Raw genomic sequence first — 115,343 nt, forward strand, 5'->3', positions numbered from 1 at the left:
CGGTCGCGGGCCAGCGCCTCGGTGAGCCGACGCAACACCAGGTCGCGGTTGGACTCCAGGACCATGTCGATGAAGTCGATGACCACGATGCCGCCGATGTCACGCAGCCGCAGCTGGCGCACGATCTCCTCGGCAGCCTCGAGATTGTTCTTGGTCACCGTCTGCTCGAGGTTGCCGCCGGACCCGGTGAACTTGCCCGTGTTGACGTCGATGACCGTCATCGCCTCGGTGCGGTCGATCACCAGCGTGCCGCCGGAGGGCAGCCAGACCTTACGGTCCATCGCCTTGGCCAGCTGCTCGTCGATGCGGTGCACCGCGAACACGTCAGGAGCCGGCTGCCCGCCGGAAGACTCAGCCGGCTCGTATTTGGTCAACTTCGAAACCAATTCGGGGGCAACAGAATTCACGTACTCGTTGATGGTGTTCCAGGCCTCGTCGCCGGAGACGATCAGGCCGGCGAAGTCCTCGTTGAACAAGTCACGGATCACCTTGACGAGCACGTCAGGTTCTTCGTACAGCGCGACCGCGGCACCGGCGGCTTTCTCCTTGGTCTCGGCCGCCTTGGCCTCGATCTGCTGCCAGCGCTCCTGCAGCCGCGTGACGTCGGACCGGATGTCCTCCTCCTTGACGCCTTCCGACGCGGTCCGGATGATCACTCCCGCGTCGGCCGGCACCACCTCCCGCAGGATCTCCTTGAGCCGCTGGCGCTCGGTGTCGGGCAGTTTGCGGCTGATCCCGGTCGACGACGCGCCGGGTACATAGACCAGGTATCGGCCGGCCAGGGACACCTGTGTGGTCAGCCGGGCGCCCTTGTGTCCGACCGGGTCCTTGCTGACCTGCACCACGACATAGTCGCCGGGCTTCAGAGCCTGTTCGATCTTGCGATCAGCACCGCCCAGGCCGGCGGCCTCCCAGTTGACTTCACCGGCGTAGAGCACGCCGTTGCGGCCGCGGCCGATGTCGACGAACGCCGCCTCCATCGACGGCAGCACGTTTTGCACGATGCCCAGGTAGATGTTGCCCACCAGGGAAGCAGAGGCCGCCGACGTCACGAAATGTTCGACGATGATGCCGTCTTCGAGCACCGCGATCTGGGTGTACCGGGCGCCGGGGTGGGGTGGCTCGGTACGGACCCGATCGCGCACCACCATGACCCGCTCTACGGCCTCGCGGCGCGCCAGGAATTCCGCCTCCGTCAAAACCGGTGGGCGGCGCCGTCCGGCGTCGCGCCCGTCGCGGCGGCGCTGCCGCTTCGCTTCCAGCCGGGTGGAGCCGTCGATGCCCTTGATTTCGCCGCTTGCCGAGCTTCCTGAGCCGTTGCCGTTGCCGTTGTCGTCGGCCCCGGCCTTGCCCCCTGGACGGGGTGCCCGCTCGTGTACCACGGTGTTCGGCGGGTCGTCGGGCGCCGGACCGTCGTCGCCGTCGTCACCGGAACCCGACTTACGGCGCCTGCGCCGCCGGCGACGCCGGCTGCCCGCCTCCGCCGAACCGTTCTCGTCGTCGCCGTTTTCGGTGTCGTCGGCATCGTCGGAGTCTGAGTCTTCGGCGTCCTCGGCATCGCTGGACTCGCCACCCTTGGCTTCGGTGTCATCGCCGTCGCCTTGACCCTCGGATCCGCCCTGTTCACCCCGGCCGCGACCGCGGCCACGACGGCCCCGACGGCGCCGCCGATTGGCCGGACGATCGGCCTGTTCGTCATCGTCGTCAGTGTCGGAATCGTCGGCAACGTCGACGGCTTCGCCGGCAGCTTCGTCGTCGTCTGCGCCGCGGTAGTCAGGTGCCGCGACCGGTTGTGGTGCGACGAACAGCGGCATGTAGTGGGGCCGCTCCGTTGCGGTCTCCAGCATCAGCCGTGATTCCGGCTCCTCGGGCGTGCCGGCTTCGACGGGCTCGTCCGGCGCGCTGTCGGAGCCTTGGGAGGGCTCGGGGCTGTCCTGGGGTTCGTTGGCCAGCAGCTCGCGCACCCGGGCGGCGTCTTCGCGGTCCACGCTGGAGTGCGCGCTGCGGATCCGTCCGTCGAGCGCGCTCAACGCATCTAGGACCCGCTTGCTGGTGGTTCCCAGGGTTCGGGCCAGGGAATGGACTCTCAGGCGGTCCGGCAGTTCCTCGTCCGGTGTCGGCTGACTTGTTGCTTCTGAAGATGGGGCACCGTCTACCACGTATTCTCCTCAAGCCCCCGGGCGCGTCCGTGCGACGCGGCCACGCGAGGGCTTCGCTATGGGCCCGGGTACTTCTCCCGGGCTTGTGATGGTCTCGCCCCGAGCAGCTCAACAGAACCCACTCGGCGCCGTGCTGAATGATGGCTCGGCATGCCGCGCCGCATCGCGGATGGCGATGGTCGCGCTTGTCTAAGTCTTCATTCGGGTGTCCGACGCCGGTCCGGCGACGTTCACCCGCTCATCAGTATCCCACATCACTGAGCCGGGTCATCCAGTTGTGAGTCGACGCGGTCAGGCGGAGGTTAGTCGGAGGGAAACCACAGCGCGATCTCGCGCTGTGCCGATTCGGCCGAATCCGACCCGTGCACCAGGTTGAACTGCGTCTCCAGCCCGAAGTCACCGCGGATGGTGCCGGGCGTCGCCTTCTCTACCGGATCGGTACCACCGGCGAGTTGGCGAACCGCCGCGACCGCTCGAGTCCCCTCGACAATCGCGGCCACCACCGGTCCGGACGTGATGAACTCCAGCAACGATCCGAAGAAGGGCTTGCCGTCGTGTTCGGCGTAGTGACGGCTGGCCAACTCCTCGCTGACATGTCTGAGCTCGAGCGCGGCGACGGTGAGGCCTTTGCGTTCGATCCGGCTGATGATCTCGCCGATCAGCCGCCTTTCGACGCCGTCCGGCTTGATCAGTACGAGGGTCCGTTCGGTCACGGCGCACAGCGTACCCAACCGGGGCGTGCCCGCGGGTACCTAGCGGATCGGGACTGCGGCCAGGGCGCATCAAATGACGGCAGTCGCGCTACCAGCGCAGGTTCGACGCCATCACCGCAGGCTCGGCGCGAAGGCCCGGAACGCGGTCAGTCCGGCGCGGCCGGCCCGTGTTCCTGTCGCCGCCGGACCTCCGAGCGCAGGTACGCGATCAGCGCCCACACGCCGCCGAAGAGCACGCCGATGAAACCCACACCCGGATACACGGCGAATCCGGCGAGCAGCACCAACTGCACTCCCAGGTTCACCCAGATCGCCCACGGCCTGCGTTGCAGCCCGGCAAGCAGGACCAGCAGTACGGCCACGCCGATCAGATAACTCAGCGACACGGCCGTCAGCCCGCCGCCGACCGCGCCCACCACCGGTATCGCCAGCAACACCACGATCGCCTCCAGCAGCAGCGTCGCGGCCATTACCGCAGCGAAGCTCTTCCACGGATCAGCAGGGGCAGGTTGAGGCGCGGGGGTCTGGTCGGTCATTGCGGATCACGACCGAACAAGGTGCGGGCGGCGCCGGCGGTGACGACCGAGCCGGTGATGACGATCCCGGTGCCGGAGAAGGCGTCCTCCTCCGAGGCCGCCTCGTCTACCAGGGCGGTGGCGGCGTCGATGGCATCTCGCAGATTCTCCGCGGTCAGTACCCGCTCGGCGCCGAACTGCTCACGCGCCGCTGCCGCCAGCGTCTCGACATCCAAGGCTCGCGGCGACCCGTTGTGGGTCACGACGATCGAGTCGAACACCGGCTCGAGGGCCGCCAGGATCCCGTCGACATCCTTGTCGGCCAGCACGCTGAGCACCCCGACCAGCATTCGGAAGTCGAACTCGTCGGTCAGCGTCTGCGCCAGCGCGGCCGCCCCTGCCGGGTTGTGCGCGGCGTCGATGAACACCGTGGGTGCGCTGCGCACCCGCTCCAGCCGTCCCGGGCTGTTGACCGCGGCGAAACCGGCCCGGACCGCATCGACGTCGAGCTGGCGCTGCGCGCCGGCGCCGAAGAACGCTTCGACCGCCGCGAGCGCCAGCGCCGCGTTGTGCGCCTGGTGTTCGCCGTGCAGCGGCAGGAAAAGGTCGGAGTACACCCCGCCGAGGCCCTGCAGCTGGAGCACCTGACCGCCGATCGCGATCTGCCGGCCCAGCACCGCGAACTCGGAATCCTCGCGGGCGACCGCGGCGTCGGCGCGCACGGCCGCGTCCAGCAGCACCTCCATCGCTTCGGGCACCTGACGGCCGATGATCGCGACGGTGTCCGGCGCGCCCTCGGGGGCCCGGGTGATGATGCCCGCCTTCTCACCGGCGATGCCGGCGATGTCCGAACCGAGGTAGTCGACGTGATCGATGCTGATCGGGGTGATCACGGCCACGGGCGCATTGATCACGTTGGTGGCGTCCCACCGGCCGCCCATGCCGACCTCGACCACCGCGACCTCCACGGGTGCATCCGCGAAGGCTGCGAACGCCATCGCGGTGAGCACCTCGAACTTGCTCATTGCCGGCCCGTTGGCAGCCTGCGACTGCTGGTCGATCATCTGCACGAACGGTTCGATCTCCCGGTATGTCGCCACGTACTGCGCCGGGCTGATCGGCTCGCCGTCGATGGCGACGCGTTCCACTGCCGACTGCAGGTGCGGGCTGGTGGTTCGCCCGGTACGGCGCTGCAGCGCGGTGAGCAGCGCGTCCACCATCCGCGCCACCGACGTCTTGCCGTTGGTGCCCGCGATGTGGATCGACGGGTAGCCGAGTTGTGGCGAACCCAGCAAATCCATCAGCGCGCTGATCCGGGTCAGGCTGGGCTCGATGCGGGTCTCCGGCCAGCGCTGGTCCAGCAGATGCTCGACCTGCAGCAGCGACGCGATTTCATCCGGCGTGGGAGCCGCCCGGGTGCTGTGCGGTCGGTCTGCCGGCTCGAAACTCATTGCAGCGCAGCCAGCTTGGCGGTAATCCGGTCAGTCTCATCGGTGGCCAGCCGCTGGCGGTCGCGGATCTTGCCGACGACGGCTTCGGGGGCCTTCGCCAGAAAGTCGGAGTTGGCCAGTTTGGCGGTGGTCGATGCCAGCTCCTTTTGCGCTGCGGCCAGATCCTTTTCCAGTCGGCGCCGCTCGGCTGCCACATCGATGGTGCTCGAGGTGTCCAGCTCGACGACGACGGTGCTGCTCATGTTGGAACCGACGCGGACATCGAGCGACGCCGTCGCGCCGAAATCCGGTCCCGGCGCCGTCAGCCACGCCAGCGATGTCACCGCGCCCACCTGAGTGCCCAGATCCGCCTCGTCCACTCCACTGAGCCGGCACGGTACCTTTTGCCGGTCCGCCAGACCTTGGTCGCTGCGGAAGCGGCGAATCTCGGTCACCAGCTTCTGCATGTCGCTGATCCGCTGCGCGGCAACGGGATCCAGGGCGACGCCTGAGGACGCCGGCCAGTCGGCGATCACCAGTGACTCACGCCCGGCGGCCCCCTTCGTCAAGGCCTGCCACAACGCCTCGGTGAGGAAGGGGATCACCGGATGCAGCAACCGCAGCAGCGTGTCCAGCACCGCAGCCAGCACGGCGGTGGTGTGGGATTGGCCGTCGGCCAGCTGCGCCTTGGCCAATTCGACATACCAGTCGCAGAATTCGTCCCAGGCGAAGTGGTAGAGCGCCTCACAAGCCCGGCTGAACTCGTAGCCGTCGAACGCCGAATCTACTTCGGCGCGAACCTCTTCCAACCGTCCCAGGATCCACCGGTCGGCGTCGGTCAGCGTCTCGAGTTCTGGTAGCGGCGCCAGTTCGGCGCCATTGAGCAGTGCGTACCGGGTGGCGTTGAACAGTTTGGTGCCGAAGTTGCGTGACGCGCGGACGTGGTCCTCACCGACGGACAAATCACCGCCTGGGCTGGCACCACGGGCCAGCGTGAAGCGCAGCGCGTCGGCTCCGTACTTCTCCACCCAGTCGAGGGGGTCGATGACGTTGCCCTTGGACTTACTCATCTTGCGACCGGACTCGTCGCGGATCAGCCCGTGCAGGAACACGTCGGTGAACGGCACCTGCGGTCCGCGCCGGCCGCCGAGGGTGATGACGTCGTCGCCGCCCACAAAGGTGCCGAACATCATCATGCGGGCCACCCAGAAGAACAGGATGTCGTAACCGGTGACCAGAACGCTTGTGGGATAGAACTTTTCCAGCTCGGGCGTCTGAGTCGGCCAGCCCAGGGTGGAGAATGGCCACAGTGCCGACGAGAACCAGGTGTCCAGCACGTCGGGATCCTGTTCCCAGCCCTCCGGGGGCGTCTCGTCTGGGCCGACGCACACCTTTTCGCCGTCGGGTCCGTACCAGATCGGGATGCGGTGGCCCCACCACAGCTGCCGCGAAATGCACCAGTCGTGCATGTCGTCGACCCACGCGAACCAGCGCGGCTCCAAGCTGGCGGGGTGAATCACGGTGTCCCCGTTGCGAACCGCGTCGCCAGCGGCTTTGGCCAGCGATTCCACCCTGACCCACCACTGCAGCGAGAGCCTCGGCTCGATCGGCTCGCCGCTGCGCTCGGAATGCCCGACGCTGTGTAGGTAGGGGCGTTTCTCCTCGATGACCCGGCCCTGCGCGGCAAGCGCTTCGCGCACCGCGACCCGGGCCTCGAAACGGTCCATGCCGTCGAATTGCGTTCCGGTGTCGGTAATCCGGCCTTTGGTGTCCATGATCGAGAGCATCGGCAATTGGTGCCGCAGCCCGATCTCGAAGTCGTTGGGGTCATGAGCGGGCGTGACTTTGACGGCGCCGGTGCCGAATTCGGGGTCCACGTGCTCGTCGGCGACGACCAGGAGGTCGCGATCAACAAAGGGATGCGGCAAAGTCTTGCCGACGAAGTGGCGGTATCGCTCGTCATCGGGATGGACCGCGATCGCGGTGTCGCCGAGCATCGTCTCGACCCGGGTGGTGGCGACCACGATGTGTGGTTGCGAGTCGTCCAGCGAACCGTATCGGAACGACACCAGTTCGCCCTCGACGTCAAGGTGGTTGACCTCGAGGTCCGAGATCGCGGTCTCGAGCACCGGCGACCAGTTGACCAGCCGCTCGGCTTGATAGATCAGACCGGCGTCGTAGAGCCGCTTGAAAATCGTGCGCACCGCCCGCGACAGGCCCTCGTCCATGGTGAACCGGTCGCGGCTCCAGTCCACCCCGTCGCCGAGCCGGCGCATCTGGCCGGAGATGGCTCCGCCGGACTCGCGCTTCCAATCCCAAACCTTGTCGACGAACAGCTCACGGCCGAAATCCTCTTTGGTCTTGCCGTCAACCGCAAGCTGCTTCTCGACCACGCTCTGGGTGGCGATACCGGCGTGGTCCATACCCGGCTGCCAGAGCACCTCATACCCTTGCATCCGCTTGCGGCGGGTCAAGGCGTCCATCATCGTGTGTTCCAGCGCGTGGCCCATGTGCAGGTTGCCCGTCACATTCGGCGGCGGCAGCACGATCGAATACGCCGGTCTAGTGCTGGACGGGTCGGCGGTGAAATAGCCCGCTTCCAGCCACTTCTGGTAGATCGCGCCCTCCATCGCAGCCGGGTCCCACGATTTGGGCAGCGAGTCGGCGGCAGGGCGCTGGCTGGCAGTCACCGGTCAATTCTAGGAACCGGCACTGATGCCGGTGCGCAGGGCGGCCGGTGCGCTGGTCAGCCGGACAATCCGGCGCAGCCACACCGGCCGCTCAGTGGTTGGCGCGATCAGGGAATCGTCAGCACTTGCCCCGGGTGAATCAGATCCGGATTGCTGATGCCGCTGGCGTCCGCGATGACCTGGTACTTGCTGCCGTCTCCGTAAAACCGCTCCGAGATGGCCCACAGGGTGTCACCGGACTCGACGGTGTAGGTGCGCGCGGCGGGTTCCGGAGCAGGCTCTGGCGTGACTTCCTCGACCGGCTCGGCGACCGCGTCCGAGACGGCTTCTTTTTCGGTTTCATCGGTAGCCGGCTCCGCGGCGGCCTCGGGCGCCGGCGGCGGCGGCTGATCGGTCTCGGTCTTGGTCGACCATGCGGCTCCGTCAGCGGCGTACAGCACTAGGTTGCGATCGTCCTGGAGGACGAGTTTCACATTCTTCTTGCCCTTGGTGTCGCTGTGCCAGACCGGCTTGTCCGCGGTATAGAGGACGAAGTTGCCGTCGGGCTGCACCTCAGCGCGTACCACTTCCTGACCGTTGGTTGAGGTCGACCAGATTGGCTTGCCACGTGAGGCCAGTACCAGGTTGCCGTCGTCTTGCAGGGTCAGGGTGTAGGCCCCATTGTTCGAAACCAGCGATTCGCCCCGCACCAGCTTCTGACCTTGGGTGAGCGTGTCTGCCATGGCATTCCCTCTCGTTCTCTCTCGGATGTCTCACATGTCTCGTATCGCTGTCGGTGCCCGGCAAAGGGCGCCTACTGATCTTGGTTGAACCTCGGCATCACCTTCTCAAACCTTCTCCATGCATATCGAAACCACCACGAAACGAAGGATGAACACTGCGAAATGCAGTGCGGCGTCAAGCTACTTCTTGCCCCCGAGCAGACCGCCGAGGATCTCGCCGAGTCCGCCGCCCTTCCCGCCGAGCACGCCCCCCAAAACGCCGCCGAGCGACTTGTCACCGGAGCTGCCGGCGAGGATGCTGCCCAGCACTTCACCGAGCCCACCGCCGGACGCTTCCTCCTTCTTCTGCGCCGGGGCGGTCTGTCCGGCACCACCGGAAGTCAACTGTTTTCCGATGTAGGCCAACACAATTGGGAGCACGACCGGAAGTAACTGTTTGATCAGGTCGCGATTTCCGGCACCGCCGCTGGCCAGCGCCGACGCCACCTGGTCGGTGTCATTGCCACCGAATAGCGTGGCAACCGCTTGATGTCCCTGGTTTTCGTCGACCTGCTCGACACCGCCACCGGCGTCGAGCAGCCCGCGCGCGCCACTGGCGGCTGACTCGATCTTGCTGGCGTGCTCGGGATCGTCCGAGTTGTGCTGAAGTCCGCCAAGCAGTACCGGTACCAGGGTGTGAATCGCGTTGTCGACTTCGCCTTCGTCGGCACCTAGCTTGCTTGCGATATCGGAAGTGGGGATTTGAGCGTAAAGATCATCAAGACCGGCCATCGTTTTGCAACCACCTTCGTCACTGAAATGGAGAGCAAAGCCATTTACGACACTAGACTCAGGCCATGGGGATCGATACCCCTTGGCGCAAGCCGATTTCAAGTTCTCGATCAGTTAAGCCGCTCGGTCTGCAGCGACACGCCGGCGGCCGGGAAGCGGGCCAGCAAGGCATCGCCCATCGCGGTGGCGGGGGTCAGCACACCGCGCAGGTCAGACAGCTTGTCACGGTCGGTCGCCAGCGCAAGACCGCACTCCCCCAATAACACCGAAGTCGCCTTGTAGCCCGGATCGCCGCGCTGCGCCATACGCGCCACATAGCGGACGCCGGTTGTTGTGGTGGTGTAGGTCTCGGTCCGATAGTAGCCACGCTCACGTGTCGTCTCACTCGGGCCGCTGCCGGCTTTGGGGACAACACGTTCCACCAGACCAGGCGGGAGCAGACGGAAGTAGCGGCTGCCCAATCCGGTCATCGCGTTTCCGACGCCGCTCAACGCGGCCGATGCCACCGGCGCGACAGCAGAGGATCCGAGGCTCATATTTTCGCTGTACCGGAATTGCCTGCCGTACGCCCAATCCAGTAATGCATTGCTGCGGCGCACAATTCGGGTATTGGTCGGCGCCATCATGAATCCGCCCGTCCACAGTCCGTCGAGTTCCGGCGCGATCTGCCGACCACGCCGCCACGGCAAGTCGGGTTGCCGACCGACATCGGGTTCGGCGGCGCGGTCGGGGCTCAACGTGTAGGGGTCGGAGAACTGGCGACGCAGCTCTGGGTCAGCGGAGACGGCGCGCAGGATTTCCAGCATCGACGCGATGGTCCCGCCGGATAACCCCCCAGCCATGGAGCGCACGACGAAGTCGGTGTCGGTGAGCTCGCCGGCGCCGTCCTCTCGCGCTGCCCGATAGAGGGCGTAGACGCTCAGATCCGAAGGGATTGAGTCGAATCCGCACGCGTGCACGATGCGAGCGCCGGTATCGGCGGCCTGCTTGTGGTGAAAGTCGATGCTCTCGCGGACGAACGGCGGTTCGCCGGTCAGGTCGGCGTAGTCGGTGCCCGCCTCGGCGCATGCGGCCACCAGTGGCAATCCGTAACGCATGTAGGGCCCGACGGTGGTGACGACCACCTGTGTCCGCGCCGCCATCGCGGTCAGCGTCGACGGGGTTGCGGCGTCTGCGGCCACCACCGCCCAGGATTGGGCGGGCTCCCCCAGAGTGTCGCGCACCTTCTGCAGCCGTTCGGTCGACCGGCCGGCCAACGCGACCCGGACGTCCCCGCCCGCGCGGGCGAGGTATTCGGCGGTGAGCTTTCCCACGAACCCGGTCGCCCCGTACAACACGATGTCGAATTCGCGCGGCGTAGCAGTCACCGAACCGACGCTACTCCGGGCCGGTTCTAACTGCCCGACTCCTCCTCCCGCCGCTACGCGGCGCGCATCGTCGTCGCGCTAGTTCTAATTGCCCGTCTCCTCCTCCCGCCGCTACGCGGCGCGCATCGTCGTCGCGCTAGGTTGGCCTGCCCGACTCCTCCTCCCGCCGCTACGCGGCGCGCATCGTCGTCGGGCTAGTTCTAATTGCCCGTCTCCTCCTCCCGCCGCTACGCGGCGCGCATCGTCGTCGGGCTAGGTTGGCCTGGTGGCGAGGATCGTCGTCGTCGGAGCCGGTATTGCGGGCCTGGCAACGGCGGTTGCGCTGCAGCGCTGCGGCCACGACGTGCGCGTCGTCGAACGCCGCACCGGCACCTCGTCCGGCGCCGCGATCAGTCTCTGGCCCAACGCGCTGGCAGCCCTGGACGAGCTCGGCCTGGGCGACGCGATGCGCGAGTCAGGCGGCCGGGTCGCTGCTGGTGCGCTGCGCTGGCGCGACGGCTCGTGGCTCCGCCATCCGGCGAGCCAGACCGTGATCTCTGCGCTCGGCGAGCCGTTGGTCGTGATCACCCGGTCGGTGCTGACCGACATCCTCACCGCCGCGGTGCGACCCGGCAGCATCGAATACGGGTTGTCAGCCGACGGCCTGCTTGCTACCGCCGACGAGGTTCGACTCCAGCTGTCGGACAGCACCGTGCGCAGCGCGGACGCGGTTGTCGGCGCCGACGGCACCGGCTCGACGGTGGCGTGTCACCTCAATGGTCCACTGCGTCACCGCTACGCGGGCTACACGGCATGGCGCGGCATCGCCGCTTGCGCCATGGACGATGAACTGGCCGGCGCGACGCTTGGTCCCGGCGCGGAAACCGGACACGTCCCGATCGGGCCGGACCGGACATATTGGTACACCACCGAACGTGTGCCCGAGGGACAGGTTGCACCGCAGGGCGAGTTGCCCTACCTGCAGGCCAAGCTGGCAGGCTGGCCCGATCCCGTCCCGAGTCTGCTGGCCGCCACAGCGGAGGGCGACGTGCTGCGAAACGACCTCTACGACCGGGCCCCCGCCCGGCGCTGGGCACAAGGCCCGATAGTGCTGGTGGGTGACGCCGCACATCCGATGCGCCCGCATCTGGGCCAGGGCGGGTGCCAGGGACTAGAGGACGCCGCAATCCTGGGGGCCTTCGTGGGAGCTTTTGTCGGCCAGACCAGCGACCTGGCGACGGCGTTTGCCCGGTTCGCCACATTCCGTCGGCCACGGATCACGCCGCTGGTGCGCGAGTCGGCGCTGATCGGCCGGATGATCAACGTGCGTCCGACGTTTCTGAGCGCGCTAGCCTGCCGCGCGGCTGGGCTGGTGCCCGAAGCTCTGGTCGTCCGGCACCTCGCGTCGGTGGCGGGGCGGTCAGCGTTCGTGTTACCAACCGACGGCTGAGTAACTCTTCAGGCCACAACGAGAAATGCCGGGCGCATCGCGCCCGGCATTCCCGTTTTTGAGCGTTTGTCAGCCGCGTCGGCCGCAGACCGGCCAGGCGCCGATGCCCTGCGAGTGCAGGACGTTCTCGGCCACCCGGATCTGCTCTTCCCGGCTGGCGGTGTGCGCGGATCCGGAACCGCCGTTGGCCCGCCAGGTGCTGGGAGTGAACTGCAGGCCACCGGAGAACCCGTTACCGGTGCTGATGCCCCAGTTTCCGCCGGACTCGCACTGCGCGATCGCGTCCCAGTTCACGCTGTACGCCTTGGGTGCGGGCGGGGCCTCGACGGGCGCCGCCTCGGCGGGCGGCGGGACGTTCGGGTCAAAACCCGCCGGCTCCGCCACTGGGGGTGCGTCGACCGGCGCCAAGGCGTCCGGCATGGCATTCGGGTCGAATCCCTCCGGCGCGGGCGGCGCAGCGTCCGGGGCCGGCCCGGCGGGGGCCACGTTCGGGTCGAAGCCCGCCGGCTCCGCGTTGGCGGTAGCGGCGGAGGGCACAGTCACGAGCGCCCCGGTGAGCGCGGCGACGATGAGCGTCTTACGGACGTTCCTCAACATTGTTCCTTTCGCGGTGCGCGCGCGCCGAAGCCAGCCCACGACGGTGGGTTGGGGTGCTTGATACATCCGGATCCATCCGGAACTAGCTGCTTCAGGACGTGCCGTCTCGTTCTGGCACGACAGCGGGGGGCTCTCGGGCTACCGGCGGGATAACCGCCAGCCGCGGCGGCTGCTGCCGTCCGCACCCCCGCTCACACGCGGGTCCGTGGATTCAATTTTTATTGTTGATGCGCCCGGTTTGTCGGGCCATGTAGGGACCGTACGAGACGGAAATGCATTCGTCATCTTTGGCGCGCGGATATCTCGCTTCTATAACGACCCGATCACACGGCGGTTCATCAATTGTTTCTGCAGGTCAGCGCGACATTTTCGACGGGAACCGGCAGCACATGGCCGATGCGTTGTGGTGAGCGGAATCACGCATGTTTTGTGAGCTGGGACACGCATTTGCCACAGCTCGGCGAGCAGTGACGGACGCGGTCAGTAGGAGGGTCAGTGACGTCGATTCACCGCGATCACCGATCCGCGCGCCGAGCCGCAACGCGGGACGTCTCGTTGTGCGCGAAACAGATAGTGCTAGAGCACTATTCGATTGACGGACAGCAAATGTTGGCGGCCGCGCAGTGCCGGGCACCGGACATCTGCGACAGCCAGCAATTAGATTGAATCATGTTCTGTGACAACAGTTTTGCCGTTGCAGCCGATCGGAGTACGGATGGCATCGTCGCAACCCGCACGTCGAAGCCGACACGCTTCGACGGCGTGACCTGCCAGCGCGATATTTCGCACAACGAAATTTGCCAGGGTTTCCCGAGAAAGCACTCGAAGCACTTGCCGGTTTGAGCGTGCTGACGCGTCCGAAACCCCAAACCGTTGCTCCTGCAACGCAATTCAGATTAGCTAGTGGACAGGACTGGACATGGATACCACTCGTAATAAGTTGTAACGGTCATAATTGCAACGTCCTAAGCAATTAAGAATAAGGGATAAACCGTTTTTAGATTGACCAATTAATGGCCGTCGAGACAAATTAAGATTAGACGCCGGGCCGCGCCAGAGCGCGCAAATCCGCCGCCGAGTTGAGGTTGGTCAACGACCGGCACTTGGACATCACGACGCGCTGGGCGTCCGAAGCATCGACCAAGGCTCGCATCTTGCGCTCCCCGGCGGCGACCAGGGCATCAGCTCGGTCGGCAAGACCGGTTTGATACACCGCGGCGAGGTAATGATCCTGGCCGTCCCACGGCAACACCACCTCGGCACCCGTCTGCACTGCCCGGCGGGCGAGATCATCGATCAATTCGACGGCCAGATACGGCATGTCGACCGCGCAGACGAACGCCAGCCGGGCACCGGCCTCGGCCGCCGCGCGCAACCCGCGTCCGGTCGCCGGCAAGGGCCCGAGGCCCCGCAGCTCGTCGCGCAGAACAGCAACCGGCAGCACCGGTAACGGCTGTCCAGGCGCCGCGACCACGAAAACATGTTCGCAACGCTGCTGGAGAACACCGGTCACATGCTCGACGAGGGTGCCGGTTCCGCCGGGGACCGGCATGGTGGCTTTGTCCCGGCCCATGCGCCGCGATTCGCCGCCCGCGAGTATGACGCCGGCCAAGGGCGCTGCGTCGGGTGTGGATGCCGTCACGTCAGTCGACGGTCCAGGTGTCGCGCCCGCGTAGCAGCGATTGCAGCGCGTCGGCATCGGACGGCTTCGATGACTGCGCGGCCTCGACCTGTGAACGGGCCGCGTCATCGTAGGTGGGCCGGCTGATGTGGCGGAAGATCCCCAGCACGGTGTGCTCGAGGTTCTGCTCGGAAAGCCGGGACAGCGCGAATGCGTAGGCCGCGTCGTCGGCGTGCGCGTCGTGCACCACGATCTCTTCGACGGCCACGTCGGCGGTCTTGGCCACTTCGAGGCTGAAACCGGATTTCACCACGCAGTATTCGCCGTTGGCCCCGAACACGATCGGTTCGCCGTGGCGGACATTGATCACCCGCTCTTCGGCGCCCTCCTTGCGAAGCACGTCAAAGGAGCCGTCGTTGAAGATCGGGCAGTCCTGCAGGATTTCGACCACCGCGGCACCGCGATGCTGGGCCGCTGCACGCAGCACCTCGGTCAAGCCGGCGCGGTCGGAGTCCAGCGCACGGCCCACAAACGTCGCCTCGGCGCCCAGCGCCAGCGATACCGGGTTGAACGGGTGGTCCAGCGAGCCCATCGGTGTCGACTTAGTGATCTTGCCGACCTCCGAGGTCGGTGAATACTGACCCTTGGTCAGCCCGTAGATCCGGTTGTTGAACAACAGAATCGTGATGTTGACGTTGCGGCGCAGGGCGTGGATGAGGTGGTTGCCGCCGATCGACAGGGCGTCGCCGTCGCCGGTGACCACCCATACCGACAAGTCCTCGCGAGCCAGCGCCAGACCGGTGGCAATCGCCGGCGCGCGGCCGTGGATGGAGTGGAACCCGTAGGTCTCCAGGTAATACGGAAACCGGCTGGAGCAGCCGATGCCGCTGATGAACACGATGTTCTCGCGGCGCAGCCCGAGCTCGGGCAGGAAGTTGCGGATGGTGTTCAGGATGACGTAGTCACCACAGCCGGGGCACCAGCGGACCTCTTGCTCGCTGGTGAAGTCCTTGCCCTTCTGCGGCTGATCTGTGGTGGGCACGCCGGCGTTCTTCGTCAGCCGACCCTCTCTATTCGACCCGGGAGTGACTCCGAGTTCAGTGCCCGCTAGATTGCCCATCAGGTCGGTCATACTCCCGCTCCAACCCTGGCCGCCGACAGTTTGGCGACCATCGTCTTGTCTTGCTCGAGTTCGTCCAGTCGCCCGGCTAGCGCGGCCCGAATAAAGCGTCCTATCTCGTCGGCCAAGAACGACACACCCTTGACCTTCGTTACCGAGTGCACGTCGACCAGGTACTTGGCCCGCAGCAACATCGCCAGCTGGCCCATGTTCATCTCCGGGCACACCACTCGCGGATACCGGTGCAACACGTCGCCCAGATTCGACGGGAATGGGTTCAGGTGGCGCAGATGCGCGTGCGCGACCTTGGTGCCCCTGCGCCGCGCCCGCCGACAGGCTTCGCCGATCGGGCCGTAGGAACTGCCCCACCCGATCAGCAGCAGGTCGGCGTCGCCGGTCGGGTCGTCGACTTCCAGATCTGGGATGCTGATGCCGTCGATCTTGGCCTTGCGTATCCGAACCATGAGGTCGTGATTGGTCGGGTCGTAGGAGATGTCGCCGGAGCCGTTGGCCGCTTCCAAGCCACCGATGCGGTGTTCCAGCCCGGGCGTCCCCGGAACGGCGAATTGTCGGGCCAGGGTCTCCGGGTGCCGGGCGTATGGCTCGAACGGCTCGTCCGGTTTGGCGAAGATGTGCTTGATCGGGTGGAACGAGCTGACATCAGGGACCCGCCACGGCTCGGAGCCGTTGGCGATGGCGCCGTCGGACAGCACGATCACCGGAGTGTGGTACGACACCGCGATCCGCACGGCCTCGACCGCAGTTTCGAAGCAGTCAGAGGGAGACCGCGGCGCCACGACGGCCACCGGCGATTCACCGTTGCGGCCGAACAGCGCCTGCAACAGGTCGGCCTGCTCGGTCTTGGTGGGCAGACCGGTCGACGGGCCACCGCGCTGCACGTCGATGACGATCAGCGGCAGCTCGGTCATCACGGCAAGCCCGAGGGCTTCGGACTTCAGCGAGATACCGGGCCCCGAGGTGCTGGTGACGCCCAGAGCGCCACCGTAGGAGGCACCGATGGCGGCGCAGATGCCGCCGATCTCGTCTTCAGCCTGGAATGTGATGACGTTGAAATTCTTGTGCTTGGACAGCTCGTGCAGAATGTCCGACGCCGGGGTGATCGGGTAGCTGCCGAGGACGACCTGCTTGTCAGCTAGTCGGCCCGCCGTCACGATCCCGTAGGCCAGCGCGGTGTTGCCCGAGATCTGCCGGTACTCGCCGGCCGGCAAGGACGCCTTGGACACCTCGTAGGTGGTGCCGAACGCCTCGGTGGTTTCGCCGTAGTTCCAGCCCGCCTTGAGGGCCAGCACGTTGGTCTCGGCGATATCGGGTTTGCGCGCGAACTTCTCCCTGATGAAATGCTCGCTGGTCTGAATCGGCCGACCGTACATCCACGACAACAGGCCCAGCGCGAACATGTTCTTGGCGCGCTGGCCGTCTTTCTTCGTCGCGCCGATGGCCTCGACGGCGCCCAGCGTCAGCGTGGTCATCGGGACGGCGTGGACGACGTATTCGTCGAGTTCGTCGGTCTCCAGCGGGTTGGTTACATAACCCACCTTCGTCAGATTGCGTTTGGTGAACTCGTCGGAATTGGCGATCACCATGCCGCCGCGCGGCAAGTCGCCGAGATTCGCTTTGAGCGCCGCCGGGTTCATGGCAACCAGCACGTCGGGGCGGTCACCGGCGGTCAGGATGTCGTAGTCGGCGATCTGGATCTGGAAGGACGACACTCCGGGCAGGGTGCCTGCCGGGGCGCGGATCTCGGCGGGGTAGTTCGGCTGGGTGGCCAGGTCGTTGCCGAAAAGCGCTGCCTCCGAGGTGAACCGGTCGCCGGTCAGCTGCATCCCGTCGCCGGAGTCGCCGGCGAAGCGGATAACGACATTTTCCAGGCGCTGTTTCACGGATCCGGTACCGGAGGCACCGTTGCGAGACTCTGCCCCGGCTTCGTTGCCGTTCGGATCCACGTCTCCGCCTTCCATCTAGTATCTGGACAGGCACTCCGTCGCGGTTTCGCGTCACGCGCTATGGAGTGACTTCCCCCCGTCCTGACATTTATGTCACTAGCGGTATCAATTATGGCATTACTTTAAGGATTGGGTAGCAGCGACCGACCCGGTGTGTGCGCCGTGTTCACCGTTAAAACCCGACGTCAGCGCCGTGCCGGAGGGGAAAACACAGCCAAACTGTGGTTTTGGTCACTTAAGAACGAAGCGGATCCGCGGGGCGGTCGGACCGCCTCAGCGCCAAGCTAGAACACGTTCTAGTTTGCCGCTTTCCGGGCCTTTTCGCGGTTAGGCGCTCTTGTCGCGGCGCTCGGCCCGCGACGGCTTGCGCGGCACGATCGTCGGCAACACGTTGTCCTGCACGGTCTCCTTGGTGACGACCACCTTCGCGACGTCGTCGCGGCTCGGGATGTCATACATCACCGGAAGCAGGACTTCCTCCATGATGGCCCGCAGGCCGCGGGCGCCGGTGCCGCGGTGGATCGCCTGATCCGCGATGGCCTCCAGCGCGTCGTCGGTGAACTCCAGCTCGACGCCGTCCATCTCGAAGAGCCGGATGTACTGTTTGACCAGTGCGTTCTTGGGCTCGGACAGGATCTTGACCAACGACTCCTTGTCCAGGTTGGTGACCGAGGCGACCACCGGCAGCCGGCCGATGAATTCGGGGATCAGCCCGAACTTGATGAGGTCCTCGGGCATCACTTCGGCGAAGTGGTCCGTGGTGTCGATCTCGGCCTTGGAACGAACTTCGGCGCCGAAACCCAGGCCGCGCTTGCCGACCCGTTCGTAGATGATCTTCTCCAGACCCGCGAACGCACCGGCGACGATGAACAACACGTTGGTGGTGTCGATCTGAATGAACTCCTGGTGCGGATGCTTACGACCGCCCTGCGGAGGGACCGACGCCTGGGTGCCCTCGAGGATTTTCAGCAATGCCTGCTGGACGCCCTCACCGGAGACGTCGCGGGTGATCGACGGGTTCTCGCTCTTGCGGGCGATCTTGTCGACCTCGTCGATGTAGATGATGCCGGTCTCGGCGCGCTTGACGTCGTAGTCGGCGGCCTGGATCAACTTGAGCAGGATGTTCTCCACGTCCTCACCCACGTAGCCGGCCTCGGTCAGCGCGGTGGCGTCGGCGATGGCGAACGGCACGTTGAGCATCTTGGCCAGCGTCTGGGCCAGGTAGGTCTTGCCACAGCCGGTGGGCCCGAGCATCAGGATGTTGGACTTGGTCAGCTCAACCGGCTCGTGCCGGGAGTCGCGGCCCTTCTCGCCGGCCTGGATCCGCTTGTAGTGGTTGTAGACGGCCACGGCGAGCGTCCGCTTGGCGGTGTCCTGGCCAATGACATATCCCTCGAGGAATTCGCGGATCTCGACCGGCTTGGGCAGCTCGTCGAGTTTTACATCATCGGCGTCGGCAAGTTCTTCTTCGATGATCTCGTTGCACAGGTCGATGCACTCATCGCAGATGTACACACCGGGGCCCGCAATGAGTTTCTTGACCTGTTTCTGGCTCTTCCCGCAGAACGAGCACTTCAGCAAGTCACCGCCGTCTCCAATGCGCGCCATGATGCTTCAGGGCCTACTTTCTGGTTGCTGCCTTGTCGCCTGTCGTCTTGCCGTGCCGCGTGTATTCCCCGACGCTACCCGCTTGCTGCTGCTCACCGCGACCGTTAGGGACGAATCGCGTGTTTGGTATTCGTGAGGTGTTCACGCCTGTCGATCTGAATGAAACATATAGCCCGACGGCGTCCGTGGCTTGTCGAGACGCGCTATGCGTGTCTCTGGCGTGTCGCGGTCGTTACCCGACTGAGCCGCATCAGCCTCGCCGCAGAGCGGGCGAATCACCCGGCCAATCACCCTACAGTGGCCGTGTGGAACTGGCTGGCGGAGTCGCGTGGCCCGGCGAATCCGTGCTGATCAGCGATGGCGGCCTGGCCACCGACCTGGAGGCGCGCGGCCATGATCTTTCCGACCCGCTGTGGTCGGCGAAGCTGCTGTCGGATGCCCCGCAGAAGATCATGGAGCTGCATGCCGACTACTTCCGCGCCGGCGCCATGATCGCGACGACCGCGAGCTACCAGGCGTCGTTGGAGGGCTTCGCCGCCCACGGGATCGGGCGCGACGGCGCCATAGCGTTGCTGCGCCGCAGCGTCGAACTCGCCAAGGCAGCGCGAGAGGAGGTCGGCACAGCCGGGCTGTTGGTGGCGGCCTCGGTCGGACCGTATGGTGCGGCGCTTGCCGACGGCTCCGAGTACCGCGGACGCTACGGGCTCTCGGTGGCGGAACTGACGCGATGGCATCGCCCGCGGCTGGAGGCACTGGCCGCAGCGGGCGCAGATGTGCTTGCCCTGGAAACTGTGCCGGATGTCGACGAGGCCGAAGCGTTGGTCGATCTGGTGCGCTCGCTCGGGGTCCCGGCCTGGCTCAGCTACACGATCGACGGGAATCAGACGCGTGCCGGCCAACCGCTGGCCGATGCGTTCGCGGTCGCCGCCGGGGTGCCCGAGCTCGTCGCGGTCGGCGTCAACTGCTGCTCGCCCGACGACGTGCTGCCGGCGATACACGCCGCAAGTGTCGGCAAGCCGATGATCGTCTACCCGAACAGCGGCGAGGGCTGGGACGGGCGGACCTGGACCGGCTCGCGCACATTTACGACGGAAATGGCGGTCCAGTGGGTCTCGGCCGGGGCACGCATCGTCGGGGGATGCTGCCGGGTAGGCCCGGCGGACATCGCCGAGTTGCGCCGAGCGTGCAACCAGGGCGGAAAATCCGACGAAAGTTCGCCGTAATAGGACGTTCGGCGAAACGGGGCTAGGCGCTCTGCGCGGAAAGCTTCCGGTATTCCAGAACGGTGTCGATGATCCCGTAGTCCTTGGCCTCTTCGGCGGTCAGGATCTTGTCCCGGTCGGTGTCCTTGCGGATCACCGCGGCGTCCTTGCCGGTGTGACGGGCCAGTGTGGTCTCCATCAGCGTGCGCATCCGCTCGATTTCGGCGGCCTGGATCTCCAAATCGGAGAACTGCCCCTGGATCACGCCGGACAACGACGGCTGATGGATCAGCACGCGGGCGTTGGGCAGGGCCATGCGCTTGCCGGGGGTTCCGGCGGCCAGCAGCACCGCGGCGGCCGAGGCGGCCTGACCCAGGCACACCGTCTGGATGTCGGCTCGCACGTACTGCATGGTGTCGTAGATCGCCATCAGCGAAGTGAACCCGCCGCCGGGCGAGTTGATGTACATGGTGATGTCGCGGTCGGGATCCAGCGATTCCAGCACCAAGAGCTGCGCCATGATGTCGTTGGCCGACGCGTCGTCGACCTGGACGCCGAGGAAGATGATCCGTTCCTCGAACAGCTTGTTGTAAGGGTTGGACTCTTTCACGCCGAAGCTGGAGTGCTCGATGAACGACGGCAGGATGTAGCGCGCCTGAGGCTGGAGGTGGGGGTTGGAGGTACTCACTGGGCTTCTCCGTTGCTGATGTGTGCGGCGCGGGTGATGATGTGGTCGACGAATCCGTATTCCAGGGCTTCCGGGGCGGTGAACCAGCGGTCGCGATCGGAATCCGCCTCGATGCGTTCGATCGGCTGGCCGGTGAACTCGGCGTTGAGGCGGAACATCTCTTTCTTGATGACGGCGAACTGCTCGGCCTGAATGGCGATGTCGGCCGCGCTGCCGGTCACCCCGCCCAGCGGCTGGTGCATCAATATGCGCGCGTGTGGCAGGGCGTAGCGCTTGCCCTTAGTGCCGGCCGCCAACAGGAACTCGCCCATCGAGGCCGCCATCCCCATCGCGTAGGTAGCAATGTCACACGGCGCCAGAACCATGGTGTCGTAGATCGCCATTCCAGCGCTGATCGATCCACCCGGCGAGTTGATATAGAGGTTGATGTCTTTCTCGGTGTCTTCGGCCGCGAGCAGCAGAATCTGTGCGCACAACCGGTTGGCGACTTCGTCGTTCACCTCCGACCCCAGGAAGATGATGCGCTCGGAGAGCAAGCGCTCATACACCGAGTCCGTGAGGTTTAGACCCACCGAGTTCGAACGCATGTCAGTCACGACCGAATTACCTGCTTTCTCGAGTTCTGTATGCACCGACACTAACCAACCCAACCCGATGCATGGGTGCCACGCATCCCCTGAGATGGCCGCGTTCGCTTACAGCTTCACGCCCGGTCATGGCCGGACGTCATGATTCGGCCGCATCGTCTTTCGCCTCGGCGGCGGTCTCGTCGGCGGCCGCGGTCTCGTCGGCGCCGGTCTCGTCGGCCTCATCCTCGTCATGCGTGTGCTCGTGTTTGCCGAAGAGCTCATCGGTGTCGATGGGGTTGCCGCCGGTATCGGTGACCGTCGCCGCTCGGGCCACGGCCTTGACGGCCAGTTCGCGTCGCACATCAGCGAACATCGCCGGTAGCTGGTTGTTCTCCTGGAGGTAGCCGATCAGCTGCTGGGGCTCGATGCCGTACTGCTGCGAGGTCATCACCAGCCGCTCGGTCAGGTCGTCCTGGCCGACCTGGATATCGAGATCGTCGGCCAACGCGTCCAGCAGCAGCTGCCTCTTGACGTCCTTCTCGGACGCGCTGCGCGCCTCGGCGTCCCACTCTTCCCGCGACGACCCTTGCTCGGCGAGCAGTTCGTCGAACTTGGCTTCGTCGTGGTTCAGGCCGCCGAGCGCCTGGTGCATGACGCCCTCGATCTGCGCCTGCACGTAGGACTCCGGCAAGGGCACGTCGACCTGCTCGAGCAGAGCCTCGAGCGTGGCGTTGCGAATCTGCTCGGCTTGGTGGGCGCGCTTGGCATGCCGCACCTGCTCGGCGAGGCTGGCCCGCAACTCGTCGATGGTGTCGAAAGCGCTGGCCAGCTGGGCGAATTCGTCGTCGGGCTCGGGCAGCTCACGTTCCTTGATCGACTTGACGGTGACGGTGACCTGCGCGTCTTGGCCTGCGTGTTCGCCGGTCGCCAACTTCGCGGTGAACTCGCGCGACTCGTCGGCGGACAAGCCGACCAGCGCATCGTCGAGTCCGGCGATCAGCCGGCCGGAGCCGACCTCGTGGGAAAGTCCCTCGGCGGCCGCGTTCGGCACTTCCTCGCCGTCGACGGTGGCCGAAAGGTCGATCGAGACGAAGTCACCGCTCTGCACTGGCCGGTCGACGCCTTTCAGGGTGCCGAACCGCGACCGCAACGCCTGCAGTTCGGCCTCCACGTCGTCGTCGCTGACCTCGAACGGTTCCACCTCGACCTTCAGGGTGCTGAGCTCCGGCAGGGTGATCTTGGGCCGAACGTCGACCTCCGCGGTGAACGCCAGGTCCTGGCCGTACTCCTTTTGGGTCACCTCGATCTCGGGGCGGCCCAGCGGCTGGACTTCGGATTCGGCCACTGCCTGTCCGTAGCGGGTGGGCAGCGCATCGCTGATCACCTGGTCGAGCATCGCCTCCCGGCCGAACCTGGCCTCCAGCAGCCGCGCGGGAGCCTTGCCGGGCCGGAAGCCGGGCAGCCGCACCTGTTTGGCCAGCTCCTTGTAGGCGCGCTGAAAGTCCGGCTCGAGCTCGGTGAACGGCACCTCCACACTGATGCGCACCCGGGTGGGGCTCAATTGCTCGACACTGCTCTTCACGGGGTTGCTCCTCAGTAATTCGTGCTTCAGCCGGTTGGTCGGGGTGACAGGATTTGAACCTGCGGCCTTCCGCTCCCAAAGCGGATGCGCTACCAAGCTGCGCTACACCCCGCGCTGACGTCGTCGATCCTAGAGCCCTGCATGACGAGGCCGGCCATCCGCTTCGCGCGGACACCTAGCGGCGCTGACCTCACAGAGCGGTCACCAAACAGCTTCGATTAGATTTGACGTCTGCCGCGACGTACAGTCGCGCTCGACTAATACACGCGGGCGTAGCTCAATGGTAGAGCCCTAGTCTTCCAAACTAGCGACGCGGGTTCGATTCCCGTCGCCCGCTCGGATCAGGTGTTTGCGGGAAAGAAAGGCGCCATGAGCGACCTTGCAACGGATGCTGACATCCACGGCTCCTGCGCGCCTGACTTCGTCGGGGTGCGTGCGGCGTTCGAGCGCAATTTCGCCGAGCGCAAAGACGTTGGTGCGGCGGTCGCGGTGTGGGTCGACGGAGAACTCGTCGTCAACCTGTGGGGCGGCTCGGCGGACGCTGCCGGCACCCGGCCCTGGGAGCAGAACACGCTGACCACCGTGCTGTCCGGCACCAAGGGCATGACGTCTACCTGCGTGCACCAGCTGGCCGACCGCGGCGAGCTGGACCTGTACGCGCCGGTGGCCCGTTACTGGCCCGAGTTCGAGCAGGCCGGCAAGGAGGACATCACCCTGGCCATGGTGATGAGCCACCGGTCCGGCGTCATCGGGCCGCGCACCCGGCTGAACACTCAGCAGCTCGTCGACTGGGACTACGTCTGCGCCCAGTTGGCCATCGCCGAGCCATGGTGGGAACCGGGCACCGCGCAGGGTTACCACATGACCACCTACGGGTTCATTCTCGGCGAGGTGTTCCGCCGGGTCACCGGTCGCACGGTGGGTCAGTACCTGCGGACCGAGATCGCCGAGCCGATCGGCGCCGACATTCATATCGGACTGTCACCGGCCGACCAGCTGCGTTGCGCGGAGCGGGTGAACAAGCCGACCGGGCGTCAGCTGCTGGCCGAACTGGACGCTCCCGGCTGGCCGACCAGGCTGGACGAACACCCCAAGGCCGGCATGTCGATCGCCATGGGATTTCTGCCCGACGACGACCTGGACACCGAAAACCTGCAGTTGTGGCGTCAGCTCGAGTTCCCCGGCACCAACGGCCAGGTGTCCGCGCTGGGTTTGGCGACGTTCTACAACGCGCTGGCCCAGGAGAAGCTGCTCAGCCGCGAGCACATGGAACTGGCGCGAACGCCGCAGGGCGGGTTCGAACCCGATCTGGTGCTCGGACCCCGGGTCGCCGACCACGGCTGGGGTCTGGGCTACATGCTCAACCAGCGCTGCGTCAACGGGCCCAATCCGCGGATGTTCGGCCACGGCGGCCTGGGTGGCTCATTCGGCTTCGTGGATTTGGAACACCGGATCGGCTATGCGTACGTAGCGAACCGCTTCGACGCCACCAAGGCCAATGCGGACCCGCGCAGCGTCGCCCTGAGCAACCAGGTTTACGCCGCGCTCGGAGTCACCGCGAGCTGACCCGGGTCGGCGGTTCAGGGGTGCGAGCCACCACTCGGATGGCTCGCACCGTCGGATCACAATGGGATGCCCGAAATCACCGCTGCCAGGGCTGCGGCTGCCACGGCCCCCGATCGTCCGGGCGGCCTGGCGCTTCGTTCCAGTCGCGGCTGTGGTCCAACCCGTCCATGTCCCGGTGGTGGTCGTCGTGGCAGTTGCCCCCGTCCCAGTTCTGGCCCCAACCCGGATCCCACCACTGGCCGGGGCACCAGTGGTAGTCGGGGATCGGCGCGGGCTGTGCGTGGGCGGCGACCGCGGTCCCCACACCGCTCAGGCCTAAACCGGCAAACATGGCGAAAATCGTTGCAGCTAAACGTGGAAGGTTTTTCACAGCTCCCACTTCTACCCGACGAACCTTTGCGGAAACAGTAGACGCGAGCGTTTCTTCCTTATAGTTTCCCGCCAATTGGCTTGTGTTTTGATACACGCCCACCAACTTCAGATTTGACAGGTGGGGCACCAGAACACATTTCGGCCCTCCAGCACCGCAGTGCGGATTGTCGTCGCACATACCCGGCAGGGATCGCCGGCGCGCCGGTACACGTAGGTACGGGGCCGCCCTTGCCGGTATGACGGCAGGCCGTGGTCGTGTTCGGGCCGGACCACGATGATCTTGCCGCCCCGCAGGCCTACCTTCATCAGGGCCACCAGATCGGTCCACGCGGCGTCGAATTCCGCCTCGCCAATACCCCGGCCGGGCCGATACGGGTCGATGCCGTGGCGGAACAGCAATTCGTTGCGATAGACGTTGCCCACCCCGGCGATGATTGTCTGGTCCATCAAATGCGCGCCAATCGGCCTGCGGGACTTGGTAATCCGGCTCCAGGCCCAGGCCGGGTCGGCGTCGGCGCGCAACGGGTCGGGCCCCAGCCTGGCCACCACGTCGGCGACCTGACCCTCGTCCACCACCTCGCAGACGGTCGGGCCGCGTAAGTCGGTGCCGTACTCGGCGCCCACCATCCGCATCCGCACCTGTCCGACCGCTTCGGGAAGCGGCCCGTCAACCGGACGCGGCCATTCGGTGAAGCTGCCGTAGAGACCGAGATGCACGTGCACGATCGGCCCGCCGGCGTAGTGATGAAACAGGTGCTTGCCCCAGACGGTGGCCCGCAACAACACCCGGCCGTCCACCACCGCCGCCGGATCGCTGAACCGGCCCTGAGGACTGGACACCGAGACCGGCGCGCCGCGGAACCGGCGCTGATGCAACCGGGCCAGCCGGTGCAGCGTATGCCCTTCGGGCACGGTGACTCGCGGGCCCGGTCAGGACACGGCGCCGGGAACCGGCGGTGCCTGATGGGTGCGTTCGTATTCGGCGAGAATGTCGATTCGCCGTTGATGGCGTTGGGCATTCGACCACGGAGTGGACACGAACGCGTCGACGATGGCCAGCGCCTGCTCGAGGGTATGCATGCGACCGCCGATGCCGATCAATTGGGCGTTGTTGTGTTCGCGGGCCAGCTGTGCGGTCTGCACACTCCAGGCCAGGGCGCAGCGCGCACCGGGGACCTTGTTCGCGGCGATCTGCTCACCGTTGCCCGAACCCCCCAGCACGATGCCCAGACTGCCCGGATCGGCCACCGTGCGTGTCGCGGTCGCGATACAGAAAGCCGGGTAGTCGTCGTCGGCGTCGTAGCTGAAGGCGCCGCAGTCGATCGGCTCGTGCCCGGTGTTCTTCAGGTGCTCGGCGATCTGTTGCTTGAGCTCGAATCCGGCATGGTCTGACCCCAGGTAGACGCGCATGCCGACATTGTGCACGACGCCCTCCCCAGCATCCCGCGAGAGTGAACTCCGCGACGTTGCGCCGGCGTGTTGCGTCGGGCGTTTCACACTCGGCCGGGGCCCGCGACTCCTAGTCGAACTGGGGCGGCTCGGTACGCGTCCGCTTGAGTTCGAAGAAGTGCGGGTAGGCCGCGAACGTCACCGACGCGTCCCACAACTTGCCGGCCTCCTCGCCGCGCGGAATCCTGGACAGCACCGGCCCGAAGAACGCCACGCCGTTGACGTGGATGGTCGGAGTGCCGACGTCCTCACCGACGGCGTCCATGCCGGCGTGGTGGCTCTTGCGCAACGCCTCGTCGTAGGCGTCGCTGGTGGCTGCCTCGGCCAGTTCCGCCGGCAGCCCGGCGTCGGCCAGCGACAGCTTGATGACCTCGTCGAGGTCCTTGTTGCCCTCGTTGTGGATCCGGGTCCCCATCGCGGTGTACAGCGGGTCGAGCACTTTCGCGCCGTGCGCCTGCTCGGCGGCGATCGCCACCCGCACCGGACCCCAGGCCTTCTTCATGCCCTCGCGGTACTGCTCGGGCAGGTCTTCACGCTTCTCGTTGAGCACCGCGAGGCTCATGACGTGGAAGTGCACCTCGATGTCGCGAACTTTCTCCACCTCGAGAATCCAGCGCGACGTGATCCAGCACCACGGACACAGCGGGTCGAACCAGAAATCGGCGGCGGATTTCTCAGCGGCCTTTTGCTTTGCGGCCTTTTCAGCCATTGCGCAGTCCTCTCCTCGAGGTTTACAGACGGTCACACACCGTCCTGCACAACCGTAGTCGCAGCGCACCTGTTCCCGTCCCGACGTTTAAGTTGGGACGCGTGGCCCTTCCTAACCTCACCCGCGATCAGGCTGCCGAGCGCGCCGCGCTGATCACCGTCGACAACTACCAGATCAATCTCGACCTCACGGATGGTCACGGCGGTCCGGGCTCCCGAACCTTCCGGTCCACCACCACCGTGGTGTTCGACGCCCTCGCCGGCGCCGACACGGTCATCGACATCGCCGCCGAGACGATCCGAAGCGCCCGGCTCAACGGTCGCGAACTCGACGTCTCCGGCTACGACGAATCCACCGGGATCCCGCTGACCGGTTTGGCGAAACGCAACGAGGTCGTCGTCGACGCCGACTGCCGCTACTCCAACACCGGCGAGGGCCTGCACCGCTTTGTCGACCCGGTGGACGACGAGACCTACCTGTACTCCCAATTCGAAACCGCCGACGCCAAGCGCATGTTCGCCTGCTTCGACCAACCCGACCTCAAGGCCACGTTCGACATCCGGGTCACCGCGCCCAAGCACTGGAAGGTCATCTCCAACGGCGCCGCGACCAGCGTGTCCGACGGCATACACACCTTCGCCACCACCCCGCGCATGAGCACCTATCTGGTTGCGCTGATCGCCGGACCATACGCGTCCTGGGAAGACGTGTACTCCGACGGACACGGCGAGATTCCGCTGGGCATCTACTGCCGGGCGTCGCTGGCCGACCATATGGATGCCGAGCGGTTGTTCACCCAGACGAAGCAGGGATTCGGCTTCTACCACAAGCACTTTGGCATGCCGTACGCGTTCGGCAAGTATGACCAGCTGTTCGTGCCCGAATTCAACGCCGGCGCAATGGAAAACGCCGGCGCGGTGACGTTCTTGGAGGACTACGTCTTCCGCAGCAAGGTCACCCGGGCTTCCTACGAGCGGCGCGCGGAGACGGTGCTGCACGAGATGGCGCACATGTGGTTCGGCGACCTGGTCACCATGACCTGGTGGGACGACCTGTGGCTGAACGAGTCCTTCGCCACGTTCGCTTCGGTGCTGTGCCAGAGCGAGGCCACCGAATTCACCGAGGCGTGGACGACGTTCGCCACGGTCGAGAAGTCGTGGGCCTACCGCCAGGACCAGCTGCCGTCGACGCACCCGATCGCCGCCGACATCCCGGACCTGGCCGCCGTCGAGGTGAACTTCGACGGCATCACCTACGCCAAGGGAGCGTCGGTGCTCAAGCAGCTGGTCGCCTACGTCGGGCTGGAGCACTTTCTGGCCGGCCTGCGCGACTACTTCCGCACCCACGCGTTCGGCAATGCCACGTTCGACGACCTGGTGGGCGCGCTGGAAAAGGCGTCCGGCCGCGACCTGTCGAACTGGGGTCAGCAGTGGCTGAAGACCACCGGGCTGAACACGCTGCGGCCGGACTTCGACGTCGACGCGGACGGCAGGTTCACCCGCTTCAAGGTGACGCAGGGCGGCGCCGCGCCGGGGGCCGGCGAGACCCGGGTGCACCGGCTCGCGGTCGGTATCTACGACGAGGACGACAACGGCAAGCTGGTGCGGGTGCATCGCGAGGAACTCGACGTGTCCGGCCCTGAGACGGAAGTCCCTGCGCTGGTTGGTGTTTCGCGTGGCCAGCTGATTCTGGTCAACGACGACGACCTGACCTACTGCTCGCTGCGCCTGGACGAAGCATCCCTGCAGACCGCGCTGCAGCGCATCGCCGACATCGCCGATCCGCTGCCCCGCACGCTGGTGTGGTCGGCGGCCTGGGAAATGACCCGCGAGGCCGAGCTGCGTGCCCGCGACTTCGTGGCTCTGGTGTCGGGCGGCGTACAGGCCGAGACCGAGCTCACCGTGCTGCAGCGGCTGCTGTTGCAGGCACAGACCGCACTGGGTTCCTACGCGGAGCCCGGCTGGGCCGCCGAGCACGGCTGGCCGCAATTCGCCGACCGGGTACTGGAATTGGCGCGCGCCGCGGAACCCGGATCGGATCATCAGCTCGCCTACGTCAATGTGCTGTGTTCGTCGGTGCTCTCGCCGCGGCATGTAGAGGTGCTCACCGCGCTGCTGGATGCCGACCCAGCCGGGCTGGGGCTGGCGGGCCTGGAGGTCGACACCGACCTGCGCTGGCGCATCGTGACCGCGCTGGCGACGGCCGGGGCCATCGACGCCGACGGACCCGAGTCGCCGCGGATCGACGCCGAGATCGAACGCGACCCGACTGCCGCCGGGAAGCGACACGGCGCCCAGGCGTCAGCCGCACGACCGCAATTCGGCGTCAAAGAGGAGGCTTTCACCACGGTGGTCGAGGACGACACGCTGGCCAACGCCGCCGGACGCGCGATCATCGCGGGCATCGCCGCGCCGGGTCAGGCCGAGCTGCTCAAACCCTTCACTACGCGGTACTTCGAGGCGATTCCGGGAGTCTGGGCCCGCCGGTCCAGCGAAGTCGCCCAATCCGTCGTGGTCGGCCTGTACCCGTATTGGGACATCAGCGACGCGGGCATCGCGGCAGCCGACAAGTTCCTGGCCGCGCCGGAATCGGAGATCCCGCCCGCCTTGCGCCGGCTGGTGCTGGAAGGCCAGGCGGGAGTGAAGCGGTCGCTGCGGGCCCGCGAGTTCGACGCCTTGAATTCAGGTGCCGCTGACTGATCAGCGATAACCGCCGTCGGACAGGCCGGCGTCCTGCTCGATCCGGTTGATCTTGCGAAAGACCCGCTCGCGGACCACTTCCCGGCCGTAACCGCCGATCATGCCCAGATAGCCCTTGGCGGCCCACTGCGCGCAGTGCCGCTCCTCGTGATGCAGGACGCGGTCCAGCGCGAGGTCGGTCTCGAAGGGCCGGCCGTCGCGGCCGGCGCACCACGCGTGCCCGGATTGGATGATCAGCCGGAGCAGGTGGGCGGGGTTCTCGGAACCGAGGTTGACCATGAAGATGTCGCCCCACGCGGTGCCGCCGTGCCGGGTGAACAGGCGCAGGATCCGGTTGCCGCCCAGCCCCATCAGCATGCCGTTGGGCGTTGTCACCAGGCGTCCGCCGCAACGTTCGACGAACCCGACGTCCTGGACGTAGCTCCACCGGTTCGCGTGCTGGCGGTCGGCGATGCGCTGCACCTCGGCGGCCGAGTACGCCGTCTCGGGGAAGTCGTTGGTGACTCCGGGCCGCTCACCCGCCTTGCCGTAGTCGGTGCCCGCGTTGACGACGTAGGTCATCAGCACCGCCTTGCGAGCGTCGTCTCCACTGGTCCCCGAGGGCAGCAGGTAGAACGACTTGCCGAGGGGGTCTTTGATCTCCTCCAGGTCGCGCAGCACCCCGAAACTGTCGGGCTCGATGCCGTGCTGGTGTGCGATCTCGACAAGCACCGCCGGAGGCGCTTGCCGGTGTTCGGCGTTGGCCAGCCATTGCGCATAGCCCCCCGGTCCGGCGCTGCCAAGCAGTCCCGCGGCCTGTAGTGCCTGCTGGTAGCGGTTCACCGGCGGCGGCAAAGCTCGCCCGAAACCTATGCCGGGGCAATCCCGGAGCTGAGCACCCGGATCGCGCTGACCAGCCCGTCGACGAGGTTGCCTTGCTCGAAGGCCGAGGAAGCGGCGGCGACGCCGAGCGGGGCGGCCGACTCCGCGCCGCGCCCCCGCAGCGCTGAACCGTAGACCACCTCGATGAGGCTTTGGTTCGGCGATACGGCGAGCAGCACCGCGTTGTCCGGCGTCGGCACCTTGGCCAGGATCTCGCGCGCCCGCGCCGCAGTGTCGCTCCCCAGGTCACCCAGGTAGATGGCGAATCGCGCCTGCGACGCCCGCGAGCCGTATTTCAGCGCGTCGTCGATGGCGACGAGGTCTTTGATGGGGAATGGGTACTGGACGGACAGCTCGCCGGGCTCGGTGACCCCGGACAGCCGGCCGCTGGTGGTCAGCACCCAGCCCTTCGGGAGTTCGGTCGGCTCGATCGTCGCAACCTCACCATGTGCCACTGGCGCCACCTCCGACCGTGAACTGCGCTTCGCCATGACTGTCGTGACCGTGCCCGCCGCCGACCGCTTCGTCGGTCGCCGCCCACAGGATGGGTGGATGTGTCCAGGGCTCGGACAGTTTGTAGGTCGCGGCGTGGGGTCCCTTGCGCGACCAGATCAGCAGTGCCAGCACCGCCACCAGCAACAGCGGAATCCCGATGAACAAACCGTGGATCTGCAGAGCGTTCACGACGCAAACCGTATCCCACCGGCAGTGCCGGTGCGGTTAGGACTCGGGATTCCGGTCAGGCCGCGCCCTCGCCGAGGTACCGGGCCCACGACGGGTCCAGGTCCTTGACGGTGGACAGCAGACGCCAGTGCTGCCCGGTCGGCGCCAACGGCGTGCGGCGCAGCACCCATCCGAGTTCGGCGAGCAGCTTGTCGCCCTTGCGATGGTTACAGGTCGAACAGCACGCGACGCAGTTCTCCCAGGTGTGGTCGCCACCACGACTCCGCGGCACCACATGGTCCACGGTGTCGGCCTTGCCTCCGCAATACGCGCAGCAGAATCGGTCGCGATGCATCAGCGCGGCTCGGGTCATGGGCACCCGGGCACGGTACGGAACCCGCACGTAGGTACGCAGTTGGATCACCGACGGCACGACGATCGACCTGGTCGCCGAGTGGATCACCGGCCCGGCGGGGTCGTCGTGCACCACGTCGGCCTTTCCGCACATCACCATGACGATCGCGCGGCGCATGGGCAGCGCGGTGAGCGGCTCGTAGGTGGAGTTCAGCAGCAGGACCCGGCGCCGGCTCCATATCGACGCGCTCTCGTGTCGGGTGGGCGGATGGGTGTCGACGCTATGCAGGCAGGGCGCGTTCGGGGGCCCGGTTAACCCTGCCGCGGCACCGGAACTGCGGTGGCTGCGGCGTCTCTTGCCCTGCGCCATAGATCCTCCGCGGAACAGTCCACCATGATTCGGCGCCGATCGCACCCTTATTGCAGGTGCGTGCCGTGTCGACCCGGTGAACGGCCGGCATCGCCCGGCCGCTCCGAACCGCCATCGGCCCGCCGGGCGCGGGCCGCGGCCGATGCCCCACAATGGAGGAGGTGACATCTCTGATGGCTGAAGCCAGCAGCTTCATGGCCTCCACTCAGCCTCGGATTCTTCTCTGCGGTGCGTCTCACGACGCGGCACGAAGGACCAGTCCGATCCCACAAGGAACGCTAGTAGTGAGCAACGACAAACTCCGCCGCAGCGCGCCGGAAGTCCCGATTCCGCCAACGGCTCAAGCCGCCGGTCCCCTCAGGACGCTCTGATGGATCAGGTGCAACAGTCTTTCTACGACGCTGTCGGCGGTGCCGAGACATTCAATACGATCGTTTCGCGCTTCTATGCCCAAGTCCCCGAGGACGAGATCCTGCGTGAGGTGTATCCGCTGGACGACCTCGCGGGCGCCGAGGAGCGGCTGCGCATGTTTCTGGAGCAGTACTGGGGTGGCCCGCGCACCTACTCCGACCGACGCGGCCACCCCCGGCTGCGGATGCGTCACGTCCCGTTCCGGATCTCGCCCATCGAGCGCGACGCCTGGCTTCGGTGCATGCACACGGCGGTGGCCTCGATCGATTCGCAGACCCTGGACGACGAGCACCGCCGCGAGCTGCTCGACTACCTGGAGATGGCCGCCCACTCCTTGGTTAACTCCCCGTTTTGATGGGCCGCAAGGTGTGGTGGTCGGACGCCGTCTTCTACCAGGTGTATCCGCGGTCGTTCGCCGACAGCAACGGCGACGGCGTCGGTGACCTGGACGGGTTGACGGCGCATCTCGATCACCTGAAAGAGCTTGGCGTAGACGCGATCTGGATCAACCCGGTCACCGTCTCGCCGATGGCCGACCACGGTTACGACGTCGCCGACCCGCGCGACATCGACCCGTTGTTCGGCGGGCTGGCCGCATTTGAGCGGCTGATCGCCGCGGCGCATCGCCTGGGCATCAAAGTGACGATGGACGTGGTGCCTAACCATTCCAGCTCGGCGCACCCGTGGTTTCAGGCAGCGCTGGCGGCCGGTCCGGGCAGTGCGGCGCGGGACCGCTATTTCTTTCGCGACGGCGGAGGCCCGGACGGGTCCCTACCGCCCAACAACTGGGAGTCGGTTTTCGGCGGGCCCGCCTGGACGCGCGTGGTCGAACCGGACGGCCGCCCCGGCCAGTGGTATCTGCACCTCTTCGACGCCGAGCAGCCAGATCTGAACTGGGACCATCCGGACGTCTTCGACGACTTCGGGAAAACGCTGCGCTTCTGGCTGGAACGCGGCGTGGACGGTTTCCGCATCGACGTGGCACATGGGATGGCCAAGCCGGCCGACCTGCCGGACACCCCGGGCGACAGCGAGGTGTTACGCCATACCGACGACGACCCCCGGTTCGACCACCCCAACGTGCATGCGATCCACCGCGACATCCGCGCGGTCGTCGACGACTATCCCGGGGCGGTGACCGTCGGGGAGGTGTGGGTCCGCGACAACGCCCGCTGGGCGGAGTATCTGCGTCCCGACGAACTGCACCTGGGTTTCAATTTCCGGTTAACGCAAACCGAGTTCGACGCGGCCGACATCCGCGACGCGGTCGACAACTCGCTGGCGGCGGTGGCGCTACAGGGCGCGACGCCGACCTGGACGCTGGCCAATCACGATGTGGGCCGCGAGGTCAGCCGTTACGGCGATGGCGTGATCGGGCTGCGCCGCGCGCGGGCCATGGCGCAGCTGATGCTCGCCCTGCCCGGCGCGGTGTTCATCTACAACGGCCAGGAGCTCGGCTTGCCCGATGTCGACTTGCCGGACGAGGTGCTGCAGGACCCGACGTGGGAACGCTCGGGACATACCGAACGCGGCCGCGACCGGTGCCGGGTCCCCATTCCGTGGTCGGGCGACACTCCCCCGTTCGGGTTTTCGGCGTGCGCCGACACCTGGTTGCCAATGCCGGCGGAGTGGGCGGATCTGACCGTGGAGAAACAACGCGCAGACCCCGGCTCGATGCTGTCGTTTTTCCGGCGGGCACTCGAATTGCGCAGGAGCCGTTCCGAATTCGCCGGTACCGGCATCGACTGGTTGGCCTCGCCACGCCATGCGCTGATCTTCCACCGCCGCGGCGGTGGCCTGGTGTGCGTCCTGAACGCGGGTACACGCCCGATCACGCTGCCTCGGGGGGAGGTGCTGCTGGTCAGTGCGCCGCTGACCGGAGGCAGACTGCCGCCGGATGCCGCGGCGTGGCTGGTCTAAAGCGTGTCGAACAATCACCGGCTGTTCAGCGCTTTGTGAGCGATATGCCGCTCGCTGCTCTATATCTGGTGTGTGGCACCGTACTCGTGGACTGTGATCGGAGCCGGACCCGCGGGAATTGCCGCGGTCGGACGACTCCTCGATCGGGGCATCGCACCCGATGAAATTGCCTGGATTGATCCCGCCTTCGCTGCAGGCGACCTGGGCCAAAAATGGCGGTCAGTATCAAGCAATACCCAGGTCGGCACTTTCCTCGAGTACCTGAACGGTTCGCCCGCCTTTCGATTTTCATCAGCACCCCCTATGCCGCTTACGGAGATCGATCCGCAGGAAACATGTGCCCTTGCCCTGGTTGCCGATCCCTTGGTGTGGATCACCGGCAAATTGCGTGAGCAGATAGCTGTCTGCCAAACGACGGCGACCGCACTGTGGCTCGAGAAAAGACGGTGGCGAATCGAAACGGAGCGCGGCGAACTGACGTCGCGAAATGTCATTCTCGCGGTCGGAGCAATTCCGAAGAAGCTTTCTTATCCCCAGGTGGAGGAGATTCCTGTAGAAGTGGCGCTCGATCCAGAGAAGCTTGCACAACAGCCACTCGAAGGTGAGACGGTTGCCGTGTTCGGCTCTTCGCATTCGACGATGATCGCGTTGCCGCATCTCCTGCGCCTGCCTGTACAACGGGTCATCAACTTCTACCGGAGTCCACTCAGATACGCGATTTATTTGGACGATTGGATCTTGTTCGACGACGTCGGCCTGAAGGGGCGAGCCGCCGAATGGGCCCGCGAGAATATCGATGGCCAATATCCGGAGCGTCTGGAAAGATACTGGGTCTCGAGCCCAGAATTCGAGCAGAAATTCGCCGAATGCAGCCGCGCTGTCTATACCGTCGGTTTTGAGCGCAGGCAACTACCCGAGACGCCGCAGTGGGGTCAGCTCGAGTACAACCCGAAAAATGGCATACTGGCGCCTGGACTGTTCGGGTTCGGTATAGCTTTTCCCGAATACGCGCCGGACCGCTACGGTTACGGCCAATACCGGGTGGGGCTCAAAAAATTCATGGATTACCTCGACAGCGTCCTGCCATTGTGGATGGTGTACGGCACCTGATCGCTGGGGCGTCAACGCCGGGTAAACCCACGACGAGTCGGGCATAAACTCACGCTGATCACAACAGTTCAATCGCACCCAGCCGTCAGCGCAGCATCAGTGCCGGCTGGCCGCGGCGCCGGTATACCGAGCCGAACCGGGCGTCGACCCGCAACCAGGACGGCATGATCCGGACCCGGATGATTTCGTCGGTTTGGACATCAGATGACTGCGGCAGGAAACCCATTGCGGTCAAAGCGAACACACAGCGCATAGGCAGCCCGACGCTGGCATCGGAGGAGCTGACCCGAATCACCTCCTGATCCAGGAGCGAGACGGGAGGCCCGTGAGAACTGCTGTGCTCCTTGGCAAGTCGCGCGCCACTGGCGGCCAGGTCCAGCATCACCCGCGCCGGTATGTCGTCGAGGTGGGTGAAGCCGGATTCCGGTGGCAATGCGCCACGCCATGCGGAGTCCATCGGGAACCCAGGGTCGACGTAGCCGGACGGATCCATGGCCGAAAGCCCTTGCGCCAGCCCGTCCGCACCGACCGACATGTCGTCGGGGCGCATCTTGCCGGCCACCACCCGGCTGGCCAGCACGTCGAAACCCGTTGCGACCCAGGCGGTGAGCAATCCGGCGGACCGCGCGCGGATCCGGATGACCGCAGAGTCGTCCAGCCGCATCGCATGGTCGACGAACGTGGCCAGATCGGCGCGATGGGCCGCGTCGCGCAGCCAGAGTCCGCGCTCGGCTACCTCCGCTATTCCCTGATCCACCGTTGCAGATACTCCCGATGGTGTGGCGACAAGCGCACCAGACGCTGTTCCTTGATGTGCACCGCGGCGAGCTGTGACTCGGCGATGACGGCCGGCTTGGACGTGGGATCTGCGTTGACCGAACGCACTTCGTAACCCAGCGTGAAGTCGACCGCACGCAGCCGCTTGGTCCACATCGTCACTTGCAGTGGCGAATCGGCAAGGCGCAGCTGATCTTTGTAGGTGACTCGGACGTCGGCGATGAGCAGTCCGATGGTGGTGATGTCCGCACCGAACGGCTCTTTGAGGAACGGGACACGCGCCTCCTCGAGAATCGTGACCATGGTCGCGTGGTTGATGTGCTGGTACATGTCGATGTCCGACCAGCGCACCGGCACCGGTGCGACGAACCCGACGCTCATCCAGACGATCCTCGTCCGCTGGTGCGTGTCATCCGGCGGATCTGTCGCGCCGCCACCGACAGCGTCGCGAGATCCTTGGCGCCGCTCTCGTAGATCTCGTTGAGCGTGCGGCGGGCCCGCTCCACCCGTGACGCGCTGGTGTGTTCCCATTCGGCGATCTTTTCTTCGCCGCTTTCGTCCGGCTCCCCCACGGCCAGCACATCGAAACACAGCGACCGCAGCGAGGCATAGATGTCGTCACGAATCGCCAAGCGCGCCAACGAATGCCAGCGGTCGTGGCGGGGAAGCTGCGACACGGCGGTCAGTAGTCCGTCGGTACCCAGCCGGTCCATCAGGGCGAAGTAGGTGTCGGCGACTTCGGTGAGCTCGATCTCGGTGATGTCCGCGATGTCGATGATGTCGAGCAGGCTGTAGCGGTACAGGCCGGCGGCGACCCGGTAAGCCAAGTCGTCGGGAACGCCCTGCTCGGTGAATTCCCTGGCTTCCTGCTCGACGATGGCTTTGTCGTCACCGCGCAACCACTGCGACATCTGCGGCGTCAACGACCTGACCTTCGCGGCGAAGCGGTTGATCTCCGCGCCGACAGCCAGCGGCTGCGGCCGGTAGTTGAGCAGCCAGCGTCCGGCCCGGTCGATCAGCCGACGGGTATCCAGGGTCAGCCGGTCCGACAGCGCCACCGGCAGATTCGCCGCCAGGATGCGTCGCCAGATGTGGCTGATCCCGAAGATGTTGTCGATGGCAACCCAGGTGCGCACCGCGTCGATCGAGGTGACACCGACGTCCTCGGTGATGCGGAACGCGTAGGTGATGCCCGCGGTGTCCACCAGGTCGTTGATCAGCATGGTGGTGACGATCTCGCGGCGCAGCTGGTGCGAGCGGATCTCCGGGGTGAAACGATCCCGCAGTGGCTTCGGGAAGTATTCCGGCAGCCTGGATGCGAAGACGTCTTGATCGGGCAGCTCGGTGGCCAGCACGTCCTCTTTGAGCGCCAGCTTGACATGTGCCATCAAGGTTGCGAGCTCGGGCGAGGTGAGGCCCATGCCGGCCTCGGACCGCCGGTGGATCTCCTTCTCCGACGGCAGCGCCTCCAGTTCACGGTTCAAGCCGCGTTCTGCCACCAGGTGCTTGATCTGATCGGCGTGTACCGGTAACAGGCTGGGCGCGTTGGCACGGCTGGTCCCCATCAGGTCGTTCTGGTCGACATTGTCGGCGAGCACCAGTTGGGCGACCTCGTCGGTCATCGATTCCAGCAGCGAGGTGCGCTCCTCCGGCTGGACCTTGCCCGCGGTGACGAGCGAGTCGATCAGGATTTTGATGTTGACTTCGTGGTCGGAGCAATCCACGCCGGCGGAGTTGTCCATCGCGTCGGTGTTGATCCGCCCACCGGACAGATCGAACTCGACGCGCCCCAGGGCGGTGACCCCGAGATTGCCGCCTTCACCGATTACCTTGGCGCGCAACTGGTTTGCGTTGATCCGCACCGGATCGTTGGCGCGGTCACCGACGTCGGCGTCGGATTCGCTTTCCGCCTTGATGTAGGTGCCGATGCCGCCGTTGAACAGCAGATCCACCGGGGCCTGCAGGATCGCCCGGATCAGCATGGGCGGCGCCAGCTCGCTGATGTCTCCCTCGATCCCCAGCGCCGCACGGACCTGCTCGCTGACCGGAATCGCCTTCTGCTCGCGGCTGTACACCCCACCGCCCGCACTGATCAGCGACTTGTCGTAGTCGTCCCAGCTCGAGCGGGGCAGTTCGAACATCCGCTTGCGTTCGTCCCAGGACGATGCGGCGTCCGGGTCCGGGTCGAGAAAGATGTGCCGGTGGTCGAACGCGGCGATCAGTCTGATGTGCCTGCTCAGCAGCATGCCGTTGCCGAATACATCCCCGCTCATGTCGCCGATGCCCACGACCGTGAAGTCCTCGGTCTGGGTGTCGACGCCCATCTCGCGGAAATGGCGTTTGACCGCCTCCCACGCGCCCCGAGCGGTGATACCCATGGCTTTGTGGTCGTAGCCCACCGATCCGCCCGATGCGAACGCATCGCCCAACCAGAACCCGTAGGACTTCGCGACGTCGTTGGCGATGTCGGAGAACGTGGCGGTGCCTTTGTCGGCCGCCACCACCAGGTATGCGTCGTCGCCATCACGCCGCACCACGTCAGGGGGCGGGTTGACGTCTCCAGTCGCATGGTCGACGTTGTCGGTGACGTCGAGCAGCCCAGAGATGAACAGCTGATAGCAGGCCACGCCCTCGGCACGGGCGGAGTCGCGGTCGGCGGCGGGGTCACCGGTGGGCAGCGGCGGCTTCTTCACCACGAACCCGCCCTTGGCCCCGACCGGCACGATCACCGCATTCTTGACCGCTTGCGCCTTCACCAGGCCGAGGATCTCGGTGCGGAAATCGTCGCGGCGGTCTGACCAGCGCAGGCCGCCGCGCGCCACCGGGCCGAACCGCAGGTGCACGCCTTCGACGCGCAGCGAGTACACGAAGATCTCGAACTTGGGCCGCGGCAGCGGCAGCTCGTCGACCAGCTGGGCGTTGAGTTTGAGCGCCAACACGTCGCGGCTACGGGCCGAACCTTCGCGCGTGACAAAGTAATTCGTGCGCAGGGTGGCCTGAACCAAAGACGCGAAGGCGCGCAGGATTCGGTCGGTGTCCAGGCTGACCAGCGCGTCGATGTCGGCAGCTACCTCGGCGGCGGCCGCTTGCGCGTCGCGAGTCGACGGCGCACCCGACGGCCTGGGGTCAAACAGCGCCTCGAACAAGTTGACCAAGGACCGTGCGGTAGAGGCATGCTCGTTGAGCACCGACTCGATGTAGGACTGGCTGTACGGAAAACCGGCCTGCCGTAGGTATTTCGCGTAGGCGCGCAGCAACACCACTTGCTGCCACGTCAGGCCGGCACGCATGACCAGCTCATTGAACCGGTCCACCTCGACGCGGCCCTGCCAGATCGCGGTGACGGCGTCGGCGAATCGCTCTGCGGTGGCGTCACGTTCGGCTTCCGTGGTTGCGACCGGGATGGTCGGATGCGGCGAGATCCGGAACTGGTAGATCCACACCGGCAGCCCGTCGGGCCGGGTCACCGTGAACGGGCGCTCCTCGAGCACCACGACACCCATGCTCTGCAGCATCGGAAGCAGCTCGCTCAACGACGCGCTGCGTCCACCGAGGAACCAGGTCAGCCGCGCGACCCCGCGCTCGTCGCCCTCGGCGAACACCAGCTTGACCGAGTCGTCGGCCAGTTCGCTGATGATGCCGATGTCGGTGATGGCGTCGGCCGGGGTGACGACCTGCTTGTAGGCCTCGGAGAAGGCGGTTGCGTAGTGCTCGGCGTCGGATCGTGAAACCGCACCCGTTGACGACTCTCCTGCGGCTTCGACCAACCGGTCGGCCCAGGTGCGCGCGGCTTCGCTGAGCAGCGCCTGGATCCGCAGCCGGTTGGCTTCGGAGACGTCGACCGGGGCCGCAGCTGGATCTCCCTCGGGCAGCCGCACCATGAAATGCATTAACGCCCAAGGTGATTCACTGACTCGAGCGGTGAATTCCAGGCGTGTTCCGCCGAACTCGCGGACCAGGATGTCCTCGATCTGCAACCGCACCGCGGTGGTATAGCGGTCGCGGGGCACATAGACCAGGCAGGACACGAAGAACTGCAACCGGTCGGCGCGCAGGAACAACAGCGCACGCCGCTGGGATCCAAGATCCACCACGGCTTTTGCCATCGCGAAGAGCCGTTCGGCGCTCAGTGAGAAAAGCTCCGGCCGTGGCATGGTCTGGATGACGTCGAGCAGCAGCTGACCCGGGTGGGCGGGATCGCTGTCGGCCATCGTCAGCGCCTTACGCACCCGTCCGGAGATCATCGGTATCTCCAGCACATCGGCGTTCATCGCCGCGACGGTGAACAGTCCGACGAACCGGTGCTCGAGAACGCCACCGTCGGGCAGGTTCTCGCGTATGGCGATGGCATACGGGTAGGCCCCGTAGCGCAGATAGCTGCCGACCGCGGCCTGGGCCAGGACCAGCAACTTCGTGCTGTCGGTCAGCCGGGGCCGGGTGCCGGAGCGGGCCCGGAGGACGCCCAGGCCGGTGGTTCCGTCGCCGATGACCAAGCCGTCCTGCACCCGGCACGGCTGGTAACCCAGCAGCAGGAAGTTCCCGTCGCCCAGCCAGCGCAACAGTGCCGCAACGTCTTCGCGGTCCGGCGCTGAGTAGTGGCCGTCGGTGTTGTTGTCGACGCTGGCCGCCAACTCGCGAAGGATGGCAATCATTCTCGCCGCGTCCGCCGCGACGCGCTGGACGTCGGCCAGCACCTTGGGCAGTAGGCGTTCGACCTCGGCCAGGGTTTTGCTGTCGACCGACGGGGAGAGCTGGACGTCTATCCAGGCCTCCCCCACGTACGGTGAGCTGCCTTCGGCTTTCGGTTCGATGCTCAGCAATTCGCCGGTCGGGCTGCGATGTACCTCGAACACCGGGGTCATGATCGCCGTATAGGCGACCCCGAGCCGGTGCAGCAGCACCGTGACGGAATCCATCAGCATGCCGCCGTGTTCGGTGACCACCTGCAGCGCGGGCCCGAAGCCCGCGGGATCGTCGGCCGGATGCACGCCGACGCAGCTTTGACCGGACGGCCGGCACGCGCCGAGCCGATAATGGGCGCTCAGCATTGCCGGCGTCACCAGCGAGGCGGCTTCGGCTGCCGGGACATCCGAGGGTTGCGCCGCGTCGTCGTGCGGACCTCGATAGCTTTCGATGTAGGCCTTCGAGATCCAGTCCGGAATGTCGCTGCTGTGCGTGAACGAGGTCCACGCCGCGACTTCGTGCCTAGCTCGGGGATCGATCGTCATGCCGATGCCTCCCAACTCGCGACGAATACCACGCTCTGCGAGACAGTGGCAGAGCTCACATTAGCCGCGAGTCAGCTTGCGGTGGGTCACTCTATGTGGCCGAGCGGCTTCGGCCCCGAGCCGTTCCACCTTGTTCTCCTCGTATGCGCCGAAGTTGCCCTCGAACCAGAACCACTTGGCCTCGTTGTCGTCGTCACCTTCCCAGGCCAGGATGTGCGTGCACGTCCGGTCGAGGAACCAGCGGTCGTGTGAAATCACCACCGCGCAGCCGGGAAACTTCTCCAGCGCGTTCTCCAACGAGCCGAGCGTCTCGACGTCAAGGTCGTTGGTTGGCTCGTCGAGCAGGATCAGGTTGCCGCCCTCCTTGAGGGTGAGCGCCAGGTTGAGCCGGTTGCGTTCACCCCCCGACAAAACCCCTGCCGGCTTCTGCTGGTCGGGACCCTTGAAGCCGAACGCCGAGACATAGGCGCGGGACGGAATCTCATTCTGGCCGACCTGGATGTGATCCAGCCCGTCGGAGACGACTTCCCACACCGTCTTCTTCGGGTCGATGCCGGCCCGAGATTGGTCAACGTAGCTCAGCTTGACGGTCTCGCCCACCTTGACGGTTCCGCTGTCGGGCTGCTCGAGCCCGACGATGGTCTTGAACAACGTTGTCTTGCCGACTCCGTTGGGACCGATGACGCCGACGATGCCGTTGCGGGGCAGCGTGAACGACAGGTCCTTGATCAGCGTGCGTCCCTCGAATCCCTTGTCGAGGTGCTCGACCTCGACCACCACGTTGCCCAACCGCGGGCCAGTGGGGATCTGAATCTCCTCGAAGTCCAGCTTGCGGGTCTTCTCCGCCTCGGCGGCCATTTCCTCGTAGCGCTGCAGCCGGGCCTTGCCTTTGGCCTGGCGCGCCTTGGCGCCCGAGCGCACCCAGGCCAGTTCCTCTTGCAAGCGCTTCTGCAGTTTGGCGTCCTTGCGGCCCTGTACCGCCAACCGCTCGGCCTTCTTCTCCAGATACGTGGAGTAGTTGCCTTCGTAGGGATATGCACGCCCGCGGTCGAGTTCCAGGATCCATTGCGCGACGTTGTCGAGGAAGTAGCGGTCGTGGGTGACGGCCAGAACCGCACCCGCGTAAGCCGCCAGGTGTTGTTCAAGCCATTGCACACTCTCGGCGTCGAGGTGGTTGGTCGGCTCGTCGAGCAGCAGCAGGTCCGGTTTGGCCAGCAGCAGCTTGCACAACGCCACCCGGCGGCGCTCACCGCCGGACAGGTGCGTCACCGGCTCGTCCGGCGGTGGACAGCGCAGCGCGTCCATGGCCTGTTCGAGCTGTGAGTCGAGGTCCCAGGCGTCGGCATGGTCGAGCTCTTCCTGTAGCCGACCCATCTCTTCCATCAACTCGTCGGAATAGTCAGTGGCCATCAGTTCGGCGACCTCGTTGAAGCGGTCGAGCTTGACTTTGATGTCGCCGAGTCCTTCCTCGACGTTGCCCCGAACCGTCTTCTCCTCGTTCAGCGGCGGCTCCTGCAGGAGGATGCCGACGCTGGCGTCGGTGGCAAGGAAGGCTTCGCCGTTGTTCGGCTTGTCCAGCCCGGCCATGATCCGCAATACGCTCGATTTACCGGCGCCGTTGGGGCCGACGACGCCGATCTTGGCGCCCGGATAGAAGCTCAGCGTGACGTCGTCGAGGATGACTTTGTCGCCGTGCGCCTTGCGGACCTTTTTCATCGTGTAGATGAACTCAGCCATGCCGCAGTTATGCCTTTCCGGTCTTTCAGATTTATCTCGCGGACCATCCTATGCACCGCCGAACAGTGTTAAGGCGGTCGGCCGACGCGCCCCGCGAGCGGATGGTGGTGTCCGCTCGCGGGGAACCGCCGCTAGGCCGATGGCGGCGACCCGCTAGTCCCGGCTCCGCCGCGCTTGCGATCGCCGCTAGACCGATGGCGGCGACCCGCCGCGCCCGGCTCCGCCGCGCTTGCGATCGCCGTTAGGCCGACAGCGGCAGCGCGGTGCGGCCGGTAGCGGTCGCGCCAGCTCCGGCCACGTCGTCCCCGGCCGTGGCGGCGTCAGCACCTGCGACCGGTGGCTCATGGACGGCGCCCCCGCCGGCCCGGTCGGCGTCTTCGGAAACATTCGGACCGGTGTAACCGGGCCTCTCGATGCGCACGAGCGCACGGGAGAGATCCGGCCCGACCGCGATGGCCCGCATCTCCAGCGACGAACGGCGGTTGCCTTCACGGTCTTCGTATTCGCTGGTGTACACGTGGCCGGTCACGACCACCGGCGCACCCTTGGCCAGCGCAGCGCCCACCCCGGTGACCAGCTTTCCCCAGCAGTTGACGTTGATGAAGAGCGAGTTGCCCGGCTCCCAGCTGCCGTCGGCGGTCCGGCGGCGCGAATTGCTGGCTACCCGGAACTTGATGACCTCCTGGTTGCTGACCTGTCGGCGATCGAGGTTGTTGACGATGTGGCCCACGACGGTAAGCGGTGTTTCGAACATTGATTCAGAGTCCTTTCCATTCGCTGGTTGTGCTTGTGTCTGGTGCTCATTCAGCCCGGCTGCACCGACAGGCCACAGCGAGGGCCGGGATCCCGACGCAGGGTTGTGGAGAAAGTCGCGACTTGGGATAAGTCGGCGGTCGCGGCCGGCCCGGCCCAGCCCTACCGCCGCGCGGCGCGACGCGCGAGTTCTGCCAGCATCGCGTTGTAGGCGGCCAGGTCGACGTCATCGTCGCGGTCCGCCGCCCGGTCCAAGCGTCGCGCGGTGCGCCGATCGCTGCGCGCCCACTGCACCAGCAGCGCGACCATCACGATCACCAGGGGCAGTTCCCCTGCCGCCCAGGCGATTCCACCGCCAAGCCGTTGATCGCCCAACAGATCGGTATGCCAGCTCAGCCCCAGTGACCGGTAGTAGGCGACGCCGAGCACCCTGCGCGTGCTCATGAGTTCGACCCCGAAGAAGGCGTGTAACGGCAGCGAGGCGAACACCACCGCCACCTTGGCCAGCGGCGGGATCGGCCGCGGTGTTGGGTCCACCCCGATCACGATCCAATAGAACAGATAGCCGCTGAGCAGAAAGTGCACGTTCATCGCCAGATGGCCGGCGTGGCTGCCCACGGCGTCGTCGAAAATGCTCCCGAAGTACAGGCCGTAGAACCCGGCGACGAACAGCACGGTCGCCACCACCGGATTGGTGAGCAGCCGCGATACCCGGCTGTGCAGTGCGGCCAACAGCCATTCCCGCGGGCCCGGCGGATCATCGCGGCCGGCGGCCGACCGCGCCCGCAAGGCCAGGCTGACCGGACCGCCGAGCACCAGCAGGATCGGCACCAGCATGGACAATCCCATGTGGGCCACCATGTGCATGCTGAACATCGCCGGCATGTAGCGACCCACGCCCGACGACGTCACGAACAGCAGCGCCGCGCAGCCCAGCAGCCAGGCCAATGTCCGTCCCGGCGGCCAGCTGTCGCCGCGGCGGCGCAGCCGCAGCACCGCGACCACGTACAACCCTGCCAACACGATTGCCGCCGTGCCGAAGATGAGGTCGAATCGCCAGTCGAACAGCACCCGCAGCAGCGTGGGCGGCCCGTCGAAGTCGTAGCCGATCTCGGCTTCCGGGATCGACGGTATCCGGATGGGCGGTGGTGGCGGCGGCGTTCGGCCCAGCCCCACGGCGATCCCGAAAGTCAACCCGAAGACCGCCGCCTCGATCAGTGCCAGCCGAGTCAGCAATCTTTTGCGCGGGCTCGAATCCTCTTGCAGCGCAGCGACTGCGGTGCGCCGCTGGCGCCAGCCGACGGTCCCCAGCGCGCACAGCGCGACGAACTTCGCAACCACCAGCCGCCCGTATCCGGTGGTCAGCAGGTCCGACGGCAGGACCCGCACGAGGGCGTTGACCAAACCGCTGAGCGCCATGGCGACCCAGCACCACAACGCGATCACCGAGAAGCGCCGAGCCGCCAGGTCAGTGTGCTCAGCCCGTCGCAGCGCAGCTGCCAACAAAGCCAGCAGGCCACCGGCCCACAGGCTGGCGGCGACGAGGTGGATCAGCAGACTGTTGGTGGCCAAGTCGTGCGAACCCCCGGCCGACGAGTGACCGGTTAGCCCGAGCGGAAGCAGTGTCACCAGTGATCCGGCGAGTAGCGGCGGCGTCCAAGACCAGCGCAGCACCGGCAGGCTGGCCAGCGCGACGATGGCGGCCAGCACGGCGGTCCAGCGCCACGCTGAAGCGGTGTTGATCATTCCAGCCACCGACCACAACGTCACCGGGTTGAGGTGCTCGGTCACCGGGTGACCGGAGACGTCAGAGACGGTCAACGGAACCAGCAGGGCGGCACACACCGCCCAGGTTCCCGACGCCACCGTCCCCAGCCGCAACGCGCGATACCCGCCGACGTCGAGCACGCCGGTGCGCTGGGGCGGCACCAGGAACGCCGCGAACAAGAACCCCCCGACGGCCAAAACCGCCGCGATCTCACCGAAAGCACGGACGAACGGCAGGCCCAGCGTGGTCGCCGGACCGGGATTGGGCAAACCGGTGGCTGCCAGCGCATTCGTCAGCGACAACGCCCCGATTCCGGCCGCCGTGCCGCCCGCAAGGACCGCAACGCCGGCCAACAGCGGCCAGATCAGCGCGGCGGGCCTGCCAGCCGGGCGAGCAACCGTCATCCACCCAGGGTATGGGCGCGTGCGCAGGCTACTGAGCCTGACTCTCCGCCTTGTCCAGCGAGCGCCCTTTACGAGCCTGGGACTCGCGGGCGCGGAATTGATTACGGGCAATCTTGGCGACGTAACCGAAATCTCGAAGGATGTTGCGCAATTCCGTGCGGAAGGCGATCCGGCGCTCGGTCAGGTCGGACGCGGGTGCGATCAGATCCTGGTCAGCGACGACCTGGCGTGCGGTGGCGAAAAGCAGCGTCGAGACCGGTTCGCTGCTGCGCACCCGGCCCTGCGCCACGTATTGACGACCGACCCCCAGCGCCAACTCGGTGAGTTCCTTCTGGCTCACATCCGGCGGTGTATCGCGTAGGACATCAGCGACGATTTCGTAGGCCTCGAAGAACACCCGCAGCATGGCGTCCGACATCAACGGGCGCTTCGCGTACAGCATCCCGTCGATCTCTTTTCCGCCGGCAGCGACGTGGCTCTCCCAATTGTCATGCCACGCCATCTCTTCGGCGATATTGGCCTTGAACGCCGTCGAATCGGCGAAGTAGAAATCAAACTTCAACAGATCGCGCAACCGCATCGCCTGGTCCCAGAATGCTTCCATGCGGTCGCCCGATGCATGCCTTGCGTGTGCCAGCGCCAGTTCGACGATCGAGGTCTCCAAAAAGGCGTGAATCACCGAGTTCCGGTAAAACGCTGCGGCGTGCTCATGTTCGGGCGCGATGTACCACACCGGTTCCCGCCCGCTGTCGACGCGGGTGACCGGGTGTCCGTTGGACAGTGCGTCCACCGCCGCGCGCACACCGTCGCGCGAACGCAACCGCAATGCACTGGTGGACATCGGCGTTTGCCTGCGTTCGAGGTAGTCGAGTGAATCCTGCAAAGTGTGGTGCAGCTGATCGAGCGTCAGCGCCAACCCGTGAGTGGTGAGCAACAACGCCGACACCAGCCCCGTCGCCGTGATCGGCGTCGCCTGCAAGATCCGCCAGGCGACTTCAAACGACATCTTCTGCATCGCAAGACGTTTGGCATCCTGGTCATGAACCAATGGCCCGTGCGGGGGCCCCAGGTACTGCCGCATCGAGACCGCCTCGGGGAAGCGGACGTAGATCTTGCCGTAATTACGCTCGCCCTGTGCCTTGATGAAGTTGTAGAGCCAGCCGAAGCCTTCGGCCGTCTTCTCGGCGCCGCGCGCGTAGGCGGCGTATTCGGCGACTTCGTGCAGTTGGTCGAAGCAGATCGAAACCCCTTGCAGCAGAATGTCGTCGCTGCGCCCATCCAGGTAGGCGTCGGCGACATAGCTCATCAAACCGAGCTTGGGCGGCAACATCTTTCCGGTACGCGACCGGGTGCCCTCGATGGACCAACTCAGGTTGAACCGCTTCTCCACGACGTAGCCTACGTACTCCCTGAGCACGTACTTGTACAGCGGATTGTCACCGATGTTGCGCCGGATGAAGATAACCCCCGAGCGCCGCATGAGGGGTCCCATCACACCGAAGGACAGGTTAATGCCGCCGAACATGTGCACCGGGGGTAACCGGTTGTCCTGCATGGCCACCGGTATCACCGCACCGTCGATGTAGGACCGGTGCGAAAACAACAGCACGGCCGGATGCGCCTCCAGCGCGGTGCGCATGGCCGCGACCTGGTATTCGTCGTAGTCGAAGTCGGGATCGAATCCGCGGCTGAGCAGCCGGCCCAGGACGGATATCACGTCTACCGACGCCTGGCTCCATCCGGTCGCGAGTTCGTCGAGCATTTTGCCGGCTTCCTCGACGGTGGCGCCGGGGATCTTTTTCAGACCGGCGCGAAACCGCGCAGATGCCAACATTTCTGGCTTGACCAGCCGCGGCGACTTGTACTGCGGCCCTAGGACCCGGTATTCCGCTCGCGCGAGCGCCAGGATCGCGCGGCGTGTGACGAACTGTGCGAAGTCGCGTGGATCCTCACCGACGGTGGTGTCACGCCACTGCTGGCGTAGTTCGGACACCTTGGCCGATTCGCCGGTCAGCACCAGTGCGCGGCGCGGGTCGTTGCGCAGAATTCGTTGTTGCTGGCGTTGATTCGGGTGGTAGGGGTCGCGTCCGGGAAGCAGCCCGGCCACCTTGTCCACTTTGCTTCGGTCGGCCGGAGGCAACCAGGTGACCTGCACCGGTACTATCGAGCGGTCTCCCCCGACATCCGAATCAAGTTGCTCGACAAGCGCTGTCAGCGCCGATGGCCCCGCAGTGCGGGGCGGCAGCTTCAACACCTCGAACTTGGCTTCCGGATTGCGGGCCCGCTGCCGTCCCAGCCACTCCATGACCAGTTTCAGCTCGACCGACGTATTCATGGACGCCAGCACGAGGGTGTCTTGCGCGGTGAGGGTGGCGCCGGCGTCTGCGGCCGGTTTGGTCACGTCCGTCCTTCGGGCCGGCTTGATGATTCGGCGCCTACGGCTTGCTCGGTGCGGGGTTGCTTGGCGTTGACGGGCGTTCTCGCCGTGGTCTTCTTTGCCGCAGACTTCTTGGCCGCGCTCTTTTTAGCCGTGGTCTTCTTGGCCGCGGTCTTCTTGGCCGCAGACTTCTTGGGTGCGGCTTTCTTGGCGGCAGCCTTCTTTGGCTCTGCCTTCTTTGCGGCCGTCTTGCCGGTCGTGGTCTTCCGGGGCCGCTTCGGCGACGCCTTCTTGGCGCGGGTGTAGATGTCGAACTCAGGCAACTCATCGACCGGCCAGTCGGCAAGCGTATCCAGATACAGCTGCCGAATCTCGGCGATGCGCTCCGGCAATGTGTCGAGAATCCAGTCGTCGACCGGGATCGGCGGAAATACCGCGACGTCGACGGTACCGGGATTCATCACGGTCGAATTTCGGGAAGCGATAAGCTCGGCATTGCGAATCACTATGGGCACGATGGGAATTCCCACCGCCATTGCCATGCGAAACGCCCCCTTCTTGAACGGTCCGACTTCGGTCGTGTCGAGCCGCGTACCCTCTGGGGCGATCACGATCGACAGACCGTTCTTGGCGCGCTCTTCGACGGTGTGCAGCGTCTCCACCGCGGCGACCGGATCGTCCCGGTCGATGAACACGCCGTCCAACAACTTGCCGAGCGTGCCCATGATTGGGTCGCTGGCGAGTTCCTTCTTGCCCACGCCAACCCAGTTGTCTTTCACCAGCGCACCGGAGATGATCGGGTCAACTTGGTTGCGGTGGTTGAAGATAAAGACCGCCGGCCGCTGGGCGGTCAGATTCTCCTTACCGATGACGTTCAGATGAACCCCGGCGGTGGCCAGCAGCAACTGCGAGAAGTACGAGGTGAAGAAATTGACCCCGCGGCGCCGGCTGCCGGTCAGCACTCCCCATCCGACGGCGCCGGCCGCAACCGGGAACATCGAACCGAATCCGGCGAGCGTCCGAATTTGCCGCTGCAATCCCACGCCGCCACGGCTGTTGAACCGCAAAATCGGCCAGCCGCGCCGCTTGGCGACGGCGGCCATCTTGCCTTCCGGGTTGGTCGGCCGCGGATTGCCGACCAGGTACATCAGCGCGACGTCCTCGTCGCCGTCGGCGTAGAAATAGCTGTCCTTGAGGTCGATGTCATGTTCGGCCGCAAACCGTTGCACCGCAGCGGCTTTGCCCGGCCCCCACAGGATGGGTTTCAGGATGCCACCGGTGAGCATCCCTTCTTCATTGGTCTCGAACTTGTTGGTGAGCAGGTTGTTTATGCCCAGGAAGCGGGCCACCGGGTTGACCTGAATGGTCAGCGCCGACGAGCTGAGCACCACGGTGTGGCCGCGAGCGACGTGGGCGCGGACCAGCTCACGCATTTCCGGGTAGATCCGCGACTCGATCCGCTGGGCGAACAACCGCTCACCGATCTCGTCCAAGTCGTCTATCAGTCGCCCGGCCAGTGCCATGGCCGCCTTGCCGATGAGGTCTTCGAACTCGATGCGCCCGAGCGTGTGGTTCAGGCCGGCCTGAACCATGCTGAGCAGTTCGCCGACACCCATGTCGCGGCGACGCAGCCGCTCCTGCGTGAGGATGACGGCCGTGAAGCCCGCGACCAGCGTCCCATCTAAGTCGAAAAACGCGCCTACCTCCGGTCCCGGTGGGCTGGCCATGATTTCGGCGACGGATCCGGGCAACCGCAGATCCTTCGACTGCTTGCGGTCGTCTTGCTCTTTTGCGGCGGTCATGAGCCCGACACCGATCGAGACGCAGGAGTGTTGGGCTCGGCCGAGAACGAAGCCGGAACCGCGCGCGGTGCGCCTTCACCGGTCAGCGCCAAGATCTCGTCGAATCCGTCGAGCAGGCACCTTGCGAACAACGCCTCGTCGCGAATGGAAGCCCGATCGTAGCGAGCGGTGATGGTGCACCACCCGCCCCGCGAGATCAGCACCACCATCATCGCCACACCGGGCAGCGGCCCAACACCGTACTGCCGCAAGATCTTTGCACCGGCGATGAACGTGTCGCCGGGGTAGACCGGGACGTTGCTGGCTTGCACATCGGAGCCGACGACCGAACCGGTGATTCCTTCGAGAATCGCGGTCGGCAGCACACTGAGCACCGGGGCCATGGACCCGATGATGTTCATCGCGGGCTCGTCGCGGCGCTGGGTCATCTGGGCGCGGATCTTCTTCATCCGGGCCACCGGGTCGACCGTCCCAACCGGCGCCGCCAGGTTGACGCCGGTGAATTGATTGCCGCCGGCGGCATCCCCTTCGGCCCGCAGGTTCACCGGCACCGCCATCGGCAAGGTGCTGATCGGCACACCGAGGGCCTCGTGATAACGCCGCAGCGCGCCGCACAGACCCGCGAGATAGGCGTCGTTGATGGACCCTCCCGCGGCTTTCGCAGCCTTGTGCAAATCCGACAACCTGATATCGATCGCTTCGGTGCGACTGGCTAGACTGCGCCGGCGCAGCAACGGCGACGGCTCGGCGGCCCGGTTCATCACCCGCACACCCGAAGCCGCGTAGCCGACGATCCCTGAAACGGTGGACACAGGGTCCAAAATCGCCCGTCCGGCCGCCGACACCGCTCCGGACACGGCGCCCAGCACGCTGCCGACGACGGCCATGGGCAGTTGATTGAAACCCTCCCGCATCAAGTCGTTGGGCGTGAGGTCTTGCGGAATCGGTTGTGGCGGTGTGGGTTTCGGCGGCGGATCGCGCTCCAGATCATAGATTTCCGCGAACATCTCCACGCCACCCACTCCGTCGGTGACCGCGTGGCTGATGTGCAGCAGCATCGCGGCCCTGCCGTCGGCCAGACCCTCGACCAGGGTGGCCGTCCACAGCGGCCGCGATATGTCCAGCGGGGACTGCAGCATGACCTCGGCAAGGTCGAACACCTCGCGCAGCGTGCCGGACCCGGACACACGAACCCGGCGCAGATGGAAATCCAGGTTGAAGTCGGGATCCACCACCCAGCGCGGCGCCGCCGTCGGCAGCGTCGGCACCACGACCTTCTGCCGCAGCCGCAACACCTTTCGGGATGCGTTTTCGAATCTGGTCCGCAACCGGTCCCAGTCCGGTGTGGTGTCCAAAAGCTCCAGCGCCATGATGCCGGAGCGGGTCCGCGGATTGGCTTCGCCGCGATGCAGCAGATAGTCGACCGGTCCCAGCTCGTCGGACATTCTCAAGGTGTCGACGGACTCAGCCATTTTCACGACCCCGCCGACGCGCCAATCCCGTCACCGCCGCTCAAGCCTCCTGCTCTCAGCCCCGCCGTACCGATTGCCAACACAACGCTAGTCCGGTTGACGCGCCGGTGAAAGCAGATGAGGACCGACTCAGCTGGCCGGAGTTGAGGCCAGCGGCAGCGAATCCAGCATCACGCTGGTGCGCCTGCCGTAGACGACGCCCAGGAAGTCCGCCACAGCATTGGCGGCCAGCCGCGATCGGAGGGTCGGCGTGATGTCGAAAGCGTGGTGTGCATTGGCCAGTTCGGCGTAGGCGACCGTGGCAGCACCGGCGCCCCGCAGTGCGGCGCAGAATGCGGTCGCCTGGCCGGCGGGTACCACTTCGTCCTTGTCGCCATGCAGCACGAAGAACGGCGGCGCATCGCGGTGCACGTACGAAATCGGCGAAGCGGCCCGGAAGCGCTCCGGCTCGGTTGCGTACCGCGACTTCATCACGAACTGCTCGAGGAACGGCAGCATCATCTCGTGCATGTTCTCGAAGTCGGTGAAGTCGTATACGCCGTAGTACGGCGCGACCGCCTGCACCGTGGTGTCGGCTCTTTCGAACCCAGGCTGAAACGTCGGGTCGTTGGCGGTGAGCGCGGCCAGCGACGCCAGGTGCCCACCCGCCGAGCCGCCGGTGAGCGCGATGAAATCCGGGTCGCCCCCGTAGTCGCCGATGTTCTCCCGGACCCAGGCGATCGCCCTTTTGACGTCGATGATGTGCGCCGGAAACGTGCAGCGCGGGCTCTTGCTGTAGTCGATCGACACGCAGATCCAGCCCAGCTCAACCATCCGGCTCATCAGCGTGTAGGCCTGCGGACGTTTGCCGTTGAGCGACCATGCTCCGCCGGGGACCTGCAGCAGCACCGGGGCGTGGTCGCCGGGCCTGAGATCGGAACGCCGCCAGATGTCCAGCAAATTGTCGCGGCCGCCAGGGCCATAGGAGATGTCGGAGGTGTGCGCGGCGTAGCGGCGGTGCGGGCCCGGCATCGGCAACAAGCCGGCGCGACGCGCCCGCGCGGACGGATCGCTGGCCGGGTGACACACCAACTCGCGAAAGTCCGGGCCGAACGATCCCTCGAGCGCCGCGGTGAGGGCTTCATCCGCCTTCTGCGCGGCCCACGTCGCGCCGACCCGGCCGATCGACCGGCCCGATACCCGGGACAACGCATGCCCGGTGATGACGTGCGGAGGAAACTCGGTGGACAGCCAGCCGGCCACCCAGCCGACGGCGAACGGCGAGCCGCGCAGCAGCAAAGCGCCGGCCCGGAACGTATCTCTGGCGTCGGCCGCCAGCTGAGTTCCATGTCGCAGTGCTTCGGCACCAGCCCGTGAGCACCGCGAAGTCACGTTCATGACCATGGTCAACGCCACCCCTCACGCATCGTTGCGTTAACGACTGATTGCCAGCCGGTGTAGCACGTGTGTCGCGGCTCACACCATAACCGATAGTTGCGGGAGGGCAAGAGTTTTCGCGCGCGTCGCGGTGCAGACAATGGGTCGCCGGGCGCCATTAGATAGACTGACCTGCGCATTGCCTCCGTAGCTCAGGTGGATAGAGCAAGGGCCTTCTAATCCCTAGGTCGCACGTTCGAGTCGTGCCGGGGGCACCGGAAAGTGTATTGCCTCGGCTGATACTTGACGTTTCGGTTTCGGTTGATGCCCGACAGTGTTTCGGCTGATTCTTTACAGCTGTTTCGGTTGATCCTTGACAAGTGGCGCTGACTAGCCTTCGCGGGGTAAAACTCCCCCGCTGATCCCGTGGCACGGCGCGGGGCCGGGGAGGACGAGGAAGGAAGTGACGCAGTGACCGAGCACGACTATGACGCCATTCGCGCTGAGGAGATCCAGCGTGGTGACAACATCGAATTCCCTTCCGACCACCCGGACGTGAAATGGCACGTCGAAGAGGGCAGGGCATCGAATCCCCCTTGCAACCAGCCGGGCGTGCTGTGGTACGTCGAGGCGCTAGTGGGCGATGTGCTTATCAGCCCGCTGGGCGATCTTTACACGTTCACCGTGAAAGAGGTTGGGGCGGGAGCCGAGGTCGAGGTCAAAATCAGGGGCCATGTGCCCGTCCGGCGCTACCGGCGAAACCACGGATGAAACCGTCGGCGCATCGCCATCCATCCCGAGGTGGAGTTCAGGGCTGATTGGCTCGGCCACCATGCCGAGGAGAGAACGCGATGCCCTCCTCGGCATACACTTCCGCAATGTTCTCCGAGACGCGCTACGCGATGAACGGGGACTTGCGCGTCGCCTATCGCGCGTCAGCTGAGGGTGAGCGCGACATCGTTTTTGTTCCGAACTGGTTCACGTGCTGCGAGCACCTACCGGAGCTGCCATCGACTCAAGGATGGGTTGAGGCGATGACATCGCTCGGGCGGCTTATCTTCTTCGACCAGCCGGGCACGGGAGCCTCCGATCCAGTGACGCCGGGCGCGCTTCCGACGTTGGAGCAGTGGGCCGACAGCATCACGGCGGTGCTCGACGCTCTGGGCAGGAGTGAGGCAGTCCTCCTCGGAGTCAACGGCGCTGTTGCACAAGCGGCGCTTTTTGCGGCGACACATCCGTCGCGCGCCACTGCGCTGGTCGTGCTCGAGGGCTTTACGGGCACCCATACGGCAACGTCCGAGGATGTCAAAGCTGCCACACTCGCCACCTGGGGCACTGGGGCGATGCAGCATGCGCTTAACCCGGATATGCCGTGGAATGAAGAGATTCGGGCAGCGTGGGCGCGACATGAACGCCTTTCGGCCAGCCCAGGGACGGTTTCCAGTGTGATGCGTCTCGCAACCGAGTTCGACGCGCGGGCGGTGCTGCCGACAATCCGCGTGCCCACCCTGGTCCTCCACCACGCGGAGGATATTGTGATCCCGCCCGCCGGAGGTAGGACGTGGCTGCACGTATACCGGGCGCGAAATATGTTGAGCTACCTGGGCGCAACGCGTTCCACTTCGTCGAACCGTGGCGAGATTCGTTCCGGGAGATCGCGGAGTTCATCACCGGCGAGCGGGCAGATGTGGCCGATGACCGGGTTCTTGCCACTGTCCTGTTCACCGACATCGTGGACTCGACTCGCCGGGCCGCGGAGATGGGTGACCGTGACTGGCATGCCTTGCTGGACGCGCACGACGCGGTCGTCCGATCGCAGTTGTCTCGGTTTCGGGGTCGCGAGGTGGACACGTCGGGCGACGGCTTTCTGGCGATGTTCGACGGGCCGCAGCGAGCTATCCGCTGCGCGGTAGCAATCCGCGACGCGTTGCAGGCCTTGGGCATTGAGGTGCGTGCCGGGTTGCACACCGGGGAGTGCGAGGTGCGCGGTGACGACATCGGCGGAATAGGTGTGCACATCGGCGCGCGCGTGAGTGCCCTGGCAGGGCCGAACGACGTGCTGGTGTCGAGCACGCTTCGCGACCTCGTGATCGGATCAGGACTTGAGTTCGCAGACCGGGGCGCGCACACGCTCAAAGGCGTTCCCGGTGAATGGCACCTCTTCGCCGTCGCCTCGTAGAGGCGGGTGTTGGCCCAGACACATTCGCTTGCCACGCATGGTCATTCGTTGACCGGCAATCCATTTTCAAGACGGCGTTCAGCTCTGCTCGGGCCTGGTCGATTTGGTCGTAGGTATACATCACCATGGCGGGGGCGGTCGTCGTCGCACCCTTGCGGGCGAGCCATTCTGCTTCGGGAATGTACGTGGCGGTGGCGAGTGGCCCGCTAGATTAACGGTGGTATCAAGAACAGCCCTTACTTCGCAGGCGTCAACGCGCTGTTCTGAGTTGACCGCCTCGATGGAGGCGGGGTTGTCCTTCAGGTCGTGCCGCGAACGTGAAGGAGGCACATGATGAAAATCCTGAAATGGGCGGTACTGCTGTTAATGGCATTGCTGGGCCTGATGGCTGGTGCTTCGGCGTTGGCGTCAGCGGCCCCCAACACCCAAGCCGACCTGACCTATCTCCGGTTACTCGACCAGAACGGGGTGTCCCACCCCAATCCCGAGGCGATGATCTCCCAAGCTCATGACCTCGTGGACCAACTGAGCGCCTCCCCGCAGGACGACGCCAGTGTGGGTTCGATAGTCAGCACCGGCGAGGAGCGGAATTCTCAGCACGACATGGGCGTGATCATCGCAGCCGCAGTGCTCGCCTACAGGCCGTCTCTGATCCCGGTGGTTCGACACTGGGCAGACAGCGCCGCGGGTTTCCCCTGCGGTTCCGCAGCTCAGGGGGTGCTGCGATGAAGATAGCTGCGTTGACCGTGGCGTAGTACCGTCGCTGCTCCGGCGCTAGGGCGCACCGCTAAGAGATGGTGCTGCGAGGCACTTCTCGGGGACTGCTAGGGGCACTAGGCGGGGCGCTGACAGGGGCACTAGGCGGGGCACTAACAGGGGCACTACTCGGGGCACTACTCGGGGCACTAACAGGGGCGCTAGTCGGGGCACCGCCGGCCGAGATCGCGTCCGGGCAGTACGCGTTGGCAGCGATCGCCGCGAACTTGCTGGCTTTGTCCGGGTTCAGTGATGGGTTCTTAGATGTGAGCGTCTTTACGACGTCCGACATCTCCGTGCCCCCGTTGACCTTGTCGCACACCCATTTGCCGGCCCCTACCACCGCATCAAGGTCGGAATAGGTGATACCGGCCGCATTGAGTGACGCGATGAATGCGTCGTCGGTGCTATCGGCGTGCGCGGGCATGGCCATGCCGACAATGGCGGCAAGGCTTGTCAGGGTCAAGAACAGTAGCTTCATAGTTCACCTGACCGTCATCGTCGCAGAGTGGCGATCAGCCCGCATCTCGTGCAGACAACTTCGCCGGCATCGCCGCATTAGGGCGCACAGCCGCGGCAGGTAGCGCGGTCCAGTCAACTCTAGGGGTGAGGGCTGCTGGTGGGTGGTGCAGGCGGAGCGGCGATTAAGGCCGGATCGGCCAGAGTGATACTGGGCGGTACATCGCCCGTCCGGGTCGCGACGACAGGGGTTTCGTACACCGTTCCCTGATTGCCGCACTCATTGGTTAGAACGGTTTCGGTCTGAACGCCTCGGAGCGTGCCGTCAGGCTGTGGCTCCAATGACCAACTCAGTGATGAGGTGTCGGTGACTGTTCCGCTTGTTCCGCGGCACGGTTCCGGACGATGGAGATAAGGCGTGTCCTGCCAATGACCGTCGGCGAAGCGAAGAACGCGGGCACCACCGTTGGCCTGGTTGTGGTTGGTGTCGGCCAGTCGGGATCCTGTGGCCACGCATCCCGCGGCTGTGCACAATGAACGAAACGCCCACCAATTACTGGTCTGGGCGGTCGCAGGGTCGCCGGTTGTCGGCTTGCCGTTGGCCGTTTGCTTTGCCCAGTCGTAGTCCACGCGATACGTGCCGTCGAGTACCGGACCCGCAGCTGCTGGGGCCGGGCTGCTGGTGGCCGGAACCCCGGTTATGGCCGCTGGGTCGGCGACGGTGACACCGCCCGGGACATCTCCGGTCCGGGTCGCGACCACGGGGGTTTGGTACACCGTTCCCTGATTGCCGCATTCATTCGTTACGACGGTCTCGGTCTGAACGCCTCGGAGCCTGCCGTCAGGCTGTGGCTCCAATGACCACGTAAACGCTTCGGTCTCTGCACCTGCTATGACTTTCCCATCTGCTCCAAGGCACCGCTGTTGCTGGTTTTGGCCCTGAACAGGCGCGCCCTGCCAGTGGCCGTCGACGAAATGCAACTCGTCTGTATCGGCTGGTGTGTGCGCCACTTGAGGGTTGTGGTCGTCTAGCTTGGTTCCGGTGGCAACGCACCCCGTCGGTTTGCACGATGAACGAAACGCCCACCAAGCGTTGGAGGTGTCGGTAGAAGGGTCGAGCGTGCCGTTCTTCGTCCGCTTTGCCCCGTCATAGTCCATGCGATAGGCGCCGACGAGTACGGGACCCGCGGCGGTAGCGGCTGGGGTGCTGGTCGGCGCAGCGAAGATCCGATGCTCGATCAGGTAGCCGATCATCCAGCCGATGACCGTGAGCACGGCCACAGAAGTCGCCCCCGCGAGCAGGATCTTGCGCCGCCGCTGTCCCAGAGCTCTCGCACCGTTTCTCGATGTCATGTTCGGACGGTACCAAGCAACGCGTCGCAGTTCAGCGCAACTTCCTCGGAGTCCACGTGCACGGGAACACAGCGCCGAGGCGGACCACGCGGAGTCTCGTGATCTGCCTGGACGGCACGACCAACGAGCCCGATCCGGAGTTTCAGTCAGTGCCGCCCCGATTCAGTTGGTCGCGGGGCAGTATGGCTTCGGGTTCATGGCCGCATCGGCCTTCTAATCCCTAGGTCGCACGTTCGACTCGTGCCGGGGGCACCAGACAGAGGCGGTCCTCGGTTCGGTTGGAACTGCGCGTCATCGTTTGTTCAACGTCGCGGCCGCCGCGCTGGACGAGCCGTCTACGCCGTCGCTGTTTCGGTAGCGACACCGCGCCAGCCATACTCCCCCGCCCGGCTGGATGCGCTTGACCTTGCCGTGCTGCCCGATCCGCGGCTAAGTCCTGCGGGCCATCAGCGTGCGGAAACGGGGTCCGGCCCCTTTCGACGCGCCGTCGATCATTCCGCCACGGCGGGGCCACCGACAGCGCTGATGGCGTCGACAGCGCTGGACACCCTTGCCTGGAAGTCGGGTGACAGCGGAATGTAACCGCTCTTGTTGAGGTCGATTTGGCCGGGACCGATTGCCGCCTGCAGGAACGCCTTGACCGCCTGTGCGTCATCGGCGTTGGGGTATTTGGAACACACGATCTCGTAGGTGGCCAAGACGATTGGGTAGACGTCGGGCTGACTGGGGTTATAGAACGACGATATGTCGAGCACGAGATCATTGCCTTGGCCGACGGTCTTGGCGCCCGTGATGGTCTTGCCGACCGTGTCGGTGCCGATGCGTACGGGACGTAATGATCTGCGACTGGCCGGCGTTTTGATCTCGGCGGCGTACAGCCCTTGCCGCAGTGCGAACGACAACTCGTTGTAGCTAATTGCGCCTTCGGTGGTTCGCACCAGCGCCGAGGTGCCGTCGTTGCCCGCGGCCCCGGTGCCCACCCCGCCGTCGAACGTCTTACCGGCCCCCTTGTTCCAGGCTCCGCCCGATGCGGCCTGCAGATAGGACTGGAAGTTGTAGGTAGTGCCGGAGGCGTCGCTGCGGTAGATGACGCGGATGTCCTCTGCGGGCATGGATGCGTTGAGCGCGGTGAGGGCCGGGTCGTCCCAGCGGGTGATGGTGCCGTTGAAGATCTTGGCCAATGTGGCCGCGTCGAGCACCAAGGTGTCGACCGCGGCGAGGTTATAGGTAATGGCCAACGGTCCGAATACCACCGGCAGGTTCCACGCGTCCGCGCCGCCGCATCGCTGCTTGGCGGCAGCGTATTGCACACCGGAGAGTGGTGTATCAGATCCAGCGAAATCGGTCTTGCCAGAGAGGAATTCGCTGATGCCGGTGCCCGACCCGTTGGCGGTGTACTTGAGCGTCTGCCCGGAGCAGGCTTTGCTGTACGCATTTATGAACCGGGTCATCGCGTGGGCTTGCGCGGTCGAGCCGCTGGCAGCCAAAGCTTGCTTACCGCCGCAGTTAACTTTGGCCCCTGCCGTGTAGGCCAGTGTGGCATGCGAGCTGCTGCACCCCGAGAGAACAATCGCGGCGGCGACCAGCGAGCTTACGGCGGCTCCCGGTCGTTTGCGCTTCATGGTAATTGCCCCTTTGAGATGGCGCCGTTTCTGTCGCCATTTAGAGCCACCGAACTGACAGCAATGCAAACCTCAGGTGAACTAAAACCGGAATGACCATGTCAATACGAATCGTTATGTCAATAGGGCCATTACGCAGCAACTACGGCTTAGACCGAACGGTATATTCGCCGTCGAGCAGTCAGTCCCCCTGCCGGATCCAAGCAAGGATGTACAAGCTCATCGCGGTCACCAGCGCGATCAGCACCCACTGCACGATCGCTTGGTCGATCCACGAACCGGGCGGCGGCGCGCCGGGAAGAATATTGCGAAGTGGGACGATAGCGAACAAGTTTGCGGCGTACCACGTGGCGAACGGTGGCAGAAACTTCCGTCTGCCCAACGCCATCGGAACGGCCACCAGCAGCGCCAACGTCGGCAGGCTGATGAGGACCAGGCAGATACCCAGGTCGAAGACTAACGGGCCCTTGGCTCTCTTGAAGGTGATGACCACGTTGCCGTTGTCAGTGGCGCGCGACGTGGGAAGAGCGCTGGGGTCGTGAACGCGATTGACGGTGACGTCCCAACCGTCCAACGATCCCGTTACCTCGACACGGGCGGGTACCTTTCTGCGGTTGTCGCCCGTCCCGACGAACGCATCGGCCGAAACCGCCTCGGTCTTATATGAATCGAATGGCCAATTGCCGGGGTCGCCGTGCGCCTCGACGGTGGTGCTGAGTTGCGCCGGCGCCTTTCCCTTGGGAAATTGCAAGTCGCCCAGGTCGCTCGTCGGGTACAGACGCACCGCGACGTCGCTGCCCAGCACATCGAAGCGATTGTCGTACTGCGCAACACCGGGATACACGAGCACGTTCACCGTAAGACGGTTGGCTACTGGCTTCAGCTCCTCAAGGCGCAGCTGCACGATGGTTGCATCGCCGCCACCCTGGCTCAGGTCCAGCGGAGGGAGCGGTCCCTCTGACCTCTGCAGCATATGGACGCCGACCAGTGACAGAGCGTAGGCGGTGACGACAGCCACCAAAATCGCTATGCCGATGATGATGCGCGGCTTCTGCGGCTTGTCCGGAGGCGGCGACTTCTCTTTGACCCGCTCCGTTACCGCCGCGGATTCGTCCACCCGCGTCGGTAGGGATGTGGCTGGCTGCGCCTCAGCCGTCATTGGCCGCCGCCGTGAGCAACCACGTGCTGCCTGTACTGCGGTGCTTGCTGGAACCAAATAAGGCTCGCCGACGAAATCCATCATGTCGGGGCGACACGTCCACAGATGCTAGCGAACACCCGCGCGCCGCGCGCGCCAAAATAGGTTGTCACAACAGCAGAGAGGCGATCGTCATCCACCGTCAACCGAGCGTTAACGTTCACGAGGGAGAAGGCCTAGACAGCGTTTTATGATCTGCCACAGCGTTTGCTGCATGAAGACCTAATCCGCTACGCAGCGAAGCCCGTGGGCGCCCAACACTGCGCCGCGGCTGTCGTCGGGTGGCGCAGCAATTGGAACTTGGTCGGCGAAAATCGCGGCCCGAACCCCACTCTGAAAAACGTCAGCAACCGAAGGCCGCCATCGTCGCGCTGACCCGCAAGGGTGCGACGGTATCTGTCAATTCAAACGGGCGCTTCGGTCGCCATTGACTCCTTGCTCTGCGGGCGCATCCACGACTTCGGCAAAAAGGAACCGATACCTCAATGACGTGAGGAGCCGGTTGACCTCGTCGATGCCTGCTTTCAGCTTCTTAAGCTGTTCGTCTGCCTGCTGCTCGTCGCTGCCAGAACGCGTCGTGAGTTTCACGACGGAATCCCCCAGTCGATGAAGCTCAGCTTGCAGAGCGCTCTCGAACAGCCGTGCCTGGGCCACCTCGGCAGGGTGTACCGGGGGCGCCACGACCTCGCCTGCTGAGCGGGTATGGCACCCGTTTGGCTTCGGCAATGAGGGGCTGTCGTGGCGTCTGGGAGGGCGCGCGGTCCGCTTTGGGGCGATTACGTTTCCGGGCGGCGAAGCCACCGGCTCCGTCTGCGAGCGATACACCATGCGACAACTCCCTCGCCCGTGTTCTGTGGCGTCCGCGCCTGGTATTCAGCCATGCTCAACACCATGGCCGCCCGCCGTGCGCAAGACGCTGGGGGAGCTATCGCCGACTGTCGCTAAACCGTGATGCCGCTCAAAGGCTAGAAACAACCGGAAATGACTGTCAAGTGAACAATGGACGAACTAGCTTGATGCGCGTCGGACAGGATTATTAACACCACGACACCCATTGGCGAATAGCCGCAACGACATTCGGAATGCACGACATTGTCATGCAACGTTCATTTGACATGTCATCTATTTCCATGTCGGAGGAACGTAGGCTACGCGACATGCGAACCGCTTACCGAGAGCAACTTTCCGAGTTATCCGCGCAGTTGGGTGAGATGTGCGGGCTGGCAGGGGTTGCCATGGAACGCGCAACGCAGGCCCTGCTGCAGGCTGATCTGGAGCTGGCCGAGGAGGTGTTCACCGATCACGACCAGATCGCGACATTGGGCGCGCTGGTGGAGGAAAGCTCTTTCGGTTTGTTGGCGTTACAAAAGCCGGTCGGCGCCGACCTGCGCGCGACTGTGAGCGCTATCCAGATGGTGGCCGACATCGACCGGATGGGCAGCCTTGCCATGCACGTTGCCCGGACCGCCCGCCGCCGCCATCCACAACACACACTTCCGGACGAGGTCACTGGATATTTCGCCGAAATGGGCAGAGTCGCAGTCGAATTGGGCAACAGAGCGCAGGAGGTGTTGCTAACCTGCGACCCGAGGAAGGCGGCCCGGATCCGCGAAGAAGACGACGCGATGGATGAGCTGCACCGACATCTGTTCACCGTGCTGATGGATCGCGAATGGACCCATGGGGTGGTAGCCGCTGTTGACGTGGCGTTGCTGGGCCGCTTCTACGAGCGCTTCGCCGACCACGCGGTCGAAGTGGCGCGACGGGTCATCTTTCGGGCGACCGGCGAGTTCGCCCAGCAACCGCCTGCCATGCCGACGCTTCGGCTCGCCAACGGCGGCGTTAGCCGAAGCACTCCACAGTCTCGGCGTGGGCCACGACGCGGGTGATGCAGCGGCGAGGACCGGGTTACACCAGCCGCAAGCTGTCCGGTCCTGAGGCCGAAAGAGCTTGGGCGAGAGTCGCTGTTCGGTATCTGGGCAAAACGCTCTTGCATTCGCGGCGCTGGTTGAGGACTTCACCCGACGCTCGGCCAGGGCCTTGCATCCACCATCGGCGCACCGCCGATCGGGTGGGGATACCGCCTTTATACCGGGTACTGGCGGGGCCAGGACTGGGGTGCCACAAGCCATTTGACCGGCACGAGGCGCTGGTCAAGGGGAATTAGCGAATCGGTGGCAACACACGGCCACGGTGTTCTATGGTGACGGGCGTGCCTCAAGAAGAGCGGGCGCAAATCGATGCGGTGGGCCGTCGTCTTGCCCAGAAGTATGCGCAACTTCCGAATGATCACGTTGCCGGTGTAGTCGAGCAGGTGTACGCGACGTTCAACCACAGCAGACTGCGGGGTTTTGTCCCATTGCTGGTGGAGAAACGCGCTGCCGAAGAGCTGGCGAGTTCAACGGCCAGCCGGTTGCCGTTCGGCGTGAGCCGGGGTGAATTGCTGCGCGACTCCGGAGGAAAGCCGGGAAGTAGTTTCGATCCGGCGGCCAAACCCCACGGCGGCGCCGTTGTCGAACCTGGTGTCGGCGCGCGCTAGGGCGAGCGCCCACCCTTCGCCAATGGGTAGCGACCGCGCCTAGTTTCGGCTGGGATGACCGTCGGCGACGTCCGTCGCCTGGTTGAGTCAATGCTTGCGGACCACGCGCTCAGCTTCGCCGGGTCTCCAGATAGTGATGTCGAAGTGACCCTCGGTGACCTCCACCGCCGAGCCGCCAGTCAAGTCGGCCCGGTAACAGTGGTCGAACTCTTGGCCTCGGATGTCGAAGCCGGTCTCCTCGAACAGCGCTTGGGCGTATCGGCGATGCAGTGCCTTGTCCCGGACATCGTCGACGACGCCCCACAACTTCGCGTCACCGTCTTTGACGTTGGTGTCGGTCGTAGCCGTGTGTAGGCAGAAACGTGGATCACGGGCGAGGTCAAGGAATTTCGTGGTGTGTGGCATGCCGGATATCCACAACTCATCTTCGAAAAACCTCGGCTCGACTGGGCTGATTCGGGGGAATCCGTCCGAGCGAAGGGTGGCAAGCATGCATAGGTTACCGGTCGCGGCGTGCCGACGGCCGAAAATGGCAGCGATTTTCGGGGCAGCTTGGGTGAATTCCTTCCAGCTAGTCATGACCGCGACCATAGTCGCCCCGGGTGCCGGGCCGAAACTGTCGATCGCCATGGGCTGAGCAATGATTGGCTCACCCTAATACTCTCAGCCGAGCCGAAGCATCGTCAAAAGTATTGTGCCACAAGCGTAAGCCGACATATAGTGACTCAGCAAAGTAGCTTCGGGTTCGCCTCGAGGACTGCCCGCGCCGCGACCCGGCCCGCCTCCAGGGCGGCATCAATCTTCTTGAAGTCCAACGCCGCAATTTCTGTGACGTTTGGCTTGATGACGGCCACGACTTGGGGCAGTGCGCACAGGTTCCCGCCGGCGGCGGTAAGGCTGACGGTGCGAAGCAACGTCTCCTGCAGCGAGGGGAGGACGACCTCGGACCCGGTTACCAGCCGTCGAACCAGCCCTGGCAGCGGACCGGCTTGCGGCAGCGAACCAAATCTTCTCGACGGCAAGAACTTCCGGCGTAGATCGACGCAAACGACGTCACCGTCTGGATCAGCGCACATCACGTCGGCTGGGAGATTGTTCAACATCCCACCGTCGACGAGCATCTGCTCGCCATGTTGCAGCGGTGGGATCAGACCAGGGATTGACATCGATGCGCGCACCGCGATCGACAGGCGACCGCGTCGGTGAACGATCTGATCGCCGGTGACCATGTCCGCGCAGACGGAGAAGAATCCTCTGGACAGATGCTCGATCAACGTGTCGCCGAAGAAGTTTTCCACCAGCCGATCGACGCGTCCTCCCCGTGTGAACGCCACCGCCGGGATCGTGTAGTCGAGTAGGTTGCCCCGCGTCATGTACTGTCGCGCCGCGGCTATCGCCTCTCGGGCATCCAGCCCCAGCGCGAAGACCGCGGCAGCGATAGCACCAGCACTCGTACCACCAAACCGATCGATAACGACCCCTGCGCGGGTCAGCTCTTCGTAGACACCGAAATGTGCGAGTCCCCTGGCGCCACCCCCCGCCAAGACCAGACCCAGGGATCGGCCCGCGATTCTGCGGGCCAAGGCGCCGATGCCATCGTCGTCGGCGGCGTGATGTGAGACCGGCTGTAGCAAATCCCACCAACTCGGATCCGGGTCTACCGTGCACGTGACCAGATGGACAGGCCGTCCCTGGACGACAGGTAAATCGAAGGCCTCCGGTGGATGTCGTTGAGCCACAAGGACTACGAGTCGGTCACATTGCGCGGCAACATATCTTCGCCAGAGATCGCCTGAGCCCCGGTCGGCGACCATTAAAACCCAATCGTTGCTTCGCTCTGCTCGATCGAGGATCTCGTTGAACCCGTCGACGAACTCGCCGTAGTTACTGATTTCAGCAATAGTCTCGATGGGCGGTGCGACCACAGCAGTCCGACCGTGGGGACCCAGTCGTGTCACGATTCCGTCAACAATCAGTCCTGCCGCAGCGTCCCCGGTCGACAGCAAGCCAATGACCCGGGGACGCTGAGACACGTGCGCAGACTGGGACTCGCGCAGCATCCGCGCCATCGCGCGCAGCATCACCGATTGCAGGCGGGGGGTCTTCGCGAGTACCTCTCTGAACGTGTCGGCGGCGATCCTCCAGACAACGCCGTCCCGAAGAGCCCGTACGCCGGCCGAGCGGGGAGCGTCCTCGATCACCCCCAGGTCCCCAATTGAGTCCCCGGATGCCATCTCTCGAATCACACGGCCATCGACACCAACAGCCGCGAACCGTCCCGAGGCAATCACGTAGATGGCATCCGATGGATCTCCGAAACGAAAGAGCCACTCGTTGGCGGGAATGTGAATGCGGTCGATGACGCATGAAAGTTGATCGAGTTGTTCGTCATCGACGTCAGCGAGTATCGGAACACTGCGAAGCGCGGCTCGCGCATCCGCCGCGCTCCCCTGGGAGGGCTGCTGTATGGCGCTCACGGGGTGCGGTTCCTGCACAACACGCTAGCGCTGGGCCAAGTTGCAGGGCGCGATGTATTCGATCTTGGCGCGCGACGCGATCAGCGGGTCGAGATTGCGGTCGGCTAAGGACCAATTCCAGCGAGACGTAGCTGTCGGCGGCATCTCCGTCAGTTTGCGCATCTTGTTTTCTGCACTCACCGGTATCCCGTTCGCCCACTAACCAATATGAAAGTGCTCCACGATTGCCTCACATCTTAATTCCACAGGCCAGGCCCGGCGGGCAATCTTCCCCCGACCCGGACGATATTCGGATTGCGCCGTCGTCGTTCTTTCGATCTCTACTCATCCGCGCAATGGTGACAATGTCCGATTCCTGGGTGGCCAGAGGAAACCAGCCAGCTTGTGCGCGACGGTATTTCGGCTTCTCTTATTCGACACCAATGCCTCGATCGTGGAAGGGCGCCTGGCACCTCTTGGCCATCTGCGTCGACGGAGATTTGACTGCGCGTCTCTACTGCGAACAGCGTCCTCGAGCACCGCGTCAGCTTTGCCTCACAGGATTGGTGCAACGATGTACCTTCGACTTCCTGCAGCTAATGAGGAACAATCGCGCTGATGACGAATCCGCAAGCGCCTTCGGGCGGCGACCCGACGGAAAGGGCTCGTCCACCTGTTCCGGGTGGCCCCGGCAGGCGAGCTGTGCCCCCACCGCCTCAGGGTCCGACGCCGCTGTCCGAATCAGAGACTCGCCAACTGCCCGTGTTCGGCGGTTCACCGGATGCACCTACTCGCAAGGTGCCTCGACTCGAACAGCCCGGCCCTCCGCCGGGTCGTCCCCCGCAACCAGCGGGCCGACCCCCGCAACCACCGAGTCGACCTCAGCAACAGCCTGAGTTTTCGCGGAGCCCGCAGGCGCGCCAGCCCGGTCTCGCGCCGCAGCAGCCGGAACCGGCCACTACCAACCTGTCCGCGCAGGCACCACCGCAGAACACACCGGCGACTGGCAAGCGCCGCTTTCCGCGCAACCGGAAATCGCGTATTGCGCTGATCCTCGGCATCGTGATAGCCGTCGTGGCTGCCGCCCTCATCGGCGCCGAGCTATACGCGCGCCACGAGGCCGGCAACAGGGTGGCGAAGGCAGTGGCGTGCGAGGTACAGGACACCGCGAACGTCTCCTTTGCCGCGACGCCGCCGGTCCTGTGGCAGTACGCCACCCAGCACTACACCGGCGTTTCCGTCCAGACCGCAGGTAACCAGATCCGCGACGCCAAGGGAATGAAGATCAGCATCGATATTCGGGATATCCGGATAAACAAGACCAGCAATTCCTCGGGCACGATCGGGTCGTTGAACGGAACCATCACCTGGTCAACAGTTGGGATCAAGGAGTCGATTCAGAGCGCAGTGCCGGTGATCGGCAGTTTTGTCACCGGCGAGGTGACCACCAACCCCAGCGAAGGCACGGTTTCGCTGAAAGGCCTGCTGGACAGTGCCACCGTCAAGCCGCAGATCGTCAACAACGGCTTATCGCTGCAAGTGATCAGCTTGCGCGCGCTGGGATCCAAAATGTCGACCGATAGCGTCCAGAAAAAACTGGACGACCTCACCTCGAAGGCGACCAAGAATTATCCGCTGGGCATACATGCCGACGGCGTCAAAGTCACCGACAGCGGTATTGAAGCGACCTTCTCGAGCAGCAACGCCACCATTCCCGCGAGTAGCGGCGGCAACCAGGACAGCTGTTTCGCAAACACCTGACGGCTTCTTTGGCTCATAACGAATTGCGTTATGGCACAAGGCTTTCAAGTCATGCGATGGGGCCATCAGTGCTTTTTGAGCCGCGTCCGCCACCACACGATGCCGGCGTAGATCACCGACAGCAGCACGAGCATGCCCATATCGAATAGCCACTTGCCCGGCTTGTGCAGCCAGTGGCTGTCCTTCGAACCGAGCGGACCGGGCATCAGCGTCCAGAGGTCGACGGTGGACGCCGAGGCCGCATATCCCCACCGCGAGGGCATCGTCCAGGACAGCTGGTCGAGAAAGAACCGGCCGGTCACTGGCACCATGCCACCGCAGAACACCAACTGCGCCATTAGCGACACCACTAGCAGCGGCATGATCTGCTCGTTGGAGCGCGCCAACGACGAAAACACCAAGCCGAAAATCGCCGCCGCCACACAAACTGCCGCGACGGTGACGTAGAGCTCGAATGTGGCGTTACCGAGCATCACCGCCGGCCGAGTTGGCGCGCCGTTGCCCATGATCGTGATGGTGGTCAGGATCACCGACTGGACGATCGCGAACACGCAGAATACGGCGATCTTGGCTCCCAGGTAGGCCGTGGTGGACAGGCCGACCGCCTGTTCTCGGCGGAAGATAGGGCGCTCGCCGATGAGGTCGCGGATCGTCAGCGCGGTACCCATAAACACGGCACCCACGATGAGGAGCGTCAACAGTGTCATAGGTTTGGTGGGCACCGCACCTCTTGGGTTGGCAATCTCGAAACCGGTCCTGCCGGAGCCGGGGACGGTCAGCGAGAGCAACCCCATCACGAGCGGCAGCAGGGCCAAGAATATGAAGTACGCACGGTCGGCGACGATCAGCCGAACCTGGCGACGAGCGATCGTGGAGAACTGCTTCCGCACGCTGGTGTGTGCCGGTTCGCCGAGGTCGGCCGGCTTCGCCCCGGCGGGCACGGGCGGAAGTGGCTTGGCCTGAGCCAGGAAGCGGCGATTGGCCTCCTCGGGATCGGCACCCACGCTGCTGAAGATTTCGGCCCAATCAGTGGTTCCCATCGCTTCACCGATATCTTTGGGCGAGCCGCAGTATGCCGTCTTGCCGCCGGGCGCCATCAGCAGCACCTGATCACACAGGCTGAGGTAGCTCAGCGAGTGTGTCACCACCAGCACCACCCGACCGGCGTCGGCGAGCTGGCGCAGCATCTTCATGACTTGAAGGTCCAGCGCCGGGTCCAAGCCCGAAGTCGGCTCGTCGAGGATCAACAGCGACGGTCCGGTTAACAGCTCCAGCGCCACCGAGGCCCGCTTACGTTGGCCTCCGGACAGCTTGTCGACGCGGGTGTCCGCGTGCTTGGTCAGCCCGAGTTCTTCGATGACCTGGGCAACGACTTGCGCACGGTCTTCCTTGCTGCTGTCCGGCGGCAGCCGCAGCTCCGCGGCGTAGCCCAGCGCCTGGTTCACGGTCAGCTGCCGATGCACGACGTCGTCCTGGGGGACCATCCCGATTCTGCTGCGCAGCGACGCGTACTGCTCGTGGATGTTGTGACCCTCGAAGGTGACCGAGCCCGAGGTGGGGCTGGTGGATCCAGAGATCAGCCGGGCCAGCGTGGTCTTGCCCGCACCCGACCCACCGATGAGCGCGGTCAGCGTGCCCGGCCTGGCGGTCAGTGCGACGTTCTCGAGCAGCCGCTTGCCCTCGATTTCGAAGTTGACCTCGCGCACCTCCAACCCGCCGGTGCGCGCCGCCGCTTCCGTCTGGCGTACCAGCACACCACCGGTGAAAACCAAGTCGACGTTGCCGATGGTGACGACGTCGCCCTCGGTGAGCAGCGCGGAGCCGACGCGGGTCCCATTGACGAACGTCCCATTGGCGGTGTGCTTATCCCGGATCTCAACGCCGATGGAAGTCGGTTTGAGGGACGCGTGATAACGGGACGCCAGGACGTCCGGAATGACAATGTCATTGTCGAGGGCCCGTCCGATCGTGGCAGCGGACGTGCGTCCTTCTCCGTCCGGCGGCGGGATCTGCGTGGTGGGAATCTTGACGGTCTCGCCTTGCGGTGGCACGGCGGTCGTACCGTCTCCCGCTGCCCCATCCGCGACCGCCGGCGCCGACACCTGGGTTGGTTGCATCGAGTTGCTTGGCTCCGCTGCCAGCAGGGGGCCAGTCGAGGACTGCCGCGCCGCGGGCTGCCGTCGCTTTGAAGATGACCGGCCGGCGCCGTCTTCCGATGGGGCGGCCGGCGGCCTTGCGGCGGGCGGATTGATGACTGGGGCCGCAACCGCCGTCGGCGGTAGGTGGCCTACCGCGCCTCGGTGGTGTCCGACCTCAAAGCTCAGCCGTGGCCCGTCGGGCTTGGCGAGGTTGATGGTCTGGCCGTCGCGGATGTCGACGGCCGGCATGCGACGACCGTTGACGAACATCCCGTTTTTGGAAGCGTTGTCAATCGCTGTCCACTTGCCCTGATCGAAGCGCAGCAGGAGGTGTGCGCGGGAGACCAGCGGATGCGCGACGCGCATGTCGGCGCGGACGTCGCTGCCAACGATCAAATCGTCGCCTGTCGCAAAACTGTGTTGCGCAAAGTCGGAGTGAACCGTGAGTACCGGCGCGGGTGCAGTCATGGCATCAGTATTGAATGAGCGCCAGGGATTATTTGTACTTTTGCCTAATTTGCGTATCGCCCCGTACGAACGGGGGTCACACCGATGCATAGCCTGCCGGCTGGCGCATTCTCTGGCCATCTTTTTGGGCGAGGATGTTTTGGATGGAATCGCGTTGCCTTTACGCGATTTGACCAATTCCCCAGTGGGCTGACAGGGCCAGTGCGATCGATGCTGAAGTCGATAGTCAATTTTCGCTATGGCCACATACTGCGCCAACGCAAATCGTTGAGGCCACGATGATCGTGCCGACAAACCACAGCACAAATAGCGTAGCGGCAATGCCGATCAGCACTTTGCGATACGTCTCGAGCGGTTCCCGCCGCTGGGTGAGTTGGCCGTACTCGTCGACAGTCAAAGTTTGGCGACGCTCGCCACCAATCGCCGAGATGAACAGCCACACCGGCGCCCATACGCCGCAACACAAGAGGGAGCAGATAGTCAATACCAAGTGCAAGACGTGATTGACCGGCCTGCCCACCAGCACGACAGCGGTGAATTCACCGCGATCCACCAGGCGTCCACCCTCGCCGACAAAACCGGCAATTGCCTGGTCGAGCATCGTCTTGCGCTCTTGCGGAGAAGATGGCTCTCGGTCGCCCTGAAGGCCGCCGTTCGTCACCATGCGATCTGTGGCTCCTACGTCTCCAAGCGCATATACCGCCGTCGTTGGATTGTCGATTGGAGCGTACGTGCAGAATTTTCTCCGCCGCATAGCCGGCGAGTTTGCCCGACGCGATGACCCCGACGCTTTGTGATGCTCATCGTAGCGGCATTTGGGGAGCGCGTCGCGTCCCATGGGCAACCGTGCGTGCGGTCAGGGCAGTCGTCTTCGCGTGGTCACTCGGGTTAAAAGTGCTGAATCCCAGGCCGCAGCACTGGGCGGCACGGGTGGGTAAGGCGTCAGCTTGCCAGGCGTGTGGGCAGGTAGGAGGAGTTCGACCGTACCCACCAGGCGGTGCCGTCTTCCACGGCTAGGTCGACGGCGATCTCCTCCAGGCTGGCCAGCAGATCGCTGGGGATCTCCGCCATGCCGTAGGAGTTCACGGTGGCGATCAGGTCTTTGGCGATCGGGTTGGCGCGAAGCGACTCACTCGTCATGACACTTATGTTGAGGCCAGCGACTGTGTAGGTCCTATGAGCCGACCTATGTGGGGTCGAAGAATATGCTGAGAATTCGCTAAGTTAGGGCGCGTCCGCAGCACGCGCCTCGTCTGTACCTGGTCAGGCCCGGGCGGTTCTATTCACCAGCGGCGGTCACTGGTTCGCCGGATCACCTTCGCAGTGCGTGTGGTCTTGCAGGACTTTTCCCCCGCGGGCATTCGCTAATGCTGCGGCCTCCGCGTCACCGCGAGTCGGACCCCATCCCCCGTAGTATTTGCTGTTGGCCGCGTTTAGCGCGATCGCGACGCATCCGCCCTGCCCGCTGGCCAAAAGTCGACAGTCGCTGATGGTCTTGCGACACGCCTGCATCGCCGTCTGCTGGGCAGAGGCTTCACTGGTTCCGTTGTAAGTGACCTTGATTTGCCCTGTTGAGTCCGAGATCGCCATCGCGATCCAGTCGTCGTCGGCGTGCGCCGACGGCGCTGCTGCCAACGCCATGCCGAGTCCGATCGCAGCCAACCCTCGTTTCATCATGGGCTTCCCAGGTTCCCTTGCGCTGCGCCGTGGTGGCGCAGGTAGACGCGATGCGAACAATCCTCGCCCGCCGCCGGCTGCGCCGCGACCGCTCAGGGAACTTGGCTAGCCGTCAACGCATCATGCGGCCCATGAGCCCCATGGGTCACACGGTGCGGCTCATGCACCGGCAAAGTGTTGCCTGCTCGCGCCTAACCGATGAAGCGCGCGCCCGACAGCGGCCATCGAGAAAGTTGAAAATGCTGTCCCGCGCTCACGCCGGTTTCCGCGGACCTTCCTACTGGCGAAGCCCCTGGGCGCGGTGCGATAGCCCATTTCGGCGGGATCGATCTCGACGAAGTACGGGTCGGCGGTGAGTTGCGTCCACGCAGCACCGGCAAGGGCAGCGGAGGGCGGTTCCGGCTCGGCGACGCGGTTGAGGGTGCCGAAGTGGGTGAAGTCGTGAACTCGCAACATTGCGTCCTCCTTGAGGCCGATCCGTGACGGATGCGTGATAAAGCGTCCGTCGGACGCGTTGACGGATTCTTGAAAGATTCTTGGAACGCGTGCGACGGGAGTCTGAGCGCCGGCCCGAGGCACAGCGACGAGCTCGTCCGTCAGACGGCTCGAATGCCTTAAGGATTTTTCAAGGATGCGCCAAGGGGCTGTCGCAATTGTTTGTTCCAGCACATCCACCCACGACTCCCAAGGAGTGAAACACCATGAATAACAACCGCATCCGCACCATCGTTCGCACCGCAGTCGGCTCGGGCCTGATCGCCTCGGCGCTCGGCCTGTCGGCTCTCGGATTGAGCAGCGTGGCAAACGCCGCCCCGACGGACAACGCCCCCAAGGCGGTGTACTGCCAGGTCTACGACCGCAACGGCGTGCCGATCTACTGGTACTGGGGCCCCTGCCGCTAACCCGCCAGCCCACGAATTGGACCCAGCCCAGATGGGCTGGGTCCAATTGTTGCGGCGCGACCGTCCGCATTTGTACGGCAAAAGGACCCTCTGGCCGGCAATTCGGGAACGCTCGCTGATGGCTCGAGCCACACCCGGCGCCTGGTCAGCCGATGGAGACCAGGTGGTCAAAGCCGACCAACGCGACGGTTTCCGGAAGGCGGCGGATTGCCCCGTTCTGAGCCCACTGGCCCTCGGGCACTTCGTGGATTACGCAAGACGTGACCACCAGCCGGTCGCCGTCGCCGTCGACCGCGGACTTCGCCGCGTCGTGGAGGTCGCGCGCGAACCGTTCCTTGCGTGCCCCGTCGAGGACTCCGGCGCTCAGCTGCCAATCGATGAACACACCCGCCACCGCCGTATCGGCCTGAGCCCCCGCGGAATAGAAGCTTCCCGGTGCCAGCTCCTGGAAGAGCACCAAGGCGCGCATCCGGCTCTGCGGCAGATCGGGAACCGATTCGGCACGGCAGCCGGCCTCGGTCAGGGCGATGGCAAGGCGCTCCTTCTGCGCGTCGTCAAATGCGCCTGGCGTCAGGGTTACTCGCATCAACGGCATGGTGTTTCCTTCGGTAGTAATAACTGACAACTGAAATGTCCTCCGGACGGGCGCCGGCCGCCAGTGGCAGGAATGACAGTTTTCTTGCATACTTCGCCACATGATTGGTATCGATGTTCTGGTTCTCGAGGGAGCCAGCGCCAGCGCGGTGGGCACCACCATCGACGTGGTATCCGCGGCGAACCGCATCATCGGCGCACCCACGTACGATCTGCGCTTCGTCTCCCCTGAGGACCGAATTGCGTTGCGGGGCGGGCTCTTCGCCGCAGCGCAGCCATGCGCCCGCGCCAGGCCGCGCGACGTCGTCGTCCTGCCTGGGCTCGGCGCTGCCACCGCGCAGGAGATCTGCAGCCGGCTGAGCGCGGACGACGTCGCCGCGGCCGGCAGGTGGCTGGTGCGGGCGAATACTCGTGGCGCCGATATCGCCGCGTCGTGCACGGCCGTGTTCATTCTCGCTGCCGCCGGTCTGCTGGACCAACGGCGCTGTGTCACAACGTGGTGGCTCGGCGCGGAGCTCACGGAGGTCGCGCCGGCGGCGCGCGTCGTAATCGACGAGATGGTGGTGCGTGACGGGTCGATCTGGACGGCGGGAAGCGCGTTCGCGCACATCGACTTGATGCTCGCGATCATGCGTCACCTTGGCGGCGCCGCCTTGACCGACGAACTGGCGAGTCGCCTCGTCATCGATCAGCGCACCTCGCAGGCGAGCTTTCTGATTCCCTCACACCTGGCGGCTCGCGACGACTCGGTGGCCGCGCTGGAATCGTTCGTGCGAAGCCATTTACACCAATCGCACACCCTGGAGTCGTTGGCGCACCGATGCGGCGTCAGCCCGCGCACACTGGCACGACGAACCAGCAATGCCGTCGGTGTCAGCCCCCTGCAACTGGTGCAGCGGGTACGCCTCGAGCGCTCGCTGCATCTGCTGCGAACCACCCGGATGTCGCTCGAAGAGGTTGCCGCTGCGGTGGGGTTGGGAGATCCTGCGACGCTGCACCGGCTGGTGAAGAAACACACTGGGCGCTCGCCGGGGGCTCTTCGACCGAGCGCGGCTGCCAAAACTGCGTAGCGGGTAGCTAGCCGCGCTCGTTCTGCGTTTCCAACTCCGAGTCCGGCATGTATTGCCAAACCAGCTCGTCGCTTCCGGGCATCTTCGGATCGCATGACATTGCGTGCCCGCGAGCGTCCTGTGTCGCGGCGTGTGCCACGGAGCACGCGTCGCCCCGTGACGGAGCATTGAGAGAAAGAAAACCGATCCCTATCGCAGCGATGCACGCAGCGACAAACAAGACCATCGCCAACCTGAGGTAGGCGGCCCTTCTATTGATGGCCTTCGGCTGTGCTGCGGTCGTCACAAGTGTTCCCGTCGATTCCGGAGCTCCTGAGAGCTAAGCCTCGGCGTGAGGCCTTGAAGGATTCTAGAAGGCAAACGTGGTTTCGCCCACCCGCAGTCATTCGACCAAGTGGCCCGCCGCCAGAGGCGCCGAATATTGCCTTGCCAGGCAATAAAATCAGCGTCATTACGCTACGGGCTGCCAGGCGGGCCACAACTCGGTCATTCGCCGCGGTCGATTGTCACTAGGGGGTGGGGACTATGAAGCTCGCGGAAGCGCTGGCGCTGCGGGCAGATTCGGTACGCCGGGTCGAGCAACTACGCAGTCGAATCGTGAGCAATGCCCGCTTCCAGGAGGGCGAGGACCCGGCAGAGGATGCCGTCGCCCTGCTTGCCGAAGCGGGCGACGTGCTCAGCGAGTACGAAGTGCTGATCAGGCGGATCAATCGCACCAACGCCGCGAGCGAGATCGGCGCGGACGGCACGCTGACCGATGCGCTAGCCCGTCGAGACGCACTGCGGTTGCGTCACTCGGTGCTGATCGCTGCCGCAGATGCAGCCGCCGGAACAAACCAGCCCGGGTACGCGCGTCAACTGCGTTCCGAGCTGAAGATGCTGTCCGCCTTGCCCGTTGCCGAGCTACGCGCACAGGCCGACGATGTCGCTCGAGAACTCCGTGAGCTGGATGTGCGAATCCAACGCTCCAACTGGGAGGTAGAACTGCTCGATTGACGAACGAGGTGACGCAGGTAGTTGTCGCGGAGGCGTGCACGAGCCCCTGACCGGCGGGCTAAGCCGGTCTCCTGGCGCACGAAGGGCAGTGCTGAGGGTTCAACTCCCTCTTCACATCGCAGCCCCGCATCGCGTACAGGTGACTGCGCATGGCACATAGCGCACCACCGTGTGCAGATTCGCGACGACGAGGGTGGGCAAGGGGCACACACCTCGGTGTTCAGCTACAAATCCAACAGCGCGGTCTCTGGCGACTCGATGAGATCGCGTAGCTCGCGCAGGAATCGGGCTGCCTGGGCGCCGTCGGCCACCCGATGATCGAAAACGCATGTCAGCGTCATCGTCGGCCGCGCAACTACCTCGCCGCCGACCACCACCGGCCGCCCCTTGATCGCCCCAATGCCCAAAATCGCGGCCTCGGGGTGATTGATCACCGGCGAGCCGTCGTCGACGCCCAGCGCCCCGAAGTTCGACACGGTGAACGTCGAGCCTCGCAGTTCCGCCGGCGTCAGGCTGCCATCACGTGCCGAGGCAATCAATTCTGCAGTCAAACATGCTAATTCACGTGTCGACTTATCTTGAGCGTCGGTGATCACCGGAACGAGCAGCCCGCGATTGGTGGCCACACCGAAACCCAGATGCACTGCCCGATGGACACGCACCTGCGGGCCTTCAGGGGCATCGACCCAAGTCGAGTTGAGAACCATGTTGTGAGACAACGCGATGATGAGTAAGCGCAGCGTCAGCACAAAAGGTGTGATCTCCTGGCCGGCGGAGCGGAACCGGTCGCACAGCTGTTGCAGACCGGTGCAGTCAACCGCGACGCTAACGCGTGCGTCCGGAATCTCGCTGTGGGACAACGCCATTTTCTCTGCCATCCGGGCCTGCACGCCGTGCACCGGTCGCACGTCTGGTTCCGTTCCGGACGCGTCGGCAGCGGCCCGCACGTCGGCGCGGGTGATCACTTCGCCCGCACCGCGCTGCAGCGAAGCGAGATCGACTGACAGCTCCTTGGCCAGCTTGCGCACCGGCGGGGCCGCGAGCGGGCGGTCACGCCGCCGGCTGGCATCGATGTTCGTGTTGGCTCCATAGCCCACCAGAGTCGGGGTCTCAGCCTCGCCATTGAGCGCTTCTACCGCAGCGGTGTCGATGCGGACCAGAACCGCTCCCACTTTGAGCACATCGCCTTCGCTGCCCCGCCTTTCGACGATCCGGCCGCAGTAGGGACTCGGTACTTCGACCTCTGCCTTGGCCGTCTCCACCGAACACAGAGTCTGGTTGAGTTCGACGTGGTCGCCGACCTCGACATTCCAATACGACACGGTCACCTCTTCAAGTCCCTCACCGAGGTCAGGAACCCGGAAAGACTTCACCCGCTCCTGCGACACGTCGGCGCTCACGGCTGTTCCAACGCGCGCCGAACGCAGTCCACCAGCCGGTCGGGACCCGGCAGCCACAAACGCTCCAGTCGTGCCGGCGGGTAAGGAGTGTCGAAACCGCAGGCACGCAACACCGGCGCCTCGAGCTCGTAGAACATCTCCTCCTGGATTCGCGCGGCCAGACCGGCGCCGTAGCCCAAGCTTCGCGGCCCCTCGTGCATCACCACGCAGCGCCCGGTCCGGTGAATCGACGCGGCGACGGTGTCGAAGTCCAACGGGACCAGCGACCGCAAATCGACGACTTCCAGGCTCCAATCACGTTGCTGTGCAGCTTCTTCCGCGGTAGCCAACGCGGTGTTCACCAGGGCGCCGTAGGTCACCACGGTTACGTCGTTGCCGGGCCGACGCACCACTGCCTGCCCGATCGGCGGTTCACGACGGGTAGTGTCGATCATGCCGCGGCCCTGATAGCGACGCTTGGGCTCGAGGTACATCACCGGGTCCGGGCACTCAATCGCGTATCGCAACAGCCAGTAGGCGTCGGCCGGACACGACGGGACCACCACTTTGAGACCGGCGGTGTGCGCCCAGTACGACTCGGTGGAATCCGAATGATGTTCGGCCGCACCGATACCACCGAACGACGGTATCCGGACCGTCACCGGCATGTTGACCTCGCCGCGGGTGCGGGTGCGGTACTTCGCAAGATGACTGACCACTTGATCGAAAGCGGGATAGGAAAACCCGTCGAACTGGATCTCGGGCACCGGCACGAAACCGCGAAGTGCCAGCCCTACCGCGATCCCGATCAAGGCCGACTCGGCCAGCGGCGTGTCGAAACAGCGTTTCTCCCCGAATGTTTCGGCCAGGCCCTCGGTCACCCGGAACACTCCACCGTCGACGGAGACGTCCTCGCCGAACACCAGGACCCGGTCGTCGGCGGCCATGGCGTCATGCAGGGCGCGGTTGAGCGCCTGCACCATGGTCAGCGACTGCGCGCCGAGTGCCACCCTGGGGTTTTCGTCCGGCCGGGCCGGCGGATCGGCGAGTTGGGTCATCGCTCCTCCTCAATCGGTCCGGGCCAGTTCGTCGTGCAACTGTTGTCGCTGCGCTTGCAACCCAGGTGTGATTTCGGCGTACACGGTGGTGAAAACGTCGTCGACGTCGAAATCCGGTGCGCCGAAAACAGCCTCGCGCAGTTCGGTACGCATTCTCTTCGACCGGGCCGCGACTCGTTCCTCTACACGGTCCGACCACAATCCCCTGCCTTGCAAATACGTGCGGTACCGCGGAATCGGATCCAGTGCGGCCCAGCGGTCCACTTCCTGCTGGGTTCGGTAGCGCCGTGGGTCGTCGGCGGTGGTGTGCGGGCCGAGCCGGTAGGTGACTGCTTCGATCAACGTCGGGCCCTGGCCGGCGCGGGCCCGGGCAGCGGCATCCGCCATTACGGCGTAGCACGCCAAGACGTCGTTGCCGTCGACCCTGATACCCGGCATCCCGTAGCCAATAGCCTTGTGCGCGATGGACGGTGCTGCCGTCTGCCTGGACACCGGCACCGAGATCGCCCACTGATTGTTCTGCACATAGAACACGCACGGCGCGCGGAACACCGCCGCGAAGTTCAGCGCCTCGTGCACGTCACCCTCGCTGGTGGCGCCGTCGCCGATAAAGGCGACGGTGACCGAGTCTTCACTTAGGCGCTGGGCTGCCATCGCCGCGCCGACGGCATGCAAAGCGTGGGTGCCGACCGGAACCGATATCGGAGCGCAGCATTTCTTAGTGAATTCCAGCCCGCCGTGCCAGGTTCCGCGCCAGGCCGATCCAACATGTCCGGGCGGGATACCGCGCACGAGGTAGACACCAAGTTCGCGGTACTGCGGAAACAGCCAGTCGGTCTTGCGCAGGCACGCCGCAGCGCCGACCTGGGCGGCTTCCTGACCGCGGCATGGCGCGTACAGCGCCAGCTCCCCTTGACGCTGCAGGCTGATGAACTCGGTGTCCAGCTCGCGGGTGACCACCATCATCTCGTAGAGCCAGCACAGTGTCTCTGCGGGAAGGCCACGGCTGTAACGGCATTCGGCAGTCGGCGTCCCGTCCGGAGCCACGAGTTGCACCGGCTCGAGGTCGACCGTCGCGGGCATCTGCGAATTCCCGGCCATACCGCCCAATCCTTCGCTTCGGCGCGGGTGCTGCGGCGGGTCGTGACCAAGACCTAGCAAAAATCCGGATCGCGAGCTGCCGCGAGCCGGAGTCGGCCGTTGCCCAGTTGATCAGAACTTGGCCGCTCGGCTCACCGCAACACGCACGCTCTTTCCATTATGCTCCAAATCGCAAGACAGCGGGGGGAACAGCGGAAGCGCCGCAATCGTGTTGCAACCAATCCGACCGGCCGGGCCGGTTGGCCCCGGCAGCGCTGTCGGCCCGCTGTACGCGGGTCGGCTAGCAACCTTCAGCCGGAGGCCGGTTCACCCGCCCGCCGCAGCATCATTTCGGCGTGCTTGAGCACCGGGGAATCGACCATCCGCCCTTCGAACGCGAACACTCCGCGCTCGGTCTTCGCCGCCGCCAAAACCCGCCGCGCCCAGTCGAGCTTCTCCTCGCTCGGCCTGTACGCCTCGCGCACCACCTGGATCTGACTCGGGTGAATACACACCGTCGCGTCGAAGCCGACTGCCACGGCGTCGTCGGCCTCGGCACGCAAACCCTCGATGTCCTGGATGTCCAAATGCACGGCATCTAGCGCAATCCGGCCGAACCCCGACGCTGCGAGCAAGACCGTCGACCGGGCATGGCGGGCAACGTCGCGGTAGGAGCCATCGGCTTGCCGGCTGGAGCTGCCGCCCAGGGTGGCGACCAAGTCTTCGGCGCCCCACATCATTCCCGCCGTGCCCTCGGCCGCGGCGATCTCGGTGGCGAAGACCACCCCGCGAGGGGTCTCCACCAGCGCGATGACGTGGCGCGGCGCAAGCGCCGCCACCTGGGCCGCCGATTCGGTCTTCGACAGCATCACTGTGGTGTAAGCGGTCTCGGCCAGGGCATCCAGATCGTCGGCCTGCTCGCCGCTGTCGGCCGCGTTGATCCGCACCACGGTGCGCTCAGGATCCAGCGGAGTGTCCCGCAATGCCTTGCGGGCGGCGGCTTTATCCGCGGGCGCCACACCGTCCTCCAAGTCGAGGATGACGACGTCGGCGGCTGCGGCGGCCTTCGCGAACCGTTCGGGGCGGTCGGCCGGGCAGAACAGCCAACCCGGACCCGCGACACGCAAGTCACCCAGGCTCATGGGGCCTCTCCCGGACTCGGCCTCTTTTGCACCAGCGTGGTCCGTACCGCGCGGGCAACCACGTCGCCATGCTGATTGCGGCCCGTGTGCTCCAGCGTGACAATGCCTTCACCGGGCCGGCTCTTCGATTCCCGCTTGCCGCTACACGTCGTCTCCGCGTACAGCGTGTCGCCGTGGAACACCGGTTTGGGAAACGAGACTTCGGAGAAGCCGAGGTTGGCGACGATGGTGCCCAGGGTCAGCTGTGCGACCGAAAGCCCGACCAGCGTGGAGAGGGTGAACATCGAATTCACCAGTCGCTCACCGCGAAAGCCCGGCTGCTCGGCGGCCCACGCGGCGTCGAGATGCAGCGACTGGGTGTTCATCGTCAGCGTGGTGAAAAGCACGTTATCGGCTTCGGTGACCGTGCGGCCGGGCCGGTGCAGATACGTCGTGCCGATCTCGAACTCTTCAAACCACAAGCCCCGCTGGACAACTGACCTGCCCTCGCCGACTGTGGATCCCGCGACGGGACTCGCCGGTGCGGCGTCGCCGGATGCACTGTCGCCGGATGTCGTGCCGGTCGGTCCGCTCACGACAGCCCCAACGACCGTGCGATGAGCATCAGCTGTACCTCGGTGGTACCCTCACCGATCTCGAGGATCTTGCTGTCGCGGTAATGGCGGGCCACCGGGTACTCGTTCATGAAGCCGTAGCCACCATGTATCTGGGTGGCATCGCGGGCGTTGTCCATCGCCGCCTCCGAGGAAATCATCTTCGCGATCGCGGCCTCCTTCTTGAACGGCTTGCCCGCCAACATCTTCGCCGCTGCATCGTAGTAAGCAGTGCGGGCGACATGCGCGCGCGCCTCCATTCGCGCGATCTTGAAGCTGATCGCCTGATAGGAGCCGATCGGCTGGCCGAACGACTGGCGCTCCTTGGCGTACTTGACGCTCTCGTCGACGCAGCCCTGCGCGGCCCCGGTCGCCAGGGCCGCGATCGCGATGCGGCCCTCGTCCAGAATGGACAGGAAGTTCGCGTACCCGCTGCCCCGCGGACCCAGCAGGTTTTCCTCCGGCACGCGCGCGTCGGCGAAGGACAGCGGATGGGTGTCCGACGCGTTCCAGCCGACCTTGCTGTACACCGGTTCGACGGTGAATCCCGGTGTGCCGTTGGGCACGATGATCGCCGAGATCTCTTTCTTCCCCTCGCCGATGGTGCCGGTGACCGCGGTGACGGTGACCAGTGACGTGATGTCGGTGCCCGAGTTGGTGATGAATTGCTTGCTGCCGTTGACAATCCACTCGCCGTTCTCCAGACGGGCGGTGGTTCGGGTGCCGCCGGCGTCAGAGCCCGCCCCGGGTTCGGTGAGACCGAAACCGGCAAGCGCCCGGCCGGCGACCAGATCCGGCAGCCACTGCTGCTTCTGCTCCTCAGACCCGAACCGGTAGATCGGCATTGCGCCCAGGCCTACCGCGGCTTCCAGCGTGATCGCCACCGATTGGTCGATCTTGCCAAGCTCTTCGAGCGCGAGCGCCAGTGCGAAGTAGTCGCCACCCATGCCGCCGTACTCTTCCGGGAAGGGCAGGCCGAACAGGCCCATCTCGCCCATCTTCGCGATGACTTCGTACGGGAAGCTGTGCTCCTCATCGTGTTTGGCCGATACCGGCGCGACCACGGTGCGTGCGAAATCGGCGACCGTCTCCCGAAGATCCTCGTACTCCTTGGGCAGCGTTCCCGCCATGATGGTTGTCGTCATTTCCTTTAGTCCTCTTCTGTTGAATCCGGGATCAGCCGGGCCAGCACCTGGTCTACCGTCACTTGATCCCCAACGGACACCGATATCTCCACTCGTCCCGAAACCGGCGCCGCGAGCGAATGTTCCATCTTCATCGCCTCGACGACCAGCACCACGTCGCCCTCGGCCACCTCGTCGCCCGAATTCACCTGCACCGCAATCACACTGCCGGGCATGGGACTGACGACCTCGGCGGCCCGCTCGCCCGCAGTCCGGTGAATCTTCTGCTCCTCGGCCTCCCTGATATGCCAGGTTCCCCGTTCGTCGGCGATCCAGAGGTGCCGATCGGCCTCGGCCCATCGGTACTCACGTCGCATCCCGTCCAGTGTCACACTCATTTCCCGGCGCTCGACTTGCACACTCGCGGAGAGGATCTCGCCATCGCTTACCTGAACCTTCGCGGTTTCGGGAGGCCCCCACACCGAAACCGTCTCGGTCCGCAGCGGGGTTTGCATCGCGGTGCGCACCGCAGCGCCGGCGGCGCCGACTCGCCATCCCGTCGGCGCAGCCCACAGGTTGTCCGTGGCACGTCGAGCGAGGACCCATTGCACATACAGGCCCGCGGCGGCGAACACGTCGTCGGGCGCAGGCATCGGCGTGAAGTCGGCCAGCAGCTCGTCCAGCAGCGCGGTGTCCAGGTCGCCGGCGCGCACCCGGTCGTCATCGAGCAGGAAGCGCAGAAACTCGACGTTGGTCTGTACCCCCAAGACGGCGGTCTGCGCGAGCGCGTGGTCCAGGCGCAACAGGGCCTGTTCGCGGTCTTCGCCGTGCGCAATCACCTTGCTCAGCATGGGGTCGTAGTCGCTGCCGACCACCGTGCCGGCCAGCAGCGAAGAATCCACCCGCACACCGGGACCGGACGGCTCGAATACGTCCCGTACCCGGCCTCCAGTGGGCAGAAATCCCCGTCCTGGATCCTCGGCATACACCCGGGCCTCGATCGCGTGCCCGGTGAGCTCGATGTCGTCCTGAGCGAACGGCAGCTTCTCGCCGGCCGCCACCCGCAGCTGCCACTCGACGAGGTCCAACCCGGTGACCGCCTCGGTCACCGGATGTTCCACCTGCAGACGGGTGTTCATCTCCATGAAGAAGAACTCGTCGGGGCGTTCGGCGGACACGATGAACTCCACCGTGCCGGCGCCGACGTAGTCGACGCTGCGGGCCGTGTTGCAGGCCGCAGCCCCGATCCGCGCCCGGGTCTGCAGGTCGAGCAGCGGCGAAGGCGCCTCCTCGATGACCTTCTGATGACGACGCTGCAGGCTGCACTCACGTTCACCGAGATGCAGCACGTTGCCGTGCGCGTCGGCGAGCACCTGCACCTCGATATGCCTGGGCCGCAACACAAATCGTTCCAGGAAGAGCGTATCGTCGCCGAATGAGGACGCCGCCTCGCGCCGTGCGCTGACCAGCGCCTCACGCAGCCGCGCCGGGTCTTCGACCATCCGCATGCCCTTGCCGCCACCGCCGGCCGACGGCTTGACCAGCACCGGGTAGCCGACCACGTCGGCCGCGGCAACGAGCTCGTCGTCGGTCAGTCCCGGCTTGGCCACCCCGGGCACCACCGGAACGTCGAAGGCGGCGACGGCATTCTTGGCCGTGATCTTGTCGCCCATCACTTCGATCGCGCGGGCCGGCGGCCCCAGGAAGACAACGCCGGCACGTTCGCAGGCCGCGGCGAAATCAGCATTCTCGGAAAGGAACCCGTAACCGGGGTGAATGGCCTGGGCGCCGGTGAGCGTGGCCGCGCCGATCACCTTCTCGATGTCGAGGTAGCTTTCGCGGGCTGCTGCAGGGCCCAGGCGGACGGCGGTGTCCGCCTCGAGCACGTGCCGGGCCTTTGCGTCTGGGTCGCTGTAAACAGCGACCGACCGGATGCCCAGCCGGCGCAGGGTCCGGATCACCCGCACCGCGATCTCGCCGCGATTGGCCACTAAGACGGTGTCGAACATCTCATCACATCCGGAAAACGCCGTAGGAGACCGGTTCCAGCGGGGCATGTGCGCAGACCGAAAGAGCAAGCCCGACACACGTTCTGGTATCGGCCGGGTCGATGATGCCGTCGTCCCACAGGCGGGCCGTCGAATAGTAGGGATTGCCCTGGTCCTCATACTGATCGCGGATGGGCGCCTTGAAGGCCTCCTCGTCGTCGGATGACCACGGCTTGCCGGCGGCGGACAACTGCTCGCCACGCACGGTAGCCAACACCGAAGCGGCCTGCTCACCACCCATCACCGAGATCCGCGCATTCGGCCACATCCACAAGAAGCGGGGCGAATAGGCGCGTCCGCACATCGAATAGTTGCCCGCGCCATAGGATCCGCCGATCACCACCGTCAGCTTGGGTACCCGGGCGCACGCCACCGCGGTGACCATCTTGGCCCCGTGTTTGGCGATGCCGCCGGCCTCGTAGTCGCGGCCGACCATGAAGCCGGCGATGTTCTGCAAAAACAACAGCGGGATCCTGCGCTTGTCGCACAGCTCGATGAAATGTGCACCCTTCAAAGCGGATTCGCTGAACAACACGCCATTGTTGGCGATGATCCCGACCGGATGGCCATGGATACGGGCGAAGGCGGTCACCAGCGTCTTGCCGTAATTGGCCTTGAACTCACTGAATTCTCCGCTGTCGACCAGCCGAACGACGACTTCGTGCACGTCATAGGGCACCCGTGGGTCGGGGGGTACGACGTCGTAAAGCTCAGTCTGCGCGTACCTCGGCTCGACGCCACGGCGGACGTCCCACTGGGCCGGCTCACGCGGCCCGAACGTGGCCACGATCGAACGGACGATCCGCAGTGCGTGCTCGTCGTCGTCGGCGAGGTGATCCGTGACGCCGGATATCCGCGAATGCAGGTCTCCGCCGCCGAGCTCCTCGGCCGTGACGACCTCGCCGGTAGCGGCCTTGACCAGCGGCGGTCCGCCCAGAAAGATCGTGCCCTGTTCGCGGACGATCACGGCCTCGTCGCTCATCGCCGGCACGTAGGCACCCCCGGCCGTGCATGAGCCGAGCACGGCGGCAACTTGCGGAATTCCCTTAGCGCTCATGGTCGCCTGGTTGTAGAAGATCCGCCCGAAGTGCTCGCGATCGGGAAACACCTCGTCCTGTCGCGGCAGGAAGGCGCCGCCGGAGTCGACCAGATAGATGCACGGCAGCCGGTTCTGCAGCGCGACTTCCTGTGCGCGCAAATGCTTCTTGACCGTCATCGGGTAGTAGGTGCCGCCCTTGACCGTTGCGTCGTTGGCGACGATCACGCACTCGCGCTGCGATACCCGTCCGATTCCGGTGATGATGCCGGCTCCCGGTGACTCGTCGCCGTACATTCCGTTGGCCGCCAGCGGGGCCAGCTCGAGGAACGGGCTACCGGGATCGAGCAGCCGGTCAACCCGTTCACGGGGCAACAGCTTGCCCCGGCTGACGTGACGTTCCCGCGCGCGCTCGTTGCCGCCCAGCGCCGCGGCGGCCAGCTTGTCGTTGAGTTCAGCGACCAGCCGCCGGTGCTCGTCTGCGAACGTAGGGGCGATCGTGGTCATTGGGTTGCCGAATTCCGAATCGCCAAGGGCGGTTGGGTCTTTGCGATTACCTCTTCGACGGACACGTCTGGAGCTGTTTCGACCAGGTGCAGGCCGTCGTCGCAGACGTCGATGACCGCGAGTTCGGTGACGATGCGGTTCACGCAGCCCACGCCGGTCAGCGGAAGTGTGCACCGCTCCAGGATCTTCGGGCTGCCGTCCCTAGCGGCGTGCTCCATCATCACGATCACCTTGCGGGCGCCGTGCACCAGGTCCATCGCGCCGCCCATGCCCTTGACCATCTTGCCGGGGATCATCCAGTTGGCCAGATCGCCGGCGACCGAAACCTGCATGGCCCCAAGCACAGCCACGTCCAGATGCCCGCCGCGGATGATGCCGAACGAGGTCGACGAACCGAAGAACGCGGCCCCTGGCAGCGTGGTGACCGTCTCCTTGCCCGCATTGATCAGATCGGCGTCGAGATCCTCGCGGCTCGGATAGGGACCGACGCCGAGTATCCCGTTCTCCGAATGCAATACAACGTGCACGCCGTCGGGAATGTGGTTCGGGATCAGCGTGGGCATTCCGATGCCCAGGTTGACGTACTGGCCGTCCTCGAAGTCCGCGGCCACCCGCGCGGCCATGCCTTCTCTACTCCAACTCATGCGGCATCCCCACTTGCCGCCCCGAGTGTGACGCCAGCGTCACGCTCGGCGCACAGAGAATCAGTCACCGCACCGTCTCCTTCTCGATTCGCTTGACGGGATCCGGGACGTGCACGATGCGCTGCACGAAGACACCGGGCGTGTGCACGGTGGCGGGATCGATCTCGCCGGGCTCGACGAGATGTTCGACTTCGGCGATCGTGATCCGTCCGGCCGGGGCACACTCCGGGTTGAAGTTGCCGGCGGCGTAGCGGTACACCAGGTTGCCGTGCCGGTCCCCCTTCCACGCGTGCACCAGCGCGAAGTCGGTCCGGATCCCTCGCTCGAGAACATAGGTGACACCGTCGAACTCGCGCGTCTCCTTGGGCGGCGACATCACAGCCACCGCACCCGACGCGTCATAGCGCCACGGCAATCCGCCGTCGGCGATCTGGGTGCCCACCCCAGCCGGCGTGAAAAACGCCGGTATGCCCATACCGCCGGCTCGTAGCCGCTCGGCCAGCGTGCCCTGCGGGGTCAGCTCCACCTCCAGCTCGCCGGACAGGAATTGGCGTGCGAACTCCTTGTTCTCCCCCACATAAGACGAGATGGTGCGACGAATTCGCTTGTGCTGCAACAGCACTCCGAGGCCTACGCCGTCCACGCCACAGTTGTTCGACACGGTCTCGAGGTCCGTGACGCCGCTATCGGCGAGCGCGGCGATCAGCGCTTCGGGAATGCCGCAGAGGCCGAACCCGCCGACCGCCAGAGATGACCCATCGGTTATGTCTGCGACCGCCTCCGCCGCGGTTGCCACCACCTTGTCCATTACCTACGAGCCTCCGATTCAGTTAATCTTCATTAACTGGCGCTGAGAATACCATTGCCGGCTCAGTGCGTCCAGAGCGTCCGAGTCCACGCCGAGGCTCAGTGCTGTCCGCGCAGATACTCGATTGCCTGTTCACGCATCTCCACTTTGCGGATCTTTCCGGTGACGGTCATCGGGAATTCGTCCACGATCCGCAGATAGCGCGGGATCTTGAAGTGCGCGATCTCGCCACCGCAGAAGTCACGCAGGGCGTCGACGGTCAGCACCTCCGCCCCGTCGCGCAGCTTGACCACCGCCATCAGCTCCTCGCCGTAGCGCGCGTCGGGCACCCCGATGACCTGGGCATCGACGATGTCGGGATGGGTGTAGAGGAATTCCTCGATCTCGCGCGGAGCGATGTTCTCGCCGCCGCGGATCACGATGTCCTTGATCCGGCCCATGATCTCGACATAGCCGCACTCGTCCATCGCGGCCAGATCACCGGTGTGCATCCAGCCGTCGGGATCGATCACTTCGGCGGTCTTCTCCGGCTCGTTCCAATAGCCGGCCATCACCGAATAGCCGCGGGTGCAGAATTCTCCGGCCATCCCGCGCGGAACCGTCTTGCCGCTGCCTGGGTCGATCACCTTGATCTCCAGGTGGGGACCCACCCGCCCGACGGTGCCGACGCGGCGGTCCAACGGGTCATCCGTGCGCGTCTGGGTCGACACCGGCGACGTCTCGGTCATGCCGTAGCAGATCGAGATTCCCGCCATATGCATGCGGTCCACCACCTTGCGCATCACTTCGACCGGGCACGACGAGCCGGCCATGATCCCGGTACGCAAACTGTCGAGCTGGTAGCCGGCGAAGTCGGGCAGGCCGAGTTCGGCGATGAACATCGTCGGCACGCCATAGAGGCTCGTGCAGCGTTCGGCCTGGACGGCGTGCAGGGTGGCGGCTGGCTCGAAGCCAGGAGCCGGAATCACCATGCAGGCGCCGTGGCTGGTGGCCGCGAGGTTGCCCATCACCATGCCGAAGCAGTGATAGAACGGCACCGGGATACAGATCCGATCCGCCTCGGTGTACTCGAGCAGCTCGCCCACCAAATAGCCGTTGTTGAGGATGTTGCGGTGGCTCAACGTGGCACCTTTCGGCGATCCCGTTGTGCCAGAGGTGTATTGGATATTGATGGGATCGCGGGGGTCCAGGGTCGCTGCGATGTTCGCCAGCGCGGTCGGGTCCGCGTCGGTCGCGGCCAGTTGTGCAAAGCGATCGCTTTCCATCAGCACGACGTCGCGCAGGTCCGGGCAACGTGGAGCGACTTCCGCGAGCATCGCGGCATAGTCTGTGGTCTTGAAACTCGGCGCGGCGATCACCATCGCCACCCCGGATTGCCTTAGCGCATACTCCAATTCGCGAGCCCGGTAGGCCGGATTTATGGACACCAGAATCGCGCCGATCTCGGCGGTCGCGTACTCGACTACCACCCATTCCCACCGGTTCGGCGCCCAGATGCCGACCCGATCGCCGGTCCCGATCCCGGCCCGCAACAGCCCCGCCGCAAGTCGGCGCACGGCGCCCAGCAGTTCGCCATAGGTCCACCGGCGGCCTGCGCAGACGTCGACCAGCGCGTCCCGGCGCGCGTACCGGGCAGCGGCGGTGGCGAAGTTGGCGCCGATTGTGGTCTCGAGCAGCGGAGGTCGGCTCGGTCCCCGGTCATAGGACAGCGGCTGTTGAGGTGATGGCGTTGCCACGATTCCTCCGCCTGGCGCTTACCGTGCGAATTGAGTTAATTGCACGTAACTCGTGCTACGTTAGTGACGATTAACCGAAGTGTCCAGGACGACTTGGGCGGAGGTCCGTGGTGACAGCGTCCGCTTCAGACGGCCGGCAAGGCCCCGCCGAGGCGCCGAACCGACGCAGCCAGTTGAAGTCCGACCGGCGCCTGCAGTTGCTGTCGGCCGCCGAACGGCTGTTCGCCGAACGCGGTTTCCTGGCGGTGCGGCTGGAAGACATCGGCGCCGCGGCCGGCGTCAGCGGTCCGGCCATCTATCGGCACTTCCCCAACAAGGAATCACTGCTGGTCGAGTTGCTTGTCGGGATCAGCGCCCGGCTACTCGCCGGTGCGCGAGAGGTAATCGACCGTCGTCGCGACGCGTCCGCCGCACTGGACGGCCTGATCGATTTTCATCTGGACTTCGCGCTGGGCGAACCGAACCTGATCCGGATCCAGGACCGAGACCTTGCCCACCTGCCGGCGGCGGCGCAGCGGCAGGTGCGCAAAGCCCAGCGGCAATACGTAGAGATCTGGGTCGGCGTGCTGCGCGAGCTGAATCCCGAATTGGCCGAAGCCGATGCTCGGGTGATGGCGCACGCTGCCTTCGGATTGCTGAATTCGACGCCACACAGCATGAAATCGGCTGACGCCAAGCCCGTGGGTGCGCCGCGTTCGCGCGCCGTCATGCGGGCGATGACGGTTGCGGCCCTATCGGCCCGCGACCAGCAGGTCAGCTGATTGGTCTGAGGCGCCGCACCAGCGCGGACTCGCCAAAACGCCCGGCGCAGGTACCCTGCAATCCATGAGGTGGGCATGACCGATCCGCGTCGTCCTGAGTGGTCGAGTGCCCCTCAAGAGGGGTCTGACGCGAGCGATCCCAAGGATCAGCCCTACATCGACCCTGCCTACGCCGAGCAGGCGCCGTATGCGCAGACCTACGCCGGATCGGCTGCCCAATGGGCGCCGCTCCACACCGAGGCGAACCCGACCCTGGAGTTGCCCGCCTACTGGCAAGAGGAGCAGGCACGGTCCGGGGAACGGCCTCGGCAAGACCCGGCGGCCCCGCTGCCGGACGGGCCGAAATCACCGCGTTGGTTGTGGTTCTTGGCAGGCGCCTCGGTGATGCTGGTTGTCGGCCTGGTTGTCGCACTGTTCTTGGCTAACGGCGCGGTCAAAACCCAGACCGCTGTCCCGCCGTTGCCGGCCATGCCCGAGTCGAGCTCGACCACGCCGTCCCGGTCGGCAGCCCCGTCGACCTCGCGTCACCCGCGGCCTCTGCCCCCGCCCACGGGGGCGCCGACTGAGACAACCGGGCCAGCCGTCGTGCAAAGCGTTGTCTACAACGTCGTCGGCGACGGCCGGGCGATCAGCATCAGCTACATGGACACCGGCGATGTGATGCAGACCGAGTTCAATGTCGCTCTGCCGTGGAGCAAAGAGGTCAGCCTGACCAAGTCGTCCCTTCACCCACCGATCCTGACGATCATCAATATCGGCCACAACGTCACCTGCACCCTGACGGTCGCGGGGGTTCAGGTGCTGCAGCGCGAGGGCGTGGGTCTCACGATCTGCAACGCGCCACCGAGCTAAGCCTCGGCAACGCGCAGTCGTGGGACACGTACCACCAGCATCGCCAGGATGCCCGCGGCCAGAACCAGCGCGATGCCACCCAGACCGGCGCGCGCGGTGCCGAAGAAGTCGACGAACACCGAGAACAGCGACGGCGCCGCGAACTGCGCCGCGCGCCCACTCATCGTGTACAGGCCGAACGCCATCCCCTCCTTGCCATGCTTGGCCATGCGCAACAACAACGTGCGCGACGACGACTGCGCCGGTCCGATGAACAGGCACAAGACGAGTCCGCACGCCCAGAACGCCACCGGACCGGACAATCCCATCAACATCAGTCCCACGCTGAGGATCACGAGCAGTGACCCGATGATGACCGGTTTGGATCCGATCCAGTGGTCGACGAAGCCGCCGACCACCGCCCCTACCGCCGCAACCACGAGGGCCGCCACACCGAATATCAGTATGTCGGCTCTCGAGATGCCGTAAACCCTGACGCCCAGCACCGCACCGAAGCCGAATATCGCCTGCAATCCATCCCGGAAGAGCGCGCTGGCGACCAAGAAGAAGACCAGGTTGCGGTCGCGTCGCCACTCCGCGCGCACCTCAGTCAGCAGCTTGCGATAACCGCCCAAGATGCTGGTCTGGTCTGATACCTCATTGGCATTGGGTAACCGGTGTGCAACCAATAGCAATGGCAGGGCCAAGACGGCCAGCCAGGCTGCGGCGAGCAGCAGGGCCGTGCGGGCATAGAGTCCGTCGTGGAGCGGCACGTGAAGTAACCCACGCTCGTCGCCCTTTCCGGAAACGAAACCGAATAGGACGAGCAGCAACAACAGAACACTGCCGAAATAACCAGCTGCATAGCCGTATCCGGAGATTCGGCCGGATGTCTCCGGCGTGGATAGCTGACGCAGCATAGCGTTGTACGGAACGCTCGCAAGGTCGGTGCACGCCGCAGTCGCCCCCAGCAGGGCCAGCCCGGCCCAAAAGTAGACGGGCTGAGGGCGGATCAGATACATCGCGCTGGTCAGTGTCACCGCCATGCCGGTCAACACGCTCAGCGCCACCCTCCGGCGGTGTGGTGATTCCACCCAAACGCCGACGGCTGGCGCCAGCACCGCGATAGTCAACCCCGCGACCGCCGCGGCACGGCCCAGCCAGCTTTCCGGCTTGGTACCGCCGGAGATGCCAACGCCCACCGAGCTGGTCAGGTAGACGGCGAACACGAAGGTCCCCACGACCGCGCTCAGACCGGTCGACCCGGCGTCCCACAGCGCCCACGCAATTACCCGAGACCGCGTGATCGTGCCCGAGGCCGGATGGCTCATGCCGGGGACTCTATTTGTCGGGCAGACGACCCGCTGCGCCCGGCTACGCAACAACCGCGCAGGGTGCCCTGTCTACGATTGGCCGCATGCCGATACCCGCCCCCAATCCCGAGGCGCGCGCCGTTGTCACCGGAGCTTCGCAAAACATCGGCGAAGCGCTGGCCACCGAACTTGCCGCACGCGGACACAACCTGATCGTCACCGCGCGGCGTGAGGACGTGCTCACCGACCTGGCCGCGCGACTGGTCGACAAATACCGCGTCGCCGTGGACGTTAGACCCGCCGACCTGGCCGACCCGGAAGAACGGGCGAAGCTCTGCGACGAGTTGGCCAACCGCCCCGTCTCGATCCTGTGCGCCAATGCCGGCACTGCGACTTTCGGTCCGGTCGCCAGCCTCGACCCGGCGGGTGAGAAGGCCCAGGTACAGCTGAACGCCGTTGCGGTGCACGATCTTACGTTGGCGGTGCTACTGGGCATGATCGAGCGCAAGGCCGGCGGCATTTTGATTTCCGGTTCGGCGGCGGGCAATTCGCCGATTCCCTACAACGCCACCTATGCGGCGACGAAGGCGTTCGCGAATACCTTCAGTGAATCGTTGCGCGGTGAACTGCGCGGTTCCGGCGTGCACGTCACGCTGTTGGCGCCGGGCCCGGTGCGCACCGAGCTACCCGACGAATCCGAAGCCTCGCTGGTCGAACGACTGGTCCCCGACTTCCTGTGGATCTCGACGGAACACACTGCCCGGGTATCACTGGATGCATTGGAACGCAACAAGATGCGCGTCGTCCCAGGGCTGACGTCGAAAGCCATGTCAGTGGCAAGCCAGTACGCTCCGCGCGCCATCGTCGCGCCAATAGTGGGCAGCTTCTACAAGAAGCTCGGCGGCTAACCGAACCGTTACCTTCTGCGGCGCCGTCCGGTGCCGAATATGTTGCGAGTGATCTCGCGTACGCCGGTGTTGATCGCACTTTTCACGGTCGGATCGTGCAATACCTGCTCAAAGATGCTCGGGCCCTTTTTCTCGGCCGGCGCGGGCATCGGCGGCACGTCGGTGTCCGCCGGTGGGCTGTCGGCACCCGGCTCGGACGAGGGTGGTCCGGCGGCCTGCTTGGCCCGCAGCATCTCGTAGGCCGAGTCGCGGTCGATGGTCTGCCCGTAGTTGGCTTGCAACGGGCTGTCTTTGGCCGCCGCGCCGATCGCGTCGGCGCCGATGGCCGCCATCAGTGAACGGGGCACCCGCATGCGGGTCCACGCGACCGGCGTCGGTGCCCCCTTCTCCGACAGCACGGTGACGACGGCCTCGCCGATGCCCAACGACGTCAGCGCCGATTCCAGGTCGTAGACATCGGTTTTCGGATATGTGCGTACGGTTCGGCTCAGCGCCTTCTGGTCGTCCGGCGTGAACGCGCGCAACGCGTGCTGAACGCGGGCGCCCAGTTGGGACAGCACGTCGTTGGGCAGGTCGGTGGGCAGCTGGGTGCAGAAGAACACCCCAACGCCCTTGGAGCGAATCAGCTTGACCGTTTGCTCGACCTGTTCGAGGAAGGCCTTGGACGCGTCGGCGAACAGCAAGTGCGCCTCGTCGAAGAAGAACACCAGCTTGGGTTTGTCCGCGTCACCCACCTCGGGCAGGTGCTGAAAAAGGTCGGCCAGCACCCACATCAGAAAGGTGGAGAACATGACCGGGCGCGCGGCCTGCGCGCCGAGCTCGAGCAATGAGATGACGCCGCGCCCTTGATCGTCGACGCGCAGCAGGTCGTCGGGGTCTAATTCCGGCTCGCCGAAGAAAGTGTCAGCGCCCTCGGATTCCAGGTTGACCAACGCCCGCAGGATCACTCCGGCTGTCGTAGACGAAACAGCCCCAAGGTTTTTCAGCTCAGGCTTGCCCTCATCGCTGGTCAAAAAGGTGATGACCTCACGTAAATCCTTCAGATCCAGCAGCGGTAACCCCCGCTGGTCGGCGTAGTGAAAGATCAACCCCAGCGTGGATTCCTGGCTGGCATTGAGCCCCAATACCTTTGACAGCAGAATCGGCCCGAAGCTGGAGATGGTGGCACGCACCGGCACGCCGACTCCGCCGGTGCCCAACGACAAAAACTCCACCGGGAATCCGGTGGCCTGCCAATCGTCGCCGGTGTCTTTGGCCCGCGCGGCGGTCCTGTCGTTGGCCTCCCCCGGCCGGGACAGACCGGACAGGTCGCCCTTCACGTCGGCCATCACCACGGCCACACCCGCGGCGCTGAGCTGTTCGGCGATCAGCTGCAGCGTCTTGGTCTTGCCGGTACCGGTGGCCCCGGCGACCAGGCCATGCCTGTTGATGGTGGCCAGCGGAATGCGGATCTGGGCGCCCGGATCTGCCTCGCCGTCGACGACGACCGTGCCCAGTTCCAGCGCCTGGCCGGCTACCGCGTAGCCCGCCGCGATCCGCTGGGCGGGCCCACCGCCTCCTTCAGCCGCCGATTCGGTGCTCATCGTGCCGCGCCCCTCTTTCCGCCTGGTTCCCGTCAACTCCGGCAAAGCCTGAGCCTACTTCCTCAGGGGAACCAGGGGCACAGCCCGGCGTGCGCCTACTGTAGAGCGCTGTGCGCGACGAATTGGTGTGGATCGACTGCGAGATGACCGGTCTGGATCTGGGCTCGGACAAGCTGATCGAAATCGCGGCCCTGGTTACCGACGCAGAGCTCAACATTCTCGGCGAGGGAATCGATGTGGTGATTCACACGGACGATGCCGCGCTTGCGTCGATGATCGACGTGGTCGCCGAGATGCACTCGCGCTCCGGGTTGATCGACGAGGTGAAAGCTTCCACGGTCGACTTGGCGACCGCCGAATCGATGGTGCTCGACTACATCGGCGAGCACGTCAAGCAACCCAAGACGGCCCCGCTGGCGGGCAACTCGATCGCCACCGATCGCTCGTTCATCGTCCGCGACATGCCTCAACTGGACTCGTTTCTGCACTACCGGATGATCGACGTCAGCTCCATCAAGGAACTCTGCCGGCGCTGGTATCCGCGGATCTACTTCGGCCAGCCGACCAAGGGGCTCACGCACCGCGCCCTGGCCGACATTCAGGAATCCATCCGCGAGTTGCAGTTCTACCGGCGCACCGCATTCGTGCCGCCGCCAGGGCCGTCTACCAGCGAAATCGCCGCAGTGGCCGACGAACTGCAGAACGGCTCAAGCGCCCCGGAATCAATCGATTCGGCTGACGAGCCGCCGACCCGCTAATATCGACGTCGCCGCTCGTTGGGCAGGACCCAGCGCGGCCACGGTGGCTGTAGTTCAGCTGGTAGAGCACCAGGTTGTGATCCTGGGTGTCGCGGGTTCGAGTCCCGTCAGCCACCCCACTGCGCGAGTTGACGCGCTAACGCGTCAGGTATTGGCGTTGCCCGCTTTCCACTGCGACCAGGGAATGTTCCAGTCACCCAGCCCGTCGGTCCCGGGCAGCGTGCCGCCCACGGTGTTGACGACCTCGACAATGTCGCCGCGCTTGACGTGCTCGTAGAACCACACGGCGTTGCTGGGGCTCACATTCAGACACCCGTGGCTGGTGTTGGTGTTGCCTTGAGCGCCGACCGACCACGGCGCCGAGTGCACGAAGATCCCGCTGTAAGAAATCTGCGTGGCCCAGTCGACATCGGTGCGATAACCGTTGGGCGAGTTAACCGGAACCCCGTAGGTCGACGAATCCATGATGATGTGCTTGAACCGCCCACCGACGATGTAGATGCCGTTGGCGGTCGGGGTGCTGTTCTTACCCATCGAGGTGGGCATGGTCTTCACCACTTCACCGTTGATGCGCACGGTCACCATCTTGGTGTTGTCGTCGGCCGTCGCGATGACCTCGTCGCCAATTGTGAAGTGCGTCTTCACATTGTCTTCGCCGAACATGCCATCACCCAGGTCGACGCCGTAGGTGTTGACTGCGACGTCGACCGTTGTGCCTGGCTTCCAGTAATGCTCTGGGCGCCAACGCACTTCGCGGTTGTTCAGCCAGTAGAAGGCGCCTTCGACCGGCGGATTGGCGGTGATCGTGATGGCTTTCTGGGCGGCCATGCGGTTGGCGATGTTCTCGTCGAACCGGATCGCCACCGGCTGGCCGATGCCGACCACCTCGCCGTCGCTCGGGTTGACGTAGGGCATTGTCAGGTGCTCGGGCGAACTGGTCGCGAAGCTCATCTGTCGGCTCGCCGTACCGCCCAGTCCATGCGCCTTCACGTTCAGCGTGTAGTGCCGGTTGTAGCCGAGTTGCTCGGTCGTGGACCAGCGCAATCCGTCGGGGCTCACCTGACCGGCCACCGACCTGCCGTTGTCGTTGACCATGGTGACCGAGGCCAGGACGCCGTCGGCAACAGTGACGGTGACGGGTGCGTCGACGGTGACGCCGACAGCGCCGTCGGTTACCGAGGCGGTGAGCTTGGGGACCATCAGGTCAGCGAACGGCGTGCCCTTGTCTGTGATGGCTTTCACTGGCGAGGCGGCCGGGCTGCTGCTGCAGGCAACGCCGAACACAGCAACCGAGATCATCGCCACCACCAGCGATAATCGTGGTCTGCGCAAGGGCGTCATCAAGCCGCCTTTCAGGAAATATGGCTTAGTTGGTCACCAGTGACCCCGAATAGTTGAGAATATTCTAAGGGGTTACGGCCGGTGCCCTTGCCAATATGGGCCCCAGTGCCCCAAGTCCTGGCTTTTCGGACACAAGCTCGTGACACTAAGTCAGCATCCGGGCGTCCGCAAACGCTAGACGCCTACGCCCGGTTGGCGGATGGCGACTTCTGCTTCGCCTTGGGCCTGCTGCGGGTCGCGATAGCCTCGACGCGCGCGAGTTTGACCACGCTGGAGCGGGGCCCGACGGGGTGTTAAATGCCAGAGATTGCGCGAGGCTCAACAGCTATCCTGGACTGATCCGGGATTTCCTTCCGCGGCAGGACGCCTGTTATTGTCGCGTACGCGGTCTCGGCCGCTTAAGCGCCGTTAGCTCAGTTGGTAGAGCAGCTGACTCTTAATCAGCGGGTCCGGGGTTCGAAACCCTGACGGCGCACAATCCCATTACCGCAGTTCAAGCTACCTTGCCGGCCGCATGGCCGTTGTCAGGCGGCCGCTCGGCATGAGATCCGGCCGAATCCCGTCACCGGACCTCGACCGCCCGGAGACCGCGCACAGCAAATCACGTCGAGGTCGGTTCTTCGTAATGTCGAGCCCTCGCGTGACTTGGTACCTTGCCCGTCCAGTTTCGCACCTCAACATTCATCGTGCAGGTGTAGTGCGCACGATTTCAGGGGGCGCTCGTCGCTACAACTGCGGACCCACATTTTGCTCCGCGTTCCAATCGAGCGGTACCTTGAGTTCAATCCACGCCGACCGCCACCGGCCCTGGGGCAGCGGTAGGCATAGGACACGGAAGAACACGGAGGAACCCAGACTTTGATCGATCGCGTCGTCTCGCCGGCCATTGGATCCCAGGAGATGGATGATTCATCTGTCGCCGGGTCGGCCGCGCGGAGGCGCCGCACTCTATTCGTAGCGTGCGCCGGCGTTGCCTTGGTCGTTTCCTCGATGACCGCTCTGAATACCGCGTTGAGCGACATCGCACTAGCGACTTCCGCGACGCAGGCCCAAATGACGTGGGTGGTCGACGGTTACACACTGGCTCTCGCATGCCTGCTGCTGCCGGCGGGAGCCATCGGCGACCGCTACGGCCGGCGCAGTGCCCTGCTTGCCGGACTTGTGATCTTTGCGATCGCATCATCGCTGCCGCTGATCTTCGACAGCCCAATGCAGATCATCGCTGCACGGGTATTGGCCGGTGTTGGCGCCGCGTTCGTCATGCCCGCAACGCTCTCCCTACTGACAGCCGTCTATCCACCGCAAGACCGCACGAAAGCCGTTGGCGTCTGGGCCGGTGTAGCCGGTTCCGCGGGAGCCATCGGCTTGCTCGGCACCGGTACGCTCCTGCATTTTTGGCCATGGCGGTCCATCTTTTGGGCACTAGCCGCCGGCGGAGTGACCCTGGTCCTGTTGACTCTCACCATCGCCGAGTCAAGGCACGCTCACTCACCGCCGCTCGATCTACCCGGATCGGTGCTGATTGCCGCGGCGGTCGCAGTATTCGTCTTGGGAATTCTGCAAGCGCCCACCTACGGATGGGCAGACACCCGCGTCTATGGCTGCCTGATCGGCGGCTCGGCTCTCGCGGTGGTATTCGGGTTCATCGAGTTTCGGCGCCGCCAGCCGTTGCTCGACATTCGTCTATTCGCCAATCCCGATTTCGGAACCGGTGCGGCGGCAATAACTGTCGTGTTCTTAGCCACCTTCGCTCTCTTCTATCTCACCACGCAATACGTCCAGGAGGTGATGGGTTATTCGCCATTGATGACGGCGTTCGCGTTGAGCCCGATGGTGATACCGCTGCTCACATTCTCGACACTGTCATTCTGGTATGTACCGAAACTCGGCCTGCGAACCGTCATTCTCCTGAGCATGGTATTGGTCTCCGTCGGATTCCTGTACATGCGGACGCTTGGGGTTGCTTCATCCTTTCTCGATTTGTTCTGGCCACTACTGGTGATCAGTTCCGGATTTGGACTGTGCACAGCGCCAACGACTTCGGCGATCATGAGCGCCGCCCCTGACGAAAAGCACGGCGTCGCATCGGCGGTGAATGACGCCACCCGCGAGATCGGAGGTGCACTTGGCATCGCCATAGCTGGTTCGATTCTCGCCGGCAGCTACAGCCATCGGATCGCAGCAAGTTTGCGAAATTTTCCGAAGGATGTTCGGGAGCCAGCTGCCAATTCATTGCCGAAAGCGCTCGCCGTCGCCAATCATCTTGGCTCGCAAGGACATCAACTCGCCGAGCTCAGTAAGGCCGCGTTTGTCGCGGCGACGAACTCGTCGTACGGCGTCATGGCCGCCATAGTTGGTGTTGCGGCCGTCATCATCCCCCTCTTCGCTCCAGGGCGCGACGGTCGACAACTTCGTGCCGTTCGCCGTCTCCAGACGTTCGTTAACCGCCGTCGCTCGTAGATACTTTTGCAGTCCGGTTGCGTCGGTGCACTCGCGATGAGCACTGCGTGAAGTCGTGCTCGAACCAAATTTTCGGTCTACTGCTGAATGACTCGTGTTGGTTTCACATCCGACGCTGTCAAGTGGCGCCGGGGTAGACAGAGCTGTCTACGCTGTGGTATCAGTGCTAGTAGACAGATCTGTCTATGGCGCTCTCGGCGGCGCGGGTAAGGAGCGTGATGAACCGAACAAGTTCGCCTACCGCGATCTTAAGTTGCCAACAGAAGCCACCACGCACATCCACGGCCGACGACGGCGGACAGGTCGATATCGAGGCGCTGTTCGAATATCTGGTCAACGCGGCCACGGGTGACGAGCGTCGTGAATGGCGTCGCGAGATCATCGTCGGCTGCCTGCCACTGGCTGATCGCATCGCCCGTCGCTTCGCCGGGCGCGGTGAGCCTAGCGACGACCTGACGCAAGTTGCCCGGATCGGGTTGATCAAGGCCATCGACAGATACGACCCGGCAAAGGGAAGCTTCCGGCCGTTTGCCGTCATCGTCATCTCGGGTGAGGTGCGGCGGTACTTTCGCGACACCACTTGGGGAATGCATGTCACGCGCGGCATCAAGGACACCCATCGACGGGTAAGGGCCGCGAGCGAGCCGCTGTCTCAGCGACTTGGCCGTGCGCCTACGGCCCGCGAGCTGGCCACGGAACTGGACGTTGCGCGGGAAGACATCAGCATGTCGATGGACGCGACATACGCCTATCGGCCAGCATCCCTCGATGCGCGCGCATGGGGTTGCGCCGACCATGGCATGGAGTCGCGTCACGGAGCGGACGACCATCGCTTTAACGCGGTTGAGGACGCGGTGACCGTTGCTCGATCAATCACCGAACTTTCCGACAGGCAACAACTGATCGTGAAGATGCGGTTCTATGAGCACCTGACTCAAGCTGAGATCGCACAGTATTTCGGCGTCTCCCAGGTACATGTGTCCCGGCTTCTTGCCGCCGCACTGGCGCGCCTGCGCGCACAACTGTCGGACGCCTCAACCGAACGGAAGATGTCGGCTTAAGTCGCGTCGACGGACCGATCTGAAACGAGAGAATCCAACTGTTCGGTTCCGTGGCAAGGGGTATTCGCCGGCAGCCTATCGGTGCTGATCGATCAGCCAGGCCGCCATAGGCCTGGCCCGTCGCGCCGCATTCCGATCACCCTCGGCGGCACACACGATGCTGCCCTTGATCAAGCTGTTGAATGCCCAGGAAAAGCCCCGGGGGTCCCGTAATCCAGCCTTTTTGGCCCGAGTCGCGAAGACGCCGCGGATCTTGTCCAACTGCGCTGCACATGCTTCGCCGACTCGCCCTTCACCGCCGACTTCGAACAGGACTTTCACAAAGGAGCAGGCCTCGTAGTCGAGTTGAGGACGAAACCACGCGTCGAGGACGTCGAACGTTGCCAGCAGTTGCTCTACCGGGTCGTCACTGAGTTCGGTTGGCCGGCGATCGATCACTTCAGCGGTCCACAATTCGCCGCGTCGCTCCAAGAACGCCAGGGCGAGGTCCTCCTTGGAGGGAAAGTACTTGTATAGGGTCGCCTTTGCGACACCCGCCTTGGCAATAATCTCGTCGACGCCGACGTTAGAGATCCCACGCCTGGTGAACAACTCGTACGCGGTAGCGATCAGCCGTTCCCTGGCACCCGTCAACTCCGTGGTCGTCATCTGCACAACTTTCGCGGGTTTCGCCTGAACTTTGCTTCACCATACCGGTGCGAGGAAACCAAACAGATCTGGTCGTGCACGGCCGCCGAACGCAAGAACTGCTCAGCCTCGCGTGTCACGGCCAATTGAACACCGACACAGAGACATTCGATACTTGGGACTGGAAAAAACTGAACGGACGTCGACGCCATTAGCCGGTCGCGATAGCGTTGGCGGCTTCGGTCGCCGCGTACGACACAGCGCTGGTTCCCAACGCATTGACGAACATCTCGTGGATGGCCGCTGCTTGAGCGCTGACCGCCTGATACATCGTGGCGTGGGCGGCGAATTGTGCCGCTGTCAGCGCCGACACCTCGTCGGCCGCGGGTGGAAGCACTCCCGTCGTCGGGCCGGCCGCCGCTGCGTTTTGAGCGGCCATCACCGCCCCGATACCGTGCAGGTCACCCGCCGCCTCTGCCAGCGCCTCGGGTTGTGTTGTAACAAAAGACATTTGATGTCTCCCTTCACTATCCCCACTGCGCCTTGGGCATCATGGGTTTGACCTTGCTGGCCGACGACAAATGCACTGCATGGACGCCTGGCTTCTTCGACAGCTGGTCCAACAGGGCCTCCAGGTGCGCCTTGTCGGTGTGCCAGTGCTGTACCGACTCCGGTTTCTCGGAGAGTTCCGTAAGGACGCGCTTGAGTTTTTCCGGTGTCTTGGCGTCCTCATCCGGTTTCAAGGCGCCTACTCCTCGCCCGGCGGTTGCGACTATCGCGCGAGGAGCGGTTGCGCCCAGCGTGCTGCCTGCCAAGCTCGCCAAGGCCAGTTCACCGCAAAGACTTTCGATGCTTGCGGCGACCGTCGGGGCGGCACCCGCGCTGGTGGCCTGCAAGGCGGTGGCGGCAAGCCGGATCGCCGGCGTGGCTGCGGCCCAACTCGGCGGCACTGACAGCCCGCCCACGACGTTCGCGCTGCCGACACCTGCCGATACCGCCGCGGGTCCGGACACTTGCGCGCCCAGACCCAGGCCACGCGACGCAAGAAGCCCCGTCTCGCTGCTGAGCGCTGTTGCTTGGTCGTTGATGGTCCGTGCCGCCGCCACCAAGCCCAAGCTGATACTGAGCGCCGTGTCGTTGAACGGGCGGATACCTTTCGTGACGAACTCGATATTCGCGGCAATCTTCGCCAACGGCGATGAATTCAGGTTGTCCAAGAAAGTGCTCAACCCCGACAGCGACGGTGGATCGGCCGCCGCGGGCGCTGCGGCCGGTGCGGCCAGACTTTGCAGCGACTGCGGTGTCGCCGACATCACCTGCGACAATGCCGATTGCGCGTTCGCCGGTGCCGTGCCGGCGGCGTGTGCAACCGCGACCGATTGGTCTGCCACCCCGCCTGGGTCGGTGGTTTGCGGCGGCGGGCTGAACGGTGTCAACCGAGTGGCGGTCGCCGAGGCCGCGGCGTAGCCGTACATTGCGGCGGCATCTCGGGCCCACATGTCCAAGTACTCCGCCTCGGTGGCCGCGATGGCGGGCATGTTCTGCCCCAGAAGGTTGGTCTGCACCAGTGCCGCCAGCTGACTGCGGTTGGCGGCGATCACCGGCGGCGGCACCGTCGCCGCAAACGCGCTCTGGTAGGCGGCAGCTGCAGCCCTGGCCTGAGCCGCCGCCTGCTCGGCTTGCATTGCGGTAGTGCTCATCCACCCCGTGTACGGTGCGACCGCGGCCGCCATGGTCGCCGATGACGGACCCTGCCAACCGACAGTCAGGCCCAAGATCACCGACCGGTACGACGTCGCCGCTGACTGCAGCTCGGTGACAACCCCGTCCCACGCCGACGCGGCGGCCAGCATCGACCCCGATCCCGGGCCGGCATACATGCGACCGGAGTTGATCTCCGGCGGCAACACTCCGAAATCCATCACTACCCCTCAGCCATTCGCGGTCGCAGCTTTAAATCGCCTCGGCAGCAGGCGATTTGCGGGAAACTGTTCGTTGTTCGCAAGCAACGCTGTAGGTCGAAGCAATGCGGCTACTCCTCGGCGTCGTCGGCCGGTATGACGATGATGGTTGCCGTAGTGGCGCAATTCCCGAATGCAGTGCCGCCGCCCACGCCTACCGTGCGGACAGCGCTACCGCCGGCACCGGCCATCGCGGGTCCGGCCACGCTCGACAGCGCCATATTGCTGAGCAGCGTTCCCTCTCCGTCTGCCGCGAGGGCCACCGGAGCGGTAGACAGCGTGGTTTGCGGCAAGACTGCGCCGAGTGGCTGCACCGCCGGTGCCGCCGCGGCCCATCCTGGCGGCACCGACAAGCCGCCTACCAAGCCGGCTCTGCCGATGCCCGCTGGTATTGCAGCTCCGCCCGGGCTCGACGCGCCCACCACCCGCATCCCCGGCGCAAGCCCACTTGCCGCGCGTTGGATCTTGGACAGCCTCGCGGCCGCGCTGGTCAGGTTCGCTCCGTTTTGGGGAAGCAGATAGTTTTCGATCCCGAGGAGGTATGGGCTGCCGGCGATGCCGAACAAGGACGTCGGGCCCAGAGGTCCGGTAAGTGCAGAGTCGAGCGATGAGAGCAGCGACGGCGGATCGGCCGCGGCAGCGGCGGCGGGGGTAGCCAGGCTCTGCAGCGACTGTGGCACAGCGGACATCAGCTTCGGCAGGGTCGTTTGCGCGTCCGTCCCGACCGATGCGCCGGTGGCCTGCGCGACTGCAGCGGTCTGGCCCGCCGTGCCGGCTGGGTTGGTGGTTTGCGGCGGCTGACTGAACGGCGTCATCTGCGCTGCGATCGCCGAGGAACCGGCGTAGCCGTACATCGCGGCCGCATCCTGCGCCCACATTTCGGCGTACTGAGCTTCGGTTGCCATGATCGCGGGAGTGTTCTGGCCCAGAAAATTTGTCGCTATCAGCGTCAACAGCTGCACACGGTTGGCCGCGATCAGCGGCGGCGGCACCGTTGCGGCGAACGCGGCCTCGTAGGCGGCAACCGCCGCCCTGGTCTGCAGGGCGCTCTGCTCCGCCTGCGCCGCGGTGGCGCTCATCCACATCGCGTAGGGCGCGGCCGCAGCTGCCATTGCTGCCGACGAAGGACCCTCCCAGCCGAACTCCAGCCGCGAGATCACCGAGGAATAGGAGGCGACGGTCGCGTGCAATTCCGCGGCCAGCGCCTCCCAGGCTGCTCCGGCGGCCAGCATCGGCCCGGGTCCAGGACCGGCGTACATGCGACCTGAGTTGATCTCGGGCGGTAACAGCCCAAAATCCATCCACCACCCCTTTCTCGCCGGATGCAGTGATCGGCAAACTGTCCGATCGTGCTATTTCCCTGGGCTTGCTGGCCGTATACATGGAGAACGCTGTGAAAGAGCTGTCGGCGGCTTATGCCTTGCGAGCCTCCGCATGGTCGAGTGAGACTGCTAGACAAACCGTTTCATCCGTGGCAGGGCCGCATCACGTTGGCGCCGTTGATCAGAGCGTCGATTGCCCTGCGCAGGAAACGATCCCAACGCGAAGAATCCCAACGCCTCAAGCGAGCGCCTCGATCGGGGGCCTGGCCGGATTGGACGAAGGAATTGCCCGTCGACGTTGGCACCACGAATCTGGTGCAAGACGGTCGGTTTGGGGTAGGTTTTGCAGTGGTGCGCCGGGAAGTCGGGTCGGCAGTGATCACCCGTCTCGTGAAAGGCCCTTCCTGGTGTCCGTCTCCCAAGCGGTTTTCGTGCATGTGGAGTTCCAATTAACTGACCGCACATGGCGCAGTGATCCGCGATGACCGTCCTTGCGATCACCGTGTTCGTGGTCGCCTACGGCCTGATTGCCAGTGATCGGATCAACAAGACGCTCGTCGCCCTAATCGGCGCTGCCGTTGTCGTCGGTATTGGGATCGTCGGTTCCGACGATGTCTTCTTCTCCCGGCAGACCGGGATCGATTGGGACGTCATCTTTTTGCTATTCGGGATGATGGTCATTGTCAGCGTGTTACGCCAGACCGGCGTATTTGAGTACGTCGCAATCTGGGCAGCCAAACGGGCGAATGGCTCGCCGCTGCGGATCATGATCCTGCTCGTTCTGGTCACCGCGCTGGCGTCGGCGTTGCTGGACAACGTCACGACGGTGTTGCTGATCGCACCGGTCACACTGCTGGTCTGCGATCGACTGGCAATCAACCCCGCACCATTTCTGATGGCAGAGGTGTTCGCGTCAAATATCGGCGGCGCGGCCACCCTGGTCGGTGATCCGCCTAATATTATTATCGGCAGCCGGGCGGGCTTGTCGTTCAACGACTTTCTGATCCACATAGCGCCGATCGTGATCGTCGTGCTGGCTGTTTTCGTCGCGATGCTGCCACGCCTGTTCCGCGGTTGCTTTACCGTCGATGCCGACCGGGTCGCCGATGTGATGTCGCTCAACGAGCGCGAAGCCATCCGTGATCGTTCGCTATTGATCAAGTGCGGCGTCGTCCTCGTTCTCGTGTTCGCCGCGTTCATTTTGCATTCGGTCCTGCATATCCAGCCTTCCCTGGTCGCCCTGTTCGGTGCGGGCATCCTGGTTCTCGTGTCGCGGCTGGAGCAATCCGATTATCTGTCTCTCGTGGAGTGGGACACGCTGCTGTTCTTCGCCGGCTTGTTCGTCATGGTCGGTGCGCTGGTCAAGACCGGCTTCATCGCCGACCTGGCACGGGCAGCGGTGCAGGCAACCGGGGGAAATGCGCTGCTGACCGCGATGCTGATCCTTGGAGTCTCCGCACCGGTATCAGGCATCATCGACAACATCCCGTATGTCGCAACGATGACGCCTATCGTCAGTGACCTTGCCGCAAGCATGCCAAGCCACGTCCATCCCGGCGCGTTGTGGTGGGCCCTTGCCCTGGGTGCGGACTTTGGCGGCAACCTGACCGCCGTAGGAGCCAGCGCCAACGTCGTCATGATCGGAATCGCCCGCCGCGCAGGCCATCCCATCTCCTTTTGGCAATTCACCTGCAAAGGCGTACTGGTCACCGCGGTATCCATCGCGATATCGGCTATCTACCTGTGGCTGCGGTACTTCATCTCGGCCTAGGCAAAGAGACCTCCTCGCCGCCGCGATCACTATCGACTGTGCGATGACGCGGCCGCGGGCCTTCAAGGCCTTCAGCGGTCAACTGAATCGCCGGCTAACCCGGGCAGGCATCCGCCTCGACAGAAAACTTTCAGAGATCCGGGACCACCGGTAGGCATAACCCTGCGGTCGCGCGGGTAGACGGCGAGGTGGAACGGTTCAACGGCGACGAGCGTCCGTACTTCGGAGTTCTGCCGGGCGCTTCTGTCTTGGGTCGACCGCTTCAAACGAACGCAACAAAAGACCAAGTGCCGGTCAGCAGGAGGAGCTTCATGCCAGAAGTCGAACTTCATCACGAGGGACACCCGAAGTATCGCCGGATGGTGCGCTTCGACTGGTCGGAGACGCCGCTGCACTGGGTGCCCGACGACCCGTTTTCGACACACATGATCAATGTCCTGCATCTGTTGCTGCCCGAGGGGGAGCGGCACTTCATCAAGGCCGTCCTGGAGGCGTCGTCCCTGGTCGACGACCCTGAGCTGGAGGCGGCGATCAAGCCGTTCATTCAGCAGGAGTCGTGGCACGCCTGGGCGCACCAAGTGGTACTGGATCACTTGGCCGAACAGGGCATCGAAACCAAGCCGTACACCGATCGACTCGGGAGACTGTTGTCCCGGACGCTCGGTGATGCGCCCAAGTGGTTTCCGCCGGCGATGAAGCGTTGGTGGCTGTATCGGCGGCTGGCCGATGTGGCCGCGCTGGAACATTACACCGCGATGTTGGGCCAGTGGGTGCTGACGAATCGGGGCCTGGACTACGCGAAGGCCGACCCCATGATGCTCGACCTGTTGCGTTGGCACGGCGCCGAGGAGGTCGAGCATCGCTCGCTGGTGTACGACGTCTTCCAGCACGTCAGCGGCAACTACTGGATCAGGGCGTTCTCGATGTTCTTCACGTCGCCGTTGTTCATTGGCTGGTGGGTCGCCGGGGCTCGCTACCTGATGGCCCAGGACCCGACCATCGATCGCAAGTGGCGCTGGCGGGACTGGCTGTGGGCCGCCCGCGAATATCGGTTGCCGGGCCCGTGGAAGCTTATGGTGACGACGCCCGTCCGGTATCTGCGGCCCAGCCATCATCCAAACGACGAGGCGTCCACGCAGATGGCGGTCGACTACTTGAACTACTCGCCGGTGGCAAAGGCCGCCCGCGAGCGGGCGCTTTCTCAAGCCAGGTCTGGGGAGCCGGACCAAGGCACCAGTTCCGACGAGTCGATGGAAAGGGCGACGGTGCAATGAAAGTTTCGGTGGATCTCGACACCTGCGATGGCAACGGCGTCTGCATGAGCATCTGCCACGAGGTGTTCGACGTACGAGAAGACGGACTCCACCTACTCCAAGAGGAGCCCCCGACGGAGTTGCGACAACAGTTGTTAGGCGCCGAGGTGTCTTGCCCCACGCAGGCGATCACAGTGAAGGACTGAGCGATGCCCGGTCGTCAGCTAGGACAGATTGTCGTCGTCGGTAGCGGTGTGGCGGGGACACGCGCGGCGGAGACTCTCCGCCTGGAGGGCTACGACGGCGAGCTGACCGTCGTCGGCTCCGAGCGACACGCCCCCTACCACCGACCGCCGCTGTCGAAGAAACTGCTCACCGGACAGATTCATCGGGCGGGCGCCGACCTGGCCCCTCAATTCGAGCTCGAGGCGCGCGTGCTGAGGGGCGCGTCGGCGATCAAGTTGGACATGTCTGCCCGCACCGTGCACTTGCGCGACGAAAACCAAGACTTGTCACAGGATTTCGACGGATTGGTGATTGCCAGCGGCGCGGTCCCGCGCGAATGGCCGGGCGGTCCGGTTCCCGACGGGGTGTTGTTGCTCCGCACGGTCGATGACTGCCTGGCGATTCGGGAGCGACTGGGTTCGCAGCCCCGGGTAGCCGTGGTCGGAGGCGGATTCATCGGTGCCGAGGTCGCCGCGAGTTGCCGATCACTCGGGCTGGATGTGGTGCTCATCGAAAAGGCCTCGGGCCCACTGCTGACCGCGTTGGGCGAGGAGATGGCAGCCTGCTGGGCCGATCTGCATCGTCAGCATGGGGTGGACATCCGGGTCGGTGTCGGCGTCGACACATTCGTCGGAGACGGTCGGGTGGAAGCGGTTCGGCTCTCCGACAATTCGCAGATTCCGGCCGACCTCGTCATCGTCGGCCTAGGGGTGACCCCTGCCACCGACTGGCTCGACGGCTCCGGGCTGCGTGTCGACGACGGGGTGGTGTGCGACGCCACGGGCGCCGTGGAAGGCGGAACAGACGTCGTCGCGGCCGGTGATGTCGCCCGTTGGTGGCATCCGCTGTATGAGCGGCACTTGCGTACCGAGCACTGGGACGACGCGGGACGTCAGGGCGCAGCCGCGGCTCGGACTCTGCTGGCAGGCCCAGACCGCGCCGCAACCTACGACGAAGTGCCGTATTTCTGGTCCGATCAATACGACGTCAAACTGCAGATGCTCGGTATCCCAACCGATTACGACGCGTTCGAGATCATCGAGGGCGATCCCCGCGCATGGGACTTCATTGCCGCATACGGGCGTGACGGCCGCACCATCGCGGTGCTGGGAACGATTACGAATAGGGTGTACGCCTACCGCGATGCCATCCACGAACGCGCTGAGTTTCCGCCGAGGCCGCCGGATTAGCAACGGCGCGATCAGGTTTCAGCGAGCTCGTGTGCCACCGCATCGAATGCGCGCAGCGTGTCCAACATGTGCGGCTCATGGGAGTGGGGCTGGGTGGACAACTTGGCGGCGACCACCTCCGCGGCGCGGTTGACGTAGATCATCTGACCGCACATGCCCAGGCACAACACGACATTGCTGCCCGGGTAGGGGAACCACATCTGGTTGCGGTACATCCCGCCGGGCATTTCGGTGTCGTCGGGGCCGTCGGCGAACGCCAGGCGCGAGTCGGGCCCGCCGTCGAGGGTGTCGGAGATCCACGCCGACGGAACCACTTGTTGGCCGGTCAATGAGGCACCGTCGCACAAGAACAGCGACCCGAACCGGACCATGTCGTTAAGACAGGCGCTGATGCCGCCGTCGAACAGTCCGGTCCCCTCGGTGTCTACGCCGATGGTGGCGTCGCATTCGGCGCCGATACGGCTCCACAGCAGTTCCGACATCAGCTCGGGCATGCGTTGGGCACCTGCTACCTCGCAGATCCAGCCGAGCACATCGGTTTCACATGAGCGATATTCGAAAGGCCCGCCGTGAGATGACTTCTGCCGCAAGGTCAGCAGAAAGCCCCGCAACGTGGAAGGGCTGTCCGGGCTGCTTTTCGGCGCCCACCCGATCGACTGGTCGAGAAGGTGTATCTCCGCGGCCGGCTCGCCGTAGTCTTCCGAGAAGGCGATACCCGACCTCATGTCGAGCAGGTGGCGCACGGTCGCACCGGAATAGCCGCAGTTCGCCAGTGCGGGAACGTATGCCGTCACCGGGGCGTCTAGCTCGATTTCACCGGCCCCGTGCAACACGCCTACGACGGCTGCCACAAGCGACTTGCTCACCGAGAACAGCAGGTGCCGGGTCTGGGCCTGCAAGCCACCTAGGTACTCCTCGGCCACTATCGAACCGCGGTGGGCGACAGCCCACCCGTCGGTAGCGGTGGCGGTCATCACCGCGCCAACGGTGGTCGCTATCCCGTCGGAGCTGGTCACCCGGATCTCGGCCACCGGAGCACTGGCCGCGGGCAACGCCGCGACGGGCCCGGTCCCCCGCGAGATCACCGCGGTCGGCACGAAGTCCGCGACGTGCTGGAATGACCAGTGCGAATACGGCGCGGACAGCCAGTTGCCCAGTGAGATCCCGCTCGGGACACTGCTCACGCTCTGGCGACGAGGCGCGAGACGATCGGCGCAGCCGGCGTCAGGGGGGTGGAGGCGAACTTCGCCTTGAGGCCTTTGACCCAGCGCCGGCACCGCTCGGTGAGCTGGTAGTCCTCGGTCTGCAGATGCCCGCGCGTGAAGAGCACGCCCAGTTGGGCACCCTCGAGGCGTAAGTCGCCCGGCGCCGCGACGCGCATATAGAAGGCCTCGGACCCGTCAAGCAGGGTGGCCCAGTCGTTGGCGGGGCGCGCGAAGGAGACCCGCCCGTCGTCGTCGATCCGCCACACACCGGTTCGTGGCGTCGCGGTGAAAATCTCGATATCCGGCGAGGTCTCGGACATCACCAACTGACCCCATACTTCGTCTTCGCCATAGCCCCGCTCCCAGCGCGAGTTGATTTCCTCGATGTCGAGCTCGTACTCCACGTCCATGTACTCGAGCAGGTGGAAGAGGAACAGCGGCATGTCGGCGTAGGCCTCGGTGGTCAGGTTCGTCATCGGGCTGGCGCCGCTGATGCGCGGGTTGACCTCGCCGAGATAGAGCTCGTCGGAGTCCAGGTCATGAAGAAGGTCCACCTCGAAGTAGCCGCGGTATCCCTCGCGGTTCAGGATGTCGCCCAGCTTCCGTACGATTTCTCGCGCGGCGCGGGTCTTTGCGGGCGGCAACACCTCACGCCAGATGTCATTGCCGCACCAGCCGCCTTTGTGCGGCGTCAGCTCCGGGTAACCGACCAGACTCGTCATCGCTGGGCCGATCACGGTGCCGTGCCGGGTCACGGCGCCCTCGATGCACACCTCGACATTGCGGATGCGCTTCATCACTTTGACTTCCTGCCCGGCCAGCTCACCGGCATGGTCGTCCCAGTCGCGCTGGCCGCGCACAAAGAACACCGCGCTGCCAGCGTCGCCATAGGCGGCCACGACGACGAGGTCATCGCCCAGTCCGGCGCCTTGCGCGAGCGCCGACAGCTCGTCATAGGACCCGGCCCGCCCGATCACGTGCGGCACGCTGGTCACGTCCGCTTTGTCGGCCAGGCGCGTCATGACGAGCTTGGAGCCCAGGCGATGGCGCAGTTCAGCCGCGGGATGCATGACCTCTAGCCCCGCGTCCTGCGCGAGGCCCTGGGTCTTCTCGTCGAGCATCACGAAGCAGGCCTTGCCACCGGGCCCTCGGCCTGCGATGAACTCGAGTGTCTCGGGATCACGCAGGAGGTGATTGCATACATCCCCCATGCAATCGAAATCGATGCGGTCGCGCCGCCGGGGCACGAAGACGCGCGAATGTACGCCCTCGAATGAGTCAAAGTAGTTCAGGTAGAAGAAGTTTCGTACCCAGCGATCGATGCCCAGCAGGTTGAACGGGGTCGGCGAGATGAAGTACAGCGGCACCTTGTTTGTATGGAAGAACGCGCGAACGTCCGACAGGCCCTTCAGCGGGGGGCGGGCGTCGGGATCCGGGTCATTGGGGGGCACCATCACGCCGGCCTCAGCGACGTCTGGGCCCGGCGGCTCAACGGGATGCAATCAGGTAACTTCATCCCACAAGTGTGGACCGGCGCACGGCCGTGCGGAAAGTGTGGATTGCCTCAACCTCGGTCTCGCGCAGGAGTAATTTCTTCCTGACCGTAGTGCCAGGCCTGCCGATCGGCGCCATCACCACCGATCGGCACCGGGGTCCAAGGAGCCGCAATGGGGTTCATTCAGCCCAATCTGCCCGTCGTCGACCTGGCCGACTGGAGCAAGCGCACGCGTGCGGAGCGCATTGTGCCGATGACTCGCCATATCGCCGAGAACGGGTTCGGCACTCCGTTGGTGATGCACGTGATGTACGGCGTGAAGATCGCCCTGTACATCCTCGGGGCCTGGTTATTCGCCCTGTCCACCAAAAGAATCCACGGTCTCACCAATGTCGCCGCGTGGTGGTCGGAACCGATCGTTTTCCAAAAGGCCGTGCTCTACACAATGCTGTTCGAAGTCGTCGGTCTCGGTTGCTGCTTCGGGCCACTGGCGGGCCGCTACTTTCCGCCCATGGGTTCGATCCTGTACTGGCTGCGACCCGGCACCATCCGCTTGCCGCCCTGGCCCAACCGGGTGCCGTTGACCAAAGGCAGCACCAGAACCCCGCTCGATGCGCTGCTCTACGGCACCCTGCTTACGGTGCTCGCCATCGCTCTGGTGTCCGACGGCACCGGGCCAATTCCCGCCCTGGGCACGGCAATCGGCGTGCTGCCACGGTGGCAGACCGTCGCAATCCTGTCCGTCCTGGCTGTGCTCGGCCTGCGCGACAAGGTGATCTTCCTGGCCGCTCGGGGCGAGGTATACGCGCCGCTGGCGCTAGCGTTCCTGTTCTCCGGAGCCGACGGTGTCGTGGGGGCGAAAGTGGTCTTCATGGTCATCTGGCTGGGCGCGGCGACATCGAAGCTCAACAGGCACTTTCCGTTCGTGATCTCGACGATGCTGGCGAACAACCCGTTCATCCCCTCGGGGTTTCTCAAGCGCTCTTTATTCAAGCGGTATCCAAATGACCTGCGGCCCAGCGTGTTAGCGGGTTTCATCGCGCACTTCTCCACCGCGGTGGAAGGGCTGGTCCCGCTGGTGCTGTTCTTCTCCCACGGGGGCTGGCCGACGACCATCGCCGCGTTCGTGATGATCGTGTTCCACCTGAACATCCTGCTTGCGTTCCCGATGGGTGTGCCGCTCGAGTGGAATGTGTTCATGATCTTCGGGGTGCTGTGGCTGTTCGTCGCGCATGCGTCGCTGGGGCTGTCGAACCTCGCCCACCCGCTGCCCGTCGCGGTCCTGTTCGTAATCGTCGCCGGAACCGTCGTCGCCGGAAACCTGTTCCCGCGCAAGGTTTCCTTCCTGCCCGGCATGCGGTATTACGCCGGTAACTGGGACACCACCCAGTGGTGTGTCAAGCCGTCAGCCGACGAGAAGATTCGCATAGGCGCTCGCGCGCTCGGTCCGATGTATCACCTGCAACTCGAGCGGCTGTACAAGACCAAAGAAGAAACCTTGGTGCCGATTCACCTGGCCTTCGCGTTCCGGGGCATGAACACGCACGGGCGCGCGCTCTACACCCTGGTACACCGCGCGCTGGCCGGCTACGACGAAGACGACTACAACGTGTGCGAAGGCGAGAATCTTTGCGCGATGGTTCTCGGCTGGAACTTCGGCGACGGCCATATGCACAACGAGTGCCTGATCGAGGCGTTGCAGGAGCGCTGCGGGTTCGAGCCTGGCGAGGTGCGGGTGGTGATTCTCGACTCGCAGCCAATCCATCAGCAGCGACAGGAATACCGGCTCGTCGATGCGGCGACGGGTGAGTTCGAGCGCGGCTACGTCGACGTCGCCGACATGGCCGACGCCCAGCCGTGGGCCGATGACATTCCCGTGCACGTCCAAAGCAGCGTCCGCGCCGATCTGCCCCCTTCAGCCGGCTGAACGTCGCGCGAGCAGTAGGCTTCGCGGTTCTGACAGGGTGTGCGGCAGCCACAGGGCCTGGACCGGCACCAGCGGCGGGTCGACCAATGGCCGGACTTCGACGCGACCTTGCAGTGCAGTACCGCTGGGCGCGGTGACCAGGGCGACGTAGTCGTTGTCGGCGACCGCCGTGACCGGCGGAGTGCCCTGGGTTTTGTTGACGACCAGTGCAGGTTCGAAACCCGCTCGGCGACAAGCTGATACGAGGAAGTCGGTGTAGAACGAGAACGTCGGCGGCGCCCACACGACCAGCGGGTAAGCCGCAATGTCGGTCAGGGCGATTCGAGCCTGTCCGGCCAGCGGGTGTCCGGCGCGCACCGCAACCCGCAGTTCGTCATAGCCGGTGACGGTTCCCGCGAGATCAGGAGGCGTGGTGGCGCCGCGACGGAAACCGACGTCGATGGTGCGATCGAGCAGTCCCCGCTGCAACTCGTCGGGAAACATCTGACGCGCCGTGACGGATAATTCGGGCAGCGCGCTCCGCAGCGGCTCGATAATCGTGAAAATTTCTTCGGCGGTGATCGCGGGCGTATGCCCGACGACAAACGGCGGCGAGCTTCCCGCTGCGACCTGTCGCGTCGCATCGGCGAGCGCGGTTGCGGCCGAAAGCAACAACGGCGCGCCCTCGCGAAGCTTTCGGCCCGGTGCGGTGAGTGTCAGTCGGCGGCCGCTGCGCTCGAACAGACCCACGCCGAGCGCACGCTCGAGCCGGCGCATCGCCGTGCTTAACGCCTGCTGGGTCAGGTGAAGGTGGTCAGCGGCCGCGGAGAGACTTTCGTGGTCGGTGACGGCTACGAATTGCGCCAGCCGATATAGGTCTATCGCCGCCTCCGGCACGGTCCCCCGATCAACAAACAGTGTTTGTCTGAAGACTACTAAATCCTGTTAGTCATTTGTGCTTTTCGCCCGTAGCGTCGTCCAAAAGAGGTCAACGAGAGGAGTCTCCTAGTGAGCGACCACAGCCTGCAGGGCAAGACAGTTCTGATCACCGGCGGCGCGAAGAACCTCGGCGGATTGCTCGCTCGCGATCTGGCCGACCAAGGTGTCAAGGCGATCGCGATCCACTACAACAGCGACGCGACAAAGCCCGCAGCAGAGGAAACGGTTGCGGCCATCGAGGCCTCCGGCCCGAGCGCGTACGCGTTCCCGGGCGACCTGACCTCAGCCGCCGCGGTGGCCGGCTTGTTCGACGACGCGAAGGCGGCCATGGGGTCGATAGACGTCGCGGTCAACACCACCGGCATGGTGATCAAGAAACCGATTCCTGAGATCACCGAGAGCGACTTCGACAAGATCTTCGCGATCAACTCGAAGACCGCGTTTTTCTTCATCCAGGAAGCGGGCAAGCAGCTCTCCGATGGGGGCAAACTCGTCACCCTGGTGACGTCGTTGTTGGCCGCCTACACCGGGCTGTACTCCATCTACGCCGGATCCAAAAGCCCCGTGGAGCATTTCACCCGGGCAGCGTCCAAGGAATTCGGGGAACGCGGCATCTCCGTCGTCGCGGTAGCGCCGGGGCCGATGGAAACCCCGTTCTTCTATGGCCAGGAGACCGACGAATCGGCCAAGTTCAACCAGACGGCGGCCGATCTGTCGAAATTCACCGAGACGGGTCTGACCGACCCTGTCGACATAGTTCGGCTCATCCGCTTCCTGGTCAGCGACGGCTGGTGGATCACAGGACAAACCATCTTCGCCAACGGCGGCTACACGACTCGTTGAGGCTTCAGCGGTTCCTGACCCGCTGGACGACCACAACAACGACAAGCGCGCCTACCCCGGCCAGTGATGCAGCCACGACGGGCTTCTTCACGAACTCGATTACCCGGGCTTTCACGTCGTCGGCCAGACGGCGCGGATTAGCCCGTTCAGCAAGTGAGTCGACGGTGGCTGCCAGCTGGTTGCGGGCGACATCGATCTCCTGCTTGATGGCATCGGGGTCCCGTTCCGCCACGTGTCTGTCCTCCCGGTCTGGCTCGTGCACCTGACGAACTACCCTAATGCCGACGCCATCGTGAACTGAAAGGGGAAGCACTTGACCGAGACCACGCGGCTGACAACGGGCGACAAAGCACCCGGATTCAAGCTGCCCGACGCCGACGGCAACACGGTCTCGCTGGCTGACTACAAGGGACGGCGCGTGGTGGTGTACTTCTACCCGGCAGCCTCAACGCCGGGATGCACCAAACAAGCCTGCGCGTTTCGCGACAATCTGCGCGAACTCAACGACGCCGGCATCGACGTGGTCGGCATCTCCCCCGACAAGCCCGAGAAGCTCGCCAAGTTCCGCGATGCCGAGGGTCTCACCTTCCCGCTGCTGTCCGACCCGGATCGCAAGGTGTTGACGGCCTGGGGGACCTACGGCGAGAAGATGATGTACGGCAAGACCGTTACGGGCGTGATCCGGTCCGCTTTCGTCGTCGACGAAAAGGGCAAGATCGCCGTCGCGCAGTACAACGTCAAGGCTGCGCACACGGCGTCTTTCATTCAGAAACAACTGGCTTCGTAGACGGCTTGGCTCAGTGCGGTTGGCTGTCATCGTTCGCCTCCCACCCGTTTGAAACCCGTGCATTCACCGAGAAGGGGAAAGATAAACCGTCTCGGCAAACCGGGAAATTGAAACAAGAATTTCGCAAGTGTCGCGCGGCAGACTGACGACGCACTCTCAGGTGAGAAGCGGAAGGATGCGGCTATGAACACCCCTGAAGCCCTGAAGCGGGCCATCCAACGATGAACCCGGTGGACCCCGAGCAGTACATCCGCGATCTGGAGCGGCGGATCAGCCAGACGCAGGGAGCCGTCCCGCAGCCGCCCAGCACGGAATCGGAATTGCCGCCGGACGTGTCGCCCTCAGCGCCGCCATCCACGCCGTCCCGCACGTCGGCCGGTGAGCAAGCCGATGGGCGGAGCGACACGCCTACATTCGAAGGCACCTCACGGCAACGATTTCGAGTTGTTGCGGACCTTGCGAAGACAATGCCAGGACGGTTCCTCCTGGCGCTCGCGGTCATGTCTGTGATCGCCGTCGCGATGTTCTTCTGGCATTACGCCGGCAAAACCACCGTGCAGGGGAACCTGGTGATG

At 64.9% G+C, this 115,343-nt stretch carries 100 protein-coding genes, 5 tRNA genes and 1 pseudogene (1 of these 106 running past the window's edge); 36 read left to right on the forward strand and 70 right to left on the reverse strand.

Annotated features, from left to right (window positions below):
* From A9W99_RS21235 to A9W99_RS21270, 8 genes are all read right to left on the reverse strand, one after another.
* A partial coding sequence (locus tag A9W99_RS21235; RefSeq protein WP_067383665.1) for an Rne/Rng family ribonuclease occupies positions 1 to 2,159 on the reverse strand: 2,159 nt, incomplete at its 3' end.
* 302 nt (positions 2,160 to 2,461) lie between these two features.
* Entirely contained in the window at positions 2,462 to 2,872 is a 411-nt protein-coding gene (ndk, locus tag A9W99_RS21240; RefSeq protein WP_067239199.1) for a nucleoside-diphosphate kinase, read from the reverse strand.
* 146 nt (positions 2,873 to 3,018) lie between these two features.
* A complete protein-coding gene (locus A9W99_RS21245; protein ID WP_067382847.1) occupies positions 3,019 to 3,408 on the reverse strand; it encodes a DUF4233 domain-containing protein in 390 nt (129 codons plus the stop codon).
* Complete coding sequence (locus A9W99_RS21250) at positions 3,405 to 4,838, reverse strand: folylpolyglutamate synthase/dihydrofolate synthase family protein (RefSeq protein WP_067382850.1); 1,434 nt, start codon at positions 4,836 to 4,838, stop codon at positions 3,405 to 3,407. The genes A9W99_RS21245 and A9W99_RS21250 overlap by 4 nt, the downstream gene beginning before the upstream one ends.
* The gene (locus tag A9W99_RS21255; protein WP_067382853.1) at positions 4,835 to 7,507 is read right to left on the reverse strand and encodes a valine--tRNA ligase; all 2,673 of its coding nucleotides are present in this window, start codon (positions 7,505 to 7,507) and stop codon (positions 4,835 to 4,837) included. The genes A9W99_RS21250 and A9W99_RS21255 overlap by 4 nt, the downstream gene beginning before the upstream one ends.
* A gap of 107 nt (positions 7,508 to 7,614) precedes the next feature.
* The gene (locus A9W99_RS21260) at positions 7,615 to 8,229 is read right to left on the reverse strand and encodes a LysM peptidoglycan-binding domain-containing protein (RefSeq protein WP_067382856.1); all 615 of its coding nucleotides are present in this window, start codon (positions 8,227 to 8,229) and stop codon (positions 7,615 to 7,617) included.
* 180 nt (positions 8,230 to 8,409) lie between these two features.
* Positions 8,410 to 9,000: a DUF937 domain-containing protein gene (locus A9W99_RS21265; RefSeq protein WP_067382859.1), complete on the reverse strand. Its 591-nt coding sequence runs from the start codon at positions 8,998 to 9,000 to the stop codon at positions 8,410 to 8,412.
* 110 nt (positions 9,001 to 9,110) lie between these two features.
* Complete coding sequence (locus tag A9W99_RS21270; protein ID WP_067382864.1) at positions 9,111 to 10,367, reverse strand: trans-acting enoyl reductase family protein; 1,257 nt, start codon at positions 10,365 to 10,367, stop codon at positions 9,111 to 9,113.
* Between the two features lie 262 nt (positions 10,368 to 10,629).
* Between A9W99_RS21270 and A9W99_RS21275 the strand changes: the two genes are divergently transcribed.
* Positions 10,630 to 11,796 (forward strand): FAD-dependent oxidoreductase, encoded by a 1,167-nt coding sequence (locus A9W99_RS21275; RefSeq protein ID WP_067382867.1) that lies wholly within the window; start codon positions 10,630 to 10,632, stop codon positions 11,794 to 11,796.
* Between the two features lie 69 nt (positions 11,797 to 11,865).
* On the opposite strand, the gene A9W99_RS21280 is transcribed toward A9W99_RS21275, so the two are convergent.
* From A9W99_RS21280 to clpX, 5 genes are all read right to left on the reverse strand, one after another.
* Entirely contained in the window at positions 11,866 to 12,390 is a 525-nt protein-coding gene (locus tag A9W99_RS21280) for a transglycosylase family protein (RefSeq protein ID WP_067383667.1), read from the reverse strand.
* Positions 12,391 to 13,429: 1,039 nt separating this feature from the next.
* Positions 13,430 to 14,035, reverse strand: a complete 606-nt coding sequence (mobA, locus tag A9W99_RS21285) for a molybdenum cofactor guanylyltransferase (protein WP_256389961.1) — start codon at positions 14,033 to 14,035, stop codon at positions 13,430 to 13,432.
* Position 14,036: 1 nt separating this feature from the next.
* Positions 14,037 to 15,146: a 2-oxoacid:ferredoxin oxidoreductase subunit beta gene (locus tag A9W99_RS21290; RefSeq protein ID WP_067382870.1), complete on the reverse strand. Its 1,110-nt coding sequence runs from the start codon at positions 15,144 to 15,146 to the stop codon at positions 14,037 to 14,039.
* Positions 15,143 to 17,098, reverse strand: a complete 1,956-nt coding sequence (locus A9W99_RS21295; RefSeq protein ID WP_156623220.1) for a 2-oxoacid:acceptor oxidoreductase subunit alpha — start codon at positions 17,096 to 17,098, stop codon at positions 15,143 to 15,145. The genes A9W99_RS21290 and A9W99_RS21295 overlap by 4 nt, the downstream gene beginning before the upstream one ends.
* A 327-nt stretch (positions 17,099 to 17,425) precedes the next feature.
* Positions 17,426 to 18,706: an ATP-dependent Clp protease ATP-binding subunit ClpX gene (gene clpX / locus A9W99_RS21300; RefSeq protein ID WP_067239219.1), complete on the reverse strand. Its 1,281-nt coding sequence runs from the start codon at positions 18,704 to 18,706 to the stop codon at positions 17,426 to 17,428.
* A 305-nt stretch (positions 18,707 to 19,011) separates the two neighbouring features.
* Here clpX and mmuM point away from each other — a divergent pair, with 305 nt between their 5' ends.
* A complete protein-coding gene (gene mmuM / locus A9W99_RS21305) occupies positions 19,012 to 19,929 on the forward strand; it encodes a homocysteine S-methyltransferase (protein WP_067382876.1) in 918 nt (305 codons plus the stop codon).
* 22 nt (positions 19,930 to 19,951) lie between these two features.
* Here mmuM and clpP2 read toward each other — a convergent pair whose 3' ends face one another.
* The 4 genes from clpP2 to A9W99_RS21325 form a co-directional block, all read right to left on the reverse strand.
* The gene (clpP2, locus tag A9W99_RS21310; RefSeq protein WP_067382879.1) at positions 19,952 to 20,596 is read right to left on the reverse strand and encodes an ATP-dependent CLP protease proteolytic subunit ClpP2; all 645 of its coding nucleotides are present in this window, start codon (positions 20,594 to 20,596) and stop codon (positions 19,952 to 19,954) included.
* On the reverse strand, positions 20,593 to 21,183 hold the full coding sequence (gene clpP1 / locus A9W99_RS21315; protein WP_067383671.1) for an ATP-dependent CLP protease proteolytic subunit ClpP1: 591 nt from the start codon (positions 21,181 to 21,183) through the stop codon (positions 20,593 to 20,595). Before clpP1 ends, clpP2 begins: the two co-directional genes overlap by 4 nt.
* Before the next feature lie 139 nt (positions 21,184 to 21,322).
* On the reverse strand, positions 21,323 to 22,747 hold the full coding sequence (gene tig, locus A9W99_RS21320; RefSeq protein ID WP_067382882.1) for a trigger factor: 1,425 nt from the start codon (positions 22,745 to 22,747) through the stop codon (positions 21,323 to 21,325).
* A 35-nt stretch (positions 22,748 to 22,782) separates the two neighbouring features.
* Positions 22,783 to 22,859: transfer RNA gene (locus A9W99_RS21325), tRNA-Pro, on the reverse strand.
* 154 nt (positions 22,860 to 23,013) lie between these two features.
* Between A9W99_RS21325 and A9W99_RS21330 the strand changes: the two genes are divergently transcribed.
* Positions 23,014 to 23,084: transfer RNA gene (locus A9W99_RS21330), tRNA-Gly, on the forward strand.
* Between the two features lie 32 nt (positions 23,085 to 23,116).
* Complete coding sequence (locus A9W99_RS21335; protein ID WP_067382885.1) at positions 23,117 to 24,313, forward strand: serine hydrolase domain-containing protein; 1,197 nt, start codon at positions 23,117 to 23,119, stop codon at positions 24,311 to 24,313.
* 76 nt (positions 24,314 to 24,389) lie between these two features.
* On the opposite strand, the gene A9W99_RS21340 is transcribed toward A9W99_RS21335, so the two are convergent.
* The 4 genes from A9W99_RS21340 to A9W99_RS21355 all read right to left on the reverse strand — a co-directional run bounded on the left by A9W99_RS21340 (position 24,390) and on the right by A9W99_RS21355 (position 26,843).
* Entirely contained in the window at positions 24,390 to 24,644 is a 255-nt protein-coding gene (locus A9W99_RS21340; RefSeq protein WP_067382888.1) for a hypothetical protein, read from the reverse strand.
* Positions 24,645 to 24,790: 146 nt separating this feature from the next.
* Positions 24,791 to 25,597: an Fpg/Nei family DNA glycosylase gene (locus tag A9W99_RS21345; protein ID WP_067382891.1), complete on the reverse strand. Its 807-nt coding sequence runs from the start codon at positions 25,595 to 25,597 to the stop codon at positions 24,791 to 24,793.
* Positions 25,598 to 25,615: 18 nt separating this feature from the next.
* Positions 25,616 to 26,095, reverse strand: a complete 480-nt coding sequence (locus A9W99_RS21350; protein WP_067382893.1) for a ribose-5-phosphate isomerase — start codon at positions 26,093 to 26,095, stop codon at positions 25,616 to 25,618.
* 109 nt (positions 26,096 to 26,204) lie between these two features.
* Positions 26,205 to 26,843, reverse strand: coding sequence for an Rv2466c family mycothiol-dependent reductase (locus A9W99_RS21355; protein ID WP_067382896.1), 639 nt, complete (start codon positions 26,841 to 26,843; stop codon positions 26,205 to 26,207).
* A gap of 101 nt (positions 26,844 to 26,944) precedes the next feature.
* On the opposite strand from A9W99_RS21355, the gene pepN reads away from it, so the two are divergent.
* The gene (pepN, locus tag A9W99_RS21360; RefSeq protein ID WP_067382900.1) at positions 26,945 to 29,542 is read left to right on the forward strand and encodes an aminopeptidase N; all 2,598 of its coding nucleotides are present in this window, start codon (positions 26,945 to 26,947) and stop codon (positions 29,540 to 29,542) included.
* Here the strand turns inward: pepN and A9W99_RS21365 are convergent, their stop codons facing one another.
* The 4 genes from A9W99_RS21365 to A9W99_RS21380 all read right to left on the reverse strand — a co-directional run bounded on the left by A9W99_RS21365 (position 29,543) and on the right by A9W99_RS21380 (position 31,790).
* Complete coding sequence (locus A9W99_RS21365; protein ID WP_253870190.1) at positions 29,543 to 30,364, reverse strand: hypothetical protein; 822 nt, start codon at positions 30,362 to 30,364, stop codon at positions 29,543 to 29,545.
* A gap of 26 nt (positions 30,365 to 30,390) precedes the next feature.
* Positions 30,391 to 30,858 (reverse strand): DUF5130 domain-containing protein, encoded by a 468-nt coding sequence (locus tag A9W99_RS21370; RefSeq protein WP_067382903.1) that lies wholly within the window; start codon positions 30,856 to 30,858, stop codon positions 30,391 to 30,393.
* Positions 30,845 to 31,078, reverse strand: coding sequence for a hypothetical protein (locus tag A9W99_RS21375; RefSeq protein ID WP_067383676.1), 234 nt, complete (start codon positions 31,076 to 31,078; stop codon positions 30,845 to 30,847). The genes A9W99_RS21370 and A9W99_RS21375 overlap by 14 nt, the downstream gene beginning before the upstream one ends.
* Before the next feature lie 64 nt (positions 31,079 to 31,142).
* Complete coding sequence (locus A9W99_RS21380) at positions 31,143 to 31,790, reverse strand: HNH endonuclease (RefSeq protein ID WP_067382905.1); 648 nt, start codon at positions 31,788 to 31,790, stop codon at positions 31,143 to 31,145.
* Positions 31,791 to 32,169: 379 nt separating this feature from the next.
* On the opposite strand from A9W99_RS21380, the gene A9W99_RS21385 reads away from it, so the two are divergent.
* From A9W99_RS21385 to A9W99_RS21395, 3 genes are all read left to right on the forward strand, one after another.
* Positions 32,170 to 32,556, forward strand: a complete 387-nt coding sequence (locus A9W99_RS21385) for a globin (RefSeq protein ID WP_156623243.1) — start codon at positions 32,170 to 32,172, stop codon at positions 32,554 to 32,556.
* Entirely contained in the window at positions 32,556 to 34,121 is a 1,566-nt protein-coding gene (locus A9W99_RS21390) for a glycoside hydrolase family 13 protein (RefSeq protein WP_067382911.1), read from the forward strand. Before A9W99_RS21385 ends, A9W99_RS21390 begins: the two co-directional genes overlap by 1 nt.
* 93 nt (positions 34,122 to 34,214) lie before the next feature.
* A complete protein-coding gene (locus A9W99_RS21395; protein WP_067383678.1) occupies positions 34,215 to 35,231 on the forward strand; it encodes a pyridine nucleotide-disulfide oxidoreductase in 1,017 nt (338 codons plus the stop codon).
* Between the two features lie 85 nt (positions 35,232 to 35,316).
* On the opposite strand, the gene A9W99_RS21400 is transcribed toward A9W99_RS21395, so the two are convergent.
* The 10 genes from A9W99_RS21400 to A9W99_RS21445 all read right to left on the reverse strand — a co-directional run bounded on the left by A9W99_RS21400 (position 35,317) and on the right by A9W99_RS21445 (position 52,932).
* Entirely contained in the window at positions 35,317 to 35,976 is a 660-nt protein-coding gene (locus A9W99_RS21400; protein ID WP_067383682.1) for a hypothetical protein, read from the reverse strand.
* Entirely contained in the window at positions 35,973 to 36,389 is a 417-nt protein-coding gene (locus A9W99_RS21405) for a thioesterase family protein (RefSeq protein WP_067382912.1), read from the reverse strand. Before A9W99_RS21405 ends, A9W99_RS21400 begins: the two co-directional genes overlap by 4 nt.
* Entirely contained in the window at positions 36,386 to 41,236 is a 4,851-nt protein-coding gene (locus A9W99_RS21410; RefSeq protein ID WP_067382915.1) for an NAD-glutamate dehydrogenase, read from the reverse strand. Before A9W99_RS21410 ends, A9W99_RS21405 begins: the two co-directional genes overlap by 4 nt.
* 60 nt (positions 41,237 to 41,296) lie before the next feature.
* Complete coding sequence (gene ettA / locus A9W99_RS21415) at positions 41,297 to 42,973, reverse strand: energy-dependent translational throttle protein EttA (protein ID WP_067382917.1); 1,677 nt, start codon at positions 42,971 to 42,973, stop codon at positions 41,297 to 41,299.
* Positions 42,974 to 43,214: 241 nt separating this feature from the next.
* Positions 43,215 to 43,727 (reverse strand): single-stranded DNA-binding protein, encoded by a 513-nt coding sequence (locus A9W99_RS21420; RefSeq protein ID WP_067382919.1) that lies wholly within the window; start codon positions 43,725 to 43,727, stop codon positions 43,215 to 43,217.
* Positions 43,728 to 43,888: 161 nt separating this feature from the next.
* Positions 43,889 to 45,898 carry a cytochrome c oxidase assembly protein gene (locus A9W99_RS21425; RefSeq protein ID WP_067382922.1) on the reverse strand — a complete coding sequence of 670 codons (2,010 nt, stop codon included), beginning with the start codon at positions 45,896 to 45,898 and terminating at the stop codon, positions 43,889 to 43,891.
* Between the two features lie 28 nt (positions 45,899 to 45,926).
* Positions 45,927 to 48,299: a glycerol-3-phosphate 1-O-acyltransferase gene (locus tag A9W99_RS21430; RefSeq protein WP_067382925.1), complete on the reverse strand. Its 2,373-nt coding sequence runs from the start codon at positions 48,297 to 48,299 to the stop codon at positions 45,927 to 45,929.
* The gene (locus tag A9W99_RS21435; RefSeq protein ID WP_067382928.1) at positions 48,296 to 50,077 is read right to left on the reverse strand and encodes an HAD-IB family hydrolase/lysophospholipid acyltransferase family protein; all 1,782 of its coding nucleotides are present in this window, start codon (positions 50,075 to 50,077) and stop codon (positions 48,296 to 48,298) included. The genes A9W99_RS21430 and A9W99_RS21435 overlap by 4 nt, the downstream gene beginning before the upstream one ends.
* Positions 50,074 to 51,549: a wax ester/triacylglycerol synthase family O-acyltransferase gene (locus A9W99_RS21440; protein WP_067382931.1), complete on the reverse strand. Its 1,476-nt coding sequence runs from the start codon at positions 51,547 to 51,549 to the stop codon at positions 50,074 to 50,076. Before A9W99_RS21440 ends, A9W99_RS21435 begins: the two co-directional genes overlap by 4 nt.
* A gap of 129 nt (positions 51,550 to 51,678) precedes the next feature.
* The gene (locus A9W99_RS21445) at positions 51,679 to 52,932 is read right to left on the reverse strand and encodes an alpha/beta hydrolase (RefSeq protein WP_156623244.1); all 1,254 of its coding nucleotides are present in this window, start codon (positions 52,930 to 52,932) and stop codon (positions 51,679 to 51,681) included.
* 174 nt (positions 52,933 to 53,106) lie between these two features.
* Here A9W99_RS21445 and A9W99_RS21450 point away from each other — a divergent pair.
* From A9W99_RS21450 to A9W99_RS21465, 4 genes and pseudogenes are all read left to right on the forward strand, one after another.
* A tRNA-Arg gene (locus A9W99_RS21450) sits at positions 53,107 to 53,180 on the forward strand.
* Positions 53,181 to 53,376: 196 nt separating this feature from the next.
* Positions 53,377 to 53,676, forward strand: a complete 300-nt coding sequence (locus A9W99_RS21455; protein ID WP_156623222.1) for a hypothetical protein — start codon at positions 53,377 to 53,379, stop codon at positions 53,674 to 53,676.
* 107 nt (positions 53,677 to 53,783) lie between these two features.
* Positions 53,784 to 55,084 (forward strand): annotated as a pseudogene (locus tag A9W99_RS21460) (adenylate/guanylate cyclase domain-containing protein).
* Between the two features lie 330 nt (positions 55,085 to 55,414).
* Complete coding sequence (locus tag A9W99_RS21465; protein WP_067382937.1) at positions 55,415 to 55,813, forward strand: DUF732 domain-containing protein; 399 nt, start codon at positions 55,415 to 55,417, stop codon at positions 55,811 to 55,813.
* A 58-nt stretch (positions 55,814 to 55,871) separates the two neighbouring features.
* Here the strand turns inward: A9W99_RS21465 and A9W99_RS21470 are convergent, their stop codons facing one another.
* The 5 genes from A9W99_RS21470 to A9W99_RS21490 all read right to left on the reverse strand — a co-directional run bounded on the left by A9W99_RS21470 (position 55,872) and on the right by A9W99_RS21490 (position 61,126).
* Positions 55,872 to 56,321, reverse strand: a complete 450-nt coding sequence (locus A9W99_RS21470; RefSeq protein WP_067382940.1) for a DUF732 domain-containing protein — start codon at positions 56,319 to 56,321, stop codon at positions 55,872 to 55,874.
* Positions 56,322 to 56,440: 119 nt separating this feature from the next.
* Positions 56,441 to 57,652, reverse strand: a complete 1,212-nt coding sequence (locus tag A9W99_RS21475) for a hypothetical protein (protein ID WP_156623223.1) — start codon at positions 57,650 to 57,652, stop codon at positions 56,441 to 56,443.
* A 491-nt stretch (positions 57,653 to 58,143) separates the two neighbouring features.
* Entirely contained in the window at positions 58,144 to 59,274 is a 1,131-nt protein-coding gene (gene pstS / locus A9W99_RS21480) for a phosphate ABC transporter substrate-binding protein PstS (RefSeq protein ID WP_067382946.1), read from the reverse strand.
* Between the two features lie 181 nt (positions 59,275 to 59,455).
* Positions 59,456 to 60,433: a DUF4436 domain-containing protein gene (locus A9W99_RS21485; RefSeq protein WP_082930142.1), complete on the reverse strand. Its 978-nt coding sequence runs from the start codon at positions 60,431 to 60,433 to the stop codon at positions 59,456 to 59,458.
* 438 nt (positions 60,434 to 60,871) lie between these two features.
* Complete coding sequence (locus A9W99_RS21490; RefSeq protein WP_067382949.1) at positions 60,872 to 61,126, reverse strand: hypothetical protein; 255 nt, start codon at positions 61,124 to 61,126, stop codon at positions 60,872 to 60,874.
* 503 nt (positions 61,127 to 61,629) lie between these two features.
* Here A9W99_RS21490 and phoU point away from each other — a divergent pair.
* Both phoU and A9W99_RS21500 read left to right on the forward strand, forming a co-directional pair.
* Positions 61,630 to 62,361, forward strand: a complete 732-nt coding sequence (gene phoU / locus A9W99_RS21495) for a phosphate signaling complex protein PhoU (RefSeq protein ID WP_082930143.1) — start codon at positions 61,630 to 61,632, stop codon at positions 62,359 to 62,361.
* Positions 62,362 to 62,684: 323 nt separating this feature from the next.
* Positions 62,685 to 63,011 (forward strand): three-helix bundle dimerization domain-containing protein, encoded by a 327-nt coding sequence (locus A9W99_RS21500; protein ID WP_156623224.1) that lies wholly within the window; start codon positions 62,685 to 62,687, stop codon positions 63,009 to 63,011.
* An 87-nt stretch (positions 63,012 to 63,098) separates the two neighbouring features.
* Here the strand turns inward: A9W99_RS21500 and A9W99_RS21505 are convergent, their stop codons facing one another.
* Together A9W99_RS21505 and A9W99_RS21510 are read right to left on the reverse strand one after the other, a co-directional pair.
* A complete protein-coding gene (locus A9W99_RS21505) occupies positions 63,099 to 63,590 on the reverse strand; it encodes a pyridoxamine 5'-phosphate oxidase family protein (RefSeq protein WP_067383690.1) in 492 nt (163 codons plus the stop codon).
* Positions 63,591 to 63,736: 146 nt separating this feature from the next.
* Entirely contained in the window at positions 63,737 to 65,488 is a 1,752-nt protein-coding gene (locus A9W99_RS21510; protein ID WP_067383692.1) for a patatin-like phospholipase family protein, read from the reverse strand.
* Between A9W99_RS21510 and A9W99_RS26885 the strand changes: the two genes are divergently transcribed.
* Together A9W99_RS26885 and A9W99_RS27425 are read left to right on the forward strand one after the other, a co-directional pair.
* On the forward strand, positions 65,384 to 65,596 hold the full coding sequence (locus A9W99_RS26885) for a hypothetical protein (RefSeq protein WP_172828926.1): 213 nt from the start codon (positions 65,384 to 65,386) through the stop codon (positions 65,594 to 65,596). The two genes, A9W99_RS21510 and A9W99_RS26885, sit on opposite strands and share 105 nt — an antisense overlap.
* Positions 65,597 to 66,529: 933 nt before the next feature.
* Positions 66,530 to 67,228, forward strand: a complete 699-nt coding sequence (locus A9W99_RS27425) for an LmeA family phospholipid-binding protein (protein ID WP_253870193.1) — start codon at positions 66,530 to 66,532, stop codon at positions 67,226 to 67,228.
* A gap of 65 nt (positions 67,229 to 67,293) precedes the next feature.
* Here A9W99_RS27425 and A9W99_RS21520 read toward each other — a convergent pair whose 3' ends face one another.
* From A9W99_RS21520 to A9W99_RS21540, 5 genes are all read right to left on the reverse strand, one after another.
* Positions 67,294 to 69,834 carry an ATP-binding cassette domain-containing protein gene (locus tag A9W99_RS21520; protein ID WP_067382958.1) on the reverse strand — a complete coding sequence of 847 codons (2,541 nt, stop codon included), beginning with the start codon at positions 69,832 to 69,834 and terminating at the stop codon, positions 67,294 to 67,296.
* A 226-nt stretch (positions 69,835 to 70,060) separates the two neighbouring features.
* Complete coding sequence (locus A9W99_RS21525; protein WP_067229177.1) at positions 70,061 to 70,498, reverse strand: hypothetical protein; 438 nt, start codon at positions 70,496 to 70,498, stop codon at positions 70,061 to 70,063.
* A gap of 278 nt (positions 70,499 to 70,776) precedes the next feature.
* Entirely contained in the window at positions 70,777 to 70,974 is a 198-nt protein-coding gene (locus tag A9W99_RS21530; protein ID WP_067382961.1) for a hypothetical protein, read from the reverse strand.
* A gap of 156 nt (positions 70,975 to 71,130) precedes the next feature.
* Complete coding sequence (locus A9W99_RS21535; protein ID WP_067382964.1) at positions 71,131 to 71,511, reverse strand: DUF4189 domain-containing protein; 381 nt, start codon at positions 71,509 to 71,511, stop codon at positions 71,131 to 71,133.
* A 159-nt stretch (positions 71,512 to 71,670) separates the two neighbouring features.
* A complete protein-coding gene (locus A9W99_RS21540) occupies positions 71,671 to 72,186 on the reverse strand; it encodes a hypothetical protein (protein ID WP_156623226.1) in 516 nt (171 codons plus the stop codon).
* A gap of 26 nt (positions 72,187 to 72,212) precedes the next feature.
* On the opposite strand from A9W99_RS21540, the gene A9W99_RS21545 reads away from it, so the two are divergent.
* The gene (locus A9W99_RS21545) at positions 72,213 to 72,413 is read left to right on the forward strand and encodes a hypothetical protein (protein ID WP_067229162.1); all 201 of its coding nucleotides are present in this window, start codon (positions 72,213 to 72,215) and stop codon (positions 72,411 to 72,413) included.
* Between the two features lie 145 nt (positions 72,414 to 72,558).
* Here the strand turns inward: A9W99_RS21545 and A9W99_RS21550 are convergent, their stop codons facing one another.
* The gene (locus A9W99_RS21550) at positions 72,559 to 72,999 is read right to left on the reverse strand and encodes a hypothetical protein (protein WP_156623227.1); all 441 of its coding nucleotides are present in this window, start codon (positions 72,997 to 72,999) and stop codon (positions 72,559 to 72,561) included.
* A gap of 109 nt (positions 73,000 to 73,108) precedes the next feature.
* Between A9W99_RS21550 and A9W99_RS21555 the strand changes: the two genes are divergently transcribed.
* Entirely contained in the window at positions 73,109 to 74,077 is a 969-nt protein-coding gene (locus A9W99_RS21555; protein WP_067382974.1) for a GlxA family transcriptional regulator, read from the forward strand.
* A 525-nt stretch (positions 74,078 to 74,602) separates the two neighbouring features.
* Complete coding sequence (locus A9W99_RS21565) at positions 74,603 to 75,073, forward strand: DIP1984 family protein (protein ID WP_067229152.1); 471 nt, start codon at positions 74,603 to 74,605, stop codon at positions 75,071 to 75,073.
* A 224-nt stretch (positions 75,074 to 75,297) separates the two neighbouring features.
* On the opposite strand, the gene A9W99_RS21570 is transcribed toward A9W99_RS21565, so the two are convergent.
* The 11 genes from A9W99_RS21570 to A9W99_RS21620 all read right to left on the reverse strand — a co-directional run bounded on the left by A9W99_RS21570 (position 75,298) and on the right by A9W99_RS21620 (position 88,228).
* Positions 75,298 to 76,461, reverse strand: a complete 1,164-nt coding sequence (locus A9W99_RS21570; protein WP_082930152.1) for a dihydrolipoamide acetyltransferase family protein — start codon at positions 76,459 to 76,461, stop codon at positions 75,298 to 75,300.
* A gap of 8 nt (positions 76,462 to 76,469) precedes the next feature.
* Positions 76,470 to 77,510: a 3-methyl-2-oxobutanoate dehydrogenase subunit beta gene (gene bkdB / locus A9W99_RS21575; RefSeq protein ID WP_067382981.1), complete on the reverse strand. Its 1,041-nt coding sequence runs from the start codon at positions 77,508 to 77,510 to the stop codon at positions 76,470 to 76,472.
* A 9-nt stretch (positions 77,511 to 77,519) separates the two neighbouring features.
* The gene (gene pdhA / locus A9W99_RS21580; protein WP_067382983.1) at positions 77,520 to 78,611 is read right to left on the reverse strand and encodes a pyruvate dehydrogenase (acetyl-transferring) E1 component subunit alpha; all 1,092 of its coding nucleotides are present in this window, start codon (positions 78,609 to 78,611) and stop codon (positions 77,520 to 77,522) included.
* A 290-nt stretch (positions 78,612 to 78,901) separates the two neighbouring features.
* On the reverse strand, positions 78,902 to 79,732 hold the full coding sequence (locus A9W99_RS21585; RefSeq protein WP_067382986.1) for a CoA ester lyase: 831 nt from the start codon (positions 79,730 to 79,732) through the stop codon (positions 78,902 to 78,904).
* Entirely contained in the window at positions 79,729 to 80,307 is a 579-nt protein-coding gene (locus A9W99_RS21590; protein ID WP_371514977.1) for a MaoC family dehydratase, read from the reverse strand. Before A9W99_RS21590 ends, A9W99_RS21585 begins: the two co-directional genes overlap by 4 nt.
* Positions 80,304 to 81,470: an acyl-CoA dehydrogenase family protein gene (locus A9W99_RS21595; protein ID WP_067382989.1), complete on the reverse strand. Its 1,167-nt coding sequence runs from the start codon at positions 81,468 to 81,470 to the stop codon at positions 80,304 to 80,306. The genes A9W99_RS21590 and A9W99_RS21595 overlap by 4 nt, the downstream gene beginning before the upstream one ends.
* A 5-nt stretch (positions 81,471 to 81,475) precedes the next feature.
* The gene (locus tag A9W99_RS21600; RefSeq protein WP_067382991.1) at positions 81,476 to 83,458 is read right to left on the reverse strand and encodes an acetyl/propionyl/methylcrotonyl-CoA carboxylase subunit alpha; all 1,983 of its coding nucleotides are present in this window, start codon (positions 83,456 to 83,458) and stop codon (positions 81,476 to 81,478) included.
* 4 nt (positions 83,459 to 83,462) lie between these two features.
* On the reverse strand, positions 83,463 to 85,040 hold the full coding sequence (locus tag A9W99_RS21605) for a carboxyl transferase domain-containing protein (protein ID WP_067382994.1): 1,578 nt from the start codon (positions 85,038 to 85,040) through the stop codon (positions 83,463 to 83,465).
* Positions 85,037 to 85,684 (reverse strand): CoA transferase subunit B, encoded by a 648-nt coding sequence (locus A9W99_RS21610; protein ID WP_067382997.1) that lies wholly within the window; start codon positions 85,682 to 85,684, stop codon positions 85,037 to 85,039. The genes A9W99_RS21605 and A9W99_RS21610 overlap by 4 nt, the downstream gene beginning before the upstream one ends.
* Before the next feature lie 64 nt (positions 85,685 to 85,748).
* On the reverse strand, positions 85,749 to 86,492 hold the full coding sequence (locus tag A9W99_RS21615; protein WP_067383000.1) for a CoA transferase subunit A: 744 nt from the start codon (positions 86,490 to 86,492) through the stop codon (positions 85,749 to 85,751).
* Positions 86,493 to 86,590: 98 nt separating this feature from the next.
* Positions 86,591 to 88,228 carry an AMP-binding protein gene (locus tag A9W99_RS21620; protein ID WP_067383003.1) on the reverse strand — a complete coding sequence of 546 codons (1,638 nt, stop codon included), beginning with the start codon at positions 88,226 to 88,228 and terminating at the stop codon, positions 86,591 to 86,593.
* A 110-nt stretch (positions 88,229 to 88,338) separates the two neighbouring features.
* Here A9W99_RS21620 and A9W99_RS21625 point away from each other — a divergent pair, with 110 nt between their 5' ends.
* Positions 88,339 to 88,989 carry a TetR/AcrR family transcriptional regulator gene (locus A9W99_RS21625; protein WP_067383699.1) on the forward strand — a complete coding sequence of 217 codons (651 nt, stop codon included), beginning with the start codon at positions 88,339 to 88,341 and terminating at the stop codon, positions 88,987 to 88,989.
* 75 nt (positions 88,990 to 89,064) lie between these two features.
* The gene (locus tag A9W99_RS21630; protein WP_067383006.1) at positions 89,065 to 89,841 is read left to right on the forward strand and encodes an MmpS family transport accessory protein; all 777 of its coding nucleotides are present in this window, start codon (positions 89,065 to 89,067) and stop codon (positions 89,839 to 89,841) included.
* Here A9W99_RS21630 and A9W99_RS21635 read toward each other — a convergent pair.
* Positions 89,838 to 91,151: an MFS transporter gene (locus A9W99_RS21635; RefSeq protein WP_067383009.1), complete on the reverse strand. Its 1,314-nt coding sequence runs from the start codon at positions 91,149 to 91,151 to the stop codon at positions 89,838 to 89,840. The two genes, A9W99_RS21630 and A9W99_RS21635, sit on opposite strands and share 4 nt — an antisense overlap.
* Positions 91,152 to 91,237: 86 nt before the next feature.
* On the opposite strand from A9W99_RS21635, the gene cmrA reads away from it, so the two are divergent.
* Positions 91,238 to 92,041, forward strand: coding sequence for a mycolate reductase (gene cmrA / locus A9W99_RS21640; protein ID WP_067383012.1), 804 nt, complete (start codon positions 91,238 to 91,240; stop codon positions 92,039 to 92,041).
* A gap of 8 nt (positions 92,042 to 92,049) precedes the next feature.
* On the opposite strand, the gene A9W99_RS21645 is transcribed toward cmrA, so the two are convergent.
* Positions 92,050 to 93,624, reverse strand: a complete 1,575-nt coding sequence (locus A9W99_RS21645; protein ID WP_067383015.1) for a helicase HerA-like domain-containing protein — start codon at positions 93,622 to 93,624, stop codon at positions 92,050 to 92,052.
* A gap of 110 nt (positions 93,625 to 93,734) precedes the next feature.
* Here A9W99_RS21645 and orn point away from each other — a divergent pair, with 110 nt between their 5' ends.
* Together orn and A9W99_RS21655 are read left to right on the forward strand one after the other, a co-directional pair.
* On the forward strand, positions 93,735 to 94,382 hold the full coding sequence (orn, locus tag A9W99_RS21650; protein WP_067383018.1) for an oligoribonuclease: 648 nt from the start codon (positions 93,735 to 93,737) through the stop codon (positions 94,380 to 94,382).
* 43 nt (positions 94,383 to 94,425) lie between these two features.
* Positions 94,426 to 94,501: transfer RNA gene (locus A9W99_RS21655), tRNA-His, on the forward strand.
* Between the two features lie 25 nt (positions 94,502 to 94,526).
* Here the strand turns inward: A9W99_RS21655 and A9W99_RS21660 are convergent.
* Positions 94,527 to 95,681 (reverse strand): Ig-like domain-containing protein, encoded by a 1,155-nt coding sequence (locus tag A9W99_RS21660; protein WP_253870258.1) that lies wholly within the window; start codon positions 95,679 to 95,681, stop codon positions 94,527 to 94,529.
* Here A9W99_RS21660 and A9W99_RS27430 point away from each other — a divergent pair.
* The 4 genes from A9W99_RS27430 to A9W99_RS21675 all read left to right on the forward strand — a co-directional run bounded on the left by A9W99_RS27430 (position 95,614) and on the right by A9W99_RS21675 (position 99,244).
* Positions 95,614 to 95,766 carry a hypothetical protein gene (locus tag A9W99_RS27430; RefSeq protein WP_253870284.1) on the forward strand — a complete coding sequence of 51 codons (153 nt, stop codon included), beginning with the start codon at positions 95,614 to 95,616 and terminating at the stop codon, positions 95,764 to 95,766. The genes A9W99_RS21660 and A9W99_RS27430 overlap by 68 nt on opposite strands.
* 359 nt (positions 95,767 to 96,125) lie before the next feature.
* A tRNA-Lys gene (locus A9W99_RS21665) sits at positions 96,126 to 96,198 on the forward strand.
* A gap of 383 nt (positions 96,199 to 96,581) precedes the next feature.
* Positions 96,582 to 98,183 carry an MFS transporter gene (locus A9W99_RS21670; RefSeq protein WP_082930146.1) on the forward strand — a complete coding sequence of 534 codons (1,602 nt, stop codon included), beginning with the start codon at positions 96,582 to 96,584 and terminating at the stop codon, positions 98,181 to 98,183.
* Positions 98,184 to 98,368: 185 nt separating this feature from the next.
* Positions 98,369 to 99,244: a sigma-70 family RNA polymerase sigma factor gene (locus tag A9W99_RS21675; protein WP_253870196.1), complete on the forward strand. Its 876-nt coding sequence runs from the start codon at positions 98,369 to 98,371 to the stop codon at positions 99,242 to 99,244.
* Positions 99,245 to 99,319: 75 nt separating this feature from the next.
* Here the strand turns inward: A9W99_RS21675 and A9W99_RS21680 are convergent, their stop codons facing one another.
* From A9W99_RS21680 to A9W99_RS21695, 4 genes are all read right to left on the reverse strand, one after another.
* On the reverse strand, positions 99,320 to 99,892 hold the full coding sequence (locus A9W99_RS21680) for a TetR/AcrR family transcriptional regulator (protein ID WP_067383027.1): 573 nt from the start codon (positions 99,890 to 99,892) through the stop codon (positions 99,320 to 99,322).
* A gap of 190 nt (positions 99,893 to 100,082) precedes the next feature.
* Positions 100,083 to 100,382 (reverse strand): PE family protein, encoded by a 300-nt coding sequence (locus tag A9W99_RS21685; RefSeq protein WP_067383030.1) that lies wholly within the window; start codon positions 100,380 to 100,382, stop codon positions 100,083 to 100,085.
* 16 nt (positions 100,383 to 100,398) lie between these two features.
* The gene (locus tag A9W99_RS21690) at positions 100,399 to 101,793 is read right to left on the reverse strand and encodes a PPE family protein (RefSeq protein WP_067383033.1); all 1,395 of its coding nucleotides are present in this window, start codon (positions 101,791 to 101,793) and stop codon (positions 100,399 to 100,401) included.
* A gap of 110 nt (positions 101,794 to 101,903) precedes the next feature.
* Positions 101,904 to 103,133, reverse strand: a complete 1,230-nt coding sequence (locus A9W99_RS21695) for a PPE family protein (protein WP_067383036.1) — start codon at positions 103,131 to 103,133, stop codon at positions 101,904 to 101,906.
* A gap of 502 nt (positions 103,134 to 103,635) precedes the next feature.
* Here A9W99_RS21695 and A9W99_RS21700 point away from each other — a divergent pair.
* The 4 genes from A9W99_RS21700 to A9W99_RS21715 all read left to right on the forward strand — a co-directional run bounded on the left by A9W99_RS21700 (position 103,636) and on the right by A9W99_RS21715 (position 107,593).
* Complete coding sequence (locus A9W99_RS21700; RefSeq protein ID WP_067383039.1) at positions 103,636 to 104,925, forward strand: ArsB/NhaD family transporter; 1,290 nt, start codon at positions 103,636 to 103,638, stop codon at positions 104,923 to 104,925.
* Positions 104,926 to 105,236: 311 nt separating this feature from the next.
* Positions 105,237 to 106,199, forward strand: a complete 963-nt coding sequence (locus A9W99_RS21705; RefSeq protein ID WP_067383701.1) for a metal-dependent hydrolase — start codon at positions 105,237 to 105,239, stop codon at positions 106,197 to 106,199.
* Positions 106,196 to 106,384, forward strand: a complete 189-nt coding sequence (locus tag A9W99_RS21710) for a ferredoxin (RefSeq protein ID WP_067383042.1) — start codon at positions 106,196 to 106,198, stop codon at positions 106,382 to 106,384. The genes A9W99_RS21705 and A9W99_RS21710 overlap by 4 nt, the downstream gene beginning before the upstream one ends.
* 3 nt (positions 106,385 to 106,387) lie before the next feature.
* Positions 106,388 to 107,593, forward strand: coding sequence for an NAD(P)/FAD-dependent oxidoreductase (locus A9W99_RS21715; RefSeq protein WP_067383045.1), 1,206 nt, complete (start codon positions 106,388 to 106,390; stop codon positions 107,591 to 107,593).
* Between the two features lie 11 nt (positions 107,594 to 107,604).
* On the opposite strand, the gene A9W99_RS21720 is transcribed toward A9W99_RS21715, so the two are convergent.
* Complete coding sequence (locus tag A9W99_RS21720) at positions 107,605 to 108,777, reverse strand: serine hydrolase domain-containing protein (RefSeq protein WP_067383048.1); 1,173 nt, start codon at positions 108,775 to 108,777, stop codon at positions 107,605 to 107,607.
* The gene (locus A9W99_RS21725; RefSeq protein WP_067383051.1) at positions 108,774 to 110,252 is read right to left on the reverse strand and encodes a biotin carboxylase; all 1,479 of its coding nucleotides are present in this window, start codon (positions 110,250 to 110,252) and stop codon (positions 108,774 to 108,776) included. The genes A9W99_RS21720 and A9W99_RS21725 overlap by 4 nt, the downstream gene beginning before the upstream one ends.
* Before the next feature lie 213 nt (positions 110,253 to 110,465).
* Between A9W99_RS21725 and A9W99_RS21730 the strand changes: the two genes are divergently transcribed.
* The gene (locus A9W99_RS21730; protein WP_067383054.1) at positions 110,466 to 112,220 is read left to right on the forward strand and encodes a DUF3556 domain-containing protein; all 1,755 of its coding nucleotides are present in this window, start codon (positions 110,466 to 110,468) and stop codon (positions 112,218 to 112,220) included.
* Here the strand turns inward: A9W99_RS21730 and A9W99_RS21735 are convergent.
* The gene (locus tag A9W99_RS21735; RefSeq protein WP_082930148.1) at positions 112,209 to 113,096 is read right to left on the reverse strand and encodes a LysR family transcriptional regulator; all 888 of its coding nucleotides are present in this window, start codon (positions 113,094 to 113,096) and stop codon (positions 112,209 to 112,211) included. The two genes, A9W99_RS21730 and A9W99_RS21735, sit on opposite strands and share 12 nt — an antisense overlap.
* Positions 113,097 to 113,207: 111 nt before the next feature.
* On the opposite strand from A9W99_RS21735, the gene A9W99_RS21740 reads away from it, so the two are divergent.
* Positions 113,208 to 113,981, forward strand: a complete 774-nt coding sequence (locus A9W99_RS21740; protein WP_067383061.1) for an SDR family oxidoreductase — start codon at positions 113,208 to 113,210, stop codon at positions 113,979 to 113,981.
* 4 nt (positions 113,982 to 113,985) lie between these two features.
* Here A9W99_RS21740 and A9W99_RS21745 read toward each other — a convergent pair whose 3' ends face one another.
* A complete protein-coding gene (locus tag A9W99_RS21745) occupies positions 113,986 to 114,213 on the reverse strand; it encodes a DUF3618 domain-containing protein (RefSeq protein WP_067383064.1) in 228 nt (75 codons plus the stop codon).
* An 81-nt stretch (positions 114,214 to 114,294) separates the two neighbouring features.
* On the opposite strand from A9W99_RS21745, the gene bcp reads away from it, so the two are divergent.
* Both bcp and A9W99_RS21755 read left to right on the forward strand, forming a co-directional pair.
* On the forward strand, positions 114,295 to 114,768 hold the full coding sequence (bcp, locus tag A9W99_RS21750) for a thioredoxin-dependent thiol peroxidase (RefSeq protein ID WP_067383067.1): 474 nt from the start codon (positions 114,295 to 114,297) through the stop codon (positions 114,766 to 114,768).
* Between the two features lie 221 nt (positions 114,769 to 114,989).
* Positions 114,990 to 115,343 carry the 5' portion of a DUF3060 domain-containing protein gene (locus tag A9W99_RS21755; protein WP_067383070.1) on the forward strand. 258 nt of this gene lie beyond the right edge of the window, so only the first 354 of its 612 coding nucleotides appear in the window; the start codon lies at positions 114,990 to 114,992; its stop codon lies beyond the right edge, outside the window.

This window comes from Mycobacterium sp. 1164966.3 (assembly GCF_001665395.1).
Classification (GTDB): Bacteria; Actinomycetota; Actinomycetes; order Mycobacteriales; family Mycobacteriaceae; genus Mycobacterium.

Coding starts and splice junctions, on each gene's coding strand:
- A9W99_RS21725 (WP_067383051.1), bottom strand. CDS start 110,252: ATGGTGCCCCCCAATGACCCGGATCCCGACGCCCGCCCCCCGCTGAAG.
- A9W99_RS21290 (WP_067382870.1), bottom strand. CDS start 15,146: ATGACCGACCTGATGGGCAATCTAGCGGGCACTGAACTCGGAGTCACT.
- A9W99_RS21690 (WP_067383033.1), bottom strand. CDS start 101,793: ATGGATTTCGGAGTGTTGCCGCCGGAGATCAACTCCGGTCGCATGTAT.
- A9W99_RS21260 (WP_067382856.1), bottom strand. CDS start 8,229: ATGGCAGACACGCTCACCCAAGGTCAGAAGCTGGTGCGGGGCGAATCG.
- A9W99_RS21335 (WP_067382885.1), top strand. CDS start 23,117: ATGAGCGACCTTGCAACGGATGCTGACATCCACGGCTCCTGCGCGCCT.
- A9W99_RS21615 (WP_067383000.1), bottom strand. CDS start 86,492: ATGGACAAGGTGGTGGCAACCGCGGCGGAGGCGGTCGCAGACATAACC.
- A9W99_RS21530 (WP_067382961.1), bottom strand. CDS start 70,974: ATGACGAGTGAGTCGCTTCGCGCCAACCCGATCGCCAAAGACCTGATC.
- A9W99_RS21505 (WP_067383690.1), bottom strand. CDS start 63,590: ATGACTAGCTGGAAGGAATTCACCCAAGCTGCCCCGAAAATCGCTGCC.
- A9W99_RS21705 (WP_067383701.1), top strand. CDS start 105,237: ATGCCAGAAGTCGAACTTCATCACGAGGGACACCCGAAGTATCGCCGG.
- ettA (WP_067382917.1), bottom strand. CDS start 42,973: ATGGCTGAGTTCATCTACACGATGAAAAAGGTCCGCAAGGCGCACGGC.
- A9W99_RS21710 (WP_067383042.1), top strand. CDS start 106,196: ATGAAAGTTTCGGTGGATCTCGACACCTGCGATGGCAACGGCGTCTGC.
- A9W99_RS21405 (WP_067382912.1), bottom strand. CDS start 36,389: ATGAGCGTCGGGTTCGTCGCACCGGTGCCGGTGCGCTGGTCGGACATC.
- A9W99_RS21340 (WP_067382888.1), bottom strand. CDS start 24,644: ATGTTTGCCGGTTTAGGCCTGAGCGGTGTGGGGACCGCGGTCGCCGCC.
- A9W99_RS21595 (WP_067382989.1), bottom strand. CDS start 81,470: ATGACGACAACCATCATGGCGGGAACGCTGCCCAAGGAGTACGAGGAT.
- A9W99_RS21605 (WP_067382994.1), bottom strand. CDS start 85,040: ATGACCACGATCGCCCCTACGTTCGCAGACGAGCACCGGCGGCTGGTC.
- A9W99_RS21675 (WP_253870196.1), top strand. CDS start 98,369: ATGGCGCTCTCGGCGGCGCGGGTAAGGAGCGTGATGAACCGAACAAGT.
- A9W99_RS21475 (WP_156623223.1), bottom strand. CDS start 57,652: ATGACATCGAGAAACGGTGCGAGAGCTCTGGGACAGCGGCGGCGCAAG.
- A9W99_RS21535 (WP_067382964.1), bottom strand. CDS start 71,511: ATGATGAAACGAGGGTTGGCTGCGATCGGACTCGGCATGGCGTTGGCA.
- A9W99_RS21380 (WP_067382905.1), bottom strand. CDS start 31,790: ATGGCGCAGGGCAAGAGACGCCGCAGCCACCGCAGTTCCGGTGCCGCG.
- A9W99_RS21630 (WP_067383006.1), top strand. CDS start 89,065: ATGACCGATCCGCGTCGTCCTGAGTGGTCGAGTGCCCCTCAAGAGGGG.
- A9W99_RS21425 (WP_067382922.1), bottom strand. CDS start 45,898: ATGACGGTTGCTCGCCCGGCTGGCAGGCCCGCCGCGCTGATCTGGCCG.
- bkdB (WP_067382981.1), bottom strand. CDS start 77,510: ATGACCCAACTCGCCGATCCGCCGGCCCGGCCGGACGAAAACCCCAGG.
- A9W99_RS21635 (WP_067383009.1), bottom strand. CDS start 91,151: ATGAGCCATCCGGCCTCGGGCACGATCACGCGGTCTCGGGTAATTGCG.
- A9W99_RS21440 (WP_067382931.1), bottom strand. CDS start 51,549: ATGGCTGAGTCCGTCGACACCTTGAGAATGTCCGACGAGCTGGGACCG.
- A9W99_RS21465 (WP_067382937.1), top strand. CDS start 55,415: ATGATGAAAATCCTGAAATGGGCGGTACTGCTGTTAATGGCATTGCTG.
- clpP1 (WP_067383671.1), bottom strand. CDS start 21,183: ATGCGTTCGAACTCGGTGGGTCTAAACCTCACGGACTCGGTGTATGAG.
- A9W99_RS21555 (WP_067382974.1), top strand. CDS start 73,109: ATGATTGGTATCGATGTTCTGGTTCTCGAGGGAGCCAGCGCCAGCGCG.
- A9W99_RS21585 (WP_067382986.1), bottom strand. CDS start 79,732: ATGAGCCTGGGTGACTTGCGTGTCGCGGGTCCGGGTTGGCTGTTCTGC.
- A9W99_RS21680 (WP_067383027.1), bottom strand. CDS start 99,892: ATGACGACCACGGAGTTGACGGGTGCCAGGGAACGGCTGATCGCTACC.
- A9W99_RS21520 (WP_067382958.1), bottom strand. CDS start 69,834: ATGACTGCACCCGCGCCGGTACTCACGGTTCACTCCGACTTTGCGCAA.
- A9W99_RS21410 (WP_067382915.1), bottom strand. CDS start 41,236: ATGACGATCGATCCCCGAGCTAGGCACGAAGTCGCGGCGTGGACCTCG.
- A9W99_RS21645 (WP_067383015.1), bottom strand. CDS start 93,624: ATGAGCACCGAATCGGCGGCTGAAGGAGGCGGTGGGCCCGCCCAGCGG.
- A9W99_RS27430 (WP_253870284.1), top strand. CDS start 95,614: ATGGCTTTCACTGGCGAGGCGGCCGGGCTGCTGCTGCAGGCAACGCCG.
- A9W99_RS21600 (WP_067382991.1), bottom strand. CDS start 83,458: ATGTTCGACACCGTCTTAGTGGCCAATCGCGGCGAGATCGCGGTGCGG.
- A9W99_RS21550 (WP_156623227.1), bottom strand. CDS start 72,999: ATGCGAGTAACCCTGACGCCAGGCGCATTTGACGACGCGCAGAAGGAG.
- A9W99_RS21485 (WP_082930142.1), bottom strand. CDS start 60,433: ATGACGGCTGAGGCGCAGCCAGCCACATCCCTACCGACGCGGGTGGAC.
- A9W99_RS21390 (WP_067382911.1), top strand. CDS start 32,556: ATGGGCCGCAAGGTGTGGTGGTCGGACGCCGTCTTCTACCAGGTGTAT.
- A9W99_RS21355 (WP_067382896.1), bottom strand. CDS start 26,843: ATGGCTGAAAAGGCCGCAAAGCAAAAGGCCGCTGAGAAATCCGCCGCC.
- A9W99_RS21470 (WP_067382940.1), bottom strand. CDS start 56,321: ATGAAGCTACTGTTCTTGACCCTGACAAGCCTTGCCGCCATTGTCGGC.
- A9W99_RS21685 (WP_067383030.1), bottom strand. CDS start 100,382: ATGTCTTTTGTTACAACACAACCCGAGGCGCTGGCAGAGGCGGCGGGT.
- A9W99_RS21445 (WP_156623244.1), bottom strand. CDS start 52,932: ATGGTCATGAACGTGACTTCGCGGTGCTCACGGGCTGGTGCCGAAGCA.
- A9W99_RS21545 (WP_067229162.1), top strand. CDS start 72,213: ATGAATAACAACCGCATCCGCACCATCGTTCGCACCGCAGTCGGCTCG.
- A9W99_RS21265 (WP_067382859.1), bottom strand. CDS start 9,000: ATGGCCGGTCTTGATGATCTTTACGCTCAAATCCCCACTTCCGATATC.
- A9W99_RS21700 (WP_067383039.1), top strand. CDS start 103,636: ATGACCGTCCTTGCGATCACCGTGTTCGTGGTCGCCTACGGCCTGATT.
- phoU (WP_082930143.1), top strand. CDS start 61,630: ATGCGAACCGCTTACCGAGAGCAACTTTCCGAGTTATCCGCGCAGTTG.
- A9W99_RS21695 (WP_067383036.1), bottom strand. CDS start 103,133: ATGGATTTTGGGCTGTTACCGCCCGAGATCAACTCAGGTCGCATGTAC.
- A9W99_RS21660 (WP_253870258.1), bottom strand. CDS start 95,681: ATGATCTCGGTTGCTGTGTTCGGCGTTGCCTGCAGCAGCAGCCCGGCC.
- A9W99_RS21715 (WP_067383045.1), top strand. CDS start 106,388: ATGCCCGGTCGTCAGCTAGGACAGATTGTCGTCGTCGGTAGCGGTGTG.
- A9W99_RS21420 (WP_067382919.1), bottom strand. CDS start 43,727: ATGTTCGAAACACCGCTTACCGTCGTGGGCCACATCGTCAACAACCTC.
- A9W99_RS21435 (WP_067382928.1), bottom strand. CDS start 50,077: ATGACCGCCGCAAAAGAGCAAGACGACCGCAAGCAGTCGAAGGATCTG.
- pstS (WP_067382946.1), bottom strand. CDS start 59,274: ATGAAGCGCAAACGACCGGGAGCCGCCGTAAGCTCGCTGGTCGCCGCC.
- A9W99_RS21610 (WP_067382997.1), bottom strand. CDS start 85,684: ATGAGTTGGAGTAGAGAAGGCATGGCCGCGCGGGTGGCCGCGGACTTC.
- A9W99_RS21525 (WP_067229177.1), bottom strand. CDS start 70,498: ATGGTGACGAACGGCGGCCTTCAGGGCGACCGAGAGCCATCTTCTCCG.
- A9W99_RS21245 (WP_067382847.1), bottom strand. CDS start 3,408: ATGACCGACCAGACCCCCGCGCCTCAACCTGCCCCTGCTGATCCGTGG.
- cmrA (WP_067383012.1), top strand. CDS start 91,238: ATGCCGATACCCGCCCCCAATCCCGAGGCGCGCGCCGTTGTCACCGGA.
- pdhA (WP_067382983.1), bottom strand. CDS start 78,611: ATGGCCGGGAATTCGCAGATGCCCGCGACGGTCGACCTCGAGCCGGTG.
- A9W99_RS21730 (WP_067383054.1), top strand. CDS start 110,466: ATGGGGTTCATTCAGCCCAATCTGCCCGTCGTCGACCTGGCCGACTGG.
- A9W99_RS21350 (WP_067382893.1), bottom strand. CDS start 26,095: ATGCGCGTCTACCTGGGGTCAGACCATGCCGGATTCGAGCTCAAGCAA.
- A9W99_RS21250 (WP_067382850.1), bottom strand. CDS start 4,838: ATGAGTTTCGAGCCGGCAGACCGACCGCACAGCACCCGGGCGGCTCCC.
- A9W99_RS21565 (WP_067229152.1), top strand. CDS start 74,603: ATGAAGCTCGCGGAAGCGCTGGCGCTGCGGGCAGATTCGGTACGCCGG.
- clpX (WP_067239219.1), bottom strand. CDS start 18,706: ATGGCGCGCATTGGAGACGGCGGTGACTTGCTGAAGTGCTCGTTCTGC.